Here is a 114,338-nt window from a genome sequence, read left to right as displayed (position 1 = left end):
TCTGGGAGACGTCGCGCATGATGGCGTCGCGCCGCTCGACGAGGTTCTCGGCGAGGTAGCGGCGGAAATGGCGGACCAGGTCGTCGCGTGCCGTCTCGAGTTCGGTCCGGTCCATCTCCAAGGTCCGGGCGCAGAGGTCGGCTTTTGGCCAGCTGACCGGCGCGAAGCCGGTGCGGTCGTAGAAGGCGGCGTAGGCCGAGGTGTCCCACAGGTCGGTGAGCGCGCGTGCCCGCGTGAAACCGTGCGCGACATGCGGATCGTTTTCGTCGTCGCGGCGCGGCCGTCTCCTCTCGAAGCCGTCGAGCAGTTCGCCGATCATCCGGGAGGTGGTGAGAAGCTGGTCGGCGTAGCGGTCTCCGACACGCTTGGCTACGTTCTGGACCGCGGCGATGAGCGAGGTGTTGTGGTTGCCGAACTCGGCGAGGTCGCGGCTGTAGAGCTCGATGTTGCGGTCGAACAGGCGATGGTTCTCACCGCTGGCGAAGCGGCTGTGGATCTGCTCCTGGATGACGCGGTGGATGGACTCCTCGGATCCGGAGATGCTCATCTGCGCCGCGCCGTGGGAGTCGAGGGCCGACTGGACCATGTCGGCCTCGTCGAACACGACGACGTCGAACGTGCCGGCGATGAGCTCGAAGTAGCGCAGGCGCTCGTCGATCGCGTGGGCGGGGACCGCGGTGTCCATGGAGAGGACGTGGCCGACCCAGACGTCGGCGTCGACGAGGCCGCGCGGCGCGGCGTTGCGCCCGCACATGGTCCACAGCGGACACAGGCGCGGCCGGAGCCGCCCGCCGTCGGTGTCCTGGAGGACGGTCTCGCACGGCGCATCCCCGAAGCCCCACGCCGAGGTGTCGGCGACCGAGAAGGCGGGGAGCACGCAGTTGATGGCGAACAGGCCGGCGCCCTCCAGGGTGCTGGCGAAGCCGCCCTGGCCGCCGGAGGCGGCGATCGCCTCGGCGATGTGGTCGGCATGCCGCCGGCGCGTCGTCGGATTCTGGCCGACCAGCATGCCGACTGCCACGCCGTGGAAGGCTAGGTCGGCCATGTACTGCCGGGCCACCTCGATCGACGGGAAGACCAGCATGGTCTTGAGCCGGCGCTGGCCGAGCCAGACGGCGAGGAGCATGAGCAGCGTCGTCTTGCCGGCCCCGGGAAGGCCGATCAGGTGCTTCAGCGCGGAGAGTTCGATCGCGGAGTCATCGCGCAGGCCGCGGCCGGCCTCCGGGACCATGAGGACGATCCGTTCGAGGCGCTTCGCCCAGTTCCCGCGACGACGCCCGGGATGCGCGGCGTCCCGGGCGTCCATGCCGGCGGCGATGGAGCGGAGTTCCTCCAAGGGGACGCGGATCGTCCCGGCCGGTGCCCGGCGGGTGTCGTGGGTTCTCCGCGGCGCGAGCGGGGCGGCGATCGGCCCGACGGGAATGGGCGGCATGTCGCGTGGGTCGCCCAGCGAGACCTGCATCGGCAGATGCGGATCGGCCGGGGTCGCGGCGTGGCGTTGCGCCGCTGCAGGCGCGGAGAGATAGAGGACGGCCCTGGCGACGAGCGGATCGGCAAGGGGGTCGGTCCTGCGGAACCGCAGCGTCGCGGGATCGATCACGTACGACCCTTGGGTGCGGTGCCGGTAGTGGTGGTCGTTGTAGAGGGCGACGCCGTGCTTGACGGAGGTCGTCGTCGTGTAGGCCAGGGTCATCTGGCGAAGGTTGAAGGCCGCCTGCCGGGCGCCGGCGAGGGCGGGCGCGTCGGCGATGCTGGCGAACCCGGAGAGGAGGGCGGGGGCGTGCTCGAGGGAATCGGTGCCGACGAACGCCTCCATGAAGGCGCAGACCCAGCAGATCCGCTCGTTGCCGCGCCAGAAGTCGGGACGGTCACGCATCGCGCAGGCTCCGGAGCATCGCGAGGACGGAGGACAGGCTCTTCACTTCCAGCGTCGCGGCGTCGCCGCTCCGGTCGAGGGAGGAGCGCAGGACCGAGAGGTAGTCGGGGTCGTCGGCCACCATCTCGTCGCCGACGGCGACGATGCGGCGCCGGTACTGGATGAGGCCGCCGATGCTCCGGTTCAGCCGAAGGGCCAGCGTCACCGGACTGGCGTAGGACTTCGCGTCGATGCCGACATCCCGGCCGCCGATGGCGACGTCGCACATGTCGGACTCCGGGTAGAGTTCGGAGTCGAGGCCGAGCCTTCTCGCCTCGTCGTGAATGGCGAGCTCGTCAATTCCGGGGCCGGTCCAGTAGGTGAGGATCTGAGGGAGGGCCACGAGCAGGCGGGTCGCCTCCGGGTTGAGGCGCTCTCCGACCGAGGCCGGCCGCTTGCCGTTGCACTGGCGCACGGGGCAGCGCCCGTCGGGGTGGCGGCTGGCGTCCGGGTGAGGGCGCATGAGCGTCCCGCAATGGGCGCAGCGGTGCGCCCGCCCGTCGATGAGCCAGGCGTCAGGGACCGGGTGATAGAAGGATTCGACGACCATCTCCTGGAGGGTGGTGAGGCCCTGGTCCTCCAGGTATTGGGCGAGTTCGCGCTCGGCGATGAGCGAGCGGCGCGCGAGAAGCTCGCGCAAGGCGGTGTAGGCGGCGTGGCGGCGGCGGACCCCGAGGCGTTCGGAGGAGTCGCGCAGGGCCGCGTGCAGGCGGTTCTCGATGACGTTGTCTTCGCCGAAGCCCCCGGACACGGAGGCGATCGTCGAGCAGTCCGGCGTGGGGACGCGAAGGTCTCGATCGATCAGAACAGCTTGCCGGAACCTGAAGTCCGGGCTGCGGAACGCCGCCAAGCCCCAGGCCTCGGAGTCCAAGGGGCGGCGGGCGCGGTCAAGGATGTCGTGGACGCAAGCGGCGCGGTCCGGCTGTCCTTCCTCGATGTGGAGCCGGCCGATGCGCGACATCGCGGCCTGGAGTTCGGGAGGCAGCCCGTCGTCCTGCCGGACGATCTCGCGTTCGGTGAGAATGCGGTTGTACTGCTTGAGGATGCCCTGCGCGAGGAGAACGATGGCATCGTCGGCCATGCCGCGCGGAACTCGACCTCGGGCGGGGTCGCCCCGAGTCGGCGCTTCCGCCGCGGCCCCCCAGCGTCCGGCGTCCCCTTTGGATTCGGAGACGATGCTCGCGGTCAGCTGAGCGTCGTCAAGAGTCGGCAACAGGTCGCCGACTGCGGCGATGGACCACCCTCGCTTGAGCAGAATCGCGATGGCGACGCCTTCGAGCAGCTGGCGCCCTCGGAAGTCGGTTCCAGGCGGCTGGGAGAACAGCCGCTTGCTGCGCCATAGGCGGACGGTGCGCAGGGTCGGCACCGAAACGCCGAGGCCAAGCCTGCCGATCATCCCGGCCAGCGCCTCGACGGCGTCTTCGGCGGTGCCGCTCCAATGCTTCGCGCGCTCAAAGTCCATTGGTGGCACCTGCTTTTCACATCGAACAGTGTTTACACTGAATGATGTAAATGCGGCTGTCAACAGGCCCTCGCGGACACCGCCCCTTCCCGTGAAAGCGGAACGGGGCGACGCCCGCCGCTCGTCGACGCCGCGCGGCAAGCCGCAGGCCATCCGACGACGGGGAGACGTTCGGGCGGGCTGGGAGGGCGTGTCGCGTGCATCGACGGTTGCCGAGGGTTTTCGTGCTTTCCGGAAAGCGACCAAAACTCCCGATGAGCATGCGCCGTCGCGCTTCCCCGCCGGGCCTGCGGGCGGATCGCCGGCGCCGATCGGCCACGCGGACTGTTGAAGAAGGACGGGGCCGCGTGAGCGCGCTTCACCGCAAGGGCGGGGAGGACTGCATGTCTAGGACGGGTTCCGAGGGCGACGCGGCCGTGGCGGCGAATCCGGGCAGCACGTTCGCCGCCGCCACCGCCAAAGCGCAGGCCTACGCCGACGCGGCCCTCGCGGACGCGACGAAGCGGGCTTACGGCCGGGACTGGCGCGCGTTCAGCGCTTGGTGCGCGGAGCATGGCCTCACCGGATTGCCAGCAGCGCCGGGCACCGTCGCCCTCTACCTCGCCGACGCCGCCGACCGATAGCGGCCCGCGACGATTGATCGGCGCCTAGCGGCGATCAGCCATGCGCACGCCATCGCCGGGCTGCCGTCTCCCCGCCAGAGTCCCGTGGTGGCACGGGTCCGCCGCGGCATCCGCATGACGCACGGGACGGCGCCGGCGCGCAAGGCCGCCGTCCGCATCGGCGACTTGCGTCGCATGCTCGAGACGTTGCCGTGCGACGCGCGAGGGCGCCGCGACCGCGCCCTCCTGCTGCTCGGGTTCGCCGGGGGCTTCCGACGCTCCGAACTTGCGGCGGTGGAGATCGCCGACCTGGCGTTCTCGCGCGACGGCATGCTGGTTCGGGTTCGCCGCGGCAAGACCGACGCCGAAGGGGGCGGTCGTACCGTCCCCATCCGCTTCGGGCGCGAGCCCGCCACCTGTCCGGTGACGGCGGTCATCGGGTGGCTCTACTGCTCGGGCATTCGTCACGGACCGCTGTTCCGTGGCATTGGCAACGACGGGACGATCGCCGCGCGCGCCTTGTCGGATCGCAGCGTGGCCTTGGTGGTCAAGCGGGCGGTTCTCGGCGCCGGACTCGACCCGAGACGCTACGCCGGCCATTCGCTGCGTCGTGGCCTCGCGACGGCCGCGACGGAGCATGGCGCCCCGCCACGCGTCGCTATGCGCCAAATGGGGCATCGCGACGGGCGCGCGTTCGCCGGGTATGTGGAGGAGGCTGGCGGTTTCGTCGATGACGTCGGCCTGTACCTGCCGCTCTGACAGCTGGCCCCAGCCTCGGCGGGGCGGACTGGCTGGGGCGGAGACCGGGTGAGGCGACGACCCGCGGCATGATGGCGCACACCTCCCGGACGAACGGCGCTGGAGGCTTGCGCCGGCGATGTTGCTTCCGATCCAATGCCCGGCGGCGCCAGGAGGGCGCCAACACGGAGCGGGTCACGGCATGGCGAGACGGGAGCGCGGCAACAAGCTGGAACGGTGGGAGGTCGCCTTGGTGAAGGCGATGGTCGCCGAGGGCCGGCACAACGACCAGGACATCCTCGCCTACTTCACCCGCCCGATGCGCACCATCAACCACGCCCGCATCTCCGACGTCCGCGAGGAGCGCAAGCACAAGACCGTCCCGGCCGCGTCGCCCGAGGAGCTGGCGCGCTTCCTGCGGACCTGGCCGCAGGTGGACCCGCAGACCGGCCTCCACATCCTCGGCGACGAGCGGGTGATCAAGGCGCGCGAGGCCATGATCCAGGCGGTGCACGGCTACAACAGCCCGCGCGCGCTCTTCAAGGCCGAGATCTTCATCGCGACCGCGGTGATCGCCTGGACCTACCTCCTCCATCACGTCTACGAACGCAAGGGGATCGACCACCGGCTCAAGAGGACGGTCGACGGGAAGGAGGAGGTGCTGAAGACGCGGCACGGGGCCGACAAGCACTGGGCTCTGGAGGATTGCCTGGCCCATCGGGAGTGCCCGCTCGACGAGCCGACCAAGGCCAACCTGCGCTTCCTCATCGCGATCCGGCACGAGATCGAGCACCAGATGACGCGGCGCATCGACGACGCCATCAGCGCCAAGCTCCAGGCCTGTTGCCTGAACTTCAACCGGGCCCTCAAGGCCCTGCTCGGCGAGCGCTTCGGCCTGGAGAGCGACCTGTCCTTCGCCCTGCAGTTCGCCACGATCGAGCGGGAGCAGCGCGACGTCCTGCTGGCGCACGGCGATCTGCCCGCCAACATCCAGGCGATGGCCGCGACCTTCGAGGACGGTCTGGCCGACGCCGTCGCGCGCGACCCCCGCTACGCCTACCGCGTCTACTTCATCGAGAAGTCGGTCAACGCGAAGGGCAAGGCCGACCAAGTCATCGAGTTCGTCCGGGCCAGCTCCGAGGAGGGGCAGCGGGTCTCCCGGATCCTCCTGAAGGAGGCCGAGAAGAGGAAATTCAAGCCGGGGCAGATCGTGGCCCTGATGAAGGCCGAAGGCTACACGAAGTTCCGGGAGCACGAACACACGCAGTTGTGGCGGTCGCTCAAGGCGCGCGATCCGAAGACCGGCTACGGGGTCTACCTGAAGGACGGCGACTGGTGGTGGTACGAAAGCTGGGTCGGCCGCGTGCGCGAGCACTGCGCGGCGAACCGGGCCACGTACGCGGAGCCCGATGCCGTCCCCGCGTGACCCCGACGGCGTCAACGCCGCGGCGTGGCCCGCTCGCGGGCCAGGAGGACCAGGGGCAGCACCTCGTCGAACCCGCTGCGGAGAACGATGGCCTCGCCGCGCCGGGTCACGACGGCCGCCTCCTGGGCGCTCTCGTCGCAGTCCCGCACCTCGGCGATCTCCGTGACGCGGAGCGCGCGCCGGCAGCCGGCGAGATCGTGCACGATCAGGAACTCACCGCAGCGTTCCACCGCCATTCCGGCCTCCCTGTCATCCGTCGTCATCCTTGCCGCAGCAGGGCCTCGAGATCCGCGCGCCGGAACAGGTACTGGCGCGTGCCGTCGACCGACGGCCCCGTCACGGGAACCACGCCGCGGCCGATGATCTCGAGGGCCAGTTTCCGGGACGGGCTCATGCCCGGCCGCCCCCGGAGTTCCGAGGCGGTGGCGTAGTTCCGGCGAAACGCCTCCAGGTCGGCGCGCCGCACGCGCCGTCCGCGTTCCGCCCGTTGTCCGGGGACCGCGACGGTCGGCAGAATCCCCCGGCGCGCCCACTGGTAGACCACCTCCGGCTTGACCGCGAGCTCCGCGGCGGCGGCGGCCAGCGACAGGGTGGCTCGCGCTTCGGCGCCGAGCGCGACGCCCAATGCCTCGACCGCGGCGACGGGGAACCCGAGGGCCGCGAGCCCCTTGCCGCGAGTGGACAGGCGGACGGGGCGGAGCCGCCCGTCGAGGACGGCGGCGAGGATCGTCCCGCTTCCCAGGCCGAGGCCGGAGATCATGCGGGTGGCCGCGGCCAAGGGCACGACGGGGCCGTGGGCGCGGGCCGCGCGGGTGGCGGTGCTCCGGACGTGCGCAACGAAGGTCTGGAGCGCGACGACGGGCCAGCAGGCGCGACCGTGCAGGTCCGCGGCGATGCCGGCGGCAGGCGACGGGAGAAGCCCGGCGTGTTCGATGTCGGCGAAGGCGCGCCGGCCGACGCCGAGGATCGCTCGCGCCCGGCGTCGGTCGGCGATCCCCGCGAACTCGCCGGCGAGGGTGCGGACCGACGAGCGGCGCAGCAGCAACGGTTCGCCCTGCCCGCCGGAACCGGCGACGAGCAGGCCGTGCCGCGCGGCGACGGGACGCAGACGCCGGTGGCTCGTCCCCAGAAGCTGGCAGGCGTCGCTGAGCGTCACGCAGGCGGCGTCGGCCTCGGCGGGCCGCCGCGTGCGGACGTCGCGCGCCCGGGTGGGGATCTCCGGGATGCCGGACAGGTACGCCGCCAAAGCCTCGCGGACCGCGCGGGCGACGGCGTGCTCGGTCAGCGCGTTCAGCCACGCCGGCAACCGGCCGAACTGCTTGGCGAGTCCGTAGCGGCCCCGCCGCAGCGGCGCGTCCGCGCGAAGCCGGTCGAGGAAGCCGTGGAAGGACGCCGGCCAGTCCGCGAGCGCCCGCCAGCCCTCGTCGACGACGCGGGCGGCCAGTTCGGGATCGGCGTCCGCCAGGGCCAGCGGTCGCCGGAGGGGGACGTTCAGCCCGATGCAGCCGAGGGCGTGCAGAAGGCGGAGCACGCCGCCGACGCCGATGTCGCGGGCGAGGCCGGCGAGGGCGTCGGGGGGCGTGTGAAGAAGCCGGCACGCCGCGGTGGCGGCGTCCGGGACGGGACCAAGTGCCGACGCGGCGCGGCCCAGGACGGCGCCGCACCGGCAGGCGGCCATGGTCCGGCGGCGCCAGTCGAGCCGAAGGCCGCAGTCCGGACAGCGGTCGGCGAGCGGCACGCCGTGCGCCGGACAGACCGTCAGCACGGTGAGTCCCCAGATCGCCCGGTGGTACGGCGCCTCGGCCAGGCAGAGCGGGCAGATCCGCATCCGATCGGCGGTGACGAAATCGCCGGGCACCGGGTGGCCGAGGAGCCGGACCGAGCCGTCCGCCGCGGCATAGGACAGGCGGCGCAGGTCCTCCTCCGGCAGCCCCATCAGCCGTGCCAGCGGCACGATGGCGGCGGGGTCGGCGGCCACCGACGTCATGGTTGCCCGCCCGAGTCCGCAGGCCTCCAGGAGGCGGTACGGCGTTGCGAGCAGATTCTCCTCGGCCATGCGGACGATGAGCCCGGGCAGGCTCTCGTCCGCATGGGCGCGGACCCGGAGGGGCAGGCGGGGGATGGGGTCAGGCGCCATGGACGCCCGCGCGCAGACGCCGGCGGGACGGGTGGCGGGCTTCGTCCGCCGCAAGGTCGTGAAGCTCCGAGTCCATCGGCGCGGGATCGGCGGCGTCGATCTCCGGGATGCGGAAGGGGTTGAGGGCATCCGTCCCCGGGGCCAGGCGCAAGCGGTCGACGGCCTCGGCGAGAACGCTGCGGGTGAGACGCGGCCGGTCTTCGGCAAGGGCGATCTCCGAGGCTTTGCGGACCAGCCGCATGGCCTGTCCCAGCAGACCGCGCGAGAAATGATGGATGCGCAGCGCGGTGTCGGTGCGGCCGAGGTCCGAGCGCTCCGGGAAGCCCAGACGCGCGTCGATGGCATCGAGGACGGCGCGGAACTCCAGCCGGTCGTCGTCGATCCGCCAATCGTAGGGCCGGAAGCAGCAGATCGTCTGGACGCGCCGTTCGAGCTGCCCGTTGGTTTCGATGATCCGTTTGGCCGAGATCTGCCCGACCAGCAGGATGGGGCAGAGGTTCGCGCTCAGAAGGCCCTTCACCCAGTCCGCCGCCTCGTGAACGATCCGGGCGTCGCGCTTGTTGATGAGATGCTGGAACTCGTCGAGCACCAGCAGCTCGACGCCCTGTCGGCGCAGGTGGTGGCGGACCCGGGCCGTCAGTTCGGCCTCCGATCCGCGGCCGGGCAGGATGTCGCCCAACTCGATGAGGATGGCTCCGGCCAGAGAACGCAACGTGCAGCGGGCCGGCACGGTGACGATCAGCACCGGCCGTCGCATGTCGCCGTCGCCGTCGCTCGCCGGATGCCGTCGCGCGTGCTCGAGGACGGTCAGCGTCTTGCCCGTCCCGGTCAGGCCAAGCAGGAGCATGCAGGCCGCCTCGTGGGCGCCGCGCCAGGAGCCGTGCAGCGTCCCGATGCTCCGGAGCGCGTCCAAGGATTGCGTGGTCCCCACGATGAGAGCGTTGATCTCAACCAAGCGCTGATCGCGTTCAGTGGGTGTCATCGTTCGTATCCTCCATCATCGAGATTTCGGTCGATGCCAAGCCGGCGGCGCGCCGCTTCCAGATCGACGGTGTCCTCGTCGGCGACGGCGGTTGGCGGGAGATCGCTGGCGGCGTTGAAGGAGGCCGGTAGCGGGTTGGGAGGTGGCGCCTCGGCCGGGATCGGCGCCGAGGGAACAGCGCCGGCAAGCATGTCGTCGAGAACGTCGGAGATCGGCCTGGCGTCCTCGACCGGCGTCCGATCGGCCTGGCGTCGGGCCTCGCGCTTCCGTTCGTTCTCCAGGAAGCGGGCGGCGCGGTTGCGGTCGGCGCGCCGGCGCTGGCCGCGAAGGCTGTCGACGCTTTTCCGGAGGAAATCGCGGGCGTGCAGAAGGGCGTCGTCTCCGATAAACCGTTCGGCGTTGTTCGCGATGAGCGCCAGATGGGCGGCGTGCTCGTCGAGGGACAACCCCTCGGCATACGCGCGGTACTTTTCGATCACCGAGACGCGGATGTCGCGATTGGTTTCCGGGTCGCGCACCCGGATCGCCCCGAGGTCGTCGGGGTCCACGCGGATGGTCACGTCCCGGGGAGCGCCCGGGGCGATGCGGATCGCCGCGAGCTCCGCGCTGTTGTAGCGGAGACGCTCGTAGTCGATGCCGTAACGTTGCGGCGTCCGATGTTCGACGAGCACCAGCGCCGTATCCAGGCGGTTGCGGCCCGGCGGCGGCAGAAGGCCATGGGTGCGCACGCTCTGCTCCCAGGCGTCGCGCGGAGACATGTCCAGGCCCCGGTGCTTGCGCGCCGAATAGACGTCGATGAGCCATTGGTGTAGGTAAAGCCGAAATTCCTCGAGGGTCGCCGTGGCGACCTCGTCCGGCGGCGGTTCCTTCCCATGCTTCTGGAAGTACGCGGCGAAGCGGGTTCCCGGGACCCTCTGGCACACCTCTTCGGTGAAGCTCCGGAAGAACCGCTCGATCTTGCCCTTGTGCCAGGGTTGGGCGACGGGGGCGTAGCGGACCTCGATGCCGAGCAGGGCGCAGGCGGCGACGAAGGAATCGGAGCGGAACTCGGCGGCGTTGTCGACGACGATGGCGCCCGGGGCGCCGAAGGCCGGGTGTTCATTGCGGATTTCAGGGTAACGGTCCGCGACATACCCCTTGGGCAGGATGGCGTGACGCAGGCAGGAGAAGGCGACGGCGCGGCTGGGCGGCGCGAAGCCGACCGTCCAGCCCATGGGCATTCGCGTGCAGCGGTCAAGGGCGAGGGTGAGCCATGCTTCACCGATGACCGCGCCGTCGCGATCCAGCGTCAGAATGACGCGGAGACGGTCGCCGTCGGACTTTTTTCCCTCAACCTTGGTGTGGTCGATCTCCCAGACTTCGTTGTGTCGGGCGGTCGGCGGCGCATCGCCAACCGGCCGGAACGCCCGGTCCGCCGCGGCCTTTCCGTACCGTTCGAAAATGAGCGTGTACCGGTCGATGCGGCCGACTTCCCGATAGATCAGGCTCAGCGTCGGCATGGCGATCCGGCTGTCCTGCGGGAGGGACGCGTTGCGCTCATCGATCATCTTGCAGATGGCCTGATGGGCGCTGGTGGCGCTCGGCGCGTCGGGCTTCAGGTAATGCTCGTCGAGGCCCTCACGGACGAGATCGAGCAGCAAGGGCGAAATTTGTCGCCGCCGGTTGCCGCGCTCGCGGATGCCCGGAATCAGCGAGAGGGGATCCCCGCCGCTGTTCCGCCAAAGCCCAATCCACCGTCGCAGTGTCGAGATGCCGGGCTTGTGCTTCTCCCCATCGACGGCGGTGGCGGCGATGATCGGCTGCAGCGCCTCCCTCGATGTCAGGAATTTCCCGTCGGCTTGCCAAGCGAGCATGTAAGCCAGGCGGCGCAGGGTTTCGGTACGCAGGACTTCGTCGTCCAGATCCTCGACGGATCGGACCTTGCGGACGCCGTTGCCCGCCGCAGGGAGGGGATCGAGCGCCAGGGCAAACGTTCCCTTCTCGACGCGTCGGACAAGATCCTTGAAGCCGAAGACGCCGGGAACCTCGGATTCCTCGTCCTCGAAGATGTGCTCGTTCCCCCGTCCGTAGCGGTCGAAGCGGAGGAACCGGCCGTCGATCTCCACCCGCTGGCCGCGGCGCAACAGGATGCGGGGCGCGTTCATGATCCCCTCCCGGACAAGGACACGGCCGTCTCGCCCGACACCGGGCGGGTCATGTCGAGCGTCAGGCGGCCGCGCAGCGCGGCGGCGCAGATGTTGGCGCGTGCGTGAGGCCAAGCCAGCAAAGCCCGCTCGAGGTCGTCGAGAGTCCGGGCGCCGCGTCCGACGGCCTCGATGGCGGCGATGAGGAAGGCCTCCGACGGCTCGACCGACCGGAAGCCGAGCTGGGCCTTGGCGATGGACAGCCGCGGCTGGGCGCGGATGGCGGCTTCCGACAACGCGGCGTGCGCCAGGCCGCGCCGGGCGCAGTGGTCGGCGAGGGCCGCGACGACGGCCCCGGAGGGCGGGTTCCGGTTCGGGAGCAGGGTCAGCCGCGCGGTGCCGCGGGCGGTGCTGACGGCGAAGTCGATGAGGCGCTCCTGTATCGCGCCGTCGACCAGGATGCGGACCTGTTCGGGATGGCGGGCGTAGGAGACGATGCGCGTGTCGACCTCGAACAGATGCATGAGATCCTGTTCCAGCGTCGTGGCCCAAGGGATCGGGGTTCCCCCGTTCTTGAGGCTGACGACGTAGCCGCGGATGGCGCGGTTTCGCCGTCGGACCGTGTCGCCGGCGGCTTTTCCCGACGACCGCGCCGGTCGCTCCGCGCCGGAGCGCTCGACGGTTCTGACGAATTCCTCAGCCCAACCCATGTCCTCCTCCTGCAAGGTTCGGCGGAGCCGGTTCGCGGCGGGCACGGCGAGGGGGCGCCCTCGCCGGACCCTTGCGTCGGCCCGCTAGGCATTGAGTCACAGCAATTAGAACAAATCGAGAACAAATTCGGCTTATGCAATGCGGCTGAGCTTGAGCCGTACACACGGAGGCGGGCTCCGCGGTGTCGGCGCCGAGGACCCAAGCCGGATTACGCCGAACGGAGGGACGCCTGCTCGCCTTTACGGTCGAGATGGAGCGTTCTGCTGGCTTTGTTCGGTTGCTTGCGTGGTAATGTCGTAATGATCGAGCGACTGTGCGCGGCATGACGCGACAGAGTCAAGAGAAAAAACGTCAACGATCATGGGGGTGTTTCGCTCCGTCTTCGCGCCGTCGGTGGTCACCGTGAGAGATATTTGAGGACGAATGCGGAAGTGCTTCCGGAAACACTATGGACAGAAAAATGACTTGTCGGAACTGGGGACGGAGGAAAGGAAAAATGCCGGATCATCGGCATTCCTTCTTGCGACGTGGGAGGGCTTCGACGCCTGCGCCCCGTCCCCACTCAAATCGAGGACGGTGAGAGCCGCAAGAGCGTGGCGGGATACTTTCCTGACATAGGAGTGGGGCGTCGCGCCCCGTTGTCGCAACGGAAGCCGAATTTTTAAAGGAATGAAGGCCTAGGAATTAAGGCGTGCGCAAATCGCCTTTTACGCGAAAAAATAGGCGGGTCTTTCGACCCGCCTCACTTTATGCGCCATTTTCTCAGGTTATGCGCAATCCTACACACACCAATCACACGTCCAGGTTAGACACCTTCAGCGCGTTTTCCTGGATGAACTCGCGGCGCGGCTCGACGATGTCGCCCATCAGGGTGGAGAAGACCTCCTCCGCCTGATCGGCGTGGCTGACGCGGACCTGCAGCAGCGAGCGCTTGGTCGGGTCCAGCGTGGTTTCCCACAGCTGGTCCGGGTTCATCTCGCCCAGGCCCTTGTAGCGCTGGATGGTGACGCCGCGGCGGCCCAGCTCCATCACCGTGTCGAACAGGGCGACGGGCCCGGTCAGGGCGCGGGTTTCCTTCTGCTTTTCGAAGGCCTTGCCGGCGGTGCCGAACACACGCTTCAGGTCGGCGGCCAGCCCGTCGAGACGGCGGGCCTCGCCGCTCTTCAGCAGGTCGGCGTCGAACAGGTGGCGGTGGGTGACGCCGCGCCGGGCGCGGATCACGGCATAGCCGCCCTGGGCCAGGGTCTCGCCGCGCCAGCCGCCGTCGGCGTCCATCGTGTTCATCCGTTCCGCCACCGCCTTGGCCGCGGCCTCGGCCGCCGCCTTGTCGTCGGCCAGGGCGCCAGACAGGGCGCCGGCGACTGCCGCCTGTTCCACCACCATGGCGTTGCCGACCTTGCGCGACAGCGTGTCGATCGCCGGACGCGCGGTGCGGGCCTGATCGACCAGACCGGACAGTTGGTCGCCGATCAGCAGGGTGCCGTCGGACAGCTGGACCGACAGGTCGCTCAACGCGGCCTCGACCAGATACTCTTCGAGCGCCCGGTCGTCCTTCAGGTAGCGTTCCTTGGCGTTGCCGCGCTTGATGCGGTAGAGCGGCGGCTGGGCGATGTAGAGATAGCCGCGCTCGATCAGGTCGGGCATCTGCCGGAAGAAGAAGGTCAGCAGCAGGGTGCGGATGTGGCTGCCGTCCACGTCCGCGTCGGTCATGATGATGATCTTGTGGTAGCGCGTCTTGTCGGCGTTAAACTCGTCGCGGCCGATACCGGTGCCGAGCGCCGCGATCAGCGTGCCGATCTCCGCCGAGCCCAGCATCTTGTCGAAGCGCGCCCGTTCCACGTTCAGGATCTTGCCGCGGAGCGGCAGGATGGCCTGGAACTGGCGCGAGCGGCCCTGCTTGGCCGAGCCGCCGGCCGAGTCGCCCTCGACGATGAACAGCTCCGACGACGCCGGGTCGCGTTCCTGGCAGTCGGCCAGCTTGCCGGGCAGCGAGGCCATGTCGAGCGCGCCCTTGCGCCGGGTCAGCTCGCGCGCCTTGCGGGCGGCCTCGCGGGCGGCGGCGGCCTCCACCACCTTCTGGACGACGCGGCGGGCGTCGGCCGGATGCTCTTCGAAATACTGGGCCAGGGCCTCGCCCACCACCGCCTCGACGACGGGACGGACTTCCGACGAGACCAGCTTGTCCTTGGTCTGGCTGGAGAATTTCGGATCGGGCACCTTCACCGACAGGACGCAGGTCAGGCCTTCACGGGCGTCGTCGCCCGACAGGTTGACCTTCTCCTTCTTGGCGATGCCGGATTCGTTGGCATAGTTGTTGATGGCACGGGTCAGCGCCGCGCGGAAGCCGGCGAGGTGGGTGCCGCCGTCCTTCTGCGGGATGTTGTTGGTGAAGCAGAGCGTCGTCTCGTGGTAGCTGTCGTTCCACTGCAGCGCGCATTCCACCGTCACCACGCCGCCATGCTCGGTCGGGCGCTCGTTCTTCAGGGTGATCGCCGGCTTGTGCAGCGGCGTCTTGGAACGGTCGAGCCAGTTGACGAAGGCTTCCAGGCCGCCTTCGTAATGCAGGTCCTGCACCTTCGGCTCCACCCCGCGCGCGTCGGTCAGAACCAGACGGACGCCGGAGTTGAGGAAGGCCAGTTCGCGCAGCCGGTGTTCCAGCGTGGCGTAATCGAATTCGATGTTGGTGAAGGTCTCGGCCGAGGGCATGAAGGTGACTTCGGTGCCCGACAGCTGCTTGCCCTTCTCCGGCACCATCGGCGCCTCGCCGACATCGGCCAGCGGCGCCTCGGCGACGCCGTGGCGGAAGCGCATGGTCCAGGTGCGGCCGCCGCGCCAGATGCGGAGGTCCAGCGTTTCGGACAGCGCGTTCACCACCGACACGCCGACGCCGTGCAGGCCGCCGGAGACCTTGTAGCTGTTCTGGTTGAACTTGCCGCCGGCATGGAGCTGGGTCATCACGACCTCGGCCGCCGAGACGCCTTCCTCCGAATGGATGTCGGTCGGGATGCCGCGTCCGTTGTCGCGCACCGTGACCGATCCGTCGGCGTTCAGCAGAACCTCGACCTTGTCGCAATAGCCGGCCAACGCCTCGTCGATGGCGTTGTCGACCACCTCGTACACCATGTGGTGCAGGCCGGACCCGTCGTCGGTGTCGCCGATGTACATGCCGGGGCGTTTGCGCACGGCATCGAGCCCGCGCAGAACGGTGATCGACTCCGCCCCATAGTCCGCCTGTTGGGGCTCCGACTGCGGGAGGTCGTTCTTCAGTGCTTCCTGTGCCATGCGTCGACTATAACAGATTCGGTTGTGGATTCGGCGGTTTAGCGTGCGTGAACACGGCTTTTTTTTGGGTCTTGGCCCGAATTTCCACCCCTATCCGGGGCGGATGTGGGCGTCTTCGATGCGGAACCGGCGGGCGTCCTCTCCAAGCGGGTCGAAAACCCCTTCGTCGGTGCCGGTCATCCAGGCCTGGGCGCCCAATGCCAGGATTTCGCCGAACAGCGCGGCGCGCCGGTCGGGGTCGAGATGGGCGGCCACCTCGTCCAGCAGAAGGATGGGGGCCGCCCCGCGTTCGGCCGCCAGCAGCCGGGCGTTGGCCAGCACGATGGCGATCAGCAGGGCCTTCTGCTCGCCGGTGGAACAGAGTGCCGCCGGCATGTCCTTGGGCGCATGGCGGACGGCGAGGTCGCTCTTGTGCGGTCCCACCGTGGCGCCGCCGCCATCGGCATCGGCGCGGCGGCCCATGCGCAAGCTGTCGCGCAGCGCATCCTCCGCCGCCAGCGCCGGACCTTCGTCCAGCCAGCGTTCCACCGTGCCGGCGACGGCGAGGTCGGCGCCGGGGAAGGGACCGACCGAGCGGGCGCAGGCGGCGCGCAGCCGCTGCACCACCTCGCGCCGCGCCGCGGCGACGGCGATGCCGGTGGTCGCCATCTGGTCCTCCAGCGCGCCGAGCCAGCCCTCGTCGAAGCGGCCGTCGCGCAGCAGCCGGGCGCGTTCGCGCAGCGCATGTTCATAACGGGACAGCCGCCCGGCATGGGCGGGATCGAAGCCGAAGACCAGCCGGTCGAGGAAGCGCCGCCGTCCGCTCGACCCTTCAAGGAACAGGCGGTCCATCTGCGGGGTCAGCCAGACCATGGCGACATGGTCGGCGAGCGCGGTCTGGCCCTTGGCCGGATGGCCGTCGATGCGGACCAGCCGGCGGTCGCGGTCGGAGGTGCGATTGCCGTCATGGGGTTCGCGGCCGGTGCCGATCTCCACCGGACCCATCGGGGTGTCGAGCATCGCCGCCACCGCCCAGCCGGCGCCGGGGGGCGAGCCCAGCCGCTCCACCTCGGCCAGCCGGGCGCCGCGGATGCCGCGGCCGGGGGCGAGGAAGCTGACCGCTTCCAGCAGATTGGTCTTGCCGGCCCCGTTCGGGCCGATCAGGGCGACGGGCCGGCGGTCGGGTTCCAGCCGCGCGGAGTCATAGCCGCGGAAGCGCGTCAGCGTCATCCGCCGCACCGCAAGAGCCGGGGCCAAAGCCTGAGTGGGGGCGGACACCGGGGGCCCGCCGCTCATCGAAACTGCCGTGTGCTGCAACTGGTCCGTTCCGCCTGGGGCGGGGACGATCCCCGCAGCCCCATCACACACGCATCGGCATCAGGACATAGAGCGCGGTGGAGTCGGCAACGTCGCGGATGATGGTCGGCGACGCGGCGTCGGCCAGCGTGAACTGGGCGCCCTCGCCCTCGATCTGCTGCGTGATGTCCAGCAGATAGCGAGAGTTGAAGCCGATTTCCAGCGGGGACTCGGCGTAATTGACCTCCAGCTCCTCGGTGGCGCTGCCCGATTCCGGGCTGGTGGCCGACAGGGTCAGGGCGCCGCGGACGAGCGACAGCTTCACCGCCCGGCTCTTTTCGGTGGAGATGGTGGCGACGCGGTCGACGGCGGCGGCGAACAGCTTGGCGTCCACCTCCATCACCTTGTCGTTGCCGACCGGGATCACCCGCTCATAGTCGGGGAAGGTGCCGTCGATCAGCTTGGAGGTAACGACGACGCTGTCGAAGCCGAAGCGGATCTTGTTGTCGGACAGCGACAGCTCGATGCGGTCGGCGGCCTCGTCCACCAGTTTGCGGATTTCGGTGACGGTCTTGCGCGGAATGATGACGCCGGGAATGCCCTCGGCCCCGTCCGGCAGCGGCATCTCGACCCGCGCCAGCCGGTGGCCGTCGGTGGCGACCGCGCGCAGCACCGGCGACTCCAGGCTGCCCATCTTGCTCTTGGCGGCGTGCAGGTAGATGCCGTTCAGGTAATAGCGCGTCTCCTCGGTGGAGATCGCGAAGCGGGTGCGGTCGATCAGCCCGCGCAGGTCGGCGGCGGCGACCGAGAAATTGTGCTTCAGCTCGCCGCTGGACAGCTGCGGGAAATCCTCCACCGGCAGGCAGGACAGCTTGAACTGCGACCGGCCGGCGCGCAGCGTCAGGATGGTGCCGTCGCCGCCGATGTCCAGCTCCACCTGGCTGCCGTCGGGCAGCTTGCGGACGATGTCGAACAGGGTGTGGGCGGGGGCGGTGGTGCCGCCGGGGCGCCCGACCGTCGCCGGGACGGTCTCCACGATCTCCAAATCCATGTCGGTGGCGGCCAGCGACAGTTCGCCGTCGCCCGCGCGCAGCAGGACGTTGGACAGGATCGGAATGGTGTTCCGCCGCTCGACCACACTCTGCACGTGACCCAGGGAACGGAGAAGGGCGGCGCGTTCGATGGTGATGTTCATGCTGGCGTCGTCTCGGCCGGAGGGAGAACTTTTTGGCGGGCCCACCGGGGTTGCGGGCCGTTGTCCGGCCGTCCCGCCCCGAGCGGGCGCGCATCATACCACATCGATGGTTGCGTCGAACCAAATTGTTGCGGCCAAGGCCTTCGGCCGAGAGGGAGTCAGCCCTCCCCCCGCCGCCTGCCCTCATGCAGCCGCAGAATGTCGACGAAATCCGCGCTCTGCCAGTTGCGCGACCGGCTCAGTTCGCTGCGGACGCTGGCGACGAAGGCGTCGATCACCGCCCATTCGTCGTCGGCGATCTCCCCGACATCCTCCAGATAGCGGAAGACGACCCGGTGCAGGCCCTGGCTGACCGGGCTGATCCAGCCGTCCACCGTTTCGCCCATCGCCGCCATCAGCCGGCGGATGCGCAGCATGTGCGCCATGCGATGGGCCGGCTTCTCCTGCGGTTCGGCCTTCATCGCCTGGATGAAGGCGAGGCGGCCGGTCTCCACCGCATAGAGGCGCAGCGACTTCAGCTCCGGGTTGGCGTAGCCGGCATTGCCGAGATAGCGGCCCCAGCGCCAGACCAGCTCCAGCAGCCAGACGATGTCCTCATGGTCGGGCACCGGGGCGTGGCGGGCGTTCATCGCCGCCTGCAGCCGGGCGGCCAGCGCCGGCATCACCGTGCCGGTCAATTCGCGGCTGACCGCCGCCAGCTCCGCCCGCAGCGCCGGGCCGGTGGAGCGGCTGGCGAGGAAGCCGGTGCCGGACAGCGCCGTCAGCGCCCGGTCGAAACGCTCCACCGCTTCGTGCAGCAGGGCGCGGGTCGGGGCGGGGGCGGACAGGACCCCGCCATCCTGAATCTCCATATCGCCGAACATGCCGTCCACCACCTCGCGGATGGTGATGCAGGCGGCGTTGAAATGGCAGAGCAGGGCGCGCAGCAGCGGGTGCGACTCGCGCACGGCCGGGCCACCATGTTCGCGCACATGGCGCAGGAAGACGTCGTAGCGCCGCTTGACGTTCAGCCCATAGAGCGGGGCGAACCAGGCCAGCACCTGCGACTGGTCGCGGAAGGGCAGGCCGAGATCGCGCACCCGGCGGACGAAGCCGACCATCAGCGCCGACTGGCAATCGACCTCGGCGGACCGGGGATCGCCGGCGCCCTGCATCTCTTCAATATCGCGGCGCATCCGCTCGGTCAGCGGCACCAGCACCTCGTTGTGCTCCAGCAGGGCGCGGACGAAGCCAAGCAGGTCGCCGTCAACCGGCGCCTTGCGGCCGAGATACTGGGTGCGCAGCCGGGCGTCGTGGTGCGCCTCCTCGTTCGCCAGCGCCAGGAAACGGTCGGTCAGCTTGCGGTCGCCGGCCATGCTGTAGAGGAAGTCCAGCGCCTCCCGGCGCATCAGCTCGCGCATCACCATGGCGTCGGGGCAGGCCAGCACGGCGTCCAGCATCGCCTCGCGCGCCATCGCGTCCAGCCGGCTCTGCACCTCCGCCGCAAGGCCCGGAAAGGCATAACGGGTCAGCGCCGCCCAGATGCCGCCCATATCCACCCGCTGGATCAGCGCCGGCACCGACTCGGGCGAGCGGTAGAGGATCGGGTCGTCGACCAGGAAGGGTTCGAACAGGCTGGTGAACAGCCGCCGCGCCTTCATCGGCCGCAGCCGGTTGAAATGGTCGACCAGCGCGTCGCGCAGATGCCGCGCCCGCTCGCCGTTCGGGCTGGGCGCCCCTTCCACCGCGTCCAGCACCGACCGGATGGCGTGCATCGGGATGCGGGCGACGACCTCGTCCATCTGACGGCGGAAAGCGGTTGCATCCATCATGTCCCTGCCCGCAGGAAGACCGGCGGAGGGGAGGGAGGTTGTGACCGTCGGCGTGCTGCTCATGCGCCCAACACCTCGCAGGATCGTCGTCGCCTGGACGCTCATGATCCCGGGAGATTATTAAATAACCTTTGCTATTTCCATGCGTGTCTTCGGCCGGGTTTTATGATTATCGGAATATGACCAACAATTGCTTTGTAATCTTAGGTTTACTTTTTGCCCGAGTCTTCGGCTACAGCCCTGCCGCCAGCTGTGCCTCCAACCCGGCGCGGTAGTCGGGATAGGTCAGGGTGACGCCAAGCTGGCGCTTGATGCGGTCATTCTTCACCCGGCGGCAGTCGGCGTAGAAGCTGGCGGCCATCGGCGACATCTCCGCCTGATCGAAGGGCACCAGCGGCGGCGGCTCCACTCCCAGCAGGTGGCAGGCATATTCCACCACCTCGTGCGAGGGGCTGGGCAGGTCGTCGGCGACGTTGTAGATGGCGCCCAGCGTCGGCCGCGCCATCGACGCGCGCAGCGTGTTGGCGATGTCGTCGACATGGATACGGCAGAAGACCTGACCCGGCTTGTCCACCCGCTTGGCGATGCCGTCACGCACCGAATCGATGGCGCTGCGGCCGGGGCCATAGATTCCGGCCAGCCGGAACAGATGCATAGGCACGCCGAACTGGCGGTAGAGGTTCAGCCAGCCGCGCTCCGCCTCCACCCGCCGCTTCTGCCGCTCGCCGGTCGGCTTCAGCCAGGACGCCTCGCTGACCCATTCGCCGCCGGTGTCGCCATAGACGCCGGTGGTGGACAGGTAGCCGGCCCAGTCCAGCGTGCGCAGGTCGGCCAGATCGCGGGCATGCTGGTCCAGCACCGGGTCGCCCTTGCCGTCGGGCGGGATGCTGACCAGCAGATGGGTGGTGCCGGCCAGCGCCGCCTTGGCATCGGCCAGCGGCCGGCCGCGGTCGAACAGGAAGGCCTCGATGCCCTGGGATTCCAGCGCCGCCTTCTTTTCCTCGCTGCGGCAGGTGGCGGCGATGCGCCATCCCTCGGCGCGCAGCCGGTCGGCGAAGACGCGGGCGGTGTAGCCGGGGCCGAAGACGAACAGGCGGGGATCGGTCATCGCGGGCGTTCCGGTTGGGGCGGTAAACGGTGTAACGCCGGGCTCGGCCACCGGATTGGTGTGGGGGGCTTGCACCCTGCCCGGCGATGGCGGAGTGTAAAGGCACCATGACCCGACGCAATCTTTACCTTTCCGCCGCCCTCGCGCTGGGGCTTCTCGCCGTCCTGCCGGCTCCCTCGCGGGCAGCGCAGGCGGCCTCCGCCGGGCCGTCCTCTGGGCCGTCCTCCGGCCTCGACCGCAACCGCGAACTCCAGGCCTGCGCCGCCAAGGCGGAGGCCAACCCCGACGGCGCCAAGGCCGACGCCATGCGCTGGCAGGAGCAGGGCGGCGGCGACTTCGCCAAGCTCTGCTACGCGCTGGCGCAGTTCCATGCCGGCGAGTTCAAGGCGGCCGGAACCCAGATGGAGGCGCTGGTGCCGACGCTGGGCAAGGACGACCCCAGGGCCGCCGCCTCGCTGCTCGGCCGGGCCGGCTGGGCGTGGCTGCGCGCCGGCGACCAGGGGCGGGCGGAACGGCTCTACAGCGCGGCGCTCGACAAGACGCCGGGCGACGTCGACCTGCTGATCGACCGCGCCTTCGCCCGCGCCGAGGGTGAACGCTTCTGGGACGCCATCGCCGACCTCGACGCGGCGCTGGCCCGCGATCCCCGCCGGGCGGACGCTTATCTCTACCGCGCCACCGCCCAGAAGGCGCTGTCCAACTACCGGCAGGCGCTGGCCGACATCGACCATGCGCTGGAACTGAAACCCGGCGATCCGGAGGCGATCCTGCTGCGCGGCAACGTCAAGGCGCTGGGCGGCAACCTGCCGGCGGCCCGCGACGACTGGTCGCTGGCCCGCCACGTCTCCCCTGACAGCGAATGGGGCCGCGCCGCCGCCGACAACCTCGCCCGGACGGCGGAGGTCGCGGGGGCTGCGGGTAAGGACAAGGCGAAGGAGAAGAAGGCGCAGTAGGGAGTATCGGCTGACGATGCCCCCACCCTAACCCTCCCCCGCTAACGCGGGAGAGGGGACTGCCGCCGCTCCGCGCTCAACTCCCTCTACCGCTGAAGGCGGGGGAGGGAAGGGGCCCACGCTGTCAAGCGTGGGAAGGGAGGGGGCCCAGGTTCGGAGCCCTACCCCCCAACGAAAAAGCCCCGCCGCGGCGACCGCGGGCGGGGCTTTTCCTTACCTGTAACTCAGACCGCTTACAGCGCCGAGTCGACCCACTGGAACAGCGCACCCTTGGGCAGGGCGCCGATCTTGGTGGCGGCGACGCTGCCGCCCTTGAACAGCATCAGCGTCGGGATGCCGCGCACGCCGTACTTGGTCGGGGTGTCCGGGTTCTCGTCGATGTTCAGCTTGGCGACGGTGACCTTGCCGTCATATTCGCCGGCCAGCTCGTCGAGCGCCGGGGCGATCATCTTGCAGGGGCCGCACCATTCCGCCCAGAAATCGACCAGGACCGGGCCGTTGGCCTTCAGGACGTCCTGCTCGAAGCTGTCGTCGGTAACCTTGATGGTGGTGCTCATGTGACCTCGTGCTTTGAGTCGGAAGCGCCGCGGACCGGTTGTGAAAGGCCGGCGGGCATCGCCCCGTCAGTGGAATTGAGCAAAATGTAGGGCGGAGGCGCCCGGCCGGTCAAGTCACCCCATCTTTCGGGTGACCCGCCGGCCCTCCCTCACCCCGCCCGCGGGGCCAGTCCCGCCGCCGCCGCGTCCAGCACCGATGGCGGCAACTCCATGGTGTAGGGACCGTCGGTCCACAGCAGCACGCAACGCACCCGGCGCCCTGGATAGACCGCCCGCAAGGCCTCGCGGTATGCCGCCATCTGGCGCCGGTAAACCATTGGCACGTCTTCCAGATCCCGTGGCGGCGGCCGGTTGGTCTTGTAGTCGACGATCCACACCGTATCGCCGGTCAGCGCCAGCCGGTCGATGCGGCCGGCCAGCGCCCGGCTGCCGTCGCCCAGCGCCACCACGCCGACCAGGGGCACCTCCGCCCGCGAGTCCGGGCCGAACAGATGCGCGAACTCCGCATGGCTCAGCACCGCCAGCGTCTCCCGCGCGATGGCGTCCTGCTGCTCCGGCGTCAGCTTGTGCGCCGGCCGGGCCAGGAAACGGCGGCAGGCGGCCTCCCGCGCCTCCTCGGCCAGATTGGGCAGCGTCTGCAACAGCCGGTGCACCAGCAGGCCGCGGCGGAAACGCTGGCCGTCGTCGTTGCCAAGCGGAGAGCGCACCGCCGGCTCCTCGCCATCGGGGCGCGACGGGGTCAGCGGGCGCGACGGTTCCGGCTCGCCCGGGGCCGGTTCGGCGATCCAGGGCGGCGGCGGCTCGGCCGATGCACTCTCCTCCGTCTCGACATGGCGCGGCACCACGGCGGTCTGGGGGCCGATCAGCCGCCAGCCCTCTCCCGCCCAGCCATGCGGGCAGAGATCGGTGAAGTCGAAGCTGTGCGGTACGCCGTTCTCGCGCATCGCCTCCTCGACCAGCCGATACCAGCAGTCGTCGGACGGTTCGCGCTTGCCCTGATGGCCGCAGATGTAGAGCCGGTCCTCCGCCCGCGTCAGCGCGACATAGAGCAGCCGGCGGTATTCCTGGTCGCGCCGCCGGTTGGCCCGTGCCCGCGCCTCGGCGCACAGCCCGTCCTCCTGGCTGCGGCGGGCGGCGAACAGCGGCACCGGGCAGTTCTCGTCCGGCCACAGGATCGGCGGGCTCTGGGTCGGGCTGCCCAGCGTGTCGGGCAGGAAGACGATGGGCGCCTGCAACCCCTTGGAACCGTGGACGGTCATGATCCGCACGGTGCCGCCGCCCTGTTCCAGCTCGCGCTTGATCTCGGCGTCGCTGGCCGCCAGCCAGGCCAGGAAATTCTGCAGGGACGGCGGCTCCGTCTTCTCGAAGGCGAGGCAGACTGCCAGGAACTCCTCCAGCGGGTCCTGCGCGTCGGGGCCGAGCCGCTTCAGGATCGCCCGCCGCCCCGACCGGCCGTCGGCCGGGCAGGGCCGGTTCAGTAGCCCCGCGAACAGTTCGTAAGGGGCGGAGAAGTCGGTGCGCGCCAGCAGGTCACCGAGATAGCGCCGGGCCGGGCGGAAGTCCGGCTCCGTCTCCGCCAGCGCCACCAGAGAGCGCCACAGCGTGCCGCGCCGGCCATGGGCGACGCGGAACAGTTCCTCCTCGGTCAGCCCGATCAGCGGCCCCTTCAGCACGGTGGCGAGCGTCAGGTCATCGTCGGGCAGCAGCAGGAAATCGGCCAGCGCCACCAGATCCATGACCGCCAGCTGTTCGGTCAGCACCATGCGGTCGACACCGGCCACCGGCACGCCGCGGTCCTTCAGCGCGCGGACCAGTTCGGTGACGAAGGCGGTGCGGCGGCGGACCAGCACCATGACGTCGCCCGGCTGCACCGGCCGGCCCTTGGCCTCCAGCGTCTCTCCGCTGTCGATCCAGCGATGCACCGTCGCTGCGATGACCGAGGCGAGGCGGGCCGATGGCGAGTCGGCCGACTCGCGCGCCACCGGCGGCGCCCAGGCCGGCGCCTCCGTCACCTCCGCCGGCTTCACCGGCGGCCACAGTTCGACCAGACCGGCCTGCCCGCGGCGGAAGGCGCGGTGGCGGATGACCGGGCTGGCGTCGGACGCCACGCCGTCGCGGGCGCGGTCGATGGCGAAGACGGCATCCACCGTCTCCAGCACCGCGGAGGTCGAGCGGAAGGAGATGTCGAGGTCCACCCCGGCCCACAGCCGCTCCGCCGACTCCGCCTTGTCCTGGAAATGGCGGCGCATGCGGGCGAATTCGGCGGGATCGGCGCGCTGGAAGCTGAAGATCGACTGCTTCTCGTCGCCCACCGCGAAGACGGTGCGGATCTTGCCGTCCGGGGCGGCGGCCTCCAGTTCGGCGAAGAACTCGCCGGCCAGGGCGGCGACGATGGCCCACTGGTCGGGGTTGGTGTCCTGCGCCTCGTCGATCAGGATATGGTCCAGGCCGCCGTCCAGCTTGTACAGCACCCACGGCACCCGCGGCGCCTTGCCGTCGCCGCCGCTCAGCAGCCGGTTGGCCGCCAGGATCAGGTCGTCGTAATCCAGCAGGGCGCGCGCCGCCTTGCGGTCGCGGTAGGCGTCCAGCATCGCCTGCGCCAGCGTCAGCAGCGCGGTGGTCGATGCCGCGACCCCGGCGGCCTTCACCCGCTCCGATATCTCGACCAGCCGCTCCGCCTCCTTCTGCAGGGACAAGAGGGCCTGCGGGTAGGCGGTGGCCGGCTTCTTGGTCATCAGCGTTTTGCGCGGGCTTCCCTCCGCCGTCAGGAACAGGCGCTTGTAGGCCTCGAAGGCCCGCACCCGGCGGTCGGCGGCGTCCAGCCAATGCTGGATGGCGATGCCGCGCTCCTGGTCGCCGGCGCTGCCGGCCGACAGCGCCCGGCAGGCTTCGCGCAGGGCCGGCGGGTCGCAATGGTCGTCGTGGCAGGCGTGGGTCAGGATCGATTCCTCGGTCACGCCCGCCGGCACCCCCAGCCGGTCGTGGATGGCGTCGATCAGCCCGTCCAGCCCATGGAAGTCCTTCAGCAGCCGTTCCACCTGCCCGCGCTGGCTGGCCAGTTCGGCCAGCAGTCCGGCGAAATCCTCCGCGTTCAGGTCGCCGGTCAACCGGTTCATGGCGCGGCCGAGCGGGCTGTCGGGCTCGGTCCGGCCGGCATGCAGCACGGCGTCGCGCGCTTCGGTCAGCAGCCCGTCGGCGGTGCGGTCGTCCATCACGTCGAAATGCGGCGCCAGCTCGGCTTCCAGCGGGAAGCGGCGCAGCAGCGACTGGCAGAAGGCGTGGATGGTCTGGATCTTCATGCCGCCGGGGCAGTCCACCACCTGGGCGAACAGCCGCCGCGCGTTCAGCCGCGCCTCCATCGACGGGCGCTCGCCGCACAGATCGGCCAGCCGGTCCTCCAGCGCCTCGTCGGGCAGGGTGGCCCACAGGCCGAGCGTCCGGTTGATGCGGATCGCCATCTCGGCCGCGGCGGCCTTGGTGAAGGTCAGGCAGAGGATGCGCGCCGGCGGCGTGCCGGACAGCATCAGCCGCAGCACCCGGTCGGTCAGCACCTTGGTCTTCCCCGACCCGGCGGACGCGCCGACCCACACCGACGCCGTCGGATCGGACGCCCGCCGCTGCGCCACATTGGGATCGAGTGGCAGAGTACGGGGGGACAGGTCGGTCATGGTCATGAACGGGGCTTCCGGTGCCGGGGCAGGGCCGGATGCTGGTCCAGATGCCGGGGCCAGGGCAAGGGCGAAAGATCAGGTGGCGGGGTTGGGAGCCGAAAGGGCAGGGTCGCCAAAAGCGATCTGCAAGACCTTGAAGCTCCAGAACAGCCAGTCTGCGTCGGCTTTGATCTGTGGATGCAGGGTAAGGCAGCGCATCAGGTCGTTCTCGATCTCGCCGCTGACCCTGGTCAGGTCGAGCGATAGGATCGCGCCGATCAGCCGATAGACGAACAACGGAACCATCATCCGCTCGTAAACCGAGCCGGCTATGGCCTCCGATAAGAAGAACAGCGGTTCGTTCTTGTGTTCAAGAATGGTGATGGTGAAAAGGCCGGCGATCTTTGAAAAATTAATCAGGTCGCCTTCGCGGAAATCATTGTTACCTTTGAATGCATCGACCCGTCGAAAATATCGTTCGATGATTTTGTCAATGCAGAGCGCATGAGCATTGAACCGAATGTGGGCTTCTGTCCCATGGCGCTGCCTGATCTCGTCGCTGACCACGCGTGCGGTCTGTTCGCCGACCTCCACAAGCAGCCGCCGACGCCGTAGTTCGCGCGAGTCTTCAGCGATGGACATCGGTATCGTCGGATTGGGCCTCTGGGCTGAGTGGACTCAAGGCTTCTTGGCGCAATCGCTGTTGCCAAGAGCGTTGTCGATGATGCTTGCGACACGCTCGACAAACTGGCTTTCGTTCTGTGCCAGATAGCGCAACGCCGCTTCCTCGCTGAAGGGAGCGCTGTTGTTCTTCACCTTCCAGCCATCCAGCGCTGATGCAGGCGGAATCGGAAGGTGTGTCTCGGTGTTGCGAGCGTTGGGCATGACGACCATCGGGATTCAAAGAATCGAGACGATCAGAATCCCCCTAGGCCCGCTCCGAAAATGATTTCGTCGAGCCCCGGTGGATTTCGACCATCTGCGTATAAAAGTATCGTGATTTCTCTCCTTCCACAAGGATACGGTTGAGAAAAATCCCTCTTACTCTCCCTCCCCGCCGCCCGACGACCATTCTTGGACACGGGCGAGATGGGCGTAGTCGGTATAGCGCGGCGCCATGGCCGGCCTTGGACGCGAGCGGTAGGGCGTGTGCGGGTTGTCGAACTGCGCGATCAGCGCCTCCAGCCCGGCCCGCGCCTCTTCACCCAATACCGCCGGGTCTCCCTTCACCGGCTTCTCCTCGCCGGCCGGATCGCCGCCGGACAGGCGCCAGAAGGTCAACTCCGCCACCGCGCCCTTGTCCACGCCGCTGAACCCGCCCGCCGCGGCGATGGCGGCCTCCAGCGGCAGCTGAGGGGCGAAGCCAAGCTCGATCTCGCGCGTGCTCGGCGGGGTGCCGGTCTTGTAGTCGATCACCACCAGCCCGTCGGGACCACGGTCGATGCGGTCGGCCTTGGCGGTCAGAGTGAAGGGGCCGCCGGGGCCGGACAGCTCCAGCCGGCCCGGCACCTCGGTCGCCAGCGGGCGGAGGCGGGGCCGGCGCTCGCGCTCCAGATCGACGAACCAGCCGGCCACCCGCTCGAAGCGCGGCCACCAGAAGGCCCAGACGTCGGGATGGCTGCGCAGCAGCGGGCCGAAGCGCTCCCGCCCCAGCGCGATCAGCCGGTCGAGCGCATCGTGCGGCAGAGGCCCCGGATACTCGCGGACGAAGGCGTCGAGCGTGTCGTGGATGATCTGGCCGCGGTCGGACGCCCCCGGATCGGCGGCGATGGGGTCGAGCTTGTTCAGATCCAGGGTGTAGCGCGCATAGATGGCGTAAGGATCGCGCATCCAAGTTTCCACCGCCGTCACCGACAGCTTGCGCGGCCGGGCGGTCAACGGCGGTCGCGGCTCCGGCGCCGCCACCGGCTGCACCCGGTCCGGCTCGTCCAGCCCGCGCGCCCAGCCGAGCCAGCAGGCGCCGCGCTCCTCGATCACACCGTCCAGCTCCACCGCCTTCAGCACGGTTTCCAGCCGCAGCAGCCAGCGCGACGGCACGGTCGGCGTCCCCTCCACGCGCGCCGCACGGGTCAGAACCACTTCGGGCGCGCCGCAGGCATGGGCGAAGTCGTGGGCCGACATGCCGACCAGCCGTTCCGGGCTGGGCAGGCCGAAATCGCGCCGCATCGGCCGCGACATCCAGGGATCGGCCGATGCGGCCGGCGGCCATGTCCCCTCGTTCAGCCCGCCCAGGATGGTCAGGTCGAGATGCTGGAGGCGCGCCTCCATCGGACCGAGGATGAACAGGCGCGGGTGCAGGCCATAGCGGGGGCGCACCGCCCGCGCGCTCATCAGCGCGTCAAGCAGCGCCGGGTAATCCTTGGCCGGGATCGCCGGGAAACCTTCCGCCGCATCCAGCAGGTCGTGGACGAAGCGCGCCGCCTCCTCGCCGTCGTCCTGGCGCCACAGCCGCTCCGCCCCGGTCAACTCGTCGTCGGCGGCCAGCGATTCGCAGAAGGCGACATGGGCGCGCACGAGGTCGGCCAGCGGCGTGTCTGTGGTCAGCGCCTCCAGGAAGGGGGCGGCGCGCTGGCCGATATCGACCAGCCAGCCGCGCAGGAACTCCTGCTGCTCCTCGTGGTCGAAGCGGTCGGCCTGCTCCAGCGCCGCCAGCACGCCGTCGAAGCCCTCGGCCGGTCGGGGGCCGCGCAGCACGATGCGCTCCAGCGCGCGGGCGGCGGCGCGGAAATCTCCGGAGTCGCGGCCGCCCGCCGCCATCGGATGCTTGGCCAGCGCCAGCAGGGCCAGCGGATGGACGCGGCTCGCCACCAACTCCGCCGTCAGCCGCAGATAGGTGCCGACCGCGGTGTGGGCGAGCGGCTGGCCGCCGGAGTCGTTGACCAGGATGCCCCAGCGCGCCAGCGCCATGGCGACCCGGCGGCCCAGGTTGCGGTCGGGGGTGATGAGGGCGGCGGTCCTGGTCGGCGTTTCCAGCGCATGGCGCATCAGCAGGGCGATGACCTGCGCCTCCTCCTCCGAGGTGGCGGCGTCGATCCGGGTCAGCCCGTCCAGTGCCGAGGCATCCACCCCGGACAGCTCGCGCCAGCCCTCGGTTGTCGCCGCCGGCCGCATCGCCTCGGCGATCAGGCGGGCGCGGGCGCCGCGCGGCTCGGTCGCGTCGGTCCAGGGCTGCACCTCGTCGCGGGTGACGCCCAGCAGGCGGATCAGCTGCGACAGGCCATGCTGCGGGTGGGATTCGTCTTCCTCGATGGCGTCCCAGATCGTGTCGTCGGCCCCGGTGTCGAGGCCGGGCAGCACCACCGCCCCCTTAGGCAGCCGGGCGATGACCGCCAGCAACTCCGTCGTCGCGGCGATGGAGCCGGTGGAGCCGGCGGCGATCACCATGCCCGGCGGCGGGGCGGCCTGCCAGAGAGCGGCCTGTGTCTCCAGCGCCAGATTGCGGCGCTTGGCCGGGTCGGTCTCCCCGGTCGACTCGAGGATGGCGGGCCACACTTCGGTGATGATGCGCAGGAATTTCAGGGTGACCTGCCAGTGCTCGGCATAATCCTCCGGCACCAGCGACTCGAGCTTCTCGAAGCCGGCGCGCTCGGTCCACACCGCGTCGATCAGCCGGCCAAGGTCGGCGCCCAGCCGCACCGCCTGCGCCGTGGTCGCCGACAGCCCCTCGGCCCCCAGGATCAGCCGCGCCAGCGTCATCTGCCGGTTCAGGGGCGAGATCGCCTCCGGCAGGTCGAGCGGGACGTCGGGCAGCTCCTCCTCGGTCAGGCTGAGGTCGCCGGCGTCGAGTTCGCCCAGCGGCGCCATCCGCGGCAGCAGCGTCGGCTGCCCGCCCGAGCGGCGCAGGAAGGCCGCCTGCAGCGCCCGGCAGGCGCGCCGCGTCGGCAGCAGCACGGTGACCCCGGCCAGCGCCATCGGGTCGCCGCCCACCCGCTCCATGATCCCCGCCGCCAGCATGTCGACGAAGGGCGCACCCGCGGGGATGCTGTAGACTTTGGGGTGGGTCATGGAGTGTCCGGACTGGTGCTTGATGGTGCAGGCGCCGATTGCCCCCTCCCCGACCCTCCCCCGCTTCGCAGGAGAGGGAGTAAGTGCAAGAGCGGCGGAGTTCCCTCTCCCGCGAAGCGGGGGAGGGTTAGGGAGGGGGCAAAACGTCCCATTGAGTATAGCTCAGCCAACCCCTCAATGCGCCACCGCCCGCACGCCGCCGATGGCCAGCAGATCCTCCGCTTCCCGAAGCCCGGCGGGCGTGCCGATGTGGAACCACAGGCCGTCATGGGCAAGCCCGAACAGCCGCCCCGCCTGCTGCGCGCGGTCCCAGATCAGGTTGGTGGAAAAGGCGCCGTCCGGCGTGTCCGCCGCGAACAGTTCCGGCTTGACGATCTGCACCCCGGCATAGACGAAGGGCGCCAGCTCGCGCTCGCCGCGACGGGTCAGGCCGCCCAGCGGGTCCATGTGATAGTCGCCGAGCCCGTCATAGCCGACCGACTTGGTCGTCGCCATCAGCAGGAGCAGCGCGTCCATCTCCGCCGGGTTCCAGTGCGATGCTAGGCGGCGCAGGGCCGGCACCGGCCCGTCCAGCCAGAAGATGTCGGCATTCACGGTATAGACCGGCGCCGTACCCAGATGGGGCAGGGCCTTCTTCACCCCGCCGCCGGTCTCCAGCAGCGTGTCCTCCGGCGACAGGGTGATGGCGGGCGATATCCGGCCCTTCAGATGATCGCCGATCATGGCGCCCAGATAGTGGCTGTTGACCACCGCCCGGCCGACGCCGGCCGCAGCCAGCCGGTCCAGCGCATGGTCCAGCATCGGCTTGCCCAGCACCGGGATCAGCGGTTTCGGCATGTGGTCGGTCAGCGGGCGCATGCGCAGGCCCTGGCCGGCGGCGAGCACCATGGCCGTTTGGGGCGCGGTATCGGGAATGGTCACGGTCATCTCAGATCGTCTCCGGAACGACGAAGGCGGCACGCGCCTGGGGCGGCAGATGGCGGTCGAACCAGGCGGCGACCGGTGCAAGCTCCGGCTTCGCCAACTGGGCCTCCAGCAGACGCCAGACCCGTGGCAGATGGACAAGGTAGGACCGCCGCCCCTGGCCCAGCGCCAGACGGACGAAGATGGCGACGATCCGCGTGTGGCGCGCCGCTCCCAGCACCGCCATGGCGCGGCGGAAGGCGGCGGCATCGGTTTCGGGGAAAGCGGCGAGATAGCGGGCGACCATCGCCTCTGCCAGATCGGGCGTCACGTCGCGTCGCGCATCTTCCAGCAGCGACACCAGATCGTAGGCCCGCGGCCCCCAGCCGGCGCTCTGGAAGTCGATCAGCCCGGCGGCCTTCACCCCCGGCCGATCCAGCCGCATCAGGTTGTCGACGTGATAGTCGCGCAGCAGAAGCGACGGCGCGCCGGCGCAGACCGGCTCCAGCACCGTCCGCCAAGCCATATCGAAATCAGAACGATCCCCATCGCTCAAGGGCTTACCCAAAACCACCGGCACATAGGCGTCGATGAACAGCCGGGTCTGCGCGATGAACAGCGCCGGATCGTAGACGGGCAGGGCCAGCCGCTGCGCCGCCCCTTCGGGCCAGCCGCGGTGGATGACGATCAGCGCGTCGGTCGCCATCTGATAGAGCGGTTGCGGATCGGCAGCGTCGGCCAGCAGGCGGGAGAATGTTTTGCTTCCGAAATCTTCCTGGATCGCCAAGCCGCGTTCCACATCGGAGGCAAGCACGGTGGGGACCGACAGCCCGATGGCTGCCAGTTCGGCGCCGATGGCGATGAAGGGCACGAGATCGTCGGCGGGGGCGGGCGTGTCCACCAGGATCAGCGTGCCGCCATCCGCCTTGCGAAGGCGCTCATACCGGCGGGCGGAGGCATCGCCGGCCAGCGGCTCCCGTGCTGCATCGGACAGGCCGTTGGCGGCGAGGAAGGCGGCGATCTCGTCTTCCCGCGCGGCAGAAGCGACGGACATGACAGCAGCCATCACAGTGTCCAGTCGGCGGCGGCCACCCGTGCCGCCAGCGCGCCATGGCCGGTCAGCGTGGCGCGGCGGGCGTCGGGGCCGTCATGCTCCATCGTCACCTCGACCCGGTCGGGCGGCAGCAGCGGACCCAGCCGGTCCGGCCATTCCACCAGCGCCACCGCCTCGGCCCGCGCATCGTCCCAGCCCAGCTCATACACCTCGTCCGGCCCCGACAGGCGGTAGAGGTCGAAATGCCAGACCGGGCCGATGGCGGTGTCGTAGGTCTGCACCAGGGTGAAGGTGGGGGACGGCACCTCGGCGTCCTCGTGGGTGACGCTACGGATCAAGGCCCGCGACAGCGCCGACTTGCCGGCGCCGAGATCGCCGCGCAGAGCCACGAGGTCGCCCGGCCGCAGAATGGCGCCCAGCCGGCGGCCCAGCGCCGCGGTGGCGTCCTCATCCGGAAGGGGGATGGCCGGCAGCGGGAGGGTGACGGTATGGTGGGGAGTGTCCGACATGGCGCGGATACTGTGCGAAGCCGCCGCCCGCCCGCAAGCCGGAAAGAAGGGTGGTTCAGCGGCAGGCTTACCGACCGATCCTTACCGGCCGATCCGCCGCTTGGGCGACAGCCGGTCGGCCACTCCCGATCCGGCGCCTTCTGCCGCGCCGGCCACCACCAGCCGCGGCGCCTTGTTGAAGTTCATGGTGATCATCAGCGTCAGCGCGCCGTTGATCAGGTGCAGCATCTTGTCGGACGCCACCGGCAGGGGGATGCGCCGGCCCATGCAATAGCCGACCAGCGCCGCCGTCACCTCGGTGTCGGCCAGCACCAGCTCGGTCACCGCGCCGTCGTCGTCGGTGATGCTCAGGCGGGTTTCGATGCCCTCCTGCTCCGGCCCCTCGTTGCGGTGATAGACGATCTTGGACACGGTGCCGACCGGCAATGTGTCCTTCACCCGCCGCCGCCGGTCCAGCACGGCCCGCACCACTTCCTGGTCGGTGAAGACCAGACACCGAAGTTCCTTCATTCCGGGCCTCCATCCGACCGGCCTCCAGGCAAGGAAAGCCCGGCCATCCGCCGCCGACCTTCACTTTCCGCCTCGCCACCGCCGCGTGCAATCGACAAATTTAAGCGAATTTATGCGAAATTGTTGCTCAGCCTCGACGGTCTGCCGCCCCGCCTCGCACGCGACACAGGACCGCTTTCCCCTTGCGGGGGGTTGACCCGGCCGGGAAATGCGGACAATGGAAGGACCGTTCGTCGACCCCTCCGCATCATCCTCCAACCGGCACCCCGTCTCAAGGAATTGGCTTTCATGTCGCAGACCGCCTCCAGCCACGATGTCCTCACCACCGATGTCGTCATCGTCGGCGCCGGCCCCGTCGGGCTGTTCGCAGTGTTCGAATGCGGCATGCTGAAGATGCGCTGCCATGTGGTGGACGCGCTGGACATGGTCGGCGGCCAGTGCACGGCGCTCTACCCGGAAAAGCCGATCTACGACATCCCGGCCCATCCCTCCATCGAGGCGGCCGACCTGATCGACCGGCTGGCGGAACAGGCCGCCCCCTTCTCGCCCACCTATCACCTGGGCCAGCAGGTGGAGAAGCTGACGCGCCAGGACAGCGGGCGCTGGCTGGTGGAGACCAGCATCGGCACGAAGATCGACGCCCAGGCGGTCATCATCGCCGCCGGCAGCGGCGCCTTCGGCCCCAACCGCCCGCCGCTCGACGGGCTGGAGGCGTATGAGGGCAAGTCGGTCTTCTACATGGTGCGCCGCCGCCAGGACTTTGCCGGCAAGAAGGTGGTGATCGCCGGCGGCGGCGACAGCGCGGTCGACTGGGCTATCTCGCTGGCCGACGTGGCGGAGCGCGTCTATGTCGTCCACCGCCGGCCGAAGTTCCGCGCCGCGCCGGAAAGCGTCGCCCGCATGGACGCCCTCGTGCGCGAGGGGCGGGTCGAGATGGTGGTGCCCTATCAGCTGTCCGGCCTGGACGGCGAGAACGGCCAGCTGACCGCCGTGCGCGTCGCCACGCTGGACGGCGAGGAAAAGGCGCTGCCGGCCGACGCCCTGCTCGCCTTCTTCGGCCTGTCGATGAATCTCGGGCCCATCGCCGACTGGGGCCTGGATCTGGAGCGCAGCCACATCGCGGTGGCCCAGCCCGGTTGCGCCACCAACGTTCCGGGCGTCTTCGCCATCGGCGACATCGCGACATATCCCGGCAAGCTGAAGCTGATCCTCTGCGGCTTCGCCGAAGCAGCGCAATCCGCCCATGCAATCCGCCCATTGGTCTATCCTGGCGAGGCGCTGCACTTCGAATACTCGACCTCGAAGGGTGTCCCCGGCGCGGCGTGAGCGGCGTTCGGGCGCTCGCGGCTGCCGAAGGAAGCTCGAAACTCGAACCTTTCTCGGCCGTCATTCCCGCGAAGGCGGGAATCCAGCCGGTTCAGCTACTTATGTGCTGGGTTTCCTGGTTCCCCGCCTTCGCGGGGATGACGGCCGAAGATCGTCCGGTAAGGACTGACAGATTCTACTCCGCCTTCACCCCATTCACCGGGGCACGCACCGGCATGATGCAGCGGACATGGGCGCTGCGGTAGACCCCAGCGCCGCCGGTCTCGTCCAGTTCCAGCCGGCCGCCATGCAGTTCCACCACGTTGCGGGCCAGCGACACGCCCAGCGCTGCCGCACCCTGCGGGTCGGCGTCGGGCGCGGCGGCGCCGCTGACCGACAGGGTGATGCTGCCGTTCAGCCGCTCCCCGGCCAGGCGGATGCGGCGGTCGGACGGCGGGTTGCGGATGGCGCCCACCACCAGGGTGAACAGCGCCTGCTTCAGCCGCTTGCCGTCACCCTCCATCTCGCCCAGCGCCTCCGGCGCCACCACCTCCAGCCGCAGCCCCTCGCGCCGCGCCCAGTCGCGGGTCAGGCCGGCCACCGACTCGAGCAGGTCGGGCAGGTTGACCGCGCCGCGGTCCAGCGTGGTGACGCCGGCCCCCAGGCTGGTCAGGTCGACCACGTCGTCGATCAGTTCCAGCAGGCGCTGGCCGGCCGTCAGCATGCTGCGCACATACTCCATCTGCCGGTCGTTCAGTTCGCCGAAATACTGGTTCGCCAGCATCTCGGCGAAGCCGATGATGCCGTTCAGCGGCGTGCGCAGATGGTGGGAGACGTTGGCGATGAACTCGCTTTTCAGCTGGTCGGCGGCCTCCAGCGCCGCGTTGGAGGCGCGCAGCGCCGTCTCCAGCCGGGCGCCGTCGGTGACGTCGAGGTAGCTGTTCAGCACAGCCCCGTCGGGCAGCGGCAGGGTGGAGAACTCCACCACCGACCCGTCGCTGCGCTCCACCCGGCCGGAGCGGACGCTGCGCTCCAGCGTGGCGCCGATCAGTTCCTCCTTCACCGCCTCCCAGGTGGCGGCTTCGCCCGGCCTGTCGGCGACCTTTTCCGCGATCTTTTCCGCCAACTGCATCTCCAGCAGCGGGCGCATCCGTTCGATGACGTCGGCGATGTGCGGTTCGCCGTGCAGGTCGCCGTCGGCCAGATCCCAGATGCGGGCGAAGGCCGGGTTGGACAGCTTCAGCCGGCCGTCGCCGCCGAACACGGCGATGCCCTCCGCCAGATTGTCCAGCGTCTCCTGTTGCACCGCCATCAGCGTGTTGTAGGAGGATTCCAGCGCCAGCGTGTTGGTCACGTCCTCCAGGATGGTGATCAGCCCGCCCTGCGGGTGCGGCGCGGCCAGATGGCGCAGCGTGGTGCCGTCCGGCAGGTGCAGCATCTCCTCCACCGGTTCCACCAGATGGGTGTAGCGGGTCAGCCGCTCGCGCTTGAAGGTCTGGTAGTCGGCATATTCCGGCAGGCGGCGGCGGGCGCGCAGCTCCTCCAGCAGTTCGGCGTTGGTCGGTTCGGTGCGCAGCCACGCCTCGTCCAGCTCCCACAGCCGGGCATAGGCCTGGTTGAAGAAGGTCAGGCGGGTGTCGGGGCCGAAGATGGCGATGGCGGTGCCCAGCCGCTCCAGCACCTCCGCATGGGCGGTCAGGTGGCGGTCCAGCTCGCCGCGCAGTTCCTCCAGCGGGGTCAGGTCGAGGGCATAGCCGACCACCAGCGTGCCGCCGCCGTCGGTCAGCGGCAGCGGGGCCTCCGTCACCTCCAGCAGGCGGCGTTCGGTGCCGATCACCACGGGGGCGCGGTCGGACTGGGCGAAGCCGCCGCTGCGCGCCCGTTCGGCCAGCGCCCGGCCGGCGGCGGTCAGCTCCCGCCCCTCCGTCACCACCGTGTCGGGATCGCCGTCGACGGCGCGGGCATAGGCGCGGTTGCACCAGGACAGCCGCAGCGAGCGGTCGCGCATCCACACCGGCACCGGCAGCGCATCGGCCATCGCCTGCAACTCGGCAAGGCGGGAGCGCGCGGCCCCCGTCGCCTGCTCCTGACGCCGCGTGGCATCGCTGGCGGCGTCGCGGGCGACGGTCACATCCTCGATCCACACCACGTCGCAATGGGTATCGCCGGCCTGTCCGCGCCGGCCGGTCAGCACCAGCCGCCGCCCGTCGGGCGCCGCCGCCTCGCAGCGGAAGGGCTCGCCGTCCCGGCGCAGGCGGGAGAGTGCGGGGGCGAGGTCCGGTACCGTCAGGCAAGCGGTCAGGTCGTCGGCATTGCAGATGCCCAGAAGGGCCGCGGCGTCGTCCGATAACGCGCTCTCGCCCTGGTCCGTCCAGACGCACCAGGGGTGCGGCGCGGCGGCCAGCATGGCCCGCCATCGGTCACGGTCTGCGGCGGCGTGATCGGCTTGGCGCCGGGATTCCTTGTTCCAAAAGAAGCCAGCGAGACCGACCACGCTTTTCACCCCCGGGACCGCCGGGCTTTTCGATGGCCCGGCCGAATCTGTCGAAATGAATCAAGAAGCGCAGAGTAGTTCAGCCCTCTCCCACCGACAAGCGAACACCCGTCCGCTTTGCGCATTTCCGAGATTCCCTTCCCGCCCAGGTAGTTTTTGCTCCGGCACGTCCGGTTACGCCATGGTCTCTTCCGGGCTGGGCACCGTCTCTTTCGTGTGACGCAGGTCATGAATCGCCTTTTCGACCTTCGGGAAGGCGGCGGCCATCGCGTGGGCGTGCCGCTCGACATCCGGCACGCGCGCCTCGACGATGGCGCGTTCCAGCGCGGTGCAGGCGGCGGCCAGCGCCCGCGCTCCCGCGGTCCGCGCCGCCCCCGCGGCCGAATGGGCCGCGGCCCGCGCCTCCTCCATCTCCCCGGCGTCCAGGGCCTGCCGCACCCGCTCCAGCGTGGGCCGAGTCGTCTCGATGAAGAAATCCATCATGTCGAGCGTGCCGGCATCCAGGCCGCTCCCCTCCGTGCCGCCGCCCGTGCATCCAAAGGTCTCGCGCACATGGTCGAGGTCGAGCACCGGCAGCGCCTCCTCCTCCATCGGCGCCGGCTGCGGCTGCGGCGTCCGCACCTCCGGGACCATGCGAGGGTCGAGCCAGCGGGCGAGCACGCGCGAGAGCTGGGCCAGCGTCACCGGCTTGGCGAGGTAATCGTCCATGCCGGCGGCAAGGCAGCGTTCCATCTCGCCGGACAGGGCGTTGGCGGTCATGGCGACGATGGGGGTGTGCCGCCGCCCGCCTTCCCGCCGCCCTTCTTCCCGCTGCCCGCCATCCTCTTCCGCCCGGATGCGGCGGGCCAGTTCATAGCCGTCCATCGCCGGCATGTGGCAGTCGGTGATGACCAGCCGGTGCCGTCCACGCCGCCATGCCGCCAGCGCCTGCTCGCCATCGGCCGTCAGCTCCGCCGCATAACCCAGCCGGCGCAGCTGGCGCAGCACGACCTGCTGGTTGGTCGGGTGGTCTTCCGCCACCAGGATCGGGCCCGATCCGGCCGGCCGGGCGGGGGGAAGCGGCCAGCCGTCCGTATCGGGGCCGTCCGCTTCCCGGCCGGCCGGAACCGGTGGCGGCAGGCAGGGAGCCTCCGCCGCGGGGCCGGCAGCCTCGGGCGCGCTGCGGCCGGTCAGGATCGCGGCGGCGCGGATCAGGGTGGTGCGGTGGACCGGCTGCACCAGCCCCGCCGTCTGGCCTGATGCCGTGTGGGGAGAGGCGACCGTACCGCCGCCTGCCCTCCCATCGCCCAGCAGAAGCCGCGGCAGGCCGGGACAGCGGGCGCCGGCCAGCGGCTCCAGCCGCCCGGCCAGCGCCGTGGTGGTCACCAGTAGCCCATAGCCGCCGCGCCCCAGCTTCGATGCGGCATCGGCCATCATCGCGGCGGTCGTCACGGTCGCGCCGCCCTGCTCCAGATAGCGGGCCAGCACGGCGCGCTGCACCTCGTCCTCGTCGACGACCAGAACGGACAGGCCGTCCAGCGGCGCCGGAGCGGGTGATGAGGCGGGCGCCGGCTCTCCCGCGCGCGGCAGGTCCACCGTGAACCAGAAGGTCGACCCGCGGCCGGGCACCGAAGAGACGCCGATCCGCCCGCCCATCCGTTCGACCAGCCGGGTGCAGATCGCCAGACCCAGCCCGGTGCCGCCGAAGCGCCGCGTGGTGGAGCTGTCGGCCTGGCTGAAGGGCTGGAACAGCCGGGCCTGCCCCTCCGGCCCGATGCCGATGCCGCTGTCCTCCACCGCGACATGCAGGCGGACATGGTCCGGCCCTGCCGGGTCGGAAAGGGTGGAATCGGCGGCATGGACGCGCAGCACCACCCGGCCGCGGTCGGTGAACTTGATGGCGTTGCCGGTCAGGTTGAACAGGATCTGGCGCAGCCGGCCGGAATCGCCGCGCAGCCGCTCCGGCACCGAGCGGTCGATGTCGCAGATCAGCGCCAACCCCTTCTGGTGGGCCTGGGGCGCCAGCAGGTCGGCGACCCCCTCCACCAGCTCCGCCGGGCGCAGGTCGAGGTCCTCCAGCTCCAGTTTCCCCGCCTCGATCTTCGACAGGTCCAGGATGTCGTCGATGATCCGCAGCAGCGCCACCCCGCTGTCCCGCATGGTGGAGACCAGCGTGCGCTGCTCCTCGTCCAGCGGGGTCAGCGCCATCAGTTCCAGCATGCCCAGCACGCCGTTCATCGGCGTCCGGATTTCGTGGCTCATCGTCGCCAGGAATTCCGCCTTCGACCGGGCTGCAATCTCCGCCTGCTCCTTGGCGGCGCGCAGCGCCTCCTCCGCCTGCTTGCGCGCGGTGATGTCGTAGCTCCAGGCCAGCACCGCCGGTTCGCCTTCGAAGCTGGTGCGCTGGAGCGTCTTCAGTGCCCAGACCCGGCTGCCGTCGGGGCGGTCCACCGCCGCCTCGGCATCGCGCACCAGCACGCCGCCGCTCTCCGGCTCCCGGCCGCTCTGGCCGATCGCCCCGGCGGGCAGGACCGGCGCGTGGCGGCTGCCGACGAATTCCTCCAGCGGCCGGCCGGCCAGTTCGGCGGCGCGGGCGTTGGCGAAGGCGACGGTGCCGTCGGCGCGGCGGATGGAGACGCCGACCGGGCTCTGCTCCAGGATGGTGCGCAGCCGGCGCTCGCCCTCGGCCAGCGCGCTCTCGCGGGCGCGGATGGCGGTGACGAAATAGGCCAGCGCGCGGGCCATCTCGCCGATCTCATCCCCACTTTCGGCCCGGCTGCCGGCCGGGGTTACGGCGGGCAGGTCCAGATCGGGCAACGGATCCGACATCCCTGCCGGCTCGGCCGTCTCCACCGCCTGCATGGCGCTGCGCAGCCGGCGCAGCCGCGCCACCACGTTGCGGTGGATGTAGGCGAAGATGGCGGCGGCCCCCAGGATCGACAGCACCGCCATGGCGATCACCGCCCGCTTGCCGTCGCGGATCACCCGCTCGAACTCGGTCGACCGGCGGGCGACGTCCTGCTCCACCGCCAGGAAATAGTCGGACACGATGCCGACCAGCTGGTTGGAAACCGCCTGGTTGCGCGCCGCCGACCGCTTGATCGCCCGTTGCAGCGACAGCTCCGCCTCGCGCAGGGCGAACAGGGGGGATGGACCGAAGGCCTGTTCCGCCACCTCGCGCTGCAGAGGTTCCAGCCGCGCCGCGCGCTCGGCCGGCAGCAGGGCCAGCGCCTCGGCGGCAGTGTCCAGCGCGGCGCGGGTGTCGGCCCGGAAGCGGTCGAACTGGCCGTCGCGGTCGCCGTCGCGCTCTGCCTGCAACGCCGCCAGCAGCGTGGTCGCCGCCCCGGTCAGTTCGCGGCGCCAGCGCTCCAGCGCCTCACGGCTGCGATCCGCCGCCTCCGCGTCCGGCAAGCCGGCCCGCAGTTCCATCGGCCAGGATGCATCGGCCTCCCGCGTGCCGGCCGCCGCCAGCCGGGCGGTCAGGGCGGTCAGCGCCTGGGCGCGGGCGCCGGTCTCGGCGCTCAGGGACAGCTGTTGCCGGACCTGGGCGTTCAGGGTCAGCAGAGTGCCGACCAGTTCGTTCTTGCGGCGGTCCAGCTCGCCCAGGTCGGCCTTGCTGCTCTCGGCATGGCCGTTCCCGGCCCGGTCGGCATGGCGCACGGTGCCGCCAAGGGCGATCAGCCGGGCCGTCAGCTCCTCCAGCCGCGCCAGCTGCCCGTCCATCCGCGCCATGACCGCGTCGCGCGCGCTCTGGTCGGGGGCGGCGACCAGGGCCGGGGCGATGGCGGCCACGGCGCCGCTCTGCTGCACCAATTGGGCGGCGGCGACCAGCCCCGGCACCTTGGCGGTGGCGATCTGCTCGTATCCCTGGTGGAAGCGCGAGAACAGCGAGACGGCGACGACGCTGGTCGCCGCGGCCAATCCGCCGATCACCGTCAACCCCGCCAGGATGCGGAACGCCACGCTCCGCCCCAGGGGCCGCCCCAGGGGCCGCCCCAGTTTTCGCCCCAGGTTCCGCCGGGGACTCCGCATGCCCACTCCCTCGCCCGCTGCCGTTCATACCCCGATCGGCTGGGCGATCATGCCATATAAAGCGCGGCGGGGGAGGGGGAAGTCAGGCGACGCCGGTGGAGCCGAAGCCGCCCGCGCCGCGCGCAGTCTCGTCCAGCGAAGCGACCTCGACCAGCGCCGCCTGCGGCGCCGGGGCGATCACCGCCTGGGCGATGCGGTCGCCGCGGGCGATGGTGAAGGGCTCCTCGCCCAGATTGATCAGGCAGACGCCAACCGGGCCGCGGTAGTCGCAATCGACGGTGCCCGGCGTGTTCAGCACCGTGACGCCGTTCTTCACCGCCAGCCCGGAACGCGGCCGGATCTGCATCTCCCACCCCGCCGGCAGCCCGACGGCGAAGCCGGTCGGCACCAGCACCCGCTTGCCGGGATCGAGCACGAGGGGAGCGTCGGCCGGCACCGCGGCGCGCAGGTCGAACCCGGCGGCTCCCCCGGTGGCGTAGGAGGGCAGCGGCAGGTCATCGTTGCCGGGCAGGCGGAGGAAGGCGACGGTGGGGGACATGGGTGGGTCCTGTGGTGTTGACGTTCAGGCTTACGATTGCCCCCACCTAACCTCCCCCGCTGGGCGGGGGAGGGACTGCCGCCGCTTTCCCGTACAAGCGCTTGTCCCCTCCCCCGCCCAGCGGGGGAGGGTTAGGGTGGGGGCACCGCAGAGTGGGGGCTCTAAGTAGACGCTACTTCCCCTCGAAATACCCCGCCACCGCTTCGGCCAGCCGGGTGGCGACGGCGTCCTTGGGCATGGTCGGCCACGACTCGACGCCGTCGGCGCGGATCAGGTGGACGGTGTTGTCGCTACCGCCGAAGGTTCCGGTGCCGGGCGAGACGTCGTTGGCGACGATCCAGTCGCAGCCCTTGCGGGCGCGCTTGGCGGTGGCGTAGGCCAGCACGTCGCCGGTCTCCGCCGCGAAGCCGACCACCAGCGCCGGGCGGCGCTCGCCCGGCCTGGACAGGGTGGCGAGGATGTCGGGATTCTCGGTCAGGGCCAGGGCCGGCGGGTCGCCGCCGTCCTTCTTCAGCTTGCGGTCGGACGCACCGTCGACTCGCCAGTCCGCCACCGCGGCGGCACAGACCGCGATGTCGGCCGGCAGCGCCGCCTCGCAGGCCGCCAGCATCTCGCGAGCCGTCTCGATATGGACGACCTTGCAGCCGGCAGGGTCGGGCAGCCGGGTCGGGCCGCTGACCAGCGTCACCTCGGCCCCCAGCGTCGCCAGCGCCGCGGCGATGGCGTGCCCCTGCTTGCCCGACGAGCGGTTGGCGATGTAGCGCACCGGGTCGATCGGCTCGTGCGTCGGGCCGCTGGTGACGATGGCGCGGCGGCCGGCCAGCGGACGGTGGGACTCCGCGGCGAAGAAGCCGGCGATGGCGTCGACGATCTCCATCGGCTCTGCCATGCGGCCGGGGCCGTATTCGTTGCAGGCCATCACCCCGTCGTTGGGGCCGACGCGCAGCACGCCGCGGCTTTCCAGCAGCGCCATGTTGGCCTGGGTCGCGGCATGCTGCCACATGCGCACATTCATGGCGGGGGCGACCAGCACCGGCTTGTCGGTGGCCAGCAGCACGGTGGCGGCCAGATCGTCGGCCATGCCGCCGGCCATGCGCGCCAGCAGGTTGGCGGTGGCCGGCGCCACCACCAGCAGGTCGGCCTCGCGCGACAGGCGGATGTGGCCCATTTCCGACTCGTCGGTCAGCGACCACAGGTCGCGGTAGACGGTATCCTCGGTCAGCGCCTGTACCGACAACGGGGTGACGAAGCGGGCGCCGGCCTCGGTCAGCACCGCGCGCACCGTCACGCCGCGTTCGCGCAGGCGGCGGATCAACTCCAGGCTCTTGTAAGCGGCGATGCCGCCGGCGATGACCAGCAGAACGCGCTTGCCGGCCAGAATGGCGTGATCGGCCATGGCGAACCCCCTCTATCCGACGCCCGTTTCCCGATGCCTGTTTCCCGACATCCCATGCCCGCTGCTGATAGTTCATCGCGCCGCCCCCGGCAAGCGGCGCCGCCGCGACACACTCCGTCCGACGGTGATTTCGATGTGTTCGCGCTGCCGGCCATGCGCGTAAAGGTGGGATTTTCGGAATTATCTGTTAGACAATAGGAGCTGTTCCGTCTCCACCCTTCGCGTGTCACCCACAGCATGCCGCCAGGTTCCATTCCCGTCCTGCTGATCGAAGACACGCCGTCGCTGGCCCGTGTCTATGCGGAATACCTGAAAAAGGAATCCCACGCCGTCATCTCGGTGGAGACCGGGGCCGACGCGCTGGCGCAGCTGAACGACGGCGCGCCGATGGTCGTGCTGCTGGATCTGCAGCTGCCGGACATGAACGGGATGGAGGTGCTGAAACGCATCGATGCCCAGGCCTTGCCATGCGCCGTCATCGTCATCACCGCCCACGGCTCGGTGAAGGCGGCGGTGGAGGCGATGCGCTACGGCGCCTATGATTTCCTGGTGAAGCCCTTCTCCGCCGACCGGCTGGTGGTGACGGTCCGCAACGCGATGGAGCGGCTGCGGCTGGCCCAGCTGGTCGACACCTTCGAGAAGGACCTGAACCGCGCCCGCTATCACGGCTTCATCGGCTCGTCGCTGGCGATGCAGGCGGTCTACCGCATCGTCGACAGCGCCGCCTCATCGCGCGCGACCGTCTTCATCACCGGCGAATCCGGCACCGGCAAGGAGGTCTGCGCCGAGGCGATCCACCGCCAGAGCCAGCGCGCCTCGCGCCCCTTCATCGCCATCAACTGCGGCGCCATTCCGAAGGATCTCATGGAAAGCGAGATCTTCGGCCATGTGAAGGGCAGCTTCACCGGGGCGGTGTCCGACCGCGAGGGCGCGGCGGCGCGCGCCGACGGCGGCACCCTGTTCCTGGACGAGATCTGCGAACTGGCGCCCGACCTGCAGACCAAGCTGCTGCGCTTCATCCAGACCGGCACCTTCACCCCCGTCGGCGGGTCGAAGCTGGAGAAGGTCGATCTGCGCATCGTCTGCGCCACCAACCGCGACCCCCTGCGCGAGGTGGAGGAGGGGCGGTTCCGCGAGGATCTCTATTACCGCCTGCACGTCATCCCCATCCATCTGCCGCCGCTGCGCGAGCGCGAGGACGACGTGCTGGAGATCGCCCGCCACTATCTGGCGGAGTTCGCGAAGGAGGAGAAGAAGGGCTTCACCCGCTTCTCGCCCGAGGTGGAGCAGGCGCTGCGCCATTATCACTGGCCGGGCAACGTCCGCCAGTTGCAGAACGTCGTGCGCATCGTCGCCGTGCTGCATGACGGCGACACGGTGATGCCGGAGATGCTGCCGCCGCCGCTCGGCACGCCGCAGCCGGTGTCGGTCCATGCCGCCACCGCCGCCGCGCCGGCCGGCGCCCTTCCGCTCCCGCGCCCGCATGTCCCGCCTTCCCCGGACTCCATCAAGCCGCTGTGGGAGGTGGAGAAGGACGCCATCGAGGACGCCATCGCCGCCTGCGACGGCAACATCCCGCGCGCCGCCGCCCTGCTGCAGATCAGCGCCTCGACGATCTACCGCAAACGTTTGGCCTGGCAGGCCGAAGGGAGAATATAAGCCTTTATTTCAGCAAGGATTTCTTGCTTCTATCCGCAGGCATAAAAGAAACGGGCTAATACCCTTCGATAAAGCGTTGCCGCCTTGGTCGTAATTCGATTCTGAAGTCGGCCGTCGTTGGTCCTATGCCGTGAGATGGAATTGCCCGCAACCACAGCATGCGGCTAGCCTCCCCGCACAATGTCTTGGTTCCGCTTGCCCGGCAGGCCTCACGGCGCGGCCGATGCCGGCAATCCCGGACCCATGTGCTTTGCAAAGACCAGCTTCGCAGTGACTAGGGGGAGGCCCATGACAAACGGCACCGTCAAATGGTTCAACACCACCAAGGGATACGGCTTCATCGCGCCGGAGGCCGGTTCGAAGGACGTGTTCGTTCACATCACCGCGGTCCAGCGCTCCGGCCTGCATGCCCTGTCGGAAGGCCAGCGCGTCCAGTTCGAGGTGGAGCGGGGCAACAACGGCAAGGACTCGGCGGTGAACATCAGCGTCGTCGAGTGACGAGCCCGCGCTGACTCAGACCGGATATCCGGCGGCGCGGTAGGCCGCGATGGCGTCCCCGGCCAGTTGGGGAATCTCGCCGCGCAGCCTCTCCACCGCGTCCGCCGTCCCGTCTCCCCCCCCTTCTCCCACCCCTTCTCCCGCCCCTTCTCCCTTTGCCCCCTTCGGTTCCGCGACGGATGCCCGGCACGCCATCTCCAGCGCGCGGGCGGCGCTGCACAGGGCGCGGGCGCCGAAGGTCCCGGCGGTGCTTTTCAGCGTGTGCGCCTCGCGCGTCAAGACGGCGCGGTCGGTCTCCCCGGCGATGCGCGCCACCCGTTCCCGCGTCTCCTCCACGAACTGCCGCAGCACGTCGTTCAGCAGCTCCGCATCCAGATCCTGGGCCAGCTGCGCCAGCACCTCGCGGTCCAGCACCTCGCCCGCCGCCGCCGGCGCCGCCGGGGCGCAAGCGCCGAAGCCGGCCGACCGGTCCGGCACCGCCCGCAGCCACTTCTCGACCGTCTCCAGCAGCAGCACCCGGTCCACCGGCTTGGCGACATGGTCGTTCATGCCGGCGTCCTGGCAGCGGACGCGGTCGGCCTCGTCGGTGTCGGCGGTCATCGCGACCACCGGAACCCGGCCGGCCGGTCCCGGCAGGTCGCGCAGCAGCCGGGTGGCGGTCAGCCCGTCCATTTCCGGCATCGACAGATCCATCAGGATCAGGTCATAGCCGCCGGCCTGCGCCGCCATCACCGCCTCCAGCCCGTTGTTCGCGGTGTCGGCGCGGTGGCCGGCCTGGGCCAGGATGGCGGTGACCAGCATCTGGTTCAGCGGACTGTCCTCCACCACCAGAATCCGGCGCGATGCCGGCTGGGCATCCGTGGGGAGAAGCGACGGCGGCGTCCGCTGCGTCATCGGAAGAGGCTCCGCGATAAAGAAAGGGCCAGTGTAAGGGCGCGGCCTTGCCGCTGCAAAGCCCCGCTCCATCTAAGCGGAATGTATGCGGACGGGTGGATTTCGCGGATCTCCGTGGCCCGGCGCTTCAAATCGGCGCGTCCCGCCGGTATGGTGTCGCGCTTGGCCGGCGTCCGGACCGGAAGTGCCGCCCGCCCGACACCAGCTTCCCTTCGACTTCAGGCAGTGCCGCAGACGATGACCAAACTGAACACCTACCGCTCCGGTCCCGACGAGCGCGGGCATTTCGGAATCTTTGGCGGCCGCTTCGTCGCCGAGACGCTGATGCCCCTGATCCTGGAGGTCGAGAAGGCCTATCGCGAGGCGCGTGCCGATCCCGCCTTCGAAGGCGAGATGCGCCAGCAGCTGAAGCAGTATGTCGGCCGTCCCAACCCGCTCTATTACGCCGAGCGGCTGACCGAGCAGCTGGGCGGCGCCAAGATCTACTTCAAGCGCGAGGAGCTGAACCACACCGGCGCGCACAAGATCAACAACTGCATCGGCCAGATCCTGCTGGCCCGGCGCATGGGCAAGACCCGCATCATCGCCGAGACGGGCGCCGGCCAGCATGGCGTGGCGACCGCGACGGTCTGCGCGCTCTACAACATGCCCTGCGTCATCTACATGGGCGAGACCGACATCGCCCGCCAGCAGCCCAACGTCTTCCGCATGAAGCTGCTGGGGGCGGAGGTCCGCCCGGTGACGTCGGGCAGCGGCACGCTGAAGGACGCGATGAACGAGGCGCTGCGCGACTGGGTCACCAACGTCGCCGACACCTTCTACATCATCGGCACCGCCGCCGGCCCGCACCCGTATCCCGCCATGGTCCGCGACTTCCAGTCGGTGATCGGCGACGAGGTGCGCACCCAGATGCAGGAGCAGGAAGGCCGCCTGCCCGACAGCCTGGTCGCCTGCGTCGGCGGCGGGTCGAACGCCATCGGCCTGTTCCATCCCTTCCTGGACGAACCGACCGTGCAGATGATCGGCGTCGAGGCCGCCGGCCGCGGCATCGAGAAGGGGCCGCTCGACCATGCCGCCTCGATCAACGGCGGCCGCCCCGGCGTGCTGCACGGCAACCGCACCTACCTGCTGCAGGACGAGGACGGCCAGATCCTGGAAGGCCACTCGATCTCCGCCGGCCTCGACTATCCCGGAATCGGGCCGGAGCACAGCTGGCTGCATGACGTGGGCCGCGTCGAATACGCCTATGCCACCGACCAGGAGGCGCTGGACGCCTTCCAGCTCTGCGCCCGCACCGAGGGTATCATCCCGGCGCTGGAATCCGCCCACGGCCTTGCCGAGGTCATCAAGCGCGCACCGAAACTGCCCAAGGACCACCTGATGGTGCTGTGCCTGTCGGGCCGCGGCGACAAGGACATCTTCTCCGTCGCCAAGCATCTGGGAGTGGAACTGTGAGCGCCGTCATGAAGAGCGTGGACGTCCTGGCCGACAGCCGCATCGCCCGCCGTTTTGCCGCGCTGAAGGCGGAGGGCCGCGCCGGTCTGGTCACCTTCATCACCGCCGGCGACCCCGATCCCGCCGTCTCGCAAGCGGTGCTGAACGGCCTGCCGGCCGCCGGCGCCGACCTGATCGAGCTGGGCATGCCCTTCACCGATCCGATGGCCGACGGCCCGGCGATCCAGGCCTCCTCGCTGCGCGCGCTGAAGGCCGGGATGACGGTGCGCAGGACGCTGGAGATGGTCCGTGGCTTCCGCAAGCAGGATGCCGACACCCCGATCATCCTGATGGGCTATTTCAACCCGATCCACGCCTATGGGGTGGAGCCCTTCCTGGCCGCCGCGCGCGAGGCCGGGGTGGACGGGCTGATCGTCGTCGACCTGCCGCCGGAAGAGGACGAGGAGCTGTGCATCCCGGCGCTGAAGGCCGGGGTCAGCTTCGTCCGCCTGACGACGCCGACCACCGACGAGGCGCGCATGCCCATGGTGATGCGCAACACCTCCGGCTTCGTCTATTACGTGTCGATCGCCGGCATCACCGGTACCGCCAGCGCGTCGAACACCGCCATCGACGCGGCGGTCGCCCGGCTGAAGCGCCACACCGACCTGCCGGTCGCCGTCGGCTTCGGCATCAAGACGCCGGATCAGGCCGCCGAGGTTGCCCGCGTCGCCGACGCCGCCGTGGTCGGCTCCGCCATCGTCACCCGTCTGGCCGATGGGATCGACGCGTCCGGTGGTGTCAAGCCGGGGACGGTCGAGGACGTGCTGGGCTTCGTCGGCGAACTGGCCGCCGGGGTGCGCGCGGCGCGGGGGTGAGGGACGGACGGTTTACAACGGCGGCAAACCGCTTTACGACACCTGCAACACGATCGCTCATGGCGACGAACGGCTGAAGAGCCCGGTGCGGCACGGACCCGATGTCCAGCCGGCGCCGGGCTTCGGCGTACCGCCATGTCGTTGAAAGGCGTTCCATGAACTGGCTTACCAACTACGTCCGCCCCAAGATCCGCGCGCTCTATGCCCGCAAGGAAGTGCCCGACAACCTCTGGCACAAGTGCCCGAGCTGCGAGTCGATGCTGTTCCACCGCGAGCTGGAAGAGAACCTGCACGTCTGCCAGCATTGCGGCTTCCACATGCGGCTCGACCCGGTCAAGCGGCTGGAGTCGATGTTCGACGACGGTGCCTACGAGGCCGTGGAACTGCCGAAGTCGGTCGCCGACCCGCTGAAGTTCCGTGACCAGAAGCGCTACACCGACCGCCTGAAGGAAGCCCAGACCAAGACCGGCCGCACCGACGCCATCGTGGTGGGTGAAGGCCGCATCGGCGGTCATGCCGCCGTGGTCGCCGCCTTCGACTTCGGCTTCATGGGCGGGTCGATGGGCATCGCCGTCGGCGAAGGGCTGCTGACCGCCGCCCGGCTGGCGGTGGCGAAGAACGCGCCGCTGATCGTCGTCCCGGCCTCGGGCGGCGCCCGCATGCAGGAAGGCATCCTGTCGCTGATGCAGATGCCGCGCACCACCATCGCGGTGGAGATGGTCAAGGAAGCCGGCCTGCCCTACATCGTCGTGCTGACCGACCCGACCACCGGCGGCGTCACCGCCAGCTTCGCCATGCTGGGCGATATCCACATCGCCGAGAAGGGCGCGCAGATCGGCTTCGCCGGCGCCCGCGTGATCGAGAGCACGATCCGCGAGACCCTGCCGGAAGGCTTCCAGCGCTCCGAGTACCTGCTGGAACACGGCATGGTCGACATGGTCGTCCACCGCCGCGACCTGCGCCCGACGCTGGTCCGCACCATCGGCCTGCTGATGACGCCGCGCCTCGACACGGTGGTGGAGGACATCGACCTGTCCGCCGCCCAGGCGGCCGACGGCGAGCCGGCCCAGTTGCCCCAGCCGGTCACGCAGCCGGCCACACAGGCGACCGCGGCCCAGCCGATGGCGACGCAGCAGGCGTCTTCCCAGCAGTCGTCTTCTCAGCCGGCGGCTCCCGTCCAGGCCGGCGACGACTGACCGGCACCCCCCGTCCATCCGACCAGAGACGATCATGATCGATGCCGCCCTTCCACTCTCCCGCCCAGCCGCGACCCGTTCCGACCCGGTGCTGGACCGACTGAAGGGGCTTCATCCCAAGGTCATCGACCTGTCTCTGGACCGGGTGCGCCGTCTGCTGGCGGCGCTGGACCATCCGGAGCGCAAGCTGCCGCCGGTGGTCCATGTCGCCGGCACCAACGGCAAGGGATCGACGGTCGCCTTCCTGCGCGCGATGCTGGAGGCGGCCGGCCACCGCGTCCATGTCTACACCTCGCCGCACCTCGTGCGCTTTCACGAGCGCATCCGCCTGGCCGGCCGGCTGATCGACGACGACCATCTGGCCGCCCTGCTGGAGGAATGCGAGGTTGCCAACGCCGGCCATCCGATCACCTTCTTCGAGGTGACGACGGTCGCCGCCTTCCTCGCCTTCTCCCGCGTGCCTGCCGACGTGGTCCTGCTGGAAACCGGGCTGGGCGGGCGGCTGGACGCCACCAACGTGGTGGACAAGCCGGCGGTGACGGCGGTCACCCGCATCTCCTACGACCACCGCCAGTTCCTGGGTGAGTCGCTGCTGGAGATCGGCAGCGAGAAGGCCGGCATCTTCAAACCCCACGTCCCGGTGGTGCTGGCCCCGCAGCCGGAAGCCGACGCGCTGAAAGTGCTGAAGCTGCGCGCCAACGCCATCGCCGCGCCCATCCAGAGCTGGTCGGTGGAAGAGCGTCCGGATGGCTTCCGCTTCGAGAGCGCGAAGCGCAAGCTCGACCTGCCGATGCCGGGGCTGGCCGGCGTCCACCAGATCACCAATGCCGGCGTCGCCATCGCCTGTCTCGACCATCTGCCGCTGGCGGTGGACGACGACGCGGTGCGCCGCGGCCTCGCCACCGTCGAATGGCCGGGGCGTCTGCAGCGCCTGACCCGCGGCCCGCTGGCCGAGGGCCTGCCGCCGGGCTGGGAACTTTGGCTGGACGGCGGCCACAACGATTCCGCCGGGGAGGTTCTGGCCCGTCAGGCGGTCGACTGGTCGCGTGGCCAGCCCAATGACGGCCAGCCCAATGAGGGATCGGGGGGCGGCCCCGCCCTGCCGCTTCTGCTGATCTACGGCATGCTGTCCAGCAAGGACCCGTTCGAGTTCCTGGGTCCGCTGGCCCCCTTCACCCATGCCCTGCGCGCGGTGGCGATTCCGGGTGAGGAAGCCAGCTTCACCGCCGAAGAATCCTGCGAGACCGCCAAGCTCTGCGGCATCCGCGACCACGGCGCCGCCGACAGCGTGGACGCCGCCCTCGCCGATCTGGTGGCGGGCCGGCGGACTCCGGCGCGCGTGCTGATCTGCGGCTCGCTCTACCTCGCGGGCTCGGTGCTGGCGGACAACGGGTGAGGGTGTGAACTGGTGCTGCCGTGCGTCATTATGGAGGTTCCCGCTTCCGCATCCGGCTCAATAAGGTGATGAGAGGTGGACATCCACAGCTATTGCGGGATGCTTGATCGCTGACTATGATCCGAGGGTGAGGCGAGTGCTGCTCGGATTATATCGGCAGGGCTGGAATTTTGACCCAAGCAGATAATGATTTCAGTGACTTCATCATATTTGTGGACGAAAGTGGGGATCACAGTCTGACCTCGATCAGTGCTGAGTTCCCCTTGTTCGCTCTGGCCTTCTGCATCTTGCGGAAGACCGATTACGCAACGGAGGTTGCTCCGGCGCTCGATTCATTGAAATTCGACACCTTCGGACACGACTTGGCCGTGCTGCACAGCCGCGATATCCGCAAGCAGCAGGGCGACTTTGCGGTGTTGCGCGATGCCGCACGCCGCGCAAAGTTCTTGAGCGGCATGTCGGCGGTGATCGCCGAGGCGCCTTTTACCCTGTGCGTCACGGCGATCGACAAGATCAGGCATAAGGAACGCTACCGGAATCCTTACAACCCCTATCACTTGTCTCTGCAATACTGCCTGGAGCGAACCTACCGGTTCCTGATCGCTCAGGAGCAGCGGGGCAAGCGCACCCACATCATTGCCGAATCGCGCGGCAAGGCTGAAGACAAGGATCTGGAACTGCAGTTCCGCCGCATCCTCGACGAGAACGAAGGTTGGGACCATCATTTCGAGCTGCGTTTTGCATCGAAGTCATGCAACTCAATTGGCCTGCAACTGGCCGATCTGGCTGCGTATCCGGTCGCTCGTCATGTGCTGGAGCCAGAACAGGCTAACCGCGCCTTCGACATCGTGGAAAAGAAACTGATGACCGACGGCATGGTCGGTATGTCTCGGGCGACCCGTCCGTCTCATCGCGTAAAGGGCTACGAGGGGATTGGGCTAAAAATCTTCCCATAGCCGTAAAAAGCGAAAAGGCCCTGGATCACTCCAGAGCCTCAACGCCGTTCGAGAAAGCCCGAACCATTTGATCTAGACTTAGTGCAACGGGGTGATGCCGTCAAGACATATCATGACACGTCAGGCCGCGCATCGGGATCGGGGCGGCGTCGGGCCAGAGAGTGGAAGCAGGCGATACAGGACGCCATCAGCACGGAATTGCAACTCGCGGACACACCCAACATCGCCCACCCTGAGGCCCTGAGCCACCCCTTCATTGCGCCGGCGGAGAATTTCGGCCTTGCGGGATGGCGGAAGAGTGTCCTGTTCGCCCTCACCTTGTGGGGGCGCCCAGATAATCAATGGCATGCGCTTGGCTGACGCCTGGAACTGACCTGATGGCCATCTCCGACGTTTCTGATCCGGAGGCCCCGGGCGCTGAAATTGGTTACTGGCGGATAGCCGAATCCGCCAGAACTCCGCTTTATCAATGACCAAACAAAAAAGCGGGCCAGATGCCGTTCCCGGCAACGCCCGCTGACAATCCATCGACTTGTCTCACCCCTCCGGAGAAGGGGGAAATGGTGGAGCCGAGGAGGATCGAACTCCCGACCTACGCATTGCGAACGCGTCGCTCTCCCAGCTGAGCTACGGCCCCACACTCACACCGTGGCGTCTTCGTCGCCCCGGCGTGGCGCGGATATTGTCCATCACGGGGGGTGCTGTCAAGCGCTTGATTCAGAAAAAATGAAGCGGGTGTGGGATGGCGCAGGATGGGGCGTAGGACGGCCGATCCGCCGCAGGCCGCTCGGGCGATCGGCGGGCCGCCGTACTGGACAGGCCTCCGCGCTTATGCTTAGGGTGCCCGGAAAAGGCTGGCGCCCGCCGCGCAGTGCGCTGCGCGCGGCCGTCGCAAAAACCGCACTGGAGCTGGCCCGGCATGATCGCGCTGTATTTGCTCATCAACACCATCCTGGACCTGTTCTTCTGGGTCCTGATCCTGTCGGCGATCCTCAGCTGGCTGGTGGCTTTCAACGTTGTGAACACGCGCAACCGCGCGGTCTATCTGATCGGCGATTTCCTGTACCGCATCACCGAACCGGTGCTGCGCCCGATCCGCCGCGTCCTGCCCAACATGGGCGGGTTGGACCTGTCGCCGATCGTCGTGCTGCTGGCGATCTCCTTCATCCAGAACCTGCTGGCGCAATACTGGCCGCGCTTCTGACCGTGGCGGCATCCTCCCCCTTCGAGGCGGTCGCCGACGGCCTGCGCGTCGCACTTCGGGTGACACCCAAGGCGTCGCGCAACGCGGTGACCGGTACGGCCGAGATGGCCGGGGCAAAGGGAGAAGGACGACGGGTCCTGAAACTGGCGGTCACGGCGGTGCCGGAAAACGGCAAAGCCAACGAGGCCGTCATAAAACTGTTGTCGAAGGCATGGAAACTGCCCAAGACCAGCCTGACGGTGGTGGCCGGCGCCACCGACCGGAACAAGATTCTGCATGTGGCGGGCGACCCGGCAATTCTGCTGCCGCGGCTGTCGGTCCTGATCGACGATTTGGGTAGCGAGGGTGGAGAGTAGCATGGCGGACGCGAAGATCATCGACGGCAAGGCCTTCGCGGCCGGCCTGCGTGCGCGGGTGGCGGATGGTGTGGCGGCGCTGAAGGCCAGCCATGGCGTCACCCCCGGTCTGGCCGTCGTGCTGGTGGGCGAGGATCCGGCCAGCCAGGTCTATGTCCGCTCCAAGGAGCGGGCGCTGGTCGAACTCGGCATGAACAGCTTCGACCATCACGAGCCGGCCGACATGGCCGAATCCGACCTGCTGGCCCTGATCGACCGGCTGAACGCAGATCCGGCCGTGCACGGCATCCTGGTCCAGCTGCCGCTGCCCAAGCATATCGACAGCCAGAAGGTGCTGGCCCGCATCGTCCCGGAAAAGGACGCCGACGGCTTCCACGTCGTCAATGCCGGCCTGCTCGCCACCGGGCAGCCGGGCGCCATCGTGCCCTGCACGCCGCTGGGCAGCCTGCTGCTGATCCGCGACACGCTGGGCCGCGACCTGAAGGGCAAGCGCGCCCTTGTGCTGGGCCGCTCCAACATCGTCGGCAAGCCGATGGCGCAGCTTCTGCTGCAGGCCGACTGCACGGTGACGATGGCCCATTCCCGCACGGCGGATCTGCCGGAGGAATGCCGCCGCGCCGACATCCTGGTGGCGGCGGTCGGCCGGCCGGAGATGGTGCGTGGCGACTGGATCAAGCCCGGCGCCACGGTGATCGACGTCGGTATCAACCGCGTCGCGGCGGCGGAGCCGGGCAAGACCCGTCTGGTCGGCGACGTCGCCTTCGACGAGGCGGTCAAGGTCGCCGGTGCCATCACGCCCGTCCCCGGCGGCGTCGGCCCGATGACCATCGCCTGCCTGATGCTGAACACGCTGGCCGCCGCCTGCCGCGCCGCCGGTGCGCCGGTGCCCGAAGAGGCCGCCCTGGGGAGCGCGCGTTGATCACCGTCCACGCCCGTGCCGAAGACGGGCGGGTGGTGCGCCAACCGCTGGAACTCGGCGAGGAATTGCCGGGCGGCGCGGTCTGGATCGACCTCCTGCGTCCAACCGAAGCGGAGCGCGCCCATGTCGGCGCGCTGACCGGCTGCGACCTGCCGACGCGCGAGGAGATGAAGGAGATCGAGGCCTCCAGCCAGCTCTATGTCGAGGGGGAGGGGATCTACATGACCTCTCCCATCATCTCGCGCGCCACCTCGCCCCACCCGGAACAGGGCGAGCTGACCTTCGTGCTGACCCCGCGCCATCTCATCACGCTGCGCTACACCGAACCGCTGCCGGTCATCACCTTCGCCGCCCGCTGCGTCCGCCAGCCGGAACTGCTGGCGACCGGGGAGAGCGCGCTGTTCGGGCTGCTGGACGCGGTGATCGACCGGGTCGCCGACGTGCTGGAGCTGGTCGGCGGCCGCATCGACGAGCTGTCGGCCCGCGTCTTCGACGATTCGCTGGACGGCGGCGGCTTCGGCAAGGCGGCCAAGAAGCCGGACGAGTTGCAGGACGTGTTGCGCGGCATCGGCCGGGCCGGCGACCTGACCCACAAGGTGCGCGACAGCCTGGCCGGGCTCGACAGGCTGGTGGTGTTCATGACCTCGGTCAGCGGCGGCCGGCTGAACAAGGAACAGAAGACCGCGCTGAAGACGATGACGCGCGACTTGCGGTCCCTGACCGAGCATGCCGGCTTCCTGGCGCACGAGGCGAATTTCCTGCTCGACGCCACGCTGGGCCTGATCAACATCGAACAGAACGCCATCATCAAGATCTTCTCGGTCGTCTCGGTGGCCCTGATGCCGCCGACGCTGATCGCGTCTGCATACGGCATGAATTTCAAGCACATGCCGGAGCTGGACTGGGACTTCGGCTATCCCATGGCCATCCTGCTGATGGTGCTGTCGGCGGTGGTCCCGCTTTGGTACTTCCGCCGTCGCGGCTGGCTTTAATAACGGAAACTCCGATGACGACCATCCTGCCCGACGCCGCCCTCGATGCGCTTCTGGCGCAGGATGTTCCCTACGGCGACCTGACCACGGATTCGCTTGGCATCGCCGCCCGTCCGGCGCGCATGAGCTTCGCCGCCCGCGGCGCCATGGTGCTGGCCGGGACGGAGGAGGCGGCGCGGCTGGTGGAGAAGGCCGGCGGCCGGGTCCTGCGGGTCGAGCCCAGCGGCACGGCTGTCGAGGCCGGAACGGTCTTCCTGGAGGCGGACGGCCCGGCCGGATCGCTGCACCGGGCCTGGAAGGTGGCGCAGACGCTGGTTGAATATGCCTCCGGCATCGCCACCCGCGCCCAGCGCATCGTCGAGGCCGCTCCCGGCGTCACCGTCGCCTGCACCCGCAAGAATTTTCAAGGATCCAAGGACCTCAGCGTCAAGGCGGTGCAGGCGGGCGGGGCGGTGATGCACCGGCTGGGCCTGTCGGAAACGCTGCTGGTCTTCCCCGAACACCGCGCCTTCCTGAGCGAACCGCCGGAGACGTGGATCGCGGCGCTGCGCCGCAAGGCGCCGGAAAAGAAGATCGTGGTGGAGGTCGGATCGGTTGAGAAGGCGGTGGCCTTTGCGCAGGCCGGCGCCGACGTGATCCAGCTGGAAAAGCTGCCGCCCGACGCCGCCCGCGCGGTGATCGAGGCGACTCGCAACCTGACCCCGCCGCCGGTGGTCGCTCCGGCCGGCGGCGTGACCGAGGCGAACGCCGCCGCCTATGCCGCGGCCGGCTGCCGCCTGCTGATCACCTCCGCCCCCTTCTTCGGCCAGCCCGCCGACGTCAAGGTGGTGCTGGAGCCGGCGTAAAGCCGCACCCCGTGACAGCGCGTCGCAGCCCTTCGCAAGCCTGATTTTGCGAGCAAAAGCGCTTCCGCAATACCTATGCGTGCGCCACAGTGGCGACGCGGACGGGATGGCGGACTGGCCGCCATCCCCGCTGCGCACAAGGAGAACAGAGGATGAAGGAAATCCTCCAACTCCTGATCCTGGCGTTGGAGATCGTCAAGCGTCTGCTTGATCTCTTCAGCTAGCATCGGGCTGGCGGGCAGGGGGCCGGAATCCCCCTGCCTGCCAAGCCTGATATTGCCCTATCCATGGCTGTAGTCAACCGCCGGTATAAGAACCCTCAGCCAGCCAGCCCGCCGCCCAGCTCGATGCGGACCTCGACCACGCCCGGCTCGTCCAAGTTCTCCTTGCGGACGAAACCAAGCGCGCGGCACATGTTCAGCATGTTGGTGTTCTCGCGCAGAACCTCGCCATAGACTTCCCGGATGCCGCGCGAGCGGGCGTAATCCAGGATCTTGTTCATCAGGATATAGCCCAGCCCCTGGCCCTTCATGTCGGACCGCACCATCACCGCATATTCGGCGCGGCGGTTGTCGGGGTCGGCGGTGATGCGCACCACACCATACATGATGGTCTCGCCGGTCTGCGGGTCTGGACCGACGGCGATCAGGCCCATCTCGCGGTCGTAATCGATCTGGGTCAGCCGCGCCGCCGCTTGGTGAGACAGCCGCTTCAGCGGCGCGAAGAAGCGCAGGCGCAAATCCTCCGCCGTCTGGTTCTCCACCAGATGGTGCACCAGCGGCTCGTCCTCCGGCAGGATCGGGCGGACGAAGAACTGGCGGCCGTCCTTGATGGTGATGCGGTCTTCCAGCGACTTCGGATACGGCCGGATCGCCAGCCTTGCCGCCCCCGCCAGCACCGGCACGCCAACCTTGATGCGGGCGTCCAGTGCCAGCACGCCGTCGGCGTCGGCCAGCAGCGGGTTGATGTCCATCTCCGCGATCTCGGGGAAATCGACCACCAGCTGGCTGACCTTGTTCAGCGTCAGCGCCACCGCGTCCAGATCGACCGCCGCGCGCGAGCGGTAGCCCTGCAGCTGGCGGTGGATGCGGGTGCGGCTCATCTGCTCGGCCGCCAGCTTCATGTTCAGCGGCGGCAGGGCCAGCGCGTAATCCTCCACCACCTCCACGCCGATGCCGCCTTCGCCGAACAGCAGGACCGGGCCGAACATCTCGTTCTCGGTCATGCCGACGATCAGCTCGTAGGCGTCGGGGCGGACGGCCATTTCCTGCACGGTGAAGCCCTCGATCCGCGCGTCGGGCGCCAGTTCGGCGACGCGGCTCAGCATCGCCTCGGCTTCGGCCCGCACCTCGTCCGGGCCGGTCAGGCCCAGCGCGACGCCGCCGACGTCGGACTTGTGGGTGATGTCGTGCGACAGGATCTTCAGCGCGATCGGGCCGCCGATGACGCGGGCGGCGTTCGCCGCCTCCTCCGGCGTCTCGGCGACGCGGGTGTCGACCACCGGGATGCCGTAGGCGGCCAGCACGCGCTTGGCCTCATACTCGCTCAGCCACTCGCGCTTCTCGGCCATGACGCGGGAGACCACCTTCTTCACGGTGATCTCGTCGGGCTGGAAATCCTCCGCCACCGACGGCGGGGTCTCCATCAGAAGCTGCTGGCTGCGGCGGTAGCGCACCAGATGCATGAAGGCGCGCACCGCGTCGGACGGGCCGTTGTAGGTCGGGATGCGGCTGTCGGCGAACAGCTTGCGCGCTTCCATCGCCGACTGGTCGCCGATCCAACTGGTCAGCACCGGGTGGCGGCGGGCCTTGTTGGCCTGCACCGTCTCCGCCACCGCCTGGGCGATGGCCTCGCTGTCGGTCAGGGCGGACGGGCAGTGCAGGACCAGCACCGCGTCGTTGCCGCTGTCCTGCATCAGCGCGTTCAGCGCTTCGGCATAGCGCTTGGGCGTGGCGTCGGCGCCGATGCGCAGCGGGTTGCGGAAGGGCGTGCCGCCCGGCGGCTGACCCAGCGCCTTGGCCAGGGCCTCCTGCGTTTCCGGCGCCAGGGCGGCGAGCTGGCCGCCGGCCTGGATCAGCTTGTCGGTGGCCATCACGCCCATGCCGCCGCCGTTGGTCAGGATCGCCAGCCGGTCGCCGGTGATCGGCACCCCGGTTCCCAGCGTGCCGGCGGCGTCGAACAATTCGGCCAGATCGTTCACCCGCAGCACGCCGGCCCGGCGGAACACCGCGTCATAGACGGCGTCCGACACCGCCAGAGCCCCGGTGTGCGAGGCCGCGGCCTCCTGCGCCTCGTCGGACCGGCCGGCCTTGATGACGATCACCGGCTTCTGGCGCGAGGCGGAGCGGGCGGCCGACATGAATTTGCGGGCGTGCGTGATGCTCTCGATATAGAGCAGGATGGCGCGCACCGTGACGTCGGAGGCCAGATAGTCCAGCAGGTCGCCGAAATCGACGTCGCCGCGGTCGCCCAGCGACACCAGATGCGAGAAGCCGATGCCGCGCGAGGTCGCCCAGTCGGCGACCGAGGTCAGCACCATGGAACTTTGCGCCACCAGCGCCACGTCGCCCTTGCGGGGCGCCACCGGCGCGAAGCTGGCGTTCATGCCGCGGCCCGGCACCATGGCGCCAAGGCTGTTCGGCCCCAGCACCCGCATCAGATAGGGCTTGGCCGTCTCCAGCATCGCCTGCGTCTGTTCGGCCGACATGCCGTTGGTCATGACGATGGCGGCCTTGGTCCCGCGCTTGCCCAGCGCGTCGATGGTCGCCGCCACCGTGTCGGGGGCGGTGCAGATGACGCCCAGGTCCGGCGTGATCGGCAGGCTGTCCACCGTCTTGTAGGTCAGCACCCCTTCCACCGCGCGTTCGGTCGGGTTGACCGGCATCACCGGCCCGTCGAATCCGGCCTGGAACAGGTTGCGGGCCACCACGGCCCCCACCGTTCCGGGCTTGCGGCTGGCGCCGACCAGGGCGATCGAGGCGGGCTTGAACAGCTTGTCGAGGTTGCGAACGGTCATGACCGGATCCGGTGCTGGGAAAAGGCGCCGGTCCCAGTCTGCCACGGGATGCCGACGGTTTTGATGACGAACAGCGCAAGCCCGGACTTTCATCCCCGCCATTTGCTGCGGCGCAACATTACGGGCTGGTATGACCATTGGGCAAGGGGGCGTTTCGTCGCGCCTATGCAAAACCGCCCACCAAAACCCGCAAGCGGTCCGATGCGCTCTTGCGGCGGGACGCCGACCGCCGCCAAGCTGTTGGCCAACCGCACGCCAACTTGCGCAAAGGAGCCTGTTCATGAAGGTCGGAATCGTCGGGGCCGGGTTCGTCGGCAGCACCGCCGCCTTCGCCATGGTGACCACCGGTGCGGCGAGCGAGGTCGTGCTGGTCGACATGAACGAGGCGCTGGCCCAGGCCCAGGCGCAGGACATCGCCCATGCCGTGCCCTTCACCCATGCCGTCACCGTCCGCGCCGGCTCCTATGCCGCGCTGGAGGGGGCGGGGGTGGTCGTCTTGTCGGCCGGAGTCGCCCAGAAGCCGGGCGAAACCCGGCTGGAGCTGCTGGAGCGCAACGCCAAGGTGTTCGGCGCGATCATTCCGGAGGTGCTGAGGGCCGCCCCCGACGCCGTGCTGCTGGTCGCCAGCAACCCGGTGGACGTGATGACGCAGATCGCCACCCGGATCAGCGGCCTGCCGCGCAACCGGGTCATCGGCTCCGGCACCGTGCTGGACACCGCGCGCTTCCGCGCCCTGCTGGCCGAACAGCTGGCGGTGACGCCGCGTTCCGTCCATGCCCATGTGGTGGGCGAGCATGGCGACTCGGAGGTTCTGCTCTGGTCGAGCGCCACCGTCGCCGGCTTGTCCGTCGAGCAGGCGGCCGCCCAGCTCCACCGCAGCCTGACGGCGGAGGACCGCGCCGCCATTGACGAGGGGGTGCGCCGCGCCGCCTACCGGATCATCAACGGCAAGGGCCATACCGCCTTCGGCATCGCCGGCGGGCTGGCCCGGCTGGTGGCGGCCATCGGCGCCGACGAACGGCTGGTGGCGACCTGCGCCATGCTGACCGACGATGTCTGCGGGGTGCCGCAGGTGGTGTTGTCACTGCCGCGAGTCATCGGCGCCGGCGGCGTGGTGGACACCGTCCTGCCCAACCTGTCGGCGGAGGAGCAAGCCGCGCTCCGCCACAGCGCCGAAATCCTGAAGGAGGCTGCCGACGGGGTGGAACGCCGCATGGGCTGGACCAGTTGACGCTACCTCACGTGATTCGCTGACACATGATTCGCCAGCCCGGCAACCAACCCGTCGAAGACGGCACGGCAGCGCGGGGTGGAGCGCAGATCCTCGTGCATGGCGACCCACACCCCCATCGGCAGTTCGAAGCGGTCGGCCAGCAGCCGGACCAGATCGGGATTCCGCCGCGCCAGCGGGACCTGGCAGATGCCGATGCCGTATCCGGCCTCGATGGCGGACAACTGGGCCAGATGGCTGTCGGTGCGCAGGGCGAAGCGGGGCAGGGTTAGGCCCGGCACCCGCTGCATCAGGGCGCGGATGTCCGGCGTCTCGCGGTCGAAGCCGATCAGGCTGTGGCCGTCGAGATCCTCCAGTGACTGAGGCACGCCGTGGCGGTCGAGATAGCGCCGGTGGGCATGCAGCCCCAGCGCGATGCTGCCGACGCGGCGCACCAGCAACGCCTGCTGGTCCGGCTCCACCATCCGCACGGCGACATCGGCGTCGCGTTGCAGCAGATTGTCGATGCCGTTGGACAGCACCAGCTCGACTTCCAGCATCGGGTGGCGCTCCCGCAGCGCGGCCAGGACCGCCGGCAGGATGCGGGCGCCCACCACCTCGCTGGCGGTGACCCGCACGGTGCCGCGCACCTCCGCCCCCCAGCCCGACGCCGTTCGCCACAGACTTGCCGCCGCCGCGTCCAGCGCTTCCGCCTGCGGCTTCAGGGCCAGCGCCGCATCGGTGGGATCGAGCCCGCGCGGCGAGCGCACGAACAGGGAACCGCCGACCGCCTCCTCCAGCGCCGCGACATGGCGGGCCAGGGTCGGTTGTGTCAACCCCAGGGCGCGCGCCGCCGCCGACAGCGATCCTTCACGGATCACCGCCAGGAAACTGCGGTAGAGGTCCCAACTGGGGGGCGGCGGGTTCATCGATTTCAGTATAGCGGCTCGCCGCAGTTCGACAATTCCGTTCAGCCACGCCTCGACCCATCCTTTCCCCATCACCAAGCGCAAGAGCGATGGAGGCGGCGATGGCACGACAGGCGACCGGCATAGGCAGGACCGCCCTGGTTCTGGGAGCGACCGGCGGGGTCGGCGGCGAAATGGCGCGGGCGCTGGCGGTGCGCGGCTGGAGGGTTCGCGGCCTGCGCCGCAAACCGGCGGAGAACCTGCGTCCGGACAACATAGAGTGGATGGTCGGCGACGCGATGAACGCCGGCGATGTGATGGCGGCGGCCGAGGGGGCGGCGCTGATCGTCCATGCGGTCAATCCGCCGGCCTACCGGCACTGGGACCGGTTGGTTCTACCCATGCTCGACAACAGCATCGCCGCGGCTTGCGCCAACCGCGCCCGCATCCTGCTGCCCGGCACCGTCTACAACTACGGCCCCGACGTCTTCCCGCTGATCCCGGAAACCGCGGCGCAGAACCCGCTGACCCGCAAGGGTGCGATCCGGGTGGAGATGGAACGCCGCCTGCACCGCGCGGTGGGGCAGGGGGCGAAGCTGCTGATCCTGCGCTGCGGCGACTTCTTTGGTCCCAAGGCCGGCAACAGTTGGTTCAGCCAGGGGCTGCTGACGCCCGGGAAGCCGCCGACCCGCATCAACCAGCCGGGCCAGCCGGGGATCGGTCACCAGTGGGCCTATCTGCCCGATGTGGCGGAAACGGCGATGCGCCTGCTCGACCGCGAGGCCGATCTGGGCGACGACGCGATGTATCACATGGATGGCCATTGGGATGCCGACGGCAGCCGGATGGTCGCGGCAATCGCCCGCGCTCTCGGCGAACCGGACCTGCCGGTGCGGCGGATGCCCTGGTGGCTGCTGCGGCTGGCCGGTCTGGCGGTGCCGCTGTTCCGCGAACTTTGCGAGATGCGCTATCTGTGGCAACAGCCGGTGCGGCTCGACAACCGCCGCCTGCTGGCCCTCCTGGCTGACGAACCGCACACGCCGCTGGACCTCGCCGTGCGCCGTACGCTTGAAGGGCTGGGCTATCTCCCCGCACTGCCGGCGGATATGCCGGAGGCGAGGAGATGCATGCCCGACCGCGTGGCCTCAAGTCATCCTGGCTGAGGCCACACGGTTCAAACCACTACCCTCAGACCACCGGACCCGGATTGCCCTTGTTGGCTTCCAGGGCGCGGGCCAGACCTTCCTCGATCTTCTTGGCGGCCTCTTCGGCGTTGCCCCAACCGCGGACCTTCACCCACTTGTTCTTTTCGAGATCCTTGTAGTGCTCGAAGAAGTGGGCGATCTGCTCGATCACGATGGACGGCAGGTCGGTGTAGTCCTTCACGTCGGTGTAGAACGGGTGCAGCTTGTCGACCGGAACGGCCAGCAGCTTCTCGTCCTCGCCGGCCTCGTCCTCCATGTACAGGACGCCGATGGGGCGCGAGCGCAGGACCGCGCCCGGGACGACGCCGTGCTGGCCGACGACGCAGACGTCCACCGGGTCGCCGTCACCCGACAGGGTGTGCGGGATGAAGCCGTAGTTGCAGGGATAGAACATGGCGGTGTGCAGGAAACGGTCAACGAACACCGCGCCCGATTCCTTGTCGACCTCGTACTTCACCGGCTGGCCGCCGATCGGGATCTCGATGACGACGTTGACGTCCCAGGGGGGATTCTTGCCCGCGGCGAGCTTGCTCAGATCCATGTATCGCGTTCCTTCGACTGGCGTATTCAGGGCACGTTCTTGTTTTGGCGCCGATGCCCGGTCCGGCGCCACGCGGGGCGGGAGTTTAGGCGGAACGCACCCTGAGTCCAAGGAACTTGCGCTGGCTCTTGCGCAGGTGCGGCAAAGCGGCAACCCTGCCGGTCATGGCCCGCCCGATCGTTCTTCTCCTAACTCTCCTGGCTCTGCTGGCGACCCATCCGGCGCTGGCCGGGTCCCCCCGTCACGGCATCGCCATGCATGGCGACCTTGCCCTGTCGCCGGACTTCACCGCCTTCCCCTACGTCAACCCGGCGGCGCCGAAGGGCGGCACCATCCGGCAGGCGGTGACCGGCAGTTTCGACAGCCTGCATCCGCACATCGTCAAGGGCGTGCCGGCGCTGGGCATGGGCTATGTCTTCGAAACGCTGCTGACGCGGTCGTGGGACGAGCCCTTCTCGCTCTACGGCCTGCTGGCCGACCGGGTCGATGTGGCGGACGACCGCTCCGCCGTCACCTTCCACATCAACCCCAAGGCGCGCTGGCATGACGGCACGCCGGTGACCGCCGCCGACGTGCTGTTCTCGCTGGAGGCGCAGCGGCTGCACGGCACCCCCAACCGCCGCCTGTTCTACGCCAAGGTCACGGCGGCCGAGGCGCCCGACCAACAGACTGTCCGCTTCGCCTTCGCGTCCAACCCCGATGGGACCATCGACCGCGAGATGCCGCTGCTGATGGGGCTGATGCCGATCCATTCCAAGGCCTTCTGGGCGGGCCGCGACTTCAGCCGCACGACGCTGGAGCCGATCCTGGGCAGCGGCCCCTACCGCGTCGCCGCGGTCGATCCCGGTCGCCGCATCGTCTATGAGCGGGTGCGCGACTATTGGGGCCGCGATCTGCCGACCCGCGTCGGCCAGTTCAACGCCGACCGTCTGGAATTCGACTATTACCGCGACGATTCCGTGGCGCTGGAGGCCTTCAAGGTCGGGCAGGGCGACATTCGTTACGAAAACGATCCGGCCAAATGGGCCACCGGCTACGACGGCCCGGCCCTGCGCGACGGCCGCATCGTCCGCGAGGAGTTGCCGAACCACCGCCCCGAACCGGCGCGCGGCCTGATCTTCAACACCCGCCGGCCGGTCTTCGCCGATATCCGGGTGCGCCGGGCGCTGGGGATGGCGACCGATTTCGACTGGATCGGCCGCAACCTGTTCCACGGCCTGCTGACCCGCACCGCCAGCTTCTACCCCAACTCCGAACTCGCCGCCCGCGGCCTGCCGGACGGCGAGGAATTGCAGGCGTTGGAGCCGTTCCGCGAACGCCTGCCGCCCGACCTTTTCACTAGGCCCTTCACCCTGCCCGACAGCGGGAACGCCAACGCCGGCGGCCCCGCCGGCCTGCGGGCCAACAGGCGCGAGGCGATGCGGCTGCTGGAGCAGGCCGGCTGGCGGGTGCGCGACGGCCGGCTGACCGATGCGGCGGGAAACCGTTTCGCCTTCGAAATCCTCCTGTCCGATCCGGCGGAGGAACGGGTGGCGCTGGAGTTCGCCCGCTCGCTGGAACCGCTGGGGATCGAGGCGCGCGTCCGCACGGTGGACAGCGCCCAGTTCCAGGCCCGGCTGGACGGTTTCGATTTCGATATGACCATGCGCTGGTGGGCATCCAGCCTGTCGCCGGGCAACGAGCAGCTCTATTATTACGGATCCGATGCGGCTGGACAGGAGGGCAGCCGCAACCTTGCCGGCATCCGCGACCCGGTGGTCGATGCGCTCGCCCGCTCCATCGCCGCCGCCACGACGCGGGGCGCGCTGGTCGGCCGGGTGCGGGCGCTCGACCGCGTTCTGCTGTGGGGGCACTACATGGTCCCGCTGTTCCACAGTCCGGTCGACCGCATCGCCCGCTGGTCGACCCTGCACCGTCCCGCCGTCACCCCGCTTTATGGCCCGATGCTGGAAAGCTGGTGGGTGGAATAGCGTGGCGGCTTCGCTTGCGCTCTCCCGCGCCGCACCGCATCATCGCGGCAAAGAGAACGTCGATAACGACGAGACGGGGGAGTTTGCCAACCATGTCGACCGCCAAGCAGCGTTTCACCCTGGCAGCATCAGCAGCGCTGGCGCTGGCCGCCACATCCCTGACGGCAACGGCCCAGCCGCGCACCGACCTCGTCGTCGGCATGGCGCTGGAGCCGCCGCATCTGGACCCGACCGCCGGCGCGGCCGGCGCCATCAAGGAAGTCACCTACGCCAACCTGTTCGAACCGCTGCTGCGCGTCGATGCCGACGGCAAGCTGGTCCCCGGTCTGGCGGAACGCTGGACGGTGTCGGACGACGGGCTGACCTACCGCTTCACCCTGCGTCCGAATGCCAAGTTCCATGACGGAACCACCGCCGATTCCGCCGACGTGAAGTTCACGCTGGATCGCGCGCGCGCCGCTGATTCCGTCAACGCCCAGAAGGCCTATTTCGCCCCGATCTCCCAGGTGGAGACGCCGGATCCGCAGACGGCGGTCGTCACCCTGTCACGCCCCGACGGCCTGTTCCTGTTCCACATGGCGAGCGGCGACGCCGCCATCGTCGCCCCGGAATCGGCGGCGACCAACAAGCAGAAGCCGGTCGGCACCGGTCCCTTCAAGTTCGACCGCTGGGTTGCCGGCGACCGCGTCGTGCTGGTCCGCAACCCGGACTATGACGGCCTGAAGCCGAAGCTCGACCGCGTGACCTTCCGCTTCATCAGCGACCCCGCCGCCCAGGTGGCGGCGCTGAAGGCCGGCGACATCGACGCCTTCACCCAGTTCAGCACCTACGAGGCGCTGCCCGAGTTCCGCAACGACCCGAAATTCGTGGTGACGGTCGGCTCGACGGAAGGCGAGACGATCCTGTCGACCAACAACGCCCGCAAGCCCTTCGACGATGTCCGCGTCCGCCGCGCCATGGCCTATGCCATCGACCGCAAGACGCTGATCGATGGCGTGCTCTATGGCAACGGCGTCGCCATCGGCAGCCATTTCCCGCCGCACCGCGAGGGCTATGTCGATCTGACCGGCATGTACCCCTACGACCCGGCCAAGGCGAAGGCGCTGCTGGCCGAAGCGGGATATCCCAACGGCTTCGACACCACGCTGCGCCTGCCGCCGCCGCCCTATGCGCGGCGCGGCGGCGAACTGGTCGCCGCCATGCTGGCGGAGGTCGGCATCCGCGCGAAGATCGAGCCGGTGGAATGGGCGGCGTGGTTGGAAAAGACGTTCAAGGGCAAGGATTACGATCTGACCATGATCGCCCATACCGAGCCGCTGGACATCGACATCTACGCCCGGCCCGACTACTACTTCAATTACAAGAGCGAGCGCTTCAACGCCCTGAACGACGAGCTGAACCGCACCCAGGACCCGGCAAAGCGCAACGCGCTCTATGGCGAGGAGCAGAAGGTGCTGGCGGAGGATGCGGTCAACGGCTTCCTCTTCATGCTGCCGTCGGTGACGGTGCAGAAGGCCGGCCTGACCGGCATGTGGGTGAACCGCCCGGTCCAGGCCAACGACGTCACCGGCGTCTCGTGGAAGTAAGGCCAAGCAGGTAAGGATAGACCCGCGTGCTTGCGTTCCTGCTGCGACGGCTGGTCAGCCTGATCGTCACCGTCTGGCTGGCCAGCATCGTGGTCTTCTCTGTGCTGCAGCTGGTTCCCGGCGACCCGGCGCTGCTGATGCTGGGCGTCAACGCGCAGCCCGACACGCTGGCGGCCCTGCGCGGCCAGATGGGGCTCGACCAGCCGATCCTTACCCGCTACCTGCAGTGGGCCGGCGCGCTTGCCCGCGGCGACCTGGGCGTCAGCCTGACCTACGCCCGCCCGGTGGCGGAACTGGTGGCAGAACGGCTGGCGGTGACCCTGCCGCTGGCCCTGCTGTCGCTGGTCATCAGCACGGCGCTGGCATTGCCGCTCGGCCTGTTGGCGGCGGCGCGGCGGGGCAGGGGCGGCGACTGGGCGGTGCTGGGCTTCTCGCAGCTCGGCGTGTCGATGCCCAGCTTCTGGATCGCCATCCTGCTGATCCTGCTGTTCTCCCTGACCCTGCACTGGTTCCCGGCCGGCGGATTCCCTGGTTGGACTGGGCCCGGCTGGGGCGGCGGCATCGGCCCGGCGCTGCACGCGCTGCTGTTGCCGGCGCTGGCGCTGGCGCTGCCGGAGGCCGCCATCCTCGCCCGCGTCACCCGTACCGCCGTGCTCGACACGCTGTCCGAGGACCACATCCGCACCGCCCGCGCCAAGGGCGTCAGCCGCACCGCGGTCCTGCTGCGCCATGCCCTGCCGAACGCGCTGATCCCGGTGGCGACGGTGCTGGGGCTGCAGATTTCCTTCCTGGTGGCCGGGGCGGTGGTGGTGGAGAATGTCTTCACCCTGCCGGGGCTGGGCCGGCTGCTCTATCAGGCCATCGGCCAGCGCGACCTGATCGTGGTGCAGGGGGTGGTCGTGCTGCTGGCGCTGTTCGTGGTGGTGGTGAACGCCCTGGTCGACATCGCCTGCGCGCTGGCCGACCCGCGTCCGAAAGGGGTGTCGTCGTGAGGCGGCCGCTCCCCCTCTCCCTTTATCTCGGCGCTGCGCTGACCCTGCTGCTGGTCGTCATGGCGCTGCTGTCGCTGCTGTGGACTCCCTACCCGGCGGAGCAGGTGCGGGTGATCGCCCGGCTGAAGCCGCCCAGCGCGGCCCATTGGCTCGGCACCGACCATTTCGGGCGCGACGTGCTGTCGATGGTCATGGTCGGCGCCCGCAATTCGCTGACCGTGGGTGCTGCGGCGGTCGGGTTGGGGCTGCTGGGCGGGGTGCCGCTGGGGCTGCTCGCCGCCGCGCTCGGGCGCTGGGGCGACGAGGTGGTGGCGCGGCTGGGCGATCTGGTCTTCGCCTTCCCGGCCGTGCTGACGGCGATCCTGCTGACCGCGGCGCTGGGGGCGGGGGCGGTCAATGTCGTGCTGGCTCTGGCGCTGTTCAACGCCGCGGTGCTGGCCCGCGTCACCCGCGGCGCGGCGCTGGCGGTGTGGCGGCGGCCCTTCGTCGGGGCGGCGCTGGCGCTGGGGCGGGGGCCCTTGTCGGCGACGCTGGTGCATGTGCTGCCCAACATAGCCGGGATCGTCGTCGTCCAGGCCACCGTGCTGTTCGCCGTCGCTATCGTCAACGAGGCGGCGCTGAGCTATCTCGGCCTCGGCATCCAGCCGCCAAGCCCCAGCTGGGGCCGGATGCTGGGCGACGCCCAGACCTACCTGTTCACCGCGCCCTTGCAGGCGGTGTTTCCGGGTGTGGCGATCGCGCTGAGCGTGATGGGGTTGACGATGCTGGGCGACGGCTTGCGCGACTGGCTCGACCCGCGGCACCGGTCTTCGGGGGTGATGTGAGCCCTCACCCCACCTGCCGCGTCCGTTCCGACAGTTCGATCAGGTCCATCAGTTCGTTGCTCTTCCAATAGCGCGATTTGCCGACCTCCGTGCGCGCGGTGGCGACGAGGTCGTCGATGATCGCCTGCTCCTCCGCGCCCAATTCGCCGCCGCGCTCCAGCCGGTGCGACAGCAGGCGGGTCATGTTGTGGCTGAAGGTGGGGATCCAGGCGCTGACGCGCTGGCCGAACACGCCGGCGATGCCGTCGATGCGCAGGAGATGCTCCATCCGCTCGTCCAGCGGATCGGTCTCCTCGAACTTCATCGCCTTCTCGACATTGGCGCGCAGCTCCTCCAGCAGGCTTTCGCGCCACTTCACCAGATCGTAGGTCTCGAAACCGAAATCGCGCGACATCCCCTGCCAGCGCCACAGCAGCCGGTCGAGCCAGACGATGTCGGCATGGTCGATCACCGGCTGGCGCCGGGCGGCGGCGGCCTGGGCGGAGCGTTCCATCGCCACCGCGGCGACGCGCGACCCGATGATCTTCGCCGCCTGGGTCCAGGCGTTGCGGAAGGCCGGCTCGCTGCGCCGGTCCTCCATCAGCCCGGCGGAGGTGGCGGCGTGGACCAGCTGGTCCAGACGCTGCACCAGCGCCTCCAGCCGCGCCTTCTCCTTGGCGCTGGGCCGGATGGCGGAACCGGGCACCCGGTCGTTCAGCTTCAGGATGACGGTCAGCGCCGCGGTCAGCGCGCGGGTGACGCCGATGAAATGGCCGGTCAGCGCCGCGGTCATGGCGTCGCCGCGGCCGGGATCGACGCCGCTCTGGCGGATATACAGCGCCGCCACCGGATAATTGCGCTTCACCGTCAGCACCGACAGCGGCAGCAGGTTGGCCAGATCGTCGCCGCAGCGGTCGCGCAGCTGGTCCGTCGCGTCCAGCAGCCGGTCGGCCAGCCGGTTCGCCTCCGCCTCGCCGTTGCAACTGGCGGGGAACTCCTCCAGCCGGTCGGCGACCGGCTTCCCCGCTCCTTCGGCATGGGTCAGCACCAGATGCATCAGCCGCAGCGTGTTGACATCGATGGTCGGCGTCTTTTCCAGGAATCCCGACATCAGCCGGGTGCGGCGCGGCCGGTTGCGCGACATGCCGGCCAGCAGCTCCTCCATCGCCTTCTTGTTGGCCAGCACGGCGTCCAGATGCTTCACCGCGGCGACGCGCATCCGCTCCTTCATCACCGTGGCGACGGGGGAGCGCAGGATGCGGTCGATCACCTCGCCGCGCGCCATCTCGTCCAGCATCTCCTGCGCCTCCACCGCCAGCAGCGGAAAGGCGTCGCGGCTCAGCGCCTCCCACAGGGCGCCGACATCGACCCGCTGCAGCATGCCGGGGATGGCGACGCCGCCGTGATAGAGCACGTCGTCGTCGATCAGGAAGGCTTCGAACAGGTTGGTGAACAGCCGCCGGGCGCGGTTGGTGCGCTGGCGGTTCAGATACTCGATGACATATTGGCGGACGAGCTGGACGCGGTCGGTCGGCTCGCTGTCCATGCCCTCGATCTCGCTCAGCAGGCTGTAGACGAGGCTGGCCGGCAGCCGCGCCACCAGGGCGTCGATCTTGTGCCGCAACTCGTCCTGGTGCAGCTCTTCCGGGCGTATTTCGTCGGTCATGCGCGGGCCGCCACGCGATGTTGGGAAGCGATGGCGGGCGCACAGGCACCGCCGCGCGTCATTTAGGACGCAAACGGTAAATTTTTATGTAATGACCCGGACAGGATATGGGCCTCGGCGCGGCCCCCCGCCGGATGCGGGCGGCCGCGCCGTGGACAGGGCCGTTCAGCTGTTGCGCAGCTTGGCGATCGGCTGCGAGAACTGCAGCTCGATGTCCCAGGGGAAGTGGATCCAGGTGTCCTGGCTGACTTCGGTGATGAAGGTGTCGACCAGCGGCCGGCCGGCCGGCTTGGCGTAGACGGTGGCGAAATGCGCCTTGGGCAGCATCTTGCGCACGACTTCCGCCGTCTTGCCGGTGTCCACCAGATCGTCGATGATCAGCCAGCCCTCGCCGTCGCCGGCGTTGGCGCCCTCGACGCCCTTCAGCACCGTCGCGTTGCGCTGCTGCTGGTGGTCGTAGCTGGAGATGCAGACGGTGTCGATCATGCGGATCTCAAGCTCGCGCGCGATGATCGCCGCAGGAACCATGCCGCCGCGGGTGATCGCGATGATGCCCTTCCACGGGCCGCGGTCGATCAGGCGCCAGGCCAGCGCCTTGGCATTGCGGTGGAGCTCTTCCCAGGACACCGGGAAATGCTTGTTGAAGGGGGCTTCGGCCACGGTACTGACTCTCCAAAAACAGCAAGCGGACTGTATAACCCAGCCGCCGCCGCCCGGCAATCGGGGGCTGTTTGCATGCCCATGCTCCGACGCCGCAGGTCCGCCGAAAATTCGTGAAAAAAGCGCTTGCGGGGCAGGGGGGCTTTGAGTATGTTGCGCGCCTCGACGCCGACGGCCCGCCGCCGACGCCGGGATGGACGGAAGGCGACACCGCCGACCGTCGCAGAATACACAGCGCGCCCGTAGCTCAGCTGGATAGAGCATCAGACTACGAATCTGAGGGTCAGGAGTTCGAATCTCTTCGGGCGCGCCATTCTGCTTCGAATACAGGTCCTGAAAACTCGATAATTTGACAGCAGGCGGCCCTTCGGCCGCTTTTTCTGTTTTCGGGCTTCGCCGTCCTTCCTGTGTCGGTCCAACTTTTTGCCGGCCCAACTTTTTGCCGACCCGTCTTGCGCCGGACTTGGGCCGCCGGACTTGGGCCGCCGGTTCGGGCCAGCTCGGCCGCCCGGCCTATGCCCTCTGAAATTGCTGTTGCGTCTTCGGTTGCTCCCTTACTGTCGAACTCCGATCCGGTTTTTTGGCGAGTTGATAGAGAGGGGCATGGCAACCGGTCTCACGCTTTCGGACCGGCAGGTCGAAACGCTGGCGGTGGAAGGCTTCCTGCGGAAGATGATCCGCATCCTGACACAGTCGGACCCCAAGGCCGGCCCGGTTCTCGACACTGCCGAGGGCCAGCAGACCCTGCGCCAGCAATATGAGCGGGCGCGAGGATATGGGCTGGAGACGGAGCGCGACCTCGGCCGCTACATCGTCACCGCCTGGACGATGGGCATCGACTTCGATCGCCGCTTTCCGGCCATGTCCCAAATCCTGAACGATCCTGCACTGACGCCGACCGACAAGGCCGATGCGGTCGAACGCACCGCCCTGACCCTCTTCGCCCTGTTGGCGGAAGACCGGAAGGACGGTGCGCCATGAGCTGGGGCGATGCCCTGGCCGAAGCCTACGCGGCGGCCTCCGACGCCGCCCGGCAGGCCGCGGTGCGGGCCGCCGCCTCCGCACAGGCCGCCGCTTCGGCGGCAGCCGATATGGTCAAATCGGCGGCCAGCGCCACGAGCGATGCGGTGGTCGAGACCGCCAAGGCCACCGGCCGCGTTGCCGGCTTCGGCATGCGCGCCGCCGCCGAGACCGGGAAGGCGGCGGTCCAGGGCACCGCTTATCTCGCCGACAAGGCGATGGAGTCGCAGCCGGTGGTCGGCCGCCTCTACAAGGCGGCGAAAGAGCAGCTGTCCCCGGCCCGCGCACCGCGCCAGCGGGTGGTCGAAGCCTGTCCGAACTCGGTCGAGGCCAAGATCGACCGGCTGAACCAGCGCCAGTCCCTGATCGACAAGGGGCGCGGCGCCGGCAGCACCCCGGCGCAGAAGGCGGCGGCCGAACGGCTGGCCCGCGACAACCGGGCGGTCGAACTGGCTCGCCTGTCGGGCGACACCTACGATCAGTACGGCAAGCCGCCCAAGAACGATCCGCCGCTCGGCTGGACGGCCATGAGCGACTCGGAACTGGACAAGGCCGGCATCGATCCGGCGCTGCTGCGCGACGCCAAGGCCACGATCTACCGCACGCCGGCGGACTGGCCGGGCGGGCAGCAGACGGTCCTCGCCTTCCGCGGCACGGTGCCGAGCGAGATGGAGGATCTGCAGACCAACATGGATCAGGCGCTGGGGGGCGATACGATCCAGTACAAGGCCGCCGCCCAACTCGGCACCAACGTCGCCAACAAGCTTGGCCCCGACGTCCTGGTCACCGGCCATTCGCTCGGCGGCGGCAAGGCACAGGCGGCGGGCGTGTCCGGCGGCCTGACCGGCATGATGTTCAACGCGGCCGGTCTCAATCCGAAGACGGTCGGCGGCGACACCGGCGATCCGTCGGACTTCCTGCAGTTCCGGACACCCGGCGACCCCCTGACCGGCGTCCAGAATTCCGCCGCCCTGCAATCGGGGGTCGGGCTGCTCGCCGGCGGTTTGGGGTCCGGGATCGGCATGCCGGTGGCCGCCGGCAACTTCCTCGCCGACAAGCTGGGCTTCCCGTTCCTCTCGCCCGACACGCGCCAGCTGGTGGAGGGTGGAACCACCGCTTTCCCCCGCGCGTTGAAGAACCTCGTCAGCCAGGGCAACCTGCTGCCGCCGGCCGTCGGGCCGGTCGTCACCGTCCCGGCGCTCGACGATGCGGGCAAGCCGGTGCCGATGACCAGCCCCGGCGGGCAGCATTCGATTCTCAGCGTCATCAACGGCATAGAACGCGAGAAGAGCGAGGACGTCGCCACGTTACAAGATCCAGCGGGGCAGGATACACCTGGACAGGGCGCGTCCGGATGATCCGCCGGCAGGTCTTCCGTGTGATGCTGGCGGTCGTCCTCGCCGCCGGATGTGCAATGAGTCAGGAGAGCAACGCCATGGGCGCCACCGCCCGCAGACTGGACACCAGCCGCTATTTCGACGATCAGAAGCTGGCGGCCCTGGCCGACGACGTGCAGGAAGGCCGCGTGTCGAAGGTGGTCGAGGCTCTGCGCGGCGGTGTCGACCCCAACGGCGTCGGCCGCGACGGTTTCCGTCCGATCTTCTTCATCTTTCCCGCTCCGACGAACGAGACGGCCAAGGCGCTGCTGGCCGCCGGTGCCGACGCCAACGTCAAGACGGCGGGGGGCGAGCCGCCGCTGATGTATGCGGTGCGCCTGGAGGACCCCGCCTTCACCCGCGTCCTGCTGGCCGGGCGTGCCGATCCCAATGCCCGTGGGAGCAACGACAAGCCGGTGATCCACGAGGCCGTGCGCTCCGACCAGCCGGAGCATCTGCGGCTGCTGGCCCGCGCCGGGGTCGATCTCAATGTCGTATGGGGCAACGCGACGCCGCTCCTGGCGGCGGTGGAGAGCATGAGCTGGGCGAGCGCCACGGCGCTGCTCGACCTGGGGGCCGACACGGGCTGGCGCAGCCCCGGTGGTCGCACCCAGTTCACCGCCGGCGAGTCCTTCTGTAACTTCTTCACCAGACCGCGCCCCTTGCGCATCCCGCCGGCCCATCGCGAGGCGGTGCGCGGCCTGTTCGCCGCCTTCGCGCGGCGCGGCGTGGTGCTGGAGTGTGCCGGCCTGGCCGACCGGCTGTAGGAGGAACGGGCCGGGCGACGCGCCGAAAATTTTCTGAAGAAAAGCGCTTGCGCCCGGTGAAGCTTTTGAGTAGGTTGCGCGCCTCGACGCCGACGGCCTGCCGCCGACGCCGACAGGGAAGACGACACAGCGCGCCCGTAGCTCAGCTGGATAGAGCATCAGACTACGAATCTGAGGGTCAGGAGTTCGAATCTCTTCGGGCGCGCCATCTTCTTCAGAAAGACATGTTCGACACGCAAGGCCGCCTCCGGGCGGCCTTTGTCGTTTGGCGTGTCGTTCCACGACTTCGTCGCGCTGGCGTAAGCCCCGGTGGCTCCTCTACACTTGTGGCCCGGACCACTGGATGCATGGCCATGCCCCGCAGCGACTTCTATCCGCCCATCGACCCGTTCCAGACCGGCACGCTCGCCGTCGACGGGATCCACACGGTCTATTGGGAGCAGGCGGGCAATCCGCGCGGCGTGCCGGTGATGTTCCTGCATGGCGGGCCGGGGGCCGGTGCTTCGCCTACCCATCGCCGCTTCTTCGACCCCGCCCATTACCGCATCATCGTGATGGACCAGCGCGGCGCCGGCCGCTCCACGCCGCTGGGTGAAACGCGCGAGAACACCACCGAACGGCTGGTCGAGGACATCGAGACCCTGCGCCGGCATCTCGGCATCGAGCGCTGGCACCTGTTCGGCGGCTCCTGGGGTTCGACGCTGGCGCTGGCCTATGCCCAGACCCATCCCGACCGCTGCCTGGGCCTGATCCTGCGCGGCATCTTCCTGATGCGGAAGGCGGAGATCGACTGGTTCCTCTATTCCATGCGCATCCTCTTCCCCGAGGCCTGGGCCGCCTTCGCCGGCCACATCCCGGAGGACGAGCGCGACGATCTGCTGGAGGCCTATTGGAAGCGGCTCGATTCGGCCGACCCGATGGTGCGCATGGCCGCGGCGCGGGTGTGGAGCGTCTATGAGGGCAGTTGCTCCTCCCTGCTGCCGTCGCCCGACCTGATCGCCGCCAGCGGCGAGGACCGCCACGCCCTGGGGCTGGCACGGATCGAGGCGCATTACTTCCGCTCCAACCGCTTCACGCCGGAGGACAAGCTGCTGCGCGACGTCTCCCGCATCCGCCATCTGCCGGGGGTGATCGTCCAGGGCCGCTACGACATCGTCTGCCCGGTGATCTCCGCCGACGCGCTGCACCGCGCCTGGCCGGAGGCCGACTACCGCATCGTCCCGGACGCCGGCCACTCCGCCATGGAACCCGGCATCCGCGCCGCGCTGATCCAGGCGACCGAGCGGTTCAAGGAGTATCGGTGAGGACTTTAACTTCCATCCCACCCACCCCACACTCTGCCGATGCCTGAACTTCCCGAAGTCGAGACGGTGTGCCGGGGCCTCGCCCCGCATCTCGAAGGCCGGCAGCTGGTCCGTGTGGAGCAGCGGCGGCCCAACCTGCGCACCCCCTTCCCGCCACGCTTCTGCGAGCGGCTGACCGGCCGGCGGGTCGAGTCGGTGCGGCGGCGGGCCAAATACATCCTGATGCATCTGGACGACGGCGGCGTGCTGATCGCCCATCTCGGCATGTCGGGCCGGATGATCATCGCGCCGGAACGGCCGGACGTCTTCGACAAGCACGACCATGTGGTGTTCGAGACCGACGCCGGGACCGTGGTGACCTTCAACGACGCCCGCCGCTTCGGGCTGATGGACCTGACGGTGGCCGACGCGCTGGGCGACCACCCGATGCTGCGCAACCTGGGACCGGAGCCGCTGGGCAACGAGTTCTCCGGCCCCGACCTCGCCCGCCGGCTGGCCGGCAAGATCACCCCGATCAAGGCGGCCCTGCTCGACCAGAGCATCGTCGCCGGTCTCGGCAACATCTATGTGTCGGAGGCGCTGTACCAGTCCGGCATCCTGCCGACCCGGACATCCGCCAGCCTCAGGCCCGAGGAGGTCGACCGTCTCGCCACAGCGGTGCGAGAGGTGCTGGAGCGTGCAATCGCCGCCGGCGGTTCCTCCTTGCGCGACTACCGGCAGGCGTCGGGGGAACTGGGATATTTCCAGCACCAGTTCGCCGTCTACGACCGGGAGGGGGAGGGCTGCCCCGATTGCGACTGCGACCGCGCCCGAACGGGGGGCGTTCAGCGGATTGTACAGTCAGGCCGCTCGACTTTCTTTTGTGCGGCGCGCCAACGGTGATATAGCTGGGGCATGACGGCTCTACCGGCCATGCTCCGGGCGGCGTCCGCCGCTTTCCTCCTTGCCGGCCCCGCGGTCGCGGGCCTGGGGAGCTTCCTCGTTCCCATTCCTCCGGCTCTTGCGGCCCAACCGGCTGTTGCCGAGTCCGGACCGTTCGTCCCCGGCTTCACCGACGTTCCGGTGATGCCCGGGCTGGCGACCGCCGAATCGGAACCGCTGGTCTTCGACAAGCCGGGCGGGCGGATCGTCCAGGCCGTTTTGTCGGGGGAGGTGCCGCGTCAAGCGGTGCTGGCCTTCTACGACCAGACGCTGCCGCAACTTGGCTGGCGCCGGACCGCCGACCGCGTCTTCGTCCGCGAGGGCGAGGAATTGCGGCTGGAGTTCCCCAAACCGGCCGGCCAAGGCGCTGGGCAGAAGGCCGCGACCGCTGTCCGCTTCACTTTGACGCCGCGCTGATCGCGGGGGCACCCGCCATACTCGCGCCGGTTCAGGATCGAACATCTCAACAACCACGAGTCCCGGAGGCAACCGGGCTCGCCCCATCGGGAGAGTGCTGCAGCCATGTCCTATGAAACCATCCTCGTCGAGACCCGCGGCCCGGTCGGCCTGATCACGCTGAACCGTCCGAAGGCGCTGAACGCGCTGTGCGACCAGCTGGTGACCGAGCTGGGTCAGGCGCTGGACGCCTTCGAGGCCGACAGCGCCATCGGCGCCATCGTCGTCACCGGGTCGGAACGCGCCTTCGCCGCCGGCGCCGACATCAAGGAGATGGCCGGCTTCTCTTATATGGATGTCTACAATTCCAACTTCATCACCGCGAAGTGGGAGCGGCTGGCCAAGTGCCGCAAGCCGACCATCGCCGCGGTCGCCGGCTTCGCGCTCGGCGGCGGCTGCGAGCTGGCGATGATGGCCGACTTCATCCTGGCCGCCGACACCGCCAAGTTCGGCCAGCCCGAGGTCACCATCGGCACCATCCCCGGCGCCGGCGGCACCCAGCGCCTGACCCGCTTCGTCGGCAAGTCGAAGGCGATGGAGATGGTCCTGACCGGCCGCATGATCGACGCCGCCGAGGCCGAGCGCTGCGGCCTCGTCTCCCGCATCGTCCCGGCCGCCGAGCTGGTCGAGGAGGCGGTGAAGGTCGCCACCAAGATCGCCTCGCTGTCGCAGCCGGTCATCGCCATGGCGAAGGAGGCGGTCAACGTCGCCTATGAATCGACCCTGGCCGAGGGCATCCGCTTCGAACGCCGCCTGTTCCATTCGACCTTCGCCACCGAAGACCAGAAGGAAGGCATGGCCGCCTTCGCCGAGAAGCGCCAGCCCGGCTGGAAGAATCGCTGAGTCCCGGACTCAGCGCCGACCCGGCGTTGACTCTGCCTGCTGAGCCGTCCCCTGCATCTTGCGGGGGACGGACCAGATCCCATCAAGATGTCGTTTAGCTACGATTAGTCAAAATCAACGGGCGACCACGCCTTGACTCGCAGTGCGCTGCCGCGTATAAGGCGCGCTCGCATCACGACAGCCGTGTCGTTCGGAGTAGGGTTTCCATGGCCAATCATAAGTCCGCTGAAAAGCGCATTCGTCAGACCGAGCGTCGCACGGAAGTCAACCGTGCCCGCATCAGCCGCATCCGTTCCTTCGTGAAGAAGGTCGAGGGCGCGATCCAGAGCGGCGACAAGTCCGCCGCCGCCGAGGCGTTCAAGTCCGCTCAGCCGGAACTGATGCGCGGCGTGTCCAAGGGTGTGCTGCACAAGAACACCGTGTCGCGCAAGCTGTCGCGTCTGTCGGCTGCGATCAAGTCTCTCTGATAGAGTCTTCATCCGCTGCTTTCAAAAAGCCGCGCCCGTGACTCGGGGCGCGGCTTTTTGCGTTTAAAGTAAATATGCGGATGCTCGACAATTGTCTTAGATTGTTCTTAGGGTCGCGTATGAGATTCGGGATCGGTCTTGTGGTCAAAGCGAACGTTTTTATCTTTTTGGGCCGTTCGCCATCTGTCCCATTGCCAGATTTCCGCGGCATGGTTAGACTTTTGATCCATTCGGCCGGACGAATAGGGGTGATGCAACACTCTGTGTCCGGTTGAACACAGCAGTGAAATACTGAAGGTCTTACGCCGGATCAGGGCTTGTTGAGTCCCGGTCGTTCGCACGATCTTCTTTTACTTACAAGCTGTCGTGCTTGGGGCGGGATTTACGATCCCGTCGACTCTTGCGCGTGCTTTTTGGGTATAGTGTTCCGTTCGGGGTTATCCTTGCGCGGAGTTCCGGGCTGGACCAGATGGGCGGCTGTTCCGGTTGCAGAACCGGATACGGAACCGGGTTTGGGGCCGGGTTTGGGGCCGGTTGCGGGGTGATCCCGCGCCGCCACGGCGGTGGGGCCGGCCGGCGGAAGGAGCGGGAGTAAGGGAGCATGTCGGTCGGCGTGTCGTTGGATCAGCAGTGGGCGCGCATTCGCGGACGCCTGAAGGAAGAGGTGGGCGAGATCGCCTACCGGAGCTGGCTTCAGCCGCTGTCCGTCGCCAGCCTGGTCGGCGGCGAGGTGTGCATCGTCGTGCCCACGCGCTTCATGCGCGACTGGGTGCTGACCCACTATGCCGACCGCATCCGCGCGCTCTGGTCCGGCGAGAATCCGGAAGTCCAGTCGATCGACGTCATCGTCGCCTCCACCAACCCGCCGGCGGCGCTGGTCGCCGACAACGACGACCGTGACGATGGCAGGGATGGGGGCCGCGATGACGGCCGCGACCATGGCCGCGCCGCCCCGCCCCCGCGCGGCTTCGAATCGCGTGCCGCCGACTCCCGTGGTGCCGACTCCCGCCCGGCCCCCCGTCCGCTGCCGCCGTCCTCCGCCGAACCGGCGCCGTCGACCGTCTACACCTCCGCCTCCTACGGCGGGGCGTCGGACGAATCGCCGAACGCCGTCCCGGCGATCCTGGAGGACCGCTCCGACCTGTCCGCCGCGCTCGACCCGCGCTTCACCTTCGAGAATTTCGTCGTCGGCAAGCCGAACGAGCTGGCCCACGCCGCCGCCAGGCGCGTCGCCGACGCCACCACCGTGACCTTCAACCCGCTGTTCCTCTATGGCGGGGTCGGGCTGGGCAAGACCCACCTGATGCACGCGCTGGCCTGGCAGATCCGCAAGAACGACCCGAACCGCAAGGTGCTGTACCTCTCGGCCGAGAAGTTCATGTACCAGTTCATCCGGGCGTTGCGCTTCAAGGACACGATGGCCTTCAAGCAGCAGTTCCGCTCGGTCGACGTGCTGATGATCGACGACGTGCAGTTCATCAGCGGCAAGGACTCCACGCAGGAGGAGTTCTTCCATACCTTCAACGCGCTGGTCGACCAGAACCGGCAGGTCATCATCTCCGCCGACAAGAGCCCGTCCGACCTGGAAGGCATGGAGGAGCGGCTGCGCTCCCGCCTCGGCTGGGGGCTGGTCGCCGACATCCACCCGACCACCTACGAGCTGCGGCTGGGCATCCTCCAGGCCAAGGCCGACGCGCTCCAGGCCAGCATCCCGCTGAAGGTGCTGGAGTTCCTCGCCCACAAGATCACGTCGAACGTGCGCGAACTGGAAGGGGCGCTGAACCGCATCGTCGCCCATGCCGAGCTGGTCGGCCGGTCCATCTCGCTGGAGACGACGCAGGAGGTGCTGCACGACCTGCTGCGCGCCAACGACCGCCGCGTCACCATCGACGAGATTCAGAAGCGGGTGGCGGAGCATTACAACATCCGCGTCGCCGACATGCATTCCGCCCGCCGCGCCCGCGCGGTGGCCCGCCCGCGCCAGATCGCCATGTATCTGGCCAAGCAGCTGACCGCCCGCTCCCTGCCGGAGATCGGGCGCAAGTTCGGTGGCCGCGACCACACCACGGTCATGCATGCGGTGAAGAAGGTGGACGAACTGCGCGCCACCGATCCGTCCTTCGCCGAGGATGTCGAACTGCTGCGGCGCATGCTCGAAAGCTGAAGTTCGTTCGGTCCGCCAATTAATCGCCCGATTTATCGCCAAAGCAACCGCGACGTGTCGCCACGCCGCTATCCCATCGCGACGGGAAGTTTGCTAAAGTCCTCGCGCACGGATTCTTTGCGGGCGGCGTGGGTGTTGTGGTGGAAACGAATGTTCTTGTCGTCGACGATTCCAATTTCTTTCGCGACCTGATCCGGACGGATCTGGAAAGCAACGGTTACCATGTGTTGCTCGCGGAGGATGGGGCGCAGGCGCTGTCGCTCTACCGCAGCCACGACATCCACATCCTCATCACCGATCTGGAAATGCCGGTGATGACCGGGCTGGAGCTGTGCTGGCATGTCCGGGCGGAGGACGACCAGCACCGCACCTTCACCATCCTGATGACCGGCGACACCGAGACGGCCCGGCGGATCGAGGCCTTCGACTCCGGCGCCGACGAGTTCCTGGCCAAGCCCATCGACCTCTCGATGCTGCGCGCCCGCGTCCGCGCCGGAGAGCGCATCACCCGCATGCACCGGGTGATGGTGGAGATGCTGCACACCGATTACCTGACCGGGGTGCTGAACCGCCGCTATTTCATGGAGCGGCTGGAACAGGCCTACCGCGCCGCGAAGGAGACCGGCTCGCCGCTGGCGGTGGCGATGTTCGACATCGACCATTTCAAGACGATCAACGACACCCATGGCCACAGCAACGGCGACCTCGCGCTGAAACGCTTCGCCGACAACTGCGCCGCCCGGCTGCCCGACGACGGCTTCCTCGGCCGGCTGGGTGGGGAGGAATTCTGCCTGTGCCTGCCCGCCGCCGACCTGGATTCGGCGCTGGCGCGGGTGGAGGCGATCCGCCGTTCCACCGCGGAGCTGATGGTGGAAACCGTCAGCGGGTCGAGCTTCGGCTTCACCGTCAGCATCGGCATGTGCCTGGACCAGGACACCGGCTCGGTCAACGACCTGATGGCCCAGGCCGACGAGGCGCTCTATTTCGCCAAGCGCAGCGGCCGCAACCGCACCGTCCTGCGCGGCGCCGAAGGCGTGACGGTGAAGGCCCGCTTCTATGTGATGTGACCGAATCATCCCTCTCCCGTCCCAGGAGAGGGCCAACTCCCCCTCATGTGACGGCTCTATGAAGTTTGGCGGAGCTTCATCTTCCCCCATGGACGGACCGCTTTTGTCTCAGGCACACTTTATGCCTTAAGCGGGGCCGCCACCCGTTCAAACGCCATTCAAGAGCCAGGGAGACCGGACGTCATGTCCCAGACCGATCCTATGGGAACCGATCACGCCCAGACCGAGTCCCAGCGCTCCAGCGCCGAGACCCAGCGCGCCGCCAAGAGCTTCACCCGCCGCCTGCTGCTGCAGAGCGCCGCGGCGGCGGCCGGTGTCGCCTCGGTTGGTCCCTTCGTCCTGCGCGAAGGCCGCGCCGCGTCGGGTTCGGTGAAGATCTTCTCCTGGGCCGGCTACATCAGCCCGGACATGCTGGCCGATTTCGAGAAGAAGACCGGCGTCAAGGCGACCCTGACCGAATACGGCACCAACGACGAGCTGCTGAACCAGCTGAAGGCCACCGGCGGCGCCGGCTTCGACATCATCCACCCCACCGTCGACCGCGTGCCGAACTATGTCGAGTACGAGCTGGTGCAGCCGATCGACGAATCGAAGGTGAAGTGGGACGGCTGCCTGAAGTCGTCGGTCGAGGGCTCCGCCGGCATGGGCGGCGTCGTCGGCGGCAAGCGCTATTTCGCCCCGGCCGACTGGGGGACGGAGGCGCTGGCCTATGACATGAAGAAGGCGCCGCTGACCTACGGCACCGCCAGCTACGGCGACCTGTGGGCGCCGGCCAATGCCGGCAAGGTGACGGTGCGCGGCCATTCCGCGCTGATCGGCATCGCGCTGTGGCTGGAAAGCCAGGGCAAGCTGCCGCATCCCGTCCGCGACCAGTTCAAGGACGAGGCGAAGGCGCGCGCCAACTTCGACGCCATCCTGAAGGTGGCCGCCGCCAACAAGAAGTCGGTTGCCCAGTTCTGGACCAACGAGAACGAGGCCCAGGGCGCCTTCCGCACCAACGGCTGCGTCATCGGCCAGACCTGGGACAGCAGCGCCGTGGCCCTGCGCAAGGAAGGGCTGCCGATCCGCTTCGTCGCGCCGAAGGAGGGGGCGCTGGCCTGGATGGAAGGCTTCGCCATCCCGAAGAAGGCGGAGAACCTGGAGAACGCCTATGCCTGGATCAACTGGTTCTACACGCCCCAGGCCGGCGCGCTTTACACCAACCATTCCGGCATCTCCAGCACCGCCGTCGGCGCGGAGGCCCACCTGACCGACCTGAACAAGCAGTTCTTCGCCGACGCCTATCCGGGCGACGCGCTGCAGAAGCTGTGGTGGTGGCCGATCCAGGATGCGTGGTACGTCTCCATCCGCAACGAGTATCAGGACCGCTTCCTGGCGGCGTGACCTGATCCTCCCTCTCCCGCGCCGGGAGAGGGAAGGGGCCCATGCGGAGCATGGGAAGGGTGAGGGATGCTCCAAGGAACCATGCGGTTCGGGTTTCTTGGGGCCACCCCTCCCCCTCTCCCGCCTACGGCGGGTCCCTCCCTCTCCCGGGGCGGGAGAGGGTTTGTGTTGCCATTTCGGCGGGGTACATGAGCCAAGACGTCCAACTCGACCATGTCACCATGCGGTTCGGCGACACCGTCGCCGTCCGCGACGTGTCGCTGACCATCGGGGCGGGGGAGTTCTTCAGCTTCCTAGGGCCCTCGGGCTGCGGCAAGACCACCATCCTGCGCATGATCTCCGGCTTCATGGAGCCGACCGACGGCGTCATCCGCATCGGCGGGCGGGACATGCGCGGGATCGGCCCGAACAAGCGGCCGACCGCGCTGATCTTCCAGAACCTGGCCCTGTTCCCGTTGATGACGGTGGCGGACAACATCGGCTTCGGGCTGGAGGTCCGCGGCGTGCCGTCGGCCGACCGCCGCCGCCGCGTCCGCGAACTGCTGGAACTGGTGGCGCTGCCCGACACGGCGGACAAGCGGGTGACCGACCTGTCCGGCGGCCAGCGCCAGCGCATCGCCATCGCCCGCGCGCTGGCGGTGGAGCCGGCGGTGCTTCTGCTCGACGAGCCGCTCTCCGCGCTGGACCTCAAGCTGCGCCAGCACATGCGCGCCGAACTGCGCGAGTTGCAGAAGCGCACCGGCGTCACCTTCATCTACATCACCCACGACCAGGGCGAGGCGTTGACCATGTCCGACCGCATCGGCGTGATGTCGCGCGGGGTGCTGGAACAGGTGGGCGACGGCAAGACCATCTACGACCACCCGGAGACCGCCTTCGTCGCGTCCTTCGTCGGCGAGTCGAACCGTTTCGCCGGGCCGGTCACCCAGGCGGCGGACGGCTGGGCGGTGCTCGACACCGCCTTCGGGCCGTTGCGCGGCCGCAACCCGCGCGGGCTGGCGGTGGGCGACCGTGCCACCCTCTATGTTCGGCCGGAACGGCTGGCGCCGGACCGTTCGGGGGCGGGCGACGGCGACAACAGCCTGACCGCCCGCGTCAGCCACAGCGACTTCGAGGGCGCCTTCGTCAACGCCTTCCTCGACGGCGGCCTGACCGTGCAGATGCCGCATCTGGGCCAGGAGCCGGCCTTCGTCCCCGGCGAGACCGTGCGGCTGGGTTTCCGCGCCGCCGACGCGGTGGTGCTGCCGACGGCATAAACCGCAAACGAAAACGCCCCGGCCAACCGGCCGGGGCGTTTCGCATTGTCAAATCCGCAAGCGTCAGTGCGTCTGCTGGATCGCCGACAGCTGCCACTGGCCGCCGCGGGGGCGGACGAAGGTCCACAGCTCCGTCGCCTCGGTCGGCTGCGAGGCGTTGCCCTCGACCACCCGGCCGCTGGCGCGGTCCACCGTGACGTCGATCAGCGAGAAGCGCATGGCGACGGTGGCGTATTCCTGCGCCCCCTCGCGCCAGCCCTCTGCCAGATCGCCCTGCAGCAGGCGGACGTCGCTGACCTTGTTGACGACGCCGCGGTTACGGTTCTCCGCCAGATCGTCGCCGAAGTAGGCGAACATCTCCGGCGTCGTCGCGGCGCGCAGCGCGTCGGCATCCTCGCGCCCGTAGGCGGTCTGGACGGTGACTAGCAGCCGCTCGAACGCCTCGAAGTCGCTCGGCTGGATGCCGATCTCGTCGGCCGCCTGACGGCGCTGGGCCGGGCCGGCGTTGCCGCCACCCATGCCGCCGACCGGGCCGCCGCCAACCGGGTTGTAGCCGGCATCGGCCGCATCGCGATTGAGTGGACCACCGGCATAAGCCGGCCGGTTCCCACCCAGCGGACCACCGGATGCCGCGGTGTTGGCCGTCTGCGAGCGGTTGCGGAAGAAGCGCATGGCGAGCCGGACCAGGAAGACGACCAGCAGGATCTGCAGGATGAAGCCCAGGATGCCGGAGAAGCTGCCCAGCCCGTCGAAGAAGCCGCCGCCGAACAGCATCGCGCCGATGCCGGCGCCGATCAGGCCGCCCATCAGGCCCGACATGAAGCCGCCGCCGAAGAAGCCGCGCGAGGGCGCCGCCGCCGGGGCGGTGGAACCCGGGCGCTGCATGCCCGGCGACGCCGCCGGGGCGGCGGAGCGCTCCATCGGCGATACCGCGTTGGGGGCGGTGGAAGTGGCGGCCGGCGCCTCGGTCGTGCGGCTGCCGCGGCTACCCGAGGAGGTGCTCTTGCCGGCGCGGGCATCGGCGGTGCCGGCGGCCAGCGCCATAACCAGGGCAACCGCCACCGCCGTGGCAGCGCGGGCGCCCCGCATTCCGGTGGAGGTGGCGGAAAGGCTCGAAGGTCGGGTCTTCTCGCTCATGATCGTGCTCGCTTGTCGCATCTGGTCTGTTGTCCAGCCTTGCCAGATGGGGGTGGTCCCGCCTCCGTTTAAGAGGCGGTCTCACTTTTTTCGAGCAACAATCGGTGCCACCGCCTAATCGGTCTCACTTTGCAGGGCATCGCCCCGCAACGCATCGATCGCCCGCCGGTCGCGCTTGGTCGGCCGTCCGGCGCCCGGCGCCCGGTAGGGATCCTGCAGCCGCTCCTCCGGCACCGGCGGGGCGAGGTCCTCGTACAGCGCCTGTGCTTCCGGCGCCGGCCCGCGGCGGGTCCCCAGCGCCACCACCTTTATGACGCGGATGTGCCGCCCCTGCGCGAAGGTCAGCACGTCGCCCGGCTTCACCGCCGCATGCGCCTTGGTCACCACCGCTCCCGACAGCCGCACGCCCCCGTCGTTGCACAGCTTGGCGGCGAGGCTGCGCGTCTTGAAGAAGCGCGCATACCAAAGCCACTTGTCGATCCGCAGCCGGCCGGGGGTGGAGTCTTCGGTGTCGGTGTTGCCAGCGGTGTTGCTCATGGGCGTTTCCGGTTGGTGGTCTCGTTCATCGTTTGCGGGGCATCGTGCCCCTCACATTCCCGACAGCTGCCGCAGCTTGGCGAACGGGTGGTCCTCGTTCGTCGGCCGCTCGCGCCGCTGCCTGTTCCCCTGCTGCTGCCTGGATGGCCGCTTCCGCTTCCAGGTCACCGCCCCGTCCTCGGCGACGATCCGCACATAGCCGAGCCCGGTCAGCACCGTCCCCAGCTCTTCCGCTGACAGGCCGGCGCGTTGGCCGAGCGCCACCTCGCGGATCGGCGCATTGGCCTTGGATGCGGTCAGCAGTTCCGTTTCCAGCCGGTCGAGCATGTCGACGCGCAACGCCCGCCCGCCGGCCAGCGGATAACCGATGGCCTCCCAGAAGGCCGGCGGCGCGCCACCCTCCTTCACCGGCCCCTCCTTTACTCGCGGCGCCTCCACCGACACACGGCCGGGCGGTGGGATCGGCACCGGCAGCGGATGGCCCTTCGCCACCGCCCACAGCAGCCCGCGCAAACTCACCGCCGCCGGCTTGGCCAGCGCCGTCAGATAGAGGTGCGACACCCCCAGCCGGACGCCGAGTTTCGTCAGCGTCTTGCGGTCCTCGCGCTCCAGCCGTTCGACCATGTCGGCGACCGGTGCGCGCGGCAGCACCCCCAGACCCTCGACCAGCTGGAAGACCAGCCCGCGCCCCGCACCCGACAGCCCCTCCGCGCCGGACAGCGCGAACAGCGGCTTCAGCCGGGCGGCGATATGGTCCTTCAGCCAGCGGTCCAGCCGCGCCCGCACCCGCTCGCGCTGGGCCTGATCCAGCATGCCCTCGTCGAAGGGCACCACCAGCGGCGCCAGCACCGACGGGCCGGCGGCCAGCCGCGCCACCGGCAAATTGTCCGCGCTCAGCACCCCGTCCGGCCCCAGTGCGAAGGCGTCGTCCGGCTCCGCCTCGAAAGCGCGCAGGCGCTTGGCGAGTTCGTCGCGTAGCGCCCGCCGCGCCGCCGTCAGCAGCGACTTCGCCTCGTCGGAGCGGTCGGGCGCGTCGGGCACGAAGCGGAAGCCCTCCAACTTGCCGACGACATGTCCTTCCACCACCACCTCGCCGTCGGCGCGCACGCCGCCCAGCAGCGACCGGCCGTCCTTCAGCGTCCGCGACAGCGTGGCGGAGCGGCGGTCGATGAAGCGCTGGGTCAGCCGCTCGTGCAGGGCGTCGGACAGCCGGTCCTCGATGGCGCGGGTAAGCTCCTGCCAGTGCAGCGGGTCCTTCAGCCAGGTCGGCCGGTTGGAGATGTAGGTCCAGGTGCGGATATGGGCGATGCGGGCGACCAGCGCGTCGATGTCGCCCTCCGTCCGGTCGAGCCGGGCGATCTGCTTTGCCACCCAGTCGTCGTCCAGCCGGCGCAGCGGTCCTCGGAGGCTGCGGAAGACCTGGGCCAGCAGCTTGGTGTGGGCATCCGACAGCACCTTGCGGAAATCGGGGACCTGACAGACCTCCCACAGCAGCTTCACGGCATCGCGGCCGCGCGCGAGGTCCATGATCTCGGGATCGCGCACCAGCGCCTGCAGCGCCAGATGGTCGTCGGCCTCGCGCACGCGGGACAGCTCATTGATCGGCGCCCGTTCCTCCAGCGATTTCAGCAGGAAGCCCGGCGTGTCGAAGCGCAGGTCGCTGTTGCGCCAGGACAGCGCCTTGACCGTCTCGAACTCGTGGTTCTCGACGCGGTTGACCAGATCGGCGTCCAGCTCCCCCACCTCGTCGGTGGTGCCGAAGGTGCCGTCGCGCATGTGCCGCCCGGCGCGGCCGGCGATCTGAGCCACCTCGGCGGGGCGCAGGCGGCGCGGAGCGAAGCCGTCGAACTTGACGATGCGGGCGAAGGCGACATGGTCGACGTCCATGTTCAGCCCCATGCCGATTGCGTCGGTCGCCACCAGATAATCCACTTCTCCCGCCTGATACAGCCCGACCTGCGCGTTGCGCGTGCGCGGGCTGAGCGCGCCCAGCACCACGGCGGTGCCGCCGCGCTGGCGCCGGATCATCTCGGCGATGGCATAGACGTCGGTGGCGGAAAAGGCCACGACGGCGGAGCGCGGCGGCAGCCGCGTCAGCTTCTTGTAGCCGGCATAGGTCAGCTGCGAGAAGCGCGGCCGGCTGATGAACTCCGCCTTCGGCACCAGCCGGCGGATCATCGGCTGCATCGAATCGGACCCCAGCACCATCGTCTCGACCATGCCGCGGGCGTTCAGCAGCCGGTCGGTGAAGATGTGGCCGCGCTCCGGATCGGCGCAGAGCTGGATTTCGTCCACCGCCAGGAAATCGACGGCGCGGTCCAGCGGCATCGATTCGACGGTGCAGACCCAATAGGACGGGTTGGGGGGCAGGATCTTCTCCTCCCCCGTCACCAGTGCGACGGCGTTCTTTCCCTTGATCGAGACGATGCGGTCGTAATTCTCCCGCGCCAGCAGGCGCAGGGGAAAGCCGATCATTCCGGACCGGTGACCGAGCATGCGCTCGATCGCCAGATAGGTCTTGCCGGTGTTGGTCGGCCCCAGCACGGCGACCACACGGCCCCCGCGCCCGAGACCGCCGCCCGCCGAAGCGTGAGAGGACGTCATAGGGTTAAGCTTTGGGGTGCGAAAGCCCGCAATGCAAGCGGCGGCTTGGCGATGTATGGCGATTGCGCCGGGGTGACCGGTCGACCGGCGCCGGAAGCAAGTACCGGATGGCCGATGCCAGATGGCTGGTGTCAGATCATCAGTGCCGGTGTGCCGGTGCGCGGCGGGTCCTGAGCGATTGGAGCCCGCTCCGGGCAATGCCCAGGATCAGCTGGTAATCCTGTCTCACGATCGACAGGCTGAAGAACAGCGGAGAGAGGTCGAGCGCACTCATGGGGGCATCCCGTATTTCGAGACGAGCATGAAGGTGACTAGGGCCGCCGAATGGGGGTTCGGCGGCCCATAGTCTCACGGCGGCAGCGTTGGGGGGCTTGGGGGTGCCGCCGGGAGCCTGTCTGTCTCTGTTACGTTGGCCGATCTGTTACGTCAGCCCTTGGGCTGCTCCTGCGGTGCCGGCGCCGGACCCTTGCCCGGCCCCATGCCGTGGTGGCGCGGGCCGTCATGGTCCCAGCCGCCATGATGGCCGCCCATCCGGCCGCCCATGCCGCCCGGACCCTGGTTCAGCATGCGGTCGGCCTGCTTCTGCTGGTCGGGCGTCAGCTGGCCGTAGAGATCGGTCAGGGCCGGGCGGACGGTCTGGATCTGTTGCAGGTGGGCCTGCATCATCTGCTCGGCCCGCTCAAGACGCTGCGGCAGGGCCGCCGGCGGCGGGGTGTCCTTGAACTTGACGCACAGATCCTGCGTCGGCTTCAGGCTGGAGCGGGCGGCGTCGGCGAACTTGGTCCAGGCGGCGCGCTGCTGCTCGGTGATGTTCAGCTTCTTTTCCGCATAGGCCAGCTTGCCGGCCAGACGGGCTTCCTGGTCCTCGCACATGCGGGCGAAGTGGCGGTCGGGTCCGCCGGCGCCGGGACCCATTCCAGCGCCGGGGCCGGCGCCCGGACCCATACCGGGACCACCGGCCGGGCCACCTTGGGCGAAGACCGGAACGGCCACGCCGAGACCGGCAACCAGCAGGGCGGACGTCAGAAGGGCGCGTTTCATGGTGTCGACTCCTCAGTGTTTGGTGCTCTCTAAACCCCGGATGGAGGGGGCTTATTCCGTTGGGACGGTGCCGGCTGGATCGCCGCCGCTGTCCCGATGACCAGACAATGGGCGCCGAACGTTGCGGTCGAATGTCCGCAAACCGGTCATTTGGTAACAGAGTGTAACCGCCCCGCCTCCCGTAACCGGGCGTTACACATTTCCCCTTCACGCCCGCGGCGCCGCGCCCGATCATGGGGCCATGGATCGCACGCCCCACCTCCTCGTCGTCGACGACGACCGCGAAATCCGCTCCCTCGTCGCCCAGTTCCTGACCAAGCACGGCTACCGGGTCACCGGGGTCAGGGACGGGGCGGAGATGATGCGCACGCTCGACGGCGCCCGCGTCGACCTGATCGTCCTCGACCTGATGCTGCCGGGGGAGGACGGGCTGTCGCTCTGCCGCCGGCTGCGCGCCGCGCCGCAGACGGCGCAGACCCCCGTCATCATGCTGACCGCCATGGGGGAGGAGACCGACCGCATCGTCGGGCTGGAAATGGGCGCCGACGACTACCTGGCGAAGCCCTTCAGCCCGCGCGAGCTGCTGGCCCGCATCAAGGCGGTGCTTCGCCGCGTCTCCGCCCCGCCGGTGGCGGGCGCCCCGGCGGCGGCCGGCACGGTGCTGCGTTTCGAGGGCTGGTCGCTCGACCTGACCAAGCGGGAACTGCGCTCGCCCGACGGGGTGCTGGTCCAGCTGTCGGCCGGCGAGTACGACCTGCTGGTCGCCTTCGTCGAGCATCCGCAGCGGGTGCTGACCCGCGACCAGCTTCTCGATCTGGCGCGCGGCCGTTCGGCGGTGCCCTTCGATCGCTCCATCGACGTGCAGGTCAGTCGGCTGCGCCGCAAGATCGAACCCGATCCGGCAGAGCCGGCGCTGATCAAGACGGTGCGCGGCGGCGGCTATCTCTTCACCCCGACCGTCAGCAGCGGCGGATCGCCGCCATGACCGCCCGGCCGGAAGAGATGACGGCGAAATCCCGGCTGGCCCGCCGCCGCAGCCTCCGCCGCCTGCGTCTCGGCTTCCCCGACAGCCTTGCCGCGCGCATCGCCCTGACGGTGGTGCTGGCGCTGCTGCTGACCCAGGCGATCAGCGCGCTGGTCTATCTGACCGACCGCAGCGAAGGGCCGCCGATCCACGGGCCGAACGTGCTGATCCAGCGCATCACCGCCATCGTCCAGCTGGTGGAAAGCACCCCGCCGCCGGGTCGCGAGCGGGTGGTGCGCGCCATCGACGACCCGGTCCTGCGCGTCGAATGGCGTCCCGACCGCCCGCCGCCGCTGGCGCCCGACGCCATTTCCAGCGGCCGGTTCGAAGGGCTGAAACGCCGGCTGAGCGACTCCCTCGACACCGCCGACCGCAACATCCTGGTCGAGGTCCAGCGCCCGCCCCGTGGAGATGTCAGGGGCGACGACCACCCGCACCCGCCCTTCATGGGCGGCGACGAGCCGCGGCGCTGGGGGCCGCATGTCCGGCTGTCGGTGCGGCTCGGCGACGGGTCGTGGCTCAGCTTCACCGGCGGCGATCCGCTGGCCGGTCCCTTCGGCATCGTCCGCTTCCTGTTGTGGATGGGGGCGATCGTCGCGGTGATCCTGCTGGTGTCGCTGCTGGCCGCCCGCCGGGTGACCGCGCCGCTCGCCGGCTTCGCCGCCGCCGCCGAACGGCTCAGCGTCGACGGTCAGGCCGATCCGCTGACCGAGGAAGGCCCGCGGGAGCTGCGCGCCGCCACCCGCGCCTTCAACCGGATGCAGGCGCGGCTCGCCCGTTTCGTCGCCGACCGCACCCAGATGCTGGCGGCGATCAGCCACGACCTGCGCACACCGATCACCCGCCTGCGCCTGCGCGCCGAGCTGGTCGACGATCCGGAGATGCAGCGGCGGATGCTGGCCGACCTGGACGAGATGGAGGCGATGATCTCCGCCACGCTCGCCTTCGCCCGCGACGACGCCCAGCGCGAGCCGCGCGGCCGCTTCGACCTCGCCGACCTGCTGCAGAGCCTGTGCGACGACCGCGTCGATGCCGGCCACCGCGCCCTCTACGACGGCCCTGCCCATGTGGTCGCCGAAGGCCGTCCGGTGGCGCTGCGCCGGGCGCTGGCCAACCTGATGGACAACGCCATCAAGTATGGCGGCGGCTTCACCGTCCGGCTGGAGACCGGCGCCGACGGCACCAACGCCGCCAACGCTCCCAATGCCCTGATCCACATCGACGACGACGGCCCCGGCATCCCGGAGGCGGAGTTCGAGAAGGTCTTCGCCCCCTTCTATCGCCTGGAGCGCTCCCGCTCCCGCGATACCGGCGGTGTCGGCCTGGGCCTGTCCACCGCCCGCAGCATCATCCGCGGCCACGGCGGCGACGTGACCCTGACGAACCGCGGCGAGGGCGGGTTGCGTGCGACGGTGACGCTGCCGCTCTGACCTCCCTCTGCCGCCATCGGCAGAGGACAATTCCGGTGCCGCAAAGTAAAAGGGCCGCCCCGACGGGACGGCCCTTCTTTTTCAACCCATCAGCCGCTTAGTAGCGGTAGTGGTCCGGCTTGTACGGGCCGGCGGCGTTGACGCCGATGTATTCGGCCTGCTTGTCGCTGAGGACGGTCAGCTTGGCGCCGATCTTGTCCAGATGCAGGCGGGCCACCTTCTCGTCCAGGTGCTTGGGCAGGACGTAGACCTTGTTCTCGTAGTTGGCGGCGTTGGTCCACAGCTCGATCTGGGCCAGCACCTGGTTGGTGAAGCTGGCGCTCATCACGAAGCTGGGGTGGCCGGTGGCGCAGCCCAGATTGACCAGACGGCCCTGGGCCAGGACGATCAGGCGCTTGCCGTCGGGGAAGACGACCTCGTCGACCTGCGGCTTGACCTCTTCCCACTTGTAGTTGCGGAGAGCCTCGATCTGGATCTCGCTGTCGAAGTGGCCGATGTTGCAGACGATGGCGCGGTCCTTCATGGCCCGCATGTGGTCGAGCGTGATGACGTCGACGTTGCCCGTCGCGGTCACGAAGATGTCGCCCTGCGGAGCGGCATCGTCCATCGTCACGACCTGATAGCCTTCCATGGCGGCCTGCAGCGCGTTGATCGGGTCGATCTCCGTCACCAGGACGCGGGCGCCCTGCGAGCGCAAGCTGGCGGCCGAGCCCTTGCCCACGTCGCCATAGCCGGCGACCACGGCGACCTTGCCGGCGACCATGACGTCGGTGGCGCGCTTGATGCCGTCGACCAGCGACTCGCGGCAGCCGTAGAGGTTGTCGAACTTCGACTTGGTGACGCTGTCGTTCACGTTGATGGCCGGAACCTTCAGCGTGCCCTTCTTCATCATCTCATAGAGACGATGGACGCCGGTGGTGGTCTCTTCCGACAGGCCGCGAACGTCCTTCAGCATCTCCGGATACTTGTCGTGCATGATCTGGGTGACGTCGCCGCCATCGTCCAGGATCATGTTCGGGGTCCAGCCATCCGGGCCGCGCAGCGTCTGCTCGATGCACCACCAGAACTCCTCCTCCGTCTCGCCCTTCCAGGCGAAGACCGGGATGCCGGCGGCGGCGATGGCGGCGGCGGCCTGGTCCTGGGTCGAGAAGATGTTGCAGGAGGACCAGCGCACGGTGGCGCCGAGCGCGGTCAGCGTCTCGATCAGCACGGCGGTCTGGATGGTCATGTGCAGGCAGCCGACGATGCGGGCACCGGCCAGCGGCTTGGAGTCGCCGAATTCCGAACGCAGGGCCATCAGGCCCGGCATCTCGGTCTCGGCGATGGTGATCTCCTTGCGGCCCCAGTTCGCGAGGCTGATGTCCTTGACCTTGTAGTCCGTGAATTCGGCGGCCATGAGGGATGACTCCTGGTGGGCGGTGATGGTTCGGGCAGTGATGATCCGGGCCGGCCGGATCGAATCCCCGGCCTTGCCGCTGTAATTTGCCTAGGGTGTATCAGCGGCATCGGAACCATGCAAGCATAAAGATATCTTTATGTTTGTTGGGTAGGGTGATCGAACACCGGGCCGCATCCCCCTGTTGTTCGCTTTACGTTCCACTCCGCCACGGCTAAGCTGCGGGCATGGACGAGATACGGCGATCCCCGATCAAGGGCCGCGGGGCGGTCAGCAACGCCACCGGGCGGTTCGAGCGCGAGACCCGCGTCCTGACCGACGATGGCTGGACCGGCTATGCGGAGGGCGGGAACGAGGCGCTGTCCGATCCCGTCCGCACCACCGTCGCCCCGGCGTCGGCCAGGTCGATCATCACCAGCAACCAGTCGCCCGACATCCCCTTCGACCGGTCGGTGAACCCGTACCAGGGGTGCGAGCACGCCTGCATCTACTGCTTCGCCCGGCCGACCCATGCCTATCTGGGGTTGTCGCCCGGACTGGATTTCGAGACGAAGCTGTTCGCCAAGCGCAACGCGGCGGAACTGCTGGCGAAGGAGCTGCGGGCGAAATCCTATGACTGCCAGCCGCTGGCGCTGGGGGCCAACACCGATCCCTACCAGCCGGTCGAGCGGACGGAGGGCATCACCCGGCGGGTGCTGGAGGTCTGCCGCGACTTCCACCAGCCGGTCAGCATCATCACCAAATCGGCGCTGGTGCTGCGCGACCTCGACATCCTGGCGCCGATGGCCGCACAAGGGTTGGCGTCGGTGGCGATCTCCGTCACCACACTGGACCGCGACCTCGCCCGCGTGATGGAACCGCGGGCCAGCACGCCGCCGCGCCGGCTGGAGGCGATCCGCAGCTTGACGCAAGCCGGCGTGCCGGTGGCGGTGCTCGCCAGCCCGATGATCCCCGCCCTGAACGACCATGAACTGGAGGCGATCCTGGAGGCGGCGGCCGGTGCCGGGGCGACCGCCGCCAACTATATCCTGCTGCGCCTGCCGCTGGAGATCGCCGGGCTGTTCGAGGAATGGCTGCGCGTCCACGTCCCCAACCGCGCCGACCGCGTGCTGAGCCTGATGCGGCAGAGCCGCGACGGCGCGCTCTACCGCTCCGGATTCGGAACGCGGATGAAGGGCACCGGCCCTTACGCCGAGTTGCTGCGCCATCGCTTCAAGCTGGCCTGCCGCAAGCATGGGCTGGGCGGCCGGAGCTGGCAGCTCGACTGCAGCCGCTTCCGGGTGCCGCCGGCCGTGGGGGACCAGTTGTCGCTGCTGTGAACCGTCAGGAGCGGCGGAACATCCTGTCCCAGGGCGCCAGCGGGTCGGCGTCCTTCGGCGTGGCGGTGGCGGCGGAGTTGGACAGGGCCGACAGGGGAAGGCGGCCGGTCGCCAGCATCGCCATCACCAGCGCGGGATGGGCAGGACCCGCCGCGGCGGTGTCGTGGCCGGCCTGATCGGCCTCGGCCGAATCGTCGTTCAGCGCTTCGTTGATGCGGGCGAAGGCTTCGATGTCTTTGATGTGCAGCATGGTCCGTGCCCCTCGGCTTCGACATTTGTGCGTCGCAGCAAAAACGAAGGTAACAGCTCTGCCCTCGAATGGTCTCACGTGCGGCGCTTTGACGCGGCCCTTTTTCTAACGGGCCGGTTCGCGAACGGCCAGCATAAGCCCGAAGCCGATGACGAAGAAAGCCAGAACCGTCGCCATGCCGGCGCGCTGGCTGTCGAAAGCCTGGGTCGCCAGCCCGAACAGCAGCGGCCCGAAGAAGCCGACGAAGCGGCCGGTCAGGCCGTAGAGCCCGAACATCTCGCCCGCCATGCCGGGCGGCGCCAGCCGCGCCATCATCGACCGCCCGGCCGCCTGCGCCGGTCCGAAGAACAGCCCGAGTCCCAGCGCGAAGATCCAGAACCACAGCCGCTCGGTCGCCAGCAGCAGCGGCAGGCCGCACAGCGCCATGCCCGCCAGCGCGATCAGGATCACCGGCTTGGCCCCCGCCCGGTCGTCCATCCAGGCGAAGCCGATGGCTCCCGCCCCCGCCACCACGTTGAGCGCGATGGCGAAGACCAGGATCTCCTCGAAGCTCATGCCGAAGGTGCCGGCGGCGAAGATGCCGCCGAAGGCGGTGATGGTGTTGATGCCGTCGCGGTAGAAGGCGCTGGCGACCAGAAAGCGCGCCACCTCGCGGTAACGCCGGACCTGACGCAGCGTGGCGGCCAGCGTCGCCACCCCCTCGCGCGCCGCCCGGATCAGGCCGTGGCCGGTGGACGGCTCGTCGGGCACCCAGAGGAAATAGGGCAGCGCGAACAGCCCGTACCAGGCGGCGGCCAGCAGGACGGTGGCGCGGACATTGGCCTGCGGTCCCCAGTCGGCCCACTCCATCCCGAACAGGCCGAACAGCGGGGCCGGTGCCTTGACGAAGCCGACCAGGGCCAGGACCAGGCAGGCCAGCCCGCCGAAATAGCCGATGCCCCAGCCCCAGCCCGACACGCGGCCGAGCAGCCGCGCCGGCACCAGCCCCGGCAGGGTGGCGTTGTAGAAGACGTTGGCCAGCTCGAACGCCACGGTGGCGACCACCACGCAGGCGAGCGCGAAGGCGGCGTCGGCCGGATCGGGACGCACCCACCAGAGGGCGGCGGTGAACAGGACGGTGACCAGCGTGAACAGCGCCATCCACGGCTTGCGCCGCCCGGCACGGTCGGCGATGGCGCCCAGCACCGGGCTGAGCAGCGCGATGGCCACGCCGGCCACCGTCATGGCGGCACTCCACCGCGCCGTGCCCTCCACCGGATCGCCGACGACGCCGCGGGCGAAATAGACCGCGAAGACGAAGGTGGTGATGATGGTGTTGTAGGCCGAATTCGCCCAGTCGTAGAGACACCAGGAGGCGATGGCGCGGCGGGAGAGGGCGTGAACGGGAGAAGGCTGACGGTCGTCAGTCATCGATGGGCGCACGGCTTGGACACTCCCGGATACCGACGCCCAGACCGCGCCGTCAGACGTTCTTGCACAAGCCTCCCCGTTCGACAAAGACGCCGACGGCGGTTATTGAAAATTTGCCGACCCGCAGCTTCAGAATCATCGGGAAGGTGAAGGGGCTGGGGCCCGGCAGATAATCGACGAAGGCACAGTCGCCGGACCGGTTGGCCCAGTTGGAGTCGTTTTCGGAATAGGTGCAGGCGGCGTCGAAGGACAGGCGCAGCCCCATATGCCCGGCACGGTTCTGGTCGTTCACCCAGCGCAGAAGCTCAGGGTGCTGATGAAGGACCCAGATCGCCATCAGTGGAGGCTGGCCGCCCTTTCGAAGGCTTCGGCAAGGTTCCGGGGCCGGGTGGGACGGGGCACGAGCTTTTCAGCCAGTTCCTGCTTGAACCAGTCGCGGATGAGTGCGTTGGGAATGACGCTACGCTTCGGTCCTTTCCCTTCACCATGGTTCCACACCCGGTCCCAGGGGGAGCCATCTTCATGGGTGAGGTCGACCAACTGGGAGGAGTGGAGCTTCGCGTACTGGTCCCAGACGTTGTCAATCAGGCGTTTGGCGCTGAACGAAAGCACATGGTCCGGATCCGTGAGAAGATAAGGCGGAAGCGGATCCCTGCCACACTCCTTGAACCGGTCGCGCAACTCCGGCACCATCGGGCCCAGCTTGTAGGCGCAGATATTCTCACGGAACAGCGGTTCGTCGGTCAGGGCAAGATGCCAGCCCTGACAAAGATAGACGAGCTTTTGCAGGCCGAGTTGCGTCAGCGGCTCCCCATTCGGTTTGCCGCCCTTCGCGATCAGATAATCGGCAATGAAATCGACGTCCACCGCGCTCTCGCCAGACATAAGGTGGTATGAGGCTTATTATCCTATACTTCCGAGTCGCCTCTGTCCATGCTTTACCGCTTACCCCCCGCCAGCCCGTCCACCCCGAAGGAGATCTGGTTGTTGTCGTAGCGGGCGACGATGCGCAGGCGGTCGCCGGCCGACAGCGCGATCGGCTTTTCCAGGAAGGTCATCGCCTGCTTCCAATGGTTGGTGCGGGCGCGGCTTTCCGACTTGTAGACCACTTCCTCGTCCATGAAGAGGTCGAACCAGAAGGCGACGCCGTGGCAGGTGCCGGCGGTGACGATGGTCACGTCGATCACCCGCTCTCCCTCTTCCGGCATGTTGCGGGTGAAGTCGAAATCCAGCGCGGTGAAGGGCTTGGACAGCGGGGTGTGGGCGTCGGCGCCGAGGTCGATCTGCTGGTAGCCGGGGGAGCGGAAGACGTCGAAGCTGCCCATGTCGAAGCCGTCGATCGTCTCCACCGGGTTGATGCGGGCCAGTTCCGGCGTCTCCACCAGCATGGCGTAGACGGTGGAGGCGCGCGGGATGATGGCGCCGCCCGGCTTCACCAGATGGGTGCGGGCGTGCTGCAGCACCGACAGCATGCGCGGGGCCAGCATGCCGATGTTGATGAGTTCGGAGACGAAGACGTCGGCCTTCTCCGGCAGGTCGCCGCCGTCGCCCACCGTCAGCTGGGTGGACAGGCGCGGCACCACGTCGATGCGGCCGGCATAGCCGTTGCGCGCGACCGTCTCCTTGGCGACGCGGGCGAGGATCGGGTTGACCTCGCAGGTCACCACCTTCTTCGCGCCGGCGCGCGCCGCCATCATGGCGACGATGCCGGAGCCGGTGCCGATCTCCAGCACCAGCGAATCGGGCTTCACCGCCCGTTCCAGCGACTGCTTGTAGGCCTCGTTCCGCTCGAAATCATTGATCATCGGCAGATGCCAGCCGGGCACCGCGTTGGAATAGATCAACCGGCGGGTGAACTTCACCATCGGATGGTCGGGCGCCTGTTCGCGCGCCGCCTCGATCACCTCGATGGCCTCCGCCGCGCGGTCCAGGCTCTGCAGCACATGGGCGAGGCCGACCTGGGCGGGGACGAAGCGCGGGGCGGCGGCGAGCACGGTGCGGAACTCCGCCTCCGCCTCTGCCAGCCGGCCGCGGGTGGAGAGAAGCTCCGCCAGGCTGTAATGGACGTCGAGATAATCGGGAGCCTGCTCCAGCGCGGTGCGGAAATGCCGTTCCGCCTCTTCCAGATCGCCCAGCTCGCGCAGGGTGGCGGCGAGGAAATGGTGCATCTCCGGCGCTTCGGGGCGGAGGTCGAGCGCGGTGCGGAAGCAGTCCGCCGCCTCCTCCAGCCGGCTTTGCGCCTTCAGCGCGTTGCCGAGGTTGCCGTGCAGTTCGGGCAGGCGCGGGTTGATGGCGAGGCCGGCGCGAAACGCCTCCTCCGCCTCCGCCGGGCGGGCCTGCTGGAAGAGCAGGCTGCCGCGGCTGTTGTGGAAGGACGGGTCGTTGCCGTTCTCCGCGATGGCCTGGGCGAACAGGGCCAGCGCGTTCTCGGGGTGGTCGGTGTGGGCGGCGACCAGCCCCAGCAGATGCAGCGCCTGGGCATTGTGCGGGTCCGTCGCCAGGATCGCCCGGCAGACCTGTTCCGCCCCCGCCAGATCGTTGCTGCGGAAACGCTTGGCCGCGTCGAGCAGGGTCGGGGCGGGGGTGTCGGTCATCGCTGCGGCTCCAAAGACGGCGGGTACGGCGGGAACACGAAAAGATCGCCGCACCATACCGGGAATTGCCGCCCCGCTACAGCCTTTCGATCCGCAACCTTCCACCGGGCTGGGCCATTGCGCCCGCGCGATTGCCACGGCATGAATACCCGCAAAAGGAGAATGAGGAGTCGGGTGCATGTCGGACGTGGGAATGATCGGGCGCATGAAGGGTGGCGTGACGGGGGCGCTGGCGGCGATGCTGCTGCTGGCGGGCTGCGCCACGGCGGAGATGGGCGGTGGCGGCGCCGCAGGGGGCGATGTCGCCGGGTCGGCGGCGGCGCGGCGGTTCGAGGCGGTGCGGACCAGCCCGCCGGAGCTGCGCGCCTTCCTGTACCGCATGCCCAAGGGGGCGGACCTGCACAGCCACCTGACCGGCGCCGTCTATGCCGAGAGCTATATGCGGATGGCGGCGGACGCCGGGCTCTGCTTCGACGTGAAGGGCAAGACGCTGGTGGCGCCGACGGCGCAGGCGCCCTGCGACGCCAAGGCCGGGCGGCCGGGCGCCGCGGCGGTGATCGCCGACGGCGTGCTGTATCCGGTGTCGCTGGACGCGCTGTCGACGCGCGACGCGCTGCCGGTCTCCGGCTACAGCCTGCACGACCAGTTCTTCGCCACCTTCGGGCGGTTCCGCGCCGCCGCTTCCTCCACCGGCGATCTGCTGGCCGAGGTGGTGGACCGCGCCGGCCGGCAGGGCGAGCGCCATGTCGAGCTGATGGTGTCCTTCGGCACCGGCCCGGCCGCCGCCATCGGCAAGGCATTCCCCTGGACCCCGCAGGCGGCGGCCGACCTGCCGGGCACCGCCGACCGGCTGATCGCCGCCGGCCTGCCCGCCCTGATCGCCCCGGCCCGGCAGGAGATCGACGCGGCCGAGGCGCGGATGCGCAGCGTGCTGGGCTGCGGAACGCCGGCGGCGCGGCCGGGCTGCGCGGTGTCGGTGCGCTACCTGCAGCAGGTGTCGCGCACGCAGGCGCCGGGGCCGGTCTTCGCCACCACCCTGTTCAACGCCCTGCTGGAAGCGCAGGAGCCGCGGGTCGTCGGCCTGAACTTCGTGGCGCCGGAGGACAATCCGGTGGCGCTGGACGACTACGACCTGCACATGCGCATGGTGGCGGAGGCCAAGCGGCGCAATCCCGGCACCAACATCGCCCTGCATGCCGGCGAGCTGACGCTGGGCCTCGTCCCGCCGGAGCGGCTGCGCGACCACATCCGCAAGGCGGTGGAGATCGCCGGGGCCAAGCGCATCGGCCATGGCGTCGACGTGATGTATGAGGAGGATCCCCAGGGCCTGCTGCGGACGATGGCCGGACGCAAGGTGGCGGTGGAGATCAACCTGACCAGCAACGACAAGATCCTGGGCGTCAGCGGCAAGAACCACCCGTTGCCGGTCTATCGCGCCGCAGGCGTGCCGGTGGTGCTGTCCACCGACGATGAAGGTGTGAGCAGGATCGACCTGACCAACGAACTGCAGCGCGCGGTCGAGGAGTTCGGGCTGGGCTATGGCGATCTGGTCGGGCTGGCGCGCGCCAGCCTGGAGCACAGCTTCCTACCCGGCGACAGCCTGTGGTCCGCACCCGGCTGCACCCCGCCGGCGAATGAGGACGCTTGCCGCGCGGTGACGGAGCGCAGCGAGAAGGCGCGGGTGCAATGGGGGCTGGAACAGGCGCTGGCGCGGTTCGACCGCGAGATGGCGGGGGTGCGGTAACGCAGCCCTTTCTCCTACCCCTCCTCCGCGTTCTCCCAGCCCCAGCGGGTCCAGGCGCCGTCGAGGAAGGCGGTCGGGCGGTGGCCGGCGGGGAGGCCGGGGCAGGACAGCAGGGACGGCGCGATGCGGCCGGCTCCGCGGGTCCACCACAGGCTGGCATCCGCGCCCAAGGGACCGGACAGGCGGCCGAGAAGGGCGCGGGTCGCCGCGCCGACACGCTCCGGCTCCGGACGGCCGAGGATGGCGAGGCGGGCCGGCAAACCTTCCACATCGGCGCCGGCTCGGCAGGCGTCCTCCGCCAGCGACTCGGCGCGGGTCAGCCACGCGGCGCAGGCGGCGGGGGCGCCGGCGATGTCGAAGCCGGCGGGCAGGCCGGCGGCGATGGTGAAGGGATAAGGACGGCCGACGCGGTCGGCGCTGGATATCCACACGCCGATCAGCGGGGTGGCGCCGCACAGGCCGGCCGACAGGGCGAAGCGCCAGACCGGAGCTTGGGCGAACAGGGACTCCCACTCGGCGCCCAATTGGCGGCCGGCCTCGCCCAGCGCCGCCGACAGCCAGCGGTCCCATGGACCGAGCACGGCCGGCGGCAGGCCGTGGCCGACGAAATCGCCGCGCGCCGGGACCTTGCCGTGGAAGCCCATCACCGGATCGGCGCCCACCCCGGCGGCAATGCCACGCGGCATGCCGAACGAACCCATCATGGCAGGGCGGCCCGGCTGGCCGGGATCGGTTGCGGGGCCGGCTGGGGCGTCGATTCGGCCAGAACCTCGCGCACGCGGGCGACCAGCGCCTCGTCGGGCGGGACCGGGGCGAAGCCGACGGCGAACAGGGCGGCCAGATGGTCGCCGAGGGCGCGGCGCGGCGCCTCGTTGGCCGGGCCGGGAAGCGTGCGCTGCCAGTCGAGCGCCAGCCATTCCGCCAGCGCGCCGGCGTCCATCGGTCCGGCCCCGCCGACCATGCGGTAAAGGCGCAGGGTCTGGCGCAGCTGGTCGGGCAAGGCCCAATCGGCGCGCAGCCGCTCCTCCAGCCTGAGGGCGATGCGGGCGAGGAACTGGCTGCGCAGGGCGCGGGCATAGGCCTCCCGCGCCGGGACGGCGATGCGGGCGCCCTGGTAGAGCCCGCCGGCCAGCGCGGGATCGGCCCAGCTTTGCGCCTCGTCGAAGGCGTGCGGCAGGGCGCGCAGCGCGTTCAGCGCCGGCAGGATCGCCGCCGGGTCGGCATCGTCCACCCGCATCAGCGCGCGCGGCGGCGTGTCGAGCGGGCGCAGCGCCGCCTCCACCGCCGCGGCGCCGGCATCGGCGCGCTCCAGCAGGGCGGCGTTGCCCCGCGCGCTGACCATCCACCAGCCGCCGAGCGCCGCGCCCAGCAGCAGGGCGGCGGCGGCGGACAGGGCGTTGCGGCGGCGGCGGGCGCGCTCCATCATGCGGTCGACCTGGGCGAGGTTGGCCTCCGGAAAGACGACCTCGGGCAGCAGCCGGTCGAGGAAATAGGTGGAGGCCGGGCCGTCGGCCTCCGGCTCCAGCAGGCCGAGCGGGCCGCCGGTCTGGGTGGCGCTGGTCAGGTAGAGCCCGCGCAGGCGCGGCGTCTCCTCGCCATGTTCGGAGCCGAAGACGGTGTCGACGATGTCGGCCAGCGCCGGCTCCAGCTCCGCCACCCGCAGCGGCAGGGTGAAGGCGTCGCTGCGGCGGCGGATGTCGGGTTCCTGGTGCAGCCGGTCGAGCAGCCGCTCGTCCAGCCGCCGCACCAGACCGGCATAGAGGTCGCGGAAGACGGGCAGCGGGCTGGCGGTTTCCGTGGCGGGATCTTCGGCGGCCGGCAGGGTCAGGCCCCACACTTGGCCGCGCGCCTCGCGGTCCAGCGGGTCGAAGAAGGTGGCGAAGCCGTCCAGCAGGTCGGCCTTGGTCAGCAGCAGATAGACCGGCAGGCGGACGCCCAGCTGCACCCGCAGCTCGTTCAGGCGCTGGCGGATCAGGATGGCGTGGTTGCGCCGCTCGGCATCAGTCCAGCCGGTCAGCTCGGGGATGCTGACGGTCAGCAGGACGCCGTTGGCGGGCTGGCGCGGGCGATGCTCCTTCAGCAGGTCGAGCAAGCCGGACCACACCCGGCCGTCCACCGCGCGCCGGCTGTCCTGGGTGGTGTAGCGGCCGGCGGTGTCGATCAGCACGGCGCGGTCGGTGAACCACCAGTCGCAGTTGCGGGTGCCGGCCAGCCCGGCCAGCGGCCCGGTGACGGTGCCGTTGAGCAACGGGGTGGCGAGGCCGGTGTTGGCCAGCGCCGTCGTCTTGCCGGAACCGGGGGCGCCGATCACCAGATACCAGGGCAGCTGGTAGAGATAACGCCCGCCCTGCCGCTTGCGCAGTTGGGCCAGCACGGCGTCGAGGCGCTTGCGCACGACGCCGATCTCCTCCAGCGAGGCCTTCAGTTCCGGGTCGCGGCCGGCGGCCAGCGCTTCCAGCAGGCGGGCGTTGGCGGCGCGCTCGCGGCCGTCGATGCGGCGGTTGACGGCGCCCCACACCGCCAGCGCCAGGACCAGCGGCAGCAGACGGACGCTCCAGTCGGCCTGGATGGTCGGCAGCAGGTGGGGGGCGGCGGAAGCGGCCAGACGCGGCAGCAGCAGCCAGCCGGCCAGCCCCAGCGCCAGCGCGCCTGCCAGCGAGGTCGCCCAGCGGGCGCGGGCGGAGCGGTGGGGCGAGGGCGTGGCGGCGGGCTTGCGGCGCCTGCCGGTCTTCTTCGCCGCAGTCTTGTTCTCCACGCTCTTCTTCGCCGGAGTGGCGCCAGCCTTCTTGGGACGGGGATCGGCCATGGCGGGCGCCCTATTGCGGATAGAGGCGGATGTCGATCCGCCGGTTGGCGTCGCGCCCGGCGGGCGTGTCGTTCAGCGCGACCGGCTCCTGGTCGCCATGGCCCTCGGCCGACAGGCGGGCGGGGGCGATCGTGTGCTCCAGCAGCTTGCGGACGGATTCGGCGCGGGCGTCGGTCAGGGATTGCGCGGTGGCGAGGCGGCCGGCCGGCGGGGTCTGGTCGTCGGTGTGGGCGACCACCAGGACGCCGCCGGACTCGGTCGCCAGGGTCTGGCCCACCCGCTCGACGATGGCGCGGTGGCGGGCCTTCACCGCGTCGCTGCCGGTGGCGAACATCGCCGCCGCCGGGATGCGGATGACCAGGGCGCCGTCCTCCCCCGCCAGCACCTCGACGGAGCCGGTGCGGATCTCCGGGGCGAGCCGGCCGGTGATGCGGGCGATCAGGGCCGGGCCGGCGGTGGGCGGCGGCGGCGGGACCAGCCGGGCGATCTCGATCGGCCGGTCGGGCAGCAATGCCGCGATGCGGGCGGCCACCGGCTCCGCCCGGCGGTCGAGGCCGCCGGCGAGATGGACATAGAGGCCGGACAGGCCCAGCGCCACCGCCGCCCAGATGAGCCAGCCGGGCCAGCCGCCCAGCCGGTTGCCGAGCCTGTTGCCGGGCGGGCGGAACGGCTCCGCCACCCCGGTCCAGGCGGGAGACAGCTCCGCCGGCACGTCGCCGCGGGCGCGGCGCAGGATGCGGTACAGCTCGTCGCGCAGGCGGGCGAGGTCGTGGGCACCGCCGGGCTTGTCGCGAAAGCGGCCTTCGAAGCCCAGCGACAGGCAGGCGTAGAACAGCTCCAGCGCGTGGCGGTTGCGGCGCGGGTCGCCCAGCATGCCGTCGAGCAGGTCGAAGAAGCGTACTCCGGCGCCCGGCTCGGCCACCGCCGCCCCGCCATGGCCGGCGGCGCGGGCGACGTCGTCCAGCGTGGCGGCCAGCGCGATGCGGGTGGCGCGGATGTCGTCGGGGTCGAGACCGGCCGCGGCGGCGGCACGGTCGAACCGCTCCAGCGCGGCGGCGGCGGCGGCGCGTGGCGGATCGGTCAGGGCGCGGTCGCGCAGCGAGGTGGCGAGCGCCAGCACCGGCGCGGCGACGCTGAGCAGCGGGTTGAGGGCGTCGCGCGGGCGGGCAGGTGGAGCGGGGGGCGGAGATGGGGTGCCGGCGGCCGGCGGGGGCGCGGCCTCCGCCAGCAGTTCCGCTCCGTCCAGTCCATCGTCCGCCTGCATGTGTCGTCCGCCGTGGGGAAAGTCGGGGGAGGTATAGCAGGGTCGGGGCGGTGGGGGGAACCTGGGGGTGGGGGGTGTCGGCTGCGGGTGCCCCCTCCCTAACCCTCCCCCGCGTTCCGCGGGAGAGGGAACTCCGCCACTCCTTCGTGTGAACTCTGCAAGCGTCCTACCCCCTCTCCCGCGGAACGCGGGGGAGGGATGGGGAGGGGGCAATCGGAGCCGACACTCCCCCTACCGCACCCCGGTGTTGCTGTAGTCGTGCTGCACCTTCGGCGCGGCGCCGGAGCCGCCGGCGATCTTCTCGATCAGCGAGCCGATGGCGCCGCCCGGCCGCGCGTCGGCCGATGCCATCGGGACGCCGTTCGGCGGCACCAATCCAGGCAGCACGCTGCCGGGCGGCGGCGTCCAGGCGGGGGCGCCGTCCAGGCCGGGGAGCGGGCGGGCGGGCTTGCCGGCATGGGCGTCCAGCATGAACTCGCGCCACAGCTTGGCCGGCAGGGTGCCGCCGGTGACCTTCTTCATGGCGTCGTTGTTGTCGTTGCCGAGCCAGACGCCGGCGACCAGATCGGCGGTGAAGCCGACGAACCAAGCGTCGTGATAGTCCTGGGTGGTGCCGGACTTGGCCGCCGCCGGGCGGTTCAGCCGGGCGCTGCGGCCGGTGCCGTAGTCGAGCACGCCGCTCATCATCCGGGCGAGCTGGACCGCATGGGCGGGGTCGACCACCGGTGCGCCGCCGCCGCCCTGGCGCCGGTAGAGAACCGTGCCGTCGCGGCTTTTGATCTCGGTGATGGCATAGGCCCAGACGGGAACGCCGCGGTTGGCGATGCCGGCATAGGCGCGCACCAGCTCCAGCGGCGTCACCTCGCTGGTGCCGAGTGCCAGCGACAGGTCGCGGGTCAGAGGCGAGGAGATGCCGAGATCCGACGCGATCCGCCGCACCCGGTCGGTGCCGACCCGGTCGATCAGCCGCGCTGTCGCGGTGTTGGACGAATGGGCCAGCGCCGAGGCCAGCGTGATGCTGCCGCGGTACTTGCCGTCGTAATTGCCGGGGCTCCAATTGCCGAGCTGGACCGGAGCGTCGTCGATCAGGCTGTCGGGGGTCCAGCCGGTTTCCAGCGCCGCCAGATAGACGAAGGGCTTGAAGGCCGAACCCGGCTGGCGCAGCGCCTGGGTGGCGCGGTTGAACTCGCTGCTGTCGTAATCGCGGCCGCCGACCAGCGCGCGCACGGCGCCGTCCGGGCTCATGGCGACCAGCGCGCCCTGGCGGACGTTGGCGGCGGCGCCGGGGCCGGCCAGCAGGGCCTCCATCCGCTGTTCGGCGGCGCGCTGCATCTTCAGGTCCAGCGTGGTGCGGACGATGACGTCGCCATGGTCGGGGCCGGCGAAGCCCGGCACCAGATCGGTCACCCAGTCGGCGAAATAGCGGCCGTCGCCGCCGGGCCTGCGCTTGGGCGAGGGCTTGGCGGTGCGGGCGGCGTCATACTGCGCCTGGGTCAGATAGCCGGCGTCCAGCATCGCCGCCATCACCACCCGCGCCCGCTCCGCCGACTCATCCGGGTTGGAGCTGGGTGCGTAGCGCGACGGCGCCTTCAGCAGGCCGGCCAGCACCGCCGATTCGCGGATGTCGACCTCGGTCGCCGGCTTGCCGAAATAGGTGCGGGCCGCGGCGTCCACCCCGAAGGTGCCGGCGCCGAGATAGACGCGGTTCAGATAGGCGGTGAGGATCTGGTCCTTGGTGAAGCGGCTCTCCAGCCAAAGCGCCAGCATCGCCTCCTGGATCTTGCGCTTCAGCGACTTCTCGGGGGTCAGGAACAGGTTCTTGGCGAGCTGCTGGGTGATGGTGGAGCCGCCCTGCACCGCCCGGCCGGAGCGCCAGTTGACATAGACGGCGCGGGCCAGACCCAGCGGATCGATGCCGAAATGGCTGTAGAAGCGGCGGTCCTCGATCGCCAGCACGGCGTCGACCAGATGCGGGGGCAGATCCTTCACGCTGAGCGTCGTGCCGTGCAGGTCGCCGAAGCGGGCGAACTCGCTGCCGTCGGCGGCCAGAACGGTGATCGAGGCGCGGCGTTCGAACTGTGCCACCTTGGAGATGTCCGGCAGGTCGAGCGCGAACCAGGCCAGCACCGCGCCCAACCCGATGCCGCACCAGATGGCGGCGACAAGGCCCCATTGCAGCAGTTGCCTCATCCAGCCGCCGCCCTTGGCCCCGTTTTTCCTGGGTGGCTGCGGCGGCTGGGAGCCGCCGGATCGGGGAGCGGACGGCTTGGACGTGCCGAGTTCGGGCGCTTTGAATTTGGGCAAGGAGATCCTTGGCAGGGTGAAGGACGGCAAGCCGCGGCGGCGCGGTCGGCGTGGCTGCTTGTAGGGCGTCGGCGGCGGGGCGGCGGAGGGAGGCGGCTGCCTGCGGCGCGGCTTGCCCTGGCCGAGTCTCTGGCCAAGGGTAGCCAGCCGGTCGCGGGCAATCCCGAACGCCTTGGCGGCCAGCACACGGGCGACCTCGCCCGCCGTCAGCCGGTCGAGCGGCGACGGGTCTTCGCGGGTGCGGACCGGTCGGGGGCCGGCATAGAGCTGGCCCGTCCTCTGGTCCCTTTGGTGGTCGGGTCGGTCGGCGGTCACGGCGCGCTCGCTGAAGCCCCATCGGGTCGATGCGGTGAGTGCGGGGAACGTTCCCGCTTCGGTCCTCATACGCCTACATCCCCGCCGCCGGAAGACCGGCGGCGGGCGGACGATTATTTGTCTCCCGACCGTGGCGAAAGGATGACGCTATCCGAAATTGCGGAGGGGTTCCCCACTCACCGCAGCCACTCCACCATACCCTTGCCGGCCGCCACGCCCATGGCGAAGCAGCCCTGCAGCAGATAGCCGCCGGTCGGCGCCTCCCAGTCCAGCATCTCGCCGGCCAGGAACAGGCCGGGGCGGCGGGTCAGCATCAGCCGGTCGTCCAGTTCCGACAGACGGACGCCGCCGGCGCTGGAGATCGCGCGCTCGATGGGGCGGATGCCGGTCAGCACCACCGACAGCCCCTTGATCTGCCGGGCCAGTGCCACCGGATCGGTCAGGTCGGCGGCGGGGGCGAACTCGCGCAGCAGGGCGGCGCGCGGGCCGGTCAGGGAGAGCGACTTCTTCAGGAAGGTGGACAGCGACTCGGCACCGCGGCGGCGCAGGCGCTTGACCAGCTCGGCCTCGGCCATGTCCGGCAGCAGGTCGAGCGTCAGGGTCGCCCAGCCCTCGGCGGCGATGGCGTCGCGCAGCGGGGCGCTCAGGGCGTAGATGGCGCCGCCCTCGATCCCGGTTTCGGTGATGACGAACTCGCCCTTCAGGCGGCGGCCGGCAGCCGAAAGGCCGACGCTCTTCACCGGCTGGCCGGCGAAGCGGTCGCGCAGGTGATCGGACCAGGGCACCTCGAAGCCCATGTTGGACGGCGCCAGCGGCGCCACCTCCACCCCCAGCCCCTCCAGCAGCGGGACCCAGCCGCCGTCCGACCCGGTGCGCGGCCAGCTCGCCCCGCCCAGCGCCAGCAGGGCGGCGCGCGGGGCGACGGTGACGGTTTCCCCTCCACAGCTGAAAGTCAGCGCGCCGGTCTCGTCCCAGCCGGTCCAGCGGTGGCGGCTGTGCAGGGTGACGCCCAGCCCGTCCAGCCGCCGCAGCCATGCCCGCACCAGGGTGGAGGCCTTCATCTGCACCGGGAAGACACGGCCACTGCTGCCGACGAAGGTGTCGATCCCCAGCCCGGCCGCCCAGCCGCGCAGGTCGTCCGGCGGGAAACCGGTCAGCAGGCGGCGGAACAGCGGCTCGGCGGCGCCATAGCGGGGCAGGAAGCGGTCGAGCGGTTCCGAATGGGTCAGGTTCAGCCCGCCGCGCCCGGCCAGCAGCAGCTTGCGCGCCGGGGTCGGCGTGTGGTCGTACACGGCGACCCGCAGGCCGGCGGCAGCGGCGATCTCCGCCGCCATCAACCCGGCGGGGCCGGCGCCGATGATCGCCACGTCTGGGACCACGTCAGGGGTGGGATGGGGCACGGATGTGGGCTTTCACAAAAAGGAATTGCCCCCGCCGTTCCCATGCAGCGCGGGGAAGGGCGGGGGCATTCCGGTCTCGACCTCAGTCCACAGGGGCAATCCCCCAGGGTCAGTCCTCGTAGTCGTCCTGGTCCTGCGATACTTCCTCGGCCAGGTCGGCGGCGAGGTCGGCGAAATAGCCGGCGTCGACGTCCAGGCCGTTCTCCTCGCAGATGCGCATGAAGATGCGGTAGGCGTGCAGGATGGCGACGTCGAGGACGACGAGATCCCCTTCCTCGCTGTGGCGGTCAGCGACGTCCCGCTCCTGAAGGGTGGCGACGATGTCGTGCGCGGCGGCCTGCAGGACCGCGTCCATGGCTTGTTTGTGTTGGGTCGACATCGTGTGGATCCTTGTCCCGGTCGTGGTCCCGGTCGTGCTTCGCGCCCCCGCCCGGCCTGACCGGCGCCGCATGGCCGGCGGGGGTGGTCGAACCGTCCGACGGGGCGGGCGCACCCCGGCTAACTTCCGAAGGGGCTCCGTTCGTCCGCGATAGTTCGGCCTCCCCCTTGTTGTAGAATCCTTTTTCACGGCCGAACAAGCCCCTTCACGGGGGGCCGGGCCGCGTCCTTCCGGGTAGCCTCGTACCGGGTCCCCGGCGTTGCCCGTTCAGCGCTTGAGGGGCGCCAGCAGGGCGGCGCCGACATAGCCCAGCGCCTTGCCCTTCCGCCCGACCTTGTACCAGCCGCCGACGGCCTCCAGCACGGTGACGCGCTCGCCGGCGTCCAGCACGTCCAGCACCTTGGCGTCGCAGACCGGGGCGACGCGCAGGTTGCCGGCGGCGCGCAGCCGGGCGACGGTCCCGCCGGACAGGGGGGGGCGCTGCGCCCGCTCCGGCAGGTCGTCGGGCAGGGCGCAGCCACGGTCTTCGGGATCGGCCTTGGCATAGCGGCCGGGCTTGGGCGCAGCGGCGGTGGGCTCTGCGTTTGCCGTACGGTTGGGGGCGGCTTCCGCCAGATAATCGCCGGCGACGTAGCCCTGCGGCGTCCCGGCCCGGCCGACCCGCTGCCAACCGTCGACGGGCGGGCCGAAGGCCGTCACCTGCTCGCCCTTCTCCACCGTATCCAGGACCCGGCCGTTGGCGTCCGGTGTCGCCCGCAGGTAGATGCCTACGGTGGCCGTCACGCTGCGCCGTGCCGGAGTTGCGGCAGGCGGCTTGGCGGCCGGCTTGGCGGTCGGCTCCACGGTGGTCGGCCCCACGGTGGTCGGCTTTTCGGCGACCGGTCTTTCAGCCGTCGCTGCGGGGGCGGCCCGGAGCGCCACGTCGCCCAGTGGATTGATCGGCGGCTTGATCGGCGGCAGGGGCGGAACCGCGACGGCCGGGGGCGCTTCGGCGGGTTTGGCGTCGGGCGGCTTCACCGCGGTGGGCGCTGTCGGCGCCCGGCCGGCGGTGGGCTCGGCCGGGGCGGGTCGCGGGCCCGGCGGCGACAGCGGGGCCGGCGCTTCCGGCGGATGCTCCCAGACCATGCCTGGGGTCAGCGGCGGCGAAAGGGTCTGTGCCGGAGTCAGGCGGGGGAGGGCGATGATGGGGGCGGCGGCAGGGCTCAGCCGTTCGGCCGGCGTTTTGGCCGGCGTTTCGGCCAGCGCGCCGGCCAACGCACCGGCCAACGCGCCTGCCGTGCAGGCGCTCAGCAGCAGGGCGGCCGCCGCGAACCGCAGGGTGGAGTTCCGCCGCACTCGGCCCATCGCGTCCCCCCTCAATCGAGCGTGATGCGGGCGATCAGCGTCGGCAGCGTCTGGCAGCGCAGAAGCCCGTCCAGCGTCCGGTGCTCGGCCAGCCGCAATGTCAGGGCGCAGCCGAAGGAGTTCACCGCCAGTTCGGTCTGCGCCAGGGTGCCGACGATGCTGGACGGTCGGGCGATGCTGTAGCCGGGCGCTCCCAGCTTGCCGGCCAGCGCGCCGTTGACCGGGCTGAAGCCGTCGATCTCCAGCGTCATCGGCCCAAGATTCTGCACCACCACCTCGGAACTGGGATCCTCCTTGGTGGCGTAAAGCTGGACCGGAACGGCGCGGTGGCGGGCGATCCAGTCCTTCAGCGCCAGATTGGCGACCACCGGATCGCGGCTCTGCAGCGCCGCGTCCATCGCCGTCTGGCGCAATGCCGGATCGTTTCCGCCCAACGCCGCTTCGAAGGCGGCCAGCCGCGCCGCGCGGTCCGGACCGGACAGCTTGCCGCGCAGGTCGGCGACCTGGGCGATGCGCGCCTCGACCGCCCGCCGTTCGGTTTCCGCGCGGGCGGCTTCGGCCTTGGCCGCGGCGGCCTGCTGGGCCAGCCGTTCCTCCTCGCGCCGGCGGCGTTCGGTGTCCTCTGCCAGCCGTTGCGCCGCGTCGCGATCCAACTGTTCGCGCAGGCTTTTCGCTTCCGGCGTGCCGAGAACCACCGTGCGGCCGGGCAGCTCGGCGGCCGGCTTGCCGATGCCGTCGAGCAGGCCGGGGCTCTGCGGCGTCAGCGCGACGGTCCAGCCGCCGGGCCCGTGGCTGGCGAGCGCCGTCGCGACCCAGCTCTTGGTCAGCCCGGCTTCGGCCGCCGGACGCAGAAAGGTCACCGGCCCCTCGCGGCTGTCCACCAGATAGGTCGGGCCGCCGAGCACCACCGTCGCGGTCACCCGCGCCGACAGCCGGGTTTCCGGGGATGGCGGGGCGGCCAGCGGCTCCACGGTCAGCGATTCGATGCGCCAGGGAGCCGGCAGCAGCGCTTCGATCCGGCTGCGGAGGAGGGAGTCCGGGATGGTCTCGGCGGGGACGTTCTTGGCGGGTTCGGTTGCATCGGCGGCCCACACGCTTCCGGCCGGTGTTGCCGGGGCGATCCAGGGGACCAGGAGCCCCATGGCGAACCCGGCTGCGATGCGGGCCGCGAATCGTCGGTTCTCCGGTCGCGTCATCGCCGATCCTTCCCCTTCTTCCGCCGTCCGGCACTGGTATAGCGAAGGTACAGGCCAAAGGAAGCGGCTTTTCCCCGCAATCTGCCGATCTGCGGTTGGAGGCAATACCCGCCTGCGCTCGATTGTCGCGCCAATCCGCAGCTATGGGTCGAATTGATCTTGGACGGCACACGCCACTTGCAATATGGTCACACAAATGGATGTATTGGCCCGCAACGAGAGATCGGGGCACGCAACGGATGGGGAACGGGGTTTCCGATGGGGGGCACGGGTGCGAGCAGGAGTAAGGAAGGACCGGGGCTGCTCTGCCGCAACGTCAAGGTAAGCGGTCGCCGTACCAGCCTGAGGATGGAGCCGTACATCTGGGATTCGCTGAAGGAAATCTGCGAGCGTGAAAGGCTGACGCTGAACGAAATCTGCACCCAGATCGACGAGCGGCGGGGCGAGGCCAATCTGACCGCCTCCATCCGCGTCTTCATCGTCAGCTATTACCGCACCGCGATCGGCAATCGCGGCTTTGCCGAAGACGGCCAGTCGCCCCTGCTCGACAAGGCGATGGACGACGCCGTCCCGCTGGACTGAGACGGGAACGCGGGCAGGACGCCTCCGCGCTCCCGTCTTGACGGTTTACCAGCGCAGGCTGGGCACCGCGTAGGTGGGCATGTGCCCCGACGCATCGGCCAGAGCGCGCAAATTGACCGGATCGACCGCGGCCCCCCAGGCGGCGCCCCCCAGCTCCTCCTGATGGATGCCGGCGGTGACCAGCGCCACGTCGATCCCGGCGGCGTTGGCGCCGGCGACATCGGTGCGCAGGCTGTCGCCCACCGCCAGGATGCGGCGGCTGTCGTCGATCCCCAGCAGCTTGAAACAGCGCTCGTACACGGGGGCATAGGGCTTGCCGTGCTGGCGCACGTCGCCGCCCATCTCTTCGTAGCGGGCGGCCAGCGTGCCGGCGCAGATCACCAGCATCGGCCCGACCATCACCACCAGATCGGGATTGGCGCAGATCATCGGCAGCCCGGCGGCCAGACAGGCGTCCAGCTGCGGCTGATAATCCGCCACCGTCTCGCCGAAGGTGACAATGCCGGTGTTGACGACGAAATCGGCCTCCTCCGGAGTCGCCGCGATCCGGTAGCCGAGCCCTTCATAGACGTCGGTGTCCCGCTCCGGCCCGATGTGGTAGAGCCGCCGGCCGAGGGCGGCGTGCCAGGGATCGTCGCGGTCGCGCAGCGCCTCGTAGGTCGCCTCGCCCGAGGTCATGACATGGTTGTAGCGCTCTCGCCCCAGCCCCATGCCGTCCAGCTTCTCGATCACGCCGGTGGTGCGGCGCGGCGCGTTGGACAGCAGGCACAGCGTCTTGCCGGCGGCGCGCATGCGGTCCAGGCAGTCGGGCACGCCGGGATAGGGCCGTTCGCCGTCATGCAGTACGCCCCACAGGTCCAGGATGAACCCGTCATAATGGTCGATGACTTCGGCGATGCCGGAAATCTGTCGGATGTCGGCCATGGTGTCCGGTCGGTTTTATGGAAGGGTTTGTGATGGGTGGGGCAGGGATCGGATTGCATCGATCGGATTGCATCGACAGGCCGATCTCAGCGTGGTTGCAGCAACTCCGCATAGACCGCCAGCGTGTCGGCGCACATGCGATCCTTGGTGTAGCGGTCGGCGACGAAGGCGACGGCGCGGGCGCCGATGGCCTCCCGCTGCTCCGGGGTCAGCGACAGCGCCTCGTCCAGCGCCCGGGCCAGGGCGTCGGGATCGTCCGGCGGCACCACCCAGGCGGTTTCGCCGGGGACGACGGTCTCCTGATAGGCGCCGATGGCCGAGACGATCACCGGCTTGCCCATCGCCTGGGCCTCCACGATCACCCGCCCGAAGGCTTCCGGTTCCCGCGAGGCCGAGACGACCACCGTCGACAACAGGTAGGCCGCGGCCATGTCGCTGCAATGGTCGGTCATCCGCACCACGCCGCGCAGGCCGGCATTGGCGATGCGGTTCTCCAACTCCTCGCGGTAGCCGGTGCGGCCCTGGTCGGACCCGACCAGCAGGGCCAGCACGTCCTTGCGCCCCAGCCTGGCCAGCGCGTCGATCAGCACGGTCTGGCCCTTCCAGCGGGTCAGCCGGCCGGGCAGCAGGATCACCGGCCGGTCGTCCGGCAGGTTCCATTGCTTGGCGAGCGTCACCAGCCGCGCCGGGCTGACCCGGTCGGGGGCGAAGACGCTGCGGTCGATGCCGCGGTGGATGACGCGCACCCGTGCCGGATCGACCGGGTAGTTGCCCAGCACATGGTCGCGGATGAAGCCGGAGATGGCGATCACCCGCTCGCCCCGCGCCATCACCGAGTTGTACCAGCGCTTCAGCCGGCCGCCGACCGGGCCGGTTCCGAAATTGTAGGGGGCGTGGAAGGTGGTCATGTAGCGGGCGCCGGTCTCCCGGCAGGCCAGCCACGCGCTCCAGGCCGGCGCGCGGGAGCGGGCGTGGACGATGTCCACCTTGTGCTCGCGGATGATGGCGGCCAGCCGGCGGGCGTTGCGGCGGATGGTCAGCGGGTTCTTGGAAGCCAGCGGCAGAGTCAGGTGGGTGATGCGGGCGCGGTCCAGCTCGCGCACCATCGGCCCGCCCTCCGACGCCACCAGCGGCCTGCCGCCGGCGGCCTGCAGGGCGAGCGCCATGTCGATGCAGCCGCGCTCCGCCCCGCCGGTGACCAGCGTCGGCACCACCTGCAGCACCGTCGGTGCCCGGCCGCCCGGCCAGTGCCCCGGCCAGTGCCCTGGCCAGTCGGGGGCAGCGGTGTCCTGGTGGGCGTCCGCGTTGCGCGGGGAATGGTCGGTGGTAAGGTGGGGGTCGAAATCCATGATGCCGGCTGCTCGCAAGGGGCGGCCCGGAACCGGCCGCAGGCCCCGGCATGCCGGATCGCCGTCGAGCCCGGTGCCCGACCGCGTGCCGGTGTCCGTTGTCGAAGGTGACCGTATGACCGAAACCGCAGCCCATCCGGGCGGCGCGCACCATAGCCTAACGCGCGGTGCCGCGACCATAGCCTATCACCACACCCCTGCCGGCCCGTCCGGACAGGGCAAGCCGGGCGTGATCTTTCTGGGCGGCTTCATGTCCGACATGACCGGCGGCAAGGCGACGACGCTGGAGGCCTGGGCGGTGGAACGCGGCCTGTCCTTCACCCGCTTCGACTATCAGGGCCACGGCGCCTCCAGTGGGCGGTTCGCCGACGGCACCATCGGCCTGTGGGCCGACGACGCGCTGGCGGTGCTGGATCAGGTGACGACGGGACCGCAGATCCTGGTCGGATCCTCGATGGGCGGCTGGATGATGCTGTTGACCGCGCTTCGCCGGCCGGAGCGGGTGGCCGGACTGGTCGGCATCGCCCCG

At 69.6% G+C, this 114,338-nt stretch carries 93 protein-coding genes and 3 tRNA genes (2 of these 96 only partly in view); 43 read left to right on the top strand and 53 right to left on the bottom strand.

The annotated features are described in order from the left end of the window. Positions 1–1,876, bottom strand: the 5' portion of a protein-coding gene (locus tag FZ029_RS10115; RefSeq protein WP_149269125.1) for a hypothetical protein. The gene continues 1,532 nt to the left of window position 1, outside the view; the window shows 1,876 of its 3,408 coding nt (coding positions 1–1,876); it begins with the start codon at positions 1,874–1,876; the stop codon falls past the left edge of the window. Continuing rightward, a complete protein-coding gene (locus FZ029_RS10110) occupies positions 1,869–3,377 on the bottom strand; it encodes a hypothetical protein (RefSeq protein WP_149269124.1) in 1,509 nt (502 codons plus the stop codon). Before FZ029_RS10110 ends, FZ029_RS10115 begins: the two co-directional genes overlap by 8 nt. A gap of 347 nt (positions 3,378–3,724) precedes the next feature. Between FZ029_RS10110 and FZ029_RS10105 the strand changes: the two genes are divergently transcribed. The 3 genes from FZ029_RS10105 to FZ029_RS10095 all read left to right on the top strand — a co-directional run bounded on the left by FZ029_RS10105 (position 3,725) and on the right by FZ029_RS10095 (position 6,143). Next, the gene (locus FZ029_RS10105) at positions 3,725–4,000 is read left to right on the top strand and encodes a hypothetical protein (protein ID WP_149269123.1); all 276 of its coding nucleotides are present in this window, start codon (positions 3,725–3,727) and stop codon (positions 3,998–4,000) included. 87 nt (positions 4,001–4,087) lie between these two features. Beyond that, complete coding sequence (locus FZ029_RS10100; protein WP_149269122.1) at positions 4,088–4,738, top strand: site-specific integrase; 651 nt, start codon at positions 4,088–4,090, stop codon at positions 4,736–4,738. Between the two features lie 181 nt (positions 4,739–4,919). Then, the gene (locus FZ029_RS10095; RefSeq protein WP_149269121.1) at positions 4,920–6,143 is read left to right on the top strand and encodes a DUF3644 domain-containing protein; all 1,224 of its coding nucleotides are present in this window, start codon (positions 4,920–4,922) and stop codon (positions 6,141–6,143) included. A gap of 11 nt (positions 6,144–6,154) precedes the next feature. Here the strand turns inward: FZ029_RS10095 and FZ029_RS10090 are convergent, their stop codons facing one another. From FZ029_RS10090 to FZ029_RS10045, 10 genes are all read right to left on the bottom strand, one after another. Next, the gene (locus FZ029_RS10090; RefSeq protein ID WP_149269120.1) at positions 6,155–6,379 is read right to left on the bottom strand and encodes a hypothetical protein; all 225 of its coding nucleotides are present in this window, start codon (positions 6,377–6,379) and stop codon (positions 6,155–6,157) included. 23 nt (positions 6,380–6,402) lie between these two features. Continuing rightward, positions 6,403–8,280, bottom strand: coding sequence for a TniQ family protein (locus tag FZ029_RS10085; RefSeq protein ID WP_188051891.1), 1,878 nt, complete (start codon positions 8,278–8,280; stop codon positions 6,403–6,405). Next, entirely contained in the window at positions 8,270–9,262 is a 993-nt protein-coding gene (locus FZ029_RS10080) for a TniB family NTP-binding protein (RefSeq protein WP_149269118.1), read from the bottom strand. Before FZ029_RS10080 ends, FZ029_RS10085 begins: the two co-directional genes overlap by 11 nt. Then, positions 9,259–11,406, bottom strand: a complete 2,148-nt coding sequence (locus FZ029_RS10075) for a DDE-type integrase/transposase/recombinase (RefSeq protein ID WP_149269117.1) — start codon at positions 11,404–11,406, stop codon at positions 9,259–9,261. Before FZ029_RS10075 ends, FZ029_RS10080 begins: the two co-directional genes overlap by 4 nt. Beyond that, a complete protein-coding gene (locus tag FZ029_RS10070) occupies positions 11,403–12,095 on the bottom strand; it encodes a hypothetical protein (RefSeq protein ID WP_149269116.1) in 693 nt (230 codons plus the stop codon). The genes FZ029_RS10075 and FZ029_RS10070 overlap by 4 nt, the downstream gene beginning before the upstream one ends. A 793-nt stretch (positions 12,096–12,888) precedes the next feature. Next, a complete protein-coding gene (gene gyrB, locus FZ029_RS10065) occupies positions 12,889–15,378 on the bottom strand; it encodes a DNA topoisomerase (ATP-hydrolyzing) subunit B (RefSeq protein ID WP_149269115.1) in 2,490 nt (829 codons plus the stop codon). Between the two features lie 90 nt (positions 15,379–15,468). Next, complete coding sequence (gene recF, locus FZ029_RS10060) at positions 15,469–16,653, bottom strand: DNA replication/repair protein RecF (RefSeq protein WP_149269114.1); 1,185 nt, start codon at positions 16,651–16,653, stop codon at positions 15,469–15,471. A gap of 64 nt (positions 16,654–16,717) precedes the next feature. After that, positions 16,718–17,848, bottom strand: a complete 1,131-nt coding sequence (gene dnaN, locus FZ029_RS10055; protein ID WP_149269113.1) for a DNA polymerase III subunit beta — start codon at positions 17,846–17,848, stop codon at positions 16,718–16,720. A gap of 158 nt (positions 17,849–18,006) precedes the next feature. After that, on the bottom strand, positions 18,007–19,659 hold the full coding sequence (locus tag FZ029_RS10050) for a hypothetical protein (RefSeq protein ID WP_247892240.1): 1,653 nt from the start codon (positions 19,657–19,659) through the stop codon (positions 18,007–18,009). Positions 19,660–19,891: 232 nt separating this feature from the next. Next, entirely contained in the window at positions 19,892–20,767 is an 876-nt protein-coding gene (locus FZ029_RS10045) for an SDR family oxidoreductase (RefSeq protein ID WP_149269111.1), read from the bottom strand. Positions 20,768–20,874: 107 nt separating this feature from the next. On the opposite strand from FZ029_RS10045, the gene FZ029_RS10040 reads away from it, so the two are divergent. Continuing rightward, on the top strand, positions 20,875–21,720 hold the full coding sequence (locus FZ029_RS10040) for a hypothetical protein (RefSeq protein ID WP_149269110.1): 846 nt from the start codon (positions 20,875–20,877) through the stop codon (positions 21,718–21,720). Positions 21,721–21,953: 233 nt separating this feature from the next. Here FZ029_RS10040 and trxA read toward each other — a convergent pair whose 3' ends face one another. The 9 genes from trxA to FZ029_RS09995 form a co-directional block, all read right to left on the bottom strand. Next, entirely contained in the window at positions 21,954–22,277 is a 324-nt protein-coding gene (gene trxA, locus FZ029_RS10035) for a thioredoxin TrxA (protein WP_149269109.1), read from the bottom strand. 149 nt (positions 22,278–22,426) lie between these two features. Then, a complete protein-coding gene (gene addA / locus FZ029_RS10030; RefSeq protein ID WP_149269108.1) occupies positions 22,427–25,951 on the bottom strand; it encodes a double-strand break repair helicase AddA in 3,525 nt (1,174 codons plus the stop codon). Positions 25,952–26,023: 72 nt separating this feature from the next. Beyond that, on the bottom strand, positions 26,024–26,569 hold the full coding sequence (locus FZ029_RS10025) for a hypothetical protein (RefSeq protein ID WP_149269107.1): 546 nt from the start codon (positions 26,567–26,569) through the stop codon (positions 26,024–26,026). Between the two features lie 36 nt (positions 26,570–26,605). Next, positions 26,606–26,821 (bottom strand): hypothetical protein, encoded by a 216-nt coding sequence (locus tag FZ029_RS10020; RefSeq protein ID WP_188051889.1) that lies wholly within the window; start codon positions 26,819–26,821, stop codon positions 26,606–26,608. 147 nt (positions 26,822–26,968) lie between these two features. Then, positions 26,969–29,932: a double-strand break repair protein AddB gene (addB, locus tag FZ029_RS10015; protein WP_149269105.1), complete on the bottom strand. Its 2,964-nt coding sequence runs from the start codon at positions 29,930–29,932 to the stop codon at positions 26,969–26,971. Positions 29,933–30,106: 174 nt separating this feature from the next. Continuing rightward, positions 30,107–30,859 (bottom strand): nucleotidyltransferase family protein, encoded by a 753-nt coding sequence (locus tag FZ029_RS10010; RefSeq protein ID WP_149269104.1) that lies wholly within the window; start codon positions 30,857–30,859, stop codon positions 30,107–30,109. A 1-nt stretch (position 30,860) separates the two neighbouring features. Then, positions 30,861–31,901 carry a phosphotransferase gene (locus FZ029_RS10005; protein ID WP_247892239.1) on the bottom strand — a complete coding sequence of 347 codons (1,041 nt, stop codon included), beginning with the start codon at positions 31,899–31,901 and terminating at the stop codon, positions 30,861–30,863. Next, positions 31,901–32,398 (bottom strand): tRNA (adenosine(37)-N6)-threonylcarbamoyltransferase complex ATPase subunit type 1 TsaE, encoded by a 498-nt coding sequence (tsaE, locus tag FZ029_RS10000; RefSeq protein ID WP_149269103.1) that lies wholly within the window; start codon positions 32,396–32,398, stop codon positions 31,901–31,903. The genes FZ029_RS10005 and tsaE overlap by 1 nt, the downstream gene beginning before the upstream one ends. Before the next feature lie 81 nt (positions 32,399–32,479). After that, a complete protein-coding gene (locus tag FZ029_RS09995; protein WP_149269102.1) occupies positions 32,480–32,908 on the bottom strand; it encodes a hypothetical protein in 429 nt (142 codons plus the stop codon). Between the two features lie 288 nt (positions 32,909–33,196). Here FZ029_RS09995 and FZ029_RS09990 point away from each other — a divergent pair, with 288 nt between their 5' ends. Further along, positions 33,197–34,234: an NAD(P)/FAD-dependent oxidoreductase gene (locus FZ029_RS09990; protein WP_149269101.1), complete on the top strand. Its 1,038-nt coding sequence runs from the start codon at positions 33,197–33,199 to the stop codon at positions 34,232–34,234. 175 nt (positions 34,235–34,409) lie between these two features. Here FZ029_RS09990 and FZ029_RS09985 read toward each other — a convergent pair whose 3' ends face one another. The 4 genes from FZ029_RS09985 to coaBC form a co-directional block, all read right to left on the bottom strand. Next, positions 34,410–36,620: a PAS-domain containing protein gene (locus FZ029_RS09985; RefSeq protein ID WP_247892238.1), complete on the bottom strand. Its 2,211-nt coding sequence runs from the start codon at positions 36,618–36,620 to the stop codon at positions 34,410–34,412. Between the two features lie 261 nt (positions 36,621–36,881). Continuing rightward, entirely contained in the window at positions 36,882–40,649 is a 3,768-nt protein-coding gene (locus tag FZ029_RS33915) for an ATP-binding protein (RefSeq protein WP_282184136.1), read from the bottom strand. A gap of 151 nt (positions 40,650–40,800) precedes the next feature. Further along, positions 40,801–41,256: a dUTP diphosphatase gene (gene dut / locus FZ029_RS09975; RefSeq protein WP_149269098.1), complete on the bottom strand. Its 456-nt coding sequence runs from the start codon at positions 41,254–41,256 to the stop codon at positions 40,801–40,803. 172 nt (positions 41,257–41,428) lie between these two features. After that, entirely contained in the window at positions 41,429–42,652 is a 1,224-nt protein-coding gene (gene coaBC / locus FZ029_RS09965) for a bifunctional phosphopantothenoylcysteine decarboxylase/phosphopantothenate--cysteine ligase CoaBC (protein ID WP_149269097.1), read from the bottom strand. A 237-nt stretch (positions 42,653–42,889) separates the two neighbouring features. Here coaBC and FZ029_RS09960 point away from each other — a divergent pair, with 237 nt between their 5' ends. Together FZ029_RS09960 and FZ029_RS09955 are read left to right on the top strand one after the other, a co-directional pair. Further along, entirely contained in the window at positions 42,890–44,311 is a 1,422-nt protein-coding gene (locus tag FZ029_RS09960) for a sigma-54 dependent transcriptional regulator (protein WP_149269096.1), read from the top strand. Between the two features lie 288 nt (positions 44,312–44,599). Then, positions 44,600–44,809, top strand: coding sequence for a cold-shock protein (locus tag FZ029_RS09955; RefSeq protein ID WP_109152670.1), 210 nt, complete (start codon positions 44,600–44,602; stop codon positions 44,807–44,809). A gap of 15 nt (positions 44,810–44,824) precedes the next feature. On the opposite strand, the gene FZ029_RS09950 is transcribed toward FZ029_RS09955, so the two are convergent. Continuing rightward, a complete protein-coding gene (locus tag FZ029_RS09950; protein ID WP_149269095.1) occupies positions 44,825–45,703 on the bottom strand; it encodes a response regulator in 879 nt (292 codons plus the stop codon). Positions 45,704–45,940: 237 nt separating this feature from the next. Here FZ029_RS09950 and trpB point away from each other — a divergent pair, with 237 nt between their 5' ends. From trpB to FZ029_RS09925, 5 genes are all read left to right on the top strand, one after another. Beyond that, positions 45,941–47,158 carry a tryptophan synthase subunit beta gene (trpB, locus tag FZ029_RS09945; protein WP_149269094.1) on the top strand — a complete coding sequence of 406 codons (1,218 nt, stop codon included), beginning with the start codon at positions 45,941–45,943 and terminating at the stop codon, positions 47,156–47,158. A gap of 8 nt (positions 47,159–47,166) precedes the next feature. Then, the gene (trpA, locus tag FZ029_RS09940) at positions 47,167–48,015 is read left to right on the top strand and encodes a tryptophan synthase subunit alpha (protein ID WP_149269093.1); all 849 of its coding nucleotides are present in this window, start codon (positions 47,167–47,169) and stop codon (positions 48,013–48,015) included. A 155-nt stretch (positions 48,016–48,170) separates the two neighbouring features. Further along, entirely contained in the window at positions 48,171–49,211 is a 1,041-nt protein-coding gene (accD, locus tag FZ029_RS09935; RefSeq protein WP_149269092.1) for an acetyl-CoA carboxylase, carboxyltransferase subunit beta, read from the top strand. A gap of 34 nt (positions 49,212–49,245) precedes the next feature. Beyond that, positions 49,246–50,607: a folylpolyglutamate synthase/dihydrofolate synthase family protein gene (locus FZ029_RS09930; protein ID WP_149269091.1), complete on the top strand. Its 1,362-nt coding sequence runs from the start codon at positions 49,246–49,248 to the stop codon at positions 50,605–50,607. Between the two features lie 170 nt (positions 50,608–50,777). Beyond that, positions 50,778–51,563 (top strand): DUF3800 domain-containing protein, encoded by a 786-nt coding sequence (locus FZ029_RS09925; protein WP_211104131.1) that lies wholly within the window; start codon positions 50,778–50,780, stop codon positions 51,561–51,563. 561 nt (positions 51,564–52,124) lie between these two features. Here the strand turns inward: FZ029_RS09925 and FZ029_RS09920 are convergent. Beyond that, a tRNA-Ala gene (locus FZ029_RS09920) sits at positions 52,125–52,200 on the bottom strand. Positions 52,201–52,482: 282 nt separating this feature from the next. Here FZ029_RS09920 and FZ029_RS09915 point away from each other — a divergent pair. The 5 genes from FZ029_RS09915 to modD are packed head-to-tail and all read left to right on the top strand — an operon-like array spanning position 52,483 to position 55,879. Beyond that, a complete protein-coding gene (locus FZ029_RS09915) occupies positions 52,483–52,767 on the top strand; it encodes a YggT family protein (protein ID WP_109073245.1) in 285 nt (94 codons plus the stop codon). Positions 52,768–52,769: 2 nt separating this feature from the next. Then, positions 52,770–53,123, top strand: coding sequence for a DUF167 family protein (locus tag FZ029_RS09910; RefSeq protein WP_188051888.1), 354 nt, complete (start codon positions 52,770–52,772; stop codon positions 53,121–53,123). A 1-nt stretch (position 53,124) separates the two neighbouring features. Next, positions 53,125–54,042, top strand: coding sequence for a bifunctional methylenetetrahydrofolate dehydrogenase/methenyltetrahydrofolate cyclohydrolase FolD (folD, locus tag FZ029_RS09905; protein WP_149201693.1), 918 nt, complete (start codon positions 53,125–53,127; stop codon positions 54,040–54,042). Next, positions 54,039–55,034: a magnesium transporter CorA family protein gene (locus tag FZ029_RS09900; protein ID WP_149269090.1), complete on the top strand. Its 996-nt coding sequence runs from the start codon at positions 54,039–54,041 to the stop codon at positions 55,032–55,034. The genes folD and FZ029_RS09900 overlap by 4 nt, the downstream gene beginning before the upstream one ends. Positions 55,035–55,048: 14 nt before the next feature. Further along, on the top strand, positions 55,049–55,879 hold the full coding sequence (gene modD, locus FZ029_RS09895) for a ModD protein (protein WP_149269089.1): 831 nt from the start codon (positions 55,049–55,051) through the stop codon (positions 55,877–55,879). 319 nt (positions 55,880–56,198) lie between these two features. Here the strand turns inward: modD and FZ029_RS09890 are convergent, their stop codons facing one another. Then, a complete protein-coding gene (locus FZ029_RS09890; protein ID WP_149201690.1) occupies positions 56,199–58,895 on the bottom strand; it encodes a bifunctional acetate--CoA ligase family protein/GNAT family N-acetyltransferase in 2,697 nt (898 codons plus the stop codon). A 280-nt stretch (positions 58,896–59,175) separates the two neighbouring features. Between FZ029_RS09890 and FZ029_RS09885 the strand changes: the two genes are divergently transcribed. Beyond that, a complete protein-coding gene (locus FZ029_RS09885; protein WP_149269088.1) occupies positions 59,176–60,126 on the top strand; it encodes an L-lactate dehydrogenase in 951 nt (316 codons plus the stop codon). A gap of 2 nt (positions 60,127–60,128) precedes the next feature. On the opposite strand, the gene FZ029_RS09880 is transcribed toward FZ029_RS09885, so the two are convergent. After that, positions 60,129–61,034, bottom strand: a complete 906-nt coding sequence (locus FZ029_RS09880; protein ID WP_149269087.1) for a LysR family transcriptional regulator — start codon at positions 61,032–61,034, stop codon at positions 60,129–60,131. Positions 61,035–61,135: 101 nt separating this feature from the next. Here FZ029_RS09880 and FZ029_RS09875 point away from each other — a divergent pair, with 101 nt between their 5' ends. Beyond that, positions 61,136–62,176 (top strand): NAD(P)H-binding protein, encoded by a 1,041-nt coding sequence (locus tag FZ029_RS09875; RefSeq protein ID WP_149269086.1) that lies wholly within the window; start codon positions 61,136–61,138, stop codon positions 62,174–62,176. 25 nt (positions 62,177–62,201) lie between these two features. Here the strand turns inward: FZ029_RS09875 and ppa are convergent, their stop codons facing one another. After that, on the bottom strand, positions 62,202–62,759 hold the full coding sequence (gene ppa, locus FZ029_RS09870; protein WP_149201686.1) for an inorganic diphosphatase: 558 nt from the start codon (positions 62,757–62,759) through the stop codon (positions 62,202–62,204). Between the two features lie 164 nt (positions 62,760–62,923). Here ppa and FZ029_RS09865 point away from each other — a divergent pair, with 164 nt between their 5' ends. The 4 genes from FZ029_RS09865 (at position 62,924) to FZ029_RS09850 (ending at position 68,131) form a co-directional block, all read left to right on the top strand. Continuing rightward, positions 62,924–64,729, top strand: a complete 1,806-nt coding sequence (locus tag FZ029_RS09865; RefSeq protein WP_149269085.1) for an extracellular solute-binding protein — start codon at positions 62,924–62,926, stop codon at positions 64,727–64,729. A 92-nt stretch (positions 64,730–64,821) separates the two neighbouring features. Beyond that, positions 64,822–66,315, top strand: coding sequence for an ABC transporter substrate-binding protein (locus tag FZ029_RS09860; RefSeq protein ID WP_149269084.1), 1,494 nt, complete (start codon positions 64,822–64,824; stop codon positions 66,313–66,315). Positions 66,316–66,341: 26 nt separating this feature from the next. Continuing rightward, the gene (locus FZ029_RS09855; protein WP_149269083.1) at positions 66,342–67,307 is read left to right on the top strand and encodes an ABC transporter permease; all 966 of its coding nucleotides are present in this window, start codon (positions 66,342–66,344) and stop codon (positions 67,305–67,307) included. Then, positions 67,304–68,131 (top strand): ABC transporter permease, encoded by an 828-nt coding sequence (locus FZ029_RS09850; RefSeq protein ID WP_149269082.1) that lies wholly within the window; start codon positions 67,304–67,306, stop codon positions 68,129–68,131. Before FZ029_RS09855 ends, FZ029_RS09850 begins: the two co-directional genes overlap by 4 nt. 4 nt (positions 68,132–68,135) lie before the next feature. Here FZ029_RS09850 and FZ029_RS09845 read toward each other — a convergent pair whose 3' ends face one another. Next, positions 68,136–69,776: a hypothetical protein gene (locus FZ029_RS09845; RefSeq protein WP_149269081.1), complete on the bottom strand. Its 1,641-nt coding sequence runs from the start codon at positions 69,774–69,776 to the stop codon at positions 68,136–68,138. 165 nt (positions 69,777–69,941) lie between these two features. After that, entirely contained in the window at positions 69,942–70,436 is a 495-nt protein-coding gene (gene gpt, locus FZ029_RS09840) for a xanthine phosphoribosyltransferase (RefSeq protein WP_188051887.1), read from the bottom strand. Positions 70,437–70,672: 236 nt separating this feature from the next. Between gpt and FZ029_RS09835 the strand changes: the two genes are divergently transcribed. From FZ029_RS09835 to FZ029_RS09760, 14 genes are all read left to right on the top strand, one after another. After that, positions 70,673–70,749: transfer RNA gene (locus tag FZ029_RS09835), tRNA-Arg, on the top strand. Between the two features lie 290 nt (positions 70,750–71,039). Beyond that, positions 71,040–71,417 carry a hypothetical protein gene (locus FZ029_RS09830; protein ID WP_149269079.1) on the top strand — a complete coding sequence of 126 codons (378 nt, stop codon included), beginning with the start codon at positions 71,040–71,042 and terminating at the stop codon, positions 71,415–71,417. Beyond that, the gene (locus tag FZ029_RS09825) at positions 71,414–72,814 is read left to right on the top strand and encodes a hypothetical protein (protein WP_149269078.1); all 1,401 of its coding nucleotides are present in this window, start codon (positions 71,414–71,416) and stop codon (positions 72,812–72,814) included. Before FZ029_RS09830 ends, FZ029_RS09825 begins: the two co-directional genes overlap by 4 nt. Next, positions 72,811–73,599: an ankyrin repeat domain-containing protein gene (locus FZ029_RS09820; protein WP_149269077.1), complete on the top strand. Its 789-nt coding sequence runs from the start codon at positions 72,811–72,813 to the stop codon at positions 73,597–73,599. Before FZ029_RS09825 ends, FZ029_RS09820 begins: the two co-directional genes overlap by 4 nt. Before the next feature lie 131 nt (positions 73,600–73,730). After that, positions 73,731–73,807 (top strand) — tRNA-Arg (locus FZ029_RS09815). A gap of 145 nt (positions 73,808–73,952) precedes the next feature. Then, positions 73,953–74,903, top strand: a complete 951-nt coding sequence (gene pip, locus FZ029_RS09810; protein WP_188051886.1) for a prolyl aminopeptidase — start codon at positions 73,953–73,955, stop codon at positions 74,901–74,903. 39 nt (positions 74,904–74,942) lie between these two features. Continuing rightward, positions 74,943–75,785 (top strand): bifunctional DNA-formamidopyrimidine glycosylase/DNA-(apurinic or apyrimidinic site) lyase, encoded by an 843-nt coding sequence (gene mutM / locus FZ029_RS09805; RefSeq protein WP_149269075.1) that lies wholly within the window; start codon positions 74,943–74,945, stop codon positions 75,783–75,785. A 12-nt stretch (positions 75,786–75,797) separates the two neighbouring features. Beyond that, on the top strand, positions 75,798–76,241 hold the full coding sequence (locus FZ029_RS09800; protein WP_149201674.1) for a hypothetical protein: 444 nt from the start codon (positions 75,798–75,800) through the stop codon (positions 76,239–76,241). Positions 76,242–76,346: 105 nt separating this feature from the next. Then, positions 76,347–77,123 (top strand): enoyl-CoA hydratase, encoded by a 777-nt coding sequence (locus tag FZ029_RS09795; RefSeq protein ID WP_136704948.1) that lies wholly within the window; start codon positions 76,347–76,349, stop codon positions 77,121–77,123. A 206-nt stretch (positions 77,124–77,329) separates the two neighbouring features. Then, the gene (gene rpsT, locus FZ029_RS09790) at positions 77,330–77,590 is read left to right on the top strand and encodes a 30S ribosomal protein S20 (protein WP_149201672.1); all 261 of its coding nucleotides are present in this window, start codon (positions 77,330–77,332) and stop codon (positions 77,588–77,590) included. Between the two features lie 601 nt (positions 77,591–78,191). Continuing rightward, on the top strand, positions 78,192–79,754 hold the full coding sequence (dnaA, locus tag FZ029_RS09780; RefSeq protein ID WP_149269074.1) for a chromosomal replication initiator protein DnaA: 1,563 nt from the start codon (positions 78,192–78,194) through the stop codon (positions 79,752–79,754). A 140-nt stretch (positions 79,755–79,894) separates the two neighbouring features. Beyond that, positions 79,895–80,821, top strand: coding sequence for a diguanylate cyclase (locus tag FZ029_RS09775; RefSeq protein WP_188051885.1), 927 nt, complete (start codon positions 79,895–79,897; stop codon positions 80,819–80,821). 183 nt (positions 80,822–81,004) lie between these two features. Then, positions 81,005–82,204 carry an extracellular solute-binding protein gene (locus FZ029_RS09770; protein ID WP_174757172.1) on the top strand — a complete coding sequence of 400 codons (1,200 nt, stop codon included), beginning with the start codon at positions 81,005–81,007 and terminating at the stop codon, positions 82,202–82,204. Between the two features lie 188 nt (positions 82,205–82,392). Then, a complete protein-coding gene (locus FZ029_RS09760; protein WP_149269072.1) occupies positions 82,393–83,460 on the top strand; it encodes an ABC transporter ATP-binding protein in 1,068 nt (355 codons plus the stop codon). A 63-nt stretch (positions 83,461–83,523) separates the two neighbouring features. Here FZ029_RS09760 and FZ029_RS09755 read toward each other — a convergent pair whose 3' ends face one another. The 5 genes from FZ029_RS09755 to FZ029_RS09740 form a co-directional block, all read right to left on the bottom strand. Continuing rightward, positions 83,524–84,597 carry a Tim44 domain-containing protein gene (locus FZ029_RS09755; RefSeq protein WP_149269071.1) on the bottom strand — a complete coding sequence of 358 codons (1,074 nt, stop codon included), beginning with the start codon at positions 84,595–84,597 and terminating at the stop codon, positions 83,524–83,526. Positions 84,598–84,711: 114 nt separating this feature from the next. Next, the gene (locus FZ029_RS09750; protein ID WP_149269070.1) at positions 84,712–85,134 is read right to left on the bottom strand and encodes an RNA-binding S4 domain-containing protein; all 423 of its coding nucleotides are present in this window, start codon (positions 85,132–85,134) and stop codon (positions 84,712–84,714) included. Positions 85,135–85,185: 51 nt separating this feature from the next. After that, on the bottom strand, positions 85,186–87,738 hold the full coding sequence (locus tag FZ029_RS09745) for a helicase-related protein (protein WP_149269069.1): 2,553 nt from the start codon (positions 87,736–87,738) through the stop codon (positions 85,186–85,188). Positions 87,739–87,877: 139 nt separating this feature from the next. Continuing rightward, positions 87,878–88,012: a hypothetical protein gene (locus FZ029_RS33910; RefSeq protein ID WP_282184135.1), complete on the bottom strand. Its 135-nt coding sequence runs from the start codon at positions 88,010–88,012 to the stop codon at positions 87,878–87,880. Between the two features lie 152 nt (positions 88,013–88,164). Continuing rightward, entirely contained in the window at positions 88,165–88,779 is a 615-nt protein-coding gene (locus FZ029_RS09740) for a Spy/CpxP family protein refolding chaperone (protein WP_149269068.1), read from the bottom strand. 241 nt (positions 88,780–89,020) lie between these two features. Here FZ029_RS09740 and FZ029_RS09735 point away from each other — a divergent pair, with 241 nt between their 5' ends. Continuing rightward, complete coding sequence (locus FZ029_RS09735; RefSeq protein WP_149269067.1) at positions 89,021–89,764, top strand: response regulator; 744 nt, start codon at positions 89,021–89,023, stop codon at positions 89,762–89,764. Further along, positions 89,761–91,233 (top strand): ATP-binding protein, encoded by a 1,473-nt coding sequence (locus FZ029_RS09730; RefSeq protein ID WP_149269066.1) that lies wholly within the window; start codon positions 89,761–89,763, stop codon positions 91,231–91,233. The genes FZ029_RS09735 and FZ029_RS09730 overlap by 4 nt, the downstream gene beginning before the upstream one ends. Before the next feature lie 97 nt (positions 91,234–91,330). Here FZ029_RS09730 and ahcY read toward each other — a convergent pair whose 3' ends face one another. Then, positions 91,331–92,629: an adenosylhomocysteinase gene (ahcY, locus tag FZ029_RS09725; protein ID WP_149269065.1), complete on the bottom strand. Its 1,299-nt coding sequence runs from the start codon at positions 92,627–92,629 to the stop codon at positions 91,331–91,333. Positions 92,630–92,856: 227 nt separating this feature from the next. On the opposite strand from ahcY, the gene FZ029_RS09720 reads away from it, so the two are divergent. Then, complete coding sequence (locus FZ029_RS09720) at positions 92,857–93,948, top strand: PA0069 family radical SAM protein (RefSeq protein ID WP_149269064.1); 1,092 nt, start codon at positions 92,857–92,859, stop codon at positions 93,946–93,948. 4 nt (positions 93,949–93,952) lie between these two features. On the opposite strand, the gene FZ029_RS09715 is transcribed toward FZ029_RS09720, so the two are convergent. The 5 genes from FZ029_RS09715 to FZ029_RS09695 form a co-directional block, all read right to left on the bottom strand. Continuing rightward, positions 93,953–94,198, bottom strand: a complete 246-nt coding sequence (locus tag FZ029_RS09715; RefSeq protein WP_149269063.1) for a hypothetical protein — start codon at positions 94,196–94,198, stop codon at positions 93,953–93,955. Positions 94,199–94,303: 105 nt separating this feature from the next. Next, positions 94,304–95,608 carry an MFS transporter gene (locus tag FZ029_RS09710; RefSeq protein ID WP_149269062.1) on the bottom strand — a complete coding sequence of 435 codons (1,305 nt, stop codon included), beginning with the start codon at positions 95,606–95,608 and terminating at the stop codon, positions 94,304–94,306. Positions 95,609–95,660: 52 nt separating this feature from the next. After that, positions 95,661–95,945, bottom strand: a complete 285-nt coding sequence (locus FZ029_RS09705; RefSeq protein WP_149269061.1) for a hypothetical protein — start codon at positions 95,943–95,945, stop codon at positions 95,661–95,663. Next, complete coding sequence (locus tag FZ029_RS09700) at positions 95,945–96,475, bottom strand: type II toxin-antitoxin system antitoxin SocA domain-containing protein (RefSeq protein ID WP_188051884.1); 531 nt, start codon at positions 96,473–96,475, stop codon at positions 95,945–95,947. The genes FZ029_RS09705 and FZ029_RS09700 overlap by 1 nt, the downstream gene beginning before the upstream one ends. 71 nt (positions 96,476–96,546) lie before the next feature. Then, the gene (locus FZ029_RS09695; protein WP_149269059.1) at positions 96,547–98,202 is read right to left on the bottom strand and encodes a tetratricopeptide repeat protein; all 1,656 of its coding nucleotides are present in this window, start codon (positions 98,200–98,202) and stop codon (positions 96,547–96,549) included. A 178-nt stretch (positions 98,203–98,380) separates the two neighbouring features. On the opposite strand from FZ029_RS09695, the gene FZ029_RS09690 reads away from it, so the two are divergent. Continuing rightward, positions 98,381–99,946, top strand: coding sequence for an adenosine deaminase (locus tag FZ029_RS09690; RefSeq protein WP_149269058.1), 1,566 nt, complete (start codon positions 98,381–98,383; stop codon positions 99,944–99,946). Between the two features lie 14 nt (positions 99,947–99,960). Here the strand turns inward: FZ029_RS09690 and tagF are convergent, their stop codons facing one another. From tagF to FZ029_RS09650, 8 genes are all read right to left on the bottom strand, one after another. After that, complete coding sequence (gene tagF, locus FZ029_RS09685; protein ID WP_247892237.1) at positions 99,961–100,632, bottom strand: type VI secretion system-associated protein TagF; 672 nt, start codon at positions 100,630–100,632, stop codon at positions 99,961–99,963. Positions 100,633–100,646: 14 nt separating this feature from the next. Further along, the gene (gene tssM / locus FZ029_RS09680) at positions 100,647–102,752 is read right to left on the bottom strand and encodes a type VI secretion system membrane subunit TssM (RefSeq protein WP_149269057.1); all 2,106 of its coding nucleotides are present in this window, start codon (positions 102,750–102,752) and stop codon (positions 100,647–100,649) included. A 10-nt stretch (positions 102,753–102,762) separates the two neighbouring features. Beyond that, positions 102,763–104,016, bottom strand: coding sequence for a type IVB secretion system protein IcmH/DotU (gene icmH, locus FZ029_RS09675; RefSeq protein WP_149269056.1), 1,254 nt, complete (start codon positions 104,014–104,016; stop codon positions 102,763–102,765). Between the two features lie 231 nt (positions 104,017–104,247). Continuing rightward, on the bottom strand, positions 104,248–106,635 hold the full coding sequence (locus FZ029_RS09670) for a penicillin-binding protein 1A (RefSeq protein WP_149269055.1): 2,388 nt from the start codon (positions 106,633–106,635) through the stop codon (positions 104,248–104,250). 176 nt (positions 106,636–106,811) lie between these two features. After that, positions 106,812–108,035 carry a TIGR03862 family flavoprotein gene (locus FZ029_RS09665; RefSeq protein ID WP_282184134.1) on the bottom strand — a complete coding sequence of 408 codons (1,224 nt, stop codon included), beginning with the start codon at positions 108,033–108,035 and terminating at the stop codon, positions 106,812–106,814. A gap of 109 nt (positions 108,036–108,144) precedes the next feature. Continuing rightward, positions 108,145–108,414, bottom strand: coding sequence for a hypothetical protein (locus tag FZ029_RS09660; protein WP_085087355.1), 270 nt, complete (start codon positions 108,412–108,414; stop codon positions 108,145–108,147). Positions 108,415–108,681: 267 nt separating this feature from the next. Then, positions 108,682–109,758, bottom strand: coding sequence for an SH3 domain-containing protein (locus FZ029_RS33905; RefSeq protein ID WP_149269053.1), 1,077 nt, complete (start codon positions 109,756–109,758; stop codon positions 108,682–108,684). Between the two features lie 11 nt (positions 109,759–109,769). Then, entirely contained in the window at positions 109,770–110,954 is a 1,185-nt protein-coding gene (locus FZ029_RS09650; protein ID WP_149269052.1) for a hypothetical protein, read from the bottom strand. 258 nt (positions 110,955–111,212) lie between these two features. Here FZ029_RS09650 and FZ029_RS09645 point away from each other — a divergent pair, with 258 nt between their 5' ends. After that, positions 111,213–111,536 carry a ribbon-helix-helix domain-containing protein gene (locus FZ029_RS09645; protein ID WP_149201650.1) on the top strand — a complete coding sequence of 108 codons (324 nt, stop codon included), beginning with the start codon at positions 111,213–111,215 and terminating at the stop codon, positions 111,534–111,536. A 45-nt stretch (positions 111,537–111,581) separates the two neighbouring features. Here the strand turns inward: FZ029_RS09645 and FZ029_RS09640 are convergent, their stop codons facing one another. Both FZ029_RS09640 and FZ029_RS09635 read right to left on the bottom strand, forming a co-directional pair. Continuing rightward, positions 111,582–112,460, bottom strand: a complete 879-nt coding sequence (locus FZ029_RS09640) for a TIGR01459 family HAD-type hydrolase (RefSeq protein WP_149269051.1) — start codon at positions 112,458–112,460, stop codon at positions 111,582–111,584. Between the two features lie 86 nt (positions 112,461–112,546). Continuing rightward, the gene (locus FZ029_RS09635) at positions 112,547–113,809 is read right to left on the bottom strand and encodes a glycosyltransferase family 4 protein (RefSeq protein WP_149269050.1); all 1,263 of its coding nucleotides are present in this window, start codon (positions 113,807–113,809) and stop codon (positions 112,547–112,549) included. A 115-nt stretch (positions 113,810–113,924) separates the two neighbouring features. Between FZ029_RS09635 and FZ029_RS09630 the strand changes: the two genes are divergently transcribed. Then, a protein-coding gene (locus FZ029_RS09630; protein ID WP_149269049.1) for an alpha/beta hydrolase crosses the window boundary here: on the top strand, positions 113,925–114,338 show its 5' portion. Its footprint extends 381 nt past the window's final position; 414 of the gene's 795 nt are visible here — the first part of the coding sequence; it begins with the start codon at positions 113,925–113,927; the stop codon falls past the right edge of the window.

It is taken from the genome of Azospirillum sp. Sh1 (assembly GCF_008365135.1).
Lineage (GTDB): Bacteria > Pseudomonadota > Alphaproteobacteria > Azospirillales > Azospirillaceae > Azospirillum > Azospirillum oryzae.
The sequence above is the reverse complement of the archived record's forward strand: the minus strand, read 5'-3'. Positions and strand labels throughout refer to the sequence as shown.

Excerpts from the sequence above, each read along its gene's own strand:
- FZ029_RS10110 (WP_149269124.1), bottom strand. The coding sequence starts at position 3,377 with ATGGACTTTGAGCGCGCGAAGCATTGGAGCGGCACCGCCGAAGACGCC.
- FZ029_RS10095 (WP_149269121.1), top strand. The coding sequence starts at position 4,920 with ATGGCGAGACGGGAGCGCGGCAACAAGCTGGAACGGTGGGAGGTCGCC.
- FZ029_RS10090 (WP_149269120.1), bottom strand. The coding sequence starts at position 6,379 with ATGGCGGTGGAACGCTGCGGTGAGTTCCTGATCGTGCACGATCTCGCC.
- FZ029_RS10085 (WP_188051891.1), bottom strand. The coding sequence starts at position 8,280 with ATGGCGCCTGACCCCATCCCCCGCCTGCCCCTCCGGGTCCGCGCCCAT.
- FZ029_RS10080 (WP_149269118.1), bottom strand. The coding sequence starts at position 9,262 with ATGACACCCACTGAACGCGATCAGCGCTTGGTTGAGATCAACGCTCTC.
- FZ029_RS10075 (WP_149269117.1), bottom strand. The coding sequence starts at position 11,406 with ATGAACGCGCCCCGCATCCTGTTGCGCCGCGGCCAGCGGGTGGAGATC.
- FZ029_RS10070 (WP_149269116.1), bottom strand. The coding sequence starts at position 12,095 with ATGGGTTGGGCTGAGGAATTCGTCAGAACCGTCGAGCGCTCCGGCGCG.
- gyrB (WP_149269115.1), bottom strand. The coding sequence starts at position 15,378 with ATGGCACAGGAAGCACTGAAGAACGACCTCCCGCAGTCGGAGCCCCAA.
- recF (WP_149269114.1), bottom strand. The coding sequence starts at position 16,653 with ATGAGCGGCGGGCCCCCGGTGTCCGCCCCCACTCAGGCTTTGGCCCCG.
- dnaN (WP_149269113.1), bottom strand. The coding sequence starts at position 17,848 with ATGAACATCACCATCGAACGCGCCGCCCTTCTCCGTTCCCTGGGTCAC.
- FZ029_RS10050 (WP_247892240.1), bottom strand. The coding sequence starts at position 19,659 with ATGATGGATGCAACCGCTTTCCGCCGTCAGATGGACGAGGTCGTCGCC.
- FZ029_RS10045 (WP_149269111.1), bottom strand. The coding sequence starts at position 20,767 with ATGACCGATCCCCGCCTGTTCGTCTTCGGCCCCGGCTACACCGCCCGC.
- FZ029_RS10040 (WP_149269110.1), top strand. The coding sequence starts at position 20,875 with ATGACCCGACGCAATCTTTACCTTTCCGCCGCCCTCGCGCTGGGGCTT.
- trxA (WP_149269109.1), bottom strand. The coding sequence starts at position 22,277 with ATGAGCACCACCATCAAGGTTACCGACGACAGCTTCGAGCAGGACGTC.
- addA (WP_149269108.1), bottom strand. The coding sequence starts at position 25,951 with ATGACCATGACCGACCTGTCCCCCCGTACTCTGCCACTCGATCCCAAT.
- FZ029_RS10025 (WP_149269107.1), bottom strand. The coding sequence starts at position 26,569 with ATGTCCATCGCTGAAGACTCGCGCGAACTACGGCGTCGGCGGCTGCTT.
- FZ029_RS10020 (WP_188051889.1), bottom strand. The coding sequence starts at position 26,821 with ATGGTCGTCATGCCCAACGCTCGCAACACCGAGACACACCTTCCGATT.
- addB (WP_149269105.1), bottom strand. The coding sequence starts at position 29,932 with ATGACCCACCCCAAAGTCTACAGCATCCCCGCGGGTGCGCCCTTCGTC.
- FZ029_RS10010 (WP_149269104.1), bottom strand. The coding sequence starts at position 30,859 with ATGACCGTGACCATTCCCGATACCGCGCCCCAAACGGCCATGGTGCTC.
- FZ029_RS10005 (WP_247892239.1), bottom strand. The coding sequence starts at position 31,901 with ATGGCTGCTGTCATGTCCGTCGCTTCTGCCGCGCGGGAAGACGAGATC.
- tsaE (WP_149269103.1), bottom strand. The coding sequence starts at position 32,398 with ATGTCGGACACTCCCCACCATACCGTCACCCTCCCGCTGCCGGCCATC.
- FZ029_RS09995 (WP_149269102.1), bottom strand. The coding sequence starts at position 32,908 with ATGAAGGAACTTCGGTGTCTGGTCTTCACCGACCAGGAAGTGGTGCGG.
- FZ029_RS09990 (WP_149269101.1), top strand. The coding sequence starts at position 33,197 with ATGTCGCAGACCGCCTCCAGCCACGATGTCCTCACCACCGATGTCGTC.
- FZ029_RS09985 (WP_247892238.1), bottom strand. The coding sequence starts at position 36,620 with ATGCTGGCCGCCGCGCCGCACCCCTGGTGCGTCTGGACGGACCAGGGC.
- dut (WP_149269098.1), bottom strand. The coding sequence starts at position 41,256 with ATGTCCCCCACCGTCGCCTTCCTCCGCCTGCCCGGCAACGATGACCTG.
- coaBC (WP_149269097.1), bottom strand. The coding sequence starts at position 42,652 with ATGGCCGATCACGCCATTCTGGCCGGCAAGCGCGTTCTGCTGGTCATC.
- FZ029_RS09960 (WP_149269096.1), top strand. The coding sequence starts at position 42,890 with ATGCCGCCAGGTTCCATTCCCGTCCTGCTGATCGAAGACACGCCGTCG.
- FZ029_RS09955 (WP_109152670.1), top strand. The coding sequence starts at position 44,600 with ATGACAAACGGCACCGTCAAATGGTTCAACACCACCAAGGGATACGGC.
- FZ029_RS09950 (WP_149269095.1), bottom strand. The coding sequence starts at position 45,703 with ATGACGCAGCGGACGCCGCCGTCGCTTCTCCCCACGGATGCCCAGCCG.
- trpB (WP_149269094.1), top strand. The coding sequence starts at position 45,941 with ATGACCAAACTGAACACCTACCGCTCCGGTCCCGACGAGCGCGGGCAT.
- trpA (WP_149269093.1), top strand. The coding sequence starts at position 47,167 with ATGAAGAGCGTGGACGTCCTGGCCGACAGCCGCATCGCCCGCCGTTTT.
- accD (WP_149269092.1), top strand. The coding sequence starts at position 48,171 with ATGAACTGGCTTACCAACTACGTCCGCCCCAAGATCCGCGCGCTCTAT.
- FZ029_RS09930 (WP_149269091.1), top strand. The coding sequence starts at position 49,246 with ATGATCGATGCCGCCCTTCCACTCTCCCGCCCAGCCGCGACCCGTTCC.
- FZ029_RS09915 (WP_109073245.1), top strand. The coding sequence starts at position 52,483 with ATGATCGCGCTGTATTTGCTCATCAACACCATCCTGGACCTGTTCTTC.
- folD (WP_149201693.1), top strand. The coding sequence starts at position 53,125 with ATGGCGGACGCGAAGATCATCGACGGCAAGGCCTTCGCGGCCGGCCTG.
- modD (WP_149269089.1), top strand. The coding sequence starts at position 55,049 with ATGACGACCATCCTGCCCGACGCCGCCCTCGATGCGCTTCTGGCGCAG.
- FZ029_RS09890 (WP_149201690.1), bottom strand. The coding sequence starts at position 58,895 with ATGACCGTTCGCAACCTCGACAAGCTGTTCAAGCCCGCCTCGATCGCC.
- FZ029_RS09885 (WP_149269088.1), top strand. The coding sequence starts at position 59,176 with ATGAAGGTCGGAATCGTCGGGGCCGGGTTCGTCGGCAGCACCGCCGCC.
- FZ029_RS09880 (WP_149269087.1), bottom strand. The coding sequence starts at position 61,034 with ATGAACCCGCCGCCCCCCAGTTGGGACCTCTACCGCAGTTTCCTGGCG.
- FZ029_RS09875 (WP_149269086.1), top strand. The coding sequence starts at position 61,136 with ATGGCACGACAGGCGACCGGCATAGGCAGGACCGCCCTGGTTCTGGGA.
- ppa (WP_149201686.1), bottom strand. The coding sequence starts at position 62,759 with ATGGATCTGAGCAAGCTCGCCGCGGGCAAGAATCCCCCCTGGGACGTC.
- FZ029_RS09865 (WP_149269085.1), top strand. The coding sequence starts at position 62,924 with ATGGCCCGCCCGATCGTTCTTCTCCTAACTCTCCTGGCTCTGCTGGCG.
- FZ029_RS09860 (WP_149269084.1), top strand. The coding sequence starts at position 64,822 with ATGTCGACCGCCAAGCAGCGTTTCACCCTGGCAGCATCAGCAGCGCTG.
- FZ029_RS09845 (WP_149269081.1), bottom strand. The coding sequence starts at position 69,776 with ATGACCGACGAAATACGCCCGGAAGAGCTGCACCAGGACGAGTTGCGG.
- FZ029_RS09830 (WP_149269079.1), top strand. The coding sequence starts at position 71,040 with ATGGCAACCGGTCTCACGCTTTCGGACCGGCAGGTCGAAACGCTGGCG.
- FZ029_RS09825 (WP_149269078.1), top strand. The coding sequence starts at position 71,414 with ATGAGCTGGGGCGATGCCCTGGCCGAAGCCTACGCGGCGGCCTCCGAC.
- FZ029_RS09820 (WP_149269077.1), top strand. The coding sequence starts at position 72,811 with ATGATCCGCCGGCAGGTCTTCCGTGTGATGCTGGCGGTCGTCCTCGCC.
- pip (WP_188051886.1), top strand. The coding sequence starts at position 73,953 with ATGCCCCGCAGCGACTTCTATCCGCCCATCGACCCGTTCCAGACCGGC.
- mutM (WP_149269075.1), top strand. The coding sequence starts at position 74,943 with ATGCCTGAACTTCCCGAAGTCGAGACGGTGTGCCGGGGCCTCGCCCCG.
- FZ029_RS09800 (WP_149201674.1), top strand. The coding sequence starts at position 75,798 with ATGACGGCTCTACCGGCCATGCTCCGGGCGGCGTCCGCCGCTTTCCTC.
- FZ029_RS09795 (WP_136704948.1), top strand. The coding sequence starts at position 76,347 with ATGTCCTATGAAACCATCCTCGTCGAGACCCGCGGCCCGGTCGGCCTG.
- rpsT (WP_149201672.1), top strand. The coding sequence starts at position 77,330 with ATGGCCAATCATAAGTCCGCTGAAAAGCGCATTCGTCAGACCGAGCGT.
- dnaA (WP_149269074.1), top strand. The coding sequence starts at position 78,192 with ATGTCGGTCGGCGTGTCGTTGGATCAGCAGTGGGCGCGCATTCGCGGA.
- FZ029_RS09770 (WP_174757172.1), top strand. The coding sequence starts at position 81,005 with ATGTCCCAGACCGATCCTATGGGAACCGATCACGCCCAGACCGAGTCC.
- FZ029_RS09760 (WP_149269072.1), top strand. The coding sequence starts at position 82,393 with ATGAGCCAAGACGTCCAACTCGACCATGTCACCATGCGGTTCGGCGAC.
- FZ029_RS09755 (WP_149269071.1), bottom strand. The coding sequence starts at position 84,597 with ATGAGCGAGAAGACCCGACCTTCGAGCCTTTCCGCCACCTCCACCGGA.
- FZ029_RS09750 (WP_149269070.1), bottom strand. The coding sequence starts at position 85,134 with ATGAGCAACACCGCTGGCAACACCGACACCGAAGACTCCACCCCCGGC.
- FZ029_RS09745 (WP_149269069.1), bottom strand. The coding sequence starts at position 87,738 with ATGACGTCCTCTCACGCTTCGGCGGGCGGCGGTCTCGGGCGCGGGGGC.
- FZ029_RS33910 (WP_282184135.1), bottom strand. The coding sequence starts at position 88,012 with ATGAGTGCGCTCGACCTCTCTCCGCTGTTCTTCAGCCTGTCGATCGTG.
- FZ029_RS09740 (WP_149269068.1), bottom strand. The coding sequence starts at position 88,779 with ATGAAACGCGCCCTTCTGACGTCCGCCCTGCTGGTTGCCGGTCTCGGC.
- FZ029_RS09735 (WP_149269067.1), top strand. The coding sequence starts at position 89,021 with ATGGATCGCACGCCCCACCTCCTCGTCGTCGACGACGACCGCGAAATC.
- FZ029_RS09730 (WP_149269066.1), top strand. The coding sequence starts at position 89,761 with ATGACCGCCCGGCCGGAAGAGATGACGGCGAAATCCCGGCTGGCCCGC.
- ahcY (WP_149269065.1), bottom strand. The coding sequence starts at position 92,629 with ATGGCCGCCGAATTCACGGACTACAAGGTCAAGGACATCAGCCTCGCG.
- FZ029_RS09720 (WP_149269064.1), top strand. The coding sequence starts at position 92,857 with ATGGACGAGATACGGCGATCCCCGATCAAGGGCCGCGGGGCGGTCAGC.
- FZ029_RS09715 (WP_149269063.1), bottom strand. The coding sequence starts at position 94,198 with ATGCTGCACATCAAAGACATCGAAGCCTTCGCCCGCATCAACGAAGCG.
- FZ029_RS09710 (WP_149269062.1), bottom strand. The coding sequence starts at position 95,608 with ATGACTGACGACCGTCAGCCTTCTCCCGTTCACGCCCTCTCCCGCCGC.
- FZ029_RS09705 (WP_149269061.1), bottom strand. The coding sequence starts at position 95,945 with ATGGCGATCTGGGTCCTTCATCAGCACCCTGAGCTTCTGCGCTGGGTG.
- FZ029_RS09695 (WP_149269059.1), bottom strand. The coding sequence starts at position 98,202 with ATGACCGACACCCCCGCCCCGACCCTGCTCGACGCGGCCAAGCGTTTC.
- FZ029_RS09690 (WP_149269058.1), top strand. The coding sequence starts at position 98,381 with ATGTCGGACGTGGGAATGATCGGGCGCATGAAGGGTGGCGTGACGGGG.
- tagF (WP_247892237.1), bottom strand. The coding sequence starts at position 100,632 with ATGCCGCGTGGCATTGCCGCCGGGGTGGGCGCCGATCCGGTGATGGGC.
- tssM (WP_149269057.1), bottom strand. The coding sequence starts at position 102,752 with ATGGCCGATCCCCGTCCCAAGAAGGCTGGCGCCACTCCGGCGAAGAAG.
- icmH (WP_149269056.1), bottom strand. The coding sequence starts at position 104,016 with ATGCAGGCGGACGATGGACTGGACGGAGCGGAACTGCTGGCGGAGGCC.
- FZ029_RS09660 (WP_085087355.1), bottom strand. The coding sequence starts at position 108,414 with ATGTCGACCCAACACAAACAAGCCATGGACGCGGTCCTGCAGGCCGCC.
- FZ029_RS33905 (WP_149269053.1), bottom strand. The coding sequence starts at position 109,758 with ATGGGCCGAGTGCGGCGGAACTCCACCCTGCGGTTCGCGGCGGCCGCC.
- FZ029_RS09650 (WP_149269052.1), bottom strand. The coding sequence starts at position 110,954 with ATGACGCGACCGGAGAACCGACGATTCGCGGCCCGCATCGCAGCCGGG.
- FZ029_RS09645 (WP_149201650.1), top strand. The coding sequence starts at position 111,213 with ATGGGGGGCACGGGTGCGAGCAGGAGTAAGGAAGGACCGGGGCTGCTC.
- FZ029_RS09640 (WP_149269051.1), bottom strand. The coding sequence starts at position 112,460 with ATGGCCGACATCCGACAGATTTCCGGCATCGCCGAAGTCATCGACCAT.
- FZ029_RS09635 (WP_149269050.1), bottom strand. The coding sequence starts at position 113,809 with ATGGATTTCGACCCCCACCTTACCACCGACCATTCCCCGCGCAACGCG.